Origin of the sequence: uncultured Phycicoccus sp., from assembly GCF_947495705.1 — a bacterium.
Lineage (GTDB): Bacteria > Actinomycetota > Actinomycetes > Actinomycetales > Dermatophilaceae > Phycicoccus.
In genome coordinates this window covers 225,106-337,295 of record NZ_CANLZR010000001.1, presented here as the reverse complement: position 1 = coordinate 337,295, position 112,190 = coordinate 225,106, and the positions used below count along the sequence as shown (strand labels likewise).

Genomic DNA, 112,190 nt, shown 5'->3' with positions numbered 1-112,190 from the left:
CCGCGGCGTCGTTCAAGTTCGCGGTCGTCATCGCGGTCATCTCCCTGGCGGTCCTGGCGCTCTTCTCCGTGCTGGCGGTGACCTCGGGGAAGTTCTCGTTCGACAACCTCTTCGACGTCGGCGACGGCAGCTTCCTGCCGTTCGGCACCGGCGGCGTGCTCGCCGCCCTGCCCTTCGCCATCTGGTTCTTCCTCGGCATCGAGGAGCTCCCCCTGGCGGCCGAGGAGACGCACACGCCGCAGAAGGACATCCCGCGCGGCTCGCTCATGGGCATGTTCACCCTGCTCACGACGGCCTTCCTCGTCCTCGTCCTCAACCCCGGCGTCGTCGGCGCCGAGAAGATCTCGGGCAGCGGCGAGCCGATCCTGGACGGCTTCCGGGCCATCTTCCCCAACAGCAGCATCGCCTCGCTGCTCGCCCTGTTCGCGCTCGCCGGTCTCGTCGCGTCCTTCCAGGGGATCATGTTCGCGGCCGGGCGCAACCTGTACTCGCTGTCGCGGGCCGGCTACTACCCCAAGGCCCTGTCCCTCACCGGCAGCCGCAAGGTCCCCTACGTGGCGCTGCTCGCCGGGGCCACCATCGGCGTCTTCCTCGTCGTGCTCCTGACGCTGCTGCGCAACGAGCCGGGCGAGAGCGCCTACGACGCGACGGTCGTGGTGGCCGGGCAGCTGCTCAACATCGCGGTCTTCGGCGCGGTCATCTCCTACGTGCTGCAGATGGTCGCCTTCGTGCTGCTGCGCCGGAACTTCCCGACCGCCGAGCGGCCGTACCGCAGCCCGGTCGGGGTCGGCGGGGCCGTCGCCGCGGGGGTCATCTCGTTCGGGACGCTCATCATCCTGCCGTTCAACCCGGACTATCGCTCGGTCATCGTCGGCGTCGCGGTCTTCTTCGCGATCGGCCTCGCCTACTTCGCGATCCGCGGCCGGCACCACCTCGTGTTCTCCCCCGAGGAGGAGTACGCGCTGTCCCGCGGCATGCACGGCGCGCACCCCGAGACCGAGGGCTACGACGTCACCGACCGGGAGGCCGACGCCCGTCGCGAGGACGAGGTCGGCCGCCCGTAGGGGCGGCCCCGGGCACGGGCGCCCCGACCTGCCGGGACGGCGGTCGGGGCGCCCGTCTGTGTGCCGGCGCGGGTCAGGCCGTGGGGTCGCGGCGTGCGGCCGGGTCGGCCGCGTCGTGGTGTCCGTCGCGACGGTGGCCCTCGTCGTCGGTCGGGACGTCCGGGTCGTGCCGGTCGGCGAGCCGCAGCTGCTCCTCGCGCTCGTCGCGCACCTCACCGGCCGCCGCGGATCGGTCAGCCGCCTCACGCGCGAGCCGCTCGGCCTCGAGCTGCTGCTTCTCGGCCTCGGCGCGGGCGAGGTCCGACTTCGCCTGGGCCTCGGCCGCGGCTGCCTCCCGCTCGCGCAGCTCGCGGTCGTGCTCGGCGGCCTGCTCGCGCAGCTCCTCGGCCTTGGCGCGCTCGGCAGCCTCGTGGCGGGACCCACGGTTCATCGAGAAGTAGGCGAGGGCGCCGCCGAGAACGACGACCACGAGGACGACGAGGATGACTTGCGCGGTGGACATGGGTGCTCCTGACGGACGGGGACAGGTCTGTCCGCCGAAACTAGCGCGGCAAGGACCCGCGCGGAGCCGTGGTGACCTGCGAGAACGTCGCTGTCAGGCGAGCCGGGTGAGCCAGCCGCGGGTGTCCTCGGCGCGGCCGTACTGGATGTCGAGCAGCGCCCGGCGGATCGACCGGGTCACCTCGCCGCCCTCCTCACCGGCGGTCGACGGAGCGGCGCCGCCGTCCCAGCGCAGCTCGCCCACCGGGGTGACGACCGCGGCCGTGCCACAGGCGAAGATCTCGCGGATCGTGCCGTCGGCGACCCCCTGCTTCCACTCCTCGATCCGGATGCGACGCTCCTCGGGCTCCAGGCCGAGGTCCTTGGCGAGCTCGAGGATGGAGCTGCGGGTGACCCCCTCGAGGATGGTCCCGGTCAGCTCGGGGGTGACGAGCCGCCCGTCGTCGGTGACGAAGAACAGGTTCATCCCGCCGAGCTCCTCGATGGTGGTCTGCGTCGCCGAGTCGAGGAACACCGCCTGGTCGCAGCCGTGCTCGGTCCCCTCGAGCTGCCCGGCCAGCGACGAGGCGTAGTTGCCGCCGGTCTTGGCCGCGCCGGTGCCGCCGGCGCCGGCGCGGGCGTAGTGCTCGGAGATCCACAGCGTCACCGGCTTCAGCCCCCGCGGGAAGTACGCACCCGCCGGGGACGCGATGACCGAGTAGGTCACCTCGTTCGCCGGCCGGACCCCGAGGAAGGCCTCGGAGGCGTACATGAACGGCCGCAGGTACAGGCTCGTCTCGCCGGTGCCGGCTGCCGGGACCCACGCCCGGTCTGCGTCCACGAGCGCCCGGAGCGAGGCGAGGAAGTCCTCTGTCGGCAGCTCGGGCAGGGCGAGGCGCCGGGCGCTGCGCTGCATCCGCTCGGCGTTCGCCTCGGGGCGGAAGGACCAGATCGAGCCGTCCTCGTGGCGGTAGGCCTTCAGCCCCTCGAAGACCTCCTGCGCGTAGTGCAGGACGGCCGCGCTCGGCATGAGGGTGATCGGCCCGTACGGGTGCACGCGCGCGCTGTGCCAGTCACCGTCCTTGCTCCAGGTCGCCGACGCCATGTGGTCGGTGAAGTGGACCCCGAAGCCGGGGTTGGCGAGGATCTCGGCTCGTCGCTCGTCGCTCGCGGGGTCGGAGCGGCGGTGGAGGTCGAAGGTCAGGCTCATGGGGACGGGTCAGTCCTTTCCTCGGGGAGCGACGGTGCTTCTGCCGCAGAGGCTACCCGGCAGCTTTCCCGGGTGACCCGAGACATCGTCACCTCACCCGGGAACGCTTCCTGGGTGAGGTGCGGGTTTCTCGGGTGACCCGATACGTCCCCGGGGTCAGAGGCGGGCGGCGATGGCGTCGCCGACGGCGCTCGTGGGCCGCGGGGCGGTCCCGCGCTCGGCGAGGTCGGCCGCGACCGCCTGCTCCACGCGGCCGGCGGCGTCGCCGAGCCCGACGTGGGCGAGCAGCATCGCCACCGAGAGCACGGTGGCTGTCGGGTCGGCCACCCCCTGCCCGGCGATGTCGGGGGCGGACCCGTGGACCGGCTCGAACATGCTCGGGTAGCGGCGCTCGGGGTTGATGTTGCCGCTCGCAGCGAGCCCGATGCCACCGGCGATGGCGGCCGCGATGTCGGTGATGATGTCGCCGAACAGGTTGTCGGTGACGATGACGTCGAAGCGCCCCGGGTCGGTGGCGAGGAAGATCGTCGCCGCGTCCACGTGCTGGTAGGCGGTCTCGACGTCGGGGAACTCGGCCCCGACCTCCTCGACCGTGCGCCGCCACAGGTGGCCCGCGTGGGTGAGCACGTTGTGCTTGTGGACGAGGGTGAGGTGCCGGCGGGGGCGGGCTTGGGCCCGGGCGAACGCGTCGCGCACGACCCGTTCGACCCCGAAGCGCGTGTTGACGCTGACCTCCGTCGCGATCTCGTGCGGGGTCCCGGTGCGCAGCGCGCCGCCGTTGCCGACGTACGGGCCCTCGGTGCCCTCGCGGACGACGACGAAGTCGATGCCGTCGGGCGCGACGCGCTCCACCGCGAGGGGGCTCTGCACCCCCGGGTACAGCTTGGCCGGGCGGAGGTTGACGTAGTGCTCGAGCGCGAACCGCAGCGGCAGCAGCACGCCCCGTTCCAGCACGCCGCTGGGGACCGCCGGGTCGCCGATCGCCCCGAGGAGGATCGCGTCGTGCTCGGCGACCTCGGCGAGCACGGAGGCCGGCAGGGTCTCCCCCGTCGCGTGCCAGCGCCGGGCACCGAGGTCGTACTCCGTCGTCGTGACCTTGGGGCCCGCGGACCCGACGGCCGCCTCGAGCACCTTGAGGCCCTCGGCGACGACCTCGGGGCCGATCCCGTCCCCTGCGATGACCGCGAGGTCGAGGGTGGTCGGGGTGGGGGCGTCGGCGGTCTGCGCGGCGTCGGTCATGGTGTCACCGTAGGGGTTTCGTCCGGGATGCGGACGGCCGTCCCAACGCGTGGAAGCGTCGGGACGGCCGGCCGTGCGGGCTCAGTCGTCGGTGTGGCCCTGGTCGCGCAGGTCCATCGACTCCTGCAGCGCCTGGCGCGCCATCGTCGCCGCGTCCATGGTGGTGGTCTCGTTCATCGTGCTTCTCGCAATCCGCGGCCTGGCCGCACGTCATGGGGGTGGATCGGTGCTCGAACCGGTGGTGCGCCGGCGAGCGGTCAGCGGGCGTCGCGGGGTCTCCGCGGCGAGGGTGCTGACTACCGAGCCTCGCCGCGGCCGGGAATGAGGAGTACCACGAGCCGCGTCATGCCCTCGACGATAGAAGGACGTCCAACCATCCGGCACCCCACTTCCACGATGTGGACCCGCCGACGAGGCGATCCGAGTCACATCACCGGTCGAGCCACTGGATCCGCAGCGTGCAGGCGGGCTGTGAGCGCGGTTCCGTGGCGCGGACACGGCAGCGGCGGGCCACCCCGAGGGAGCGGCCCGCCGCGGCGCGAAACCAGGGTCGCTCAGCCGAGGTCGACGACCCGCACGCTGTCGGAGCCGATCTCGGAGCCGATCGCGGCGACGATGTCGTCGGGGATCGCGCTGTCGACGGTAAGGGCGACGAGCGCGGTCCCGGAGGCCTCGTCGGGCGAGACCTGCATGGCGGCGATGTTGATGTCGCCGTCGCCGAGCAGGCGGCCGATCGCGCCGATGACGCCGGGGCGGTCGACGTAGGAGAAGAACGCCATGTGCCGGCTGAACGGGACCTCGAGGTCGTAGCCGTTGACGCCGATGATCTTCTGGACGAGCTTCGGCCCGGTCAGCGTGCCCGCGACCGAGACGACGGTGCCGTCGGCCAGGGTGCCGTGCAGCGTCGTGACGTTGCGGTACTCCTCGCTGTTCGCGTCGGTGACGAGCCGCGACGCGCAGCCCCGCTCCTTGGCGATCAGCGGCGCGTTGACGTAGGTGACCGGGTCCTCGGTGACCCCGGTGAACACGCCCTTGAGGGCCGAGAGCTCCCAGATCGAGACGTCGTGCGCGGTGATCTCGCCGCACACCTCGACGTCGAGCTGGACGGGCACCGCGCCGGCGAGGGCGGTGAAGACCCGGCCGAGCCTCTCGACGAGGTCGATGCCGGGGCGCACCTCCTCGGCGACGGTGCCACCGGAGACGTTGACCGCGTCCGGGACGAGGTCGCCCCCGAGCGCCAGGCGCACCGACCTCGCGACGGCGACGCCGGCCTTCTCCTGCGCCTCGTCGGTGGAGGCACCGAGGTGCGGGGTGACGACGACGGACTCGAACGCGAACAGCGGGCTGTCGGTGCAGGGCTCCTTCGCGTACACGTCGAGCCCGGCGCCGGCCACACGGCCGTCGGCGATGGCCTCGGCGAGCGCCTCCTCGTCGAGGACCCCGCCGCGCGCGGCGTTGACGATCCGCACGGTGGGCTTGACCTTGGCGAGCGCCTCCTTGCCGATGAGGCCCAGCGTCTCGTGCGTCTTCGGCAGGTGGATCGTGATGAAGTCGGACTCGGCGAGGAGCTCGTCGAGGGTGACGAGGCGGGCCCCGAGCTGGCCGGCGCGCTGGACCGAGACGTACGGGTCGTACGCGAGGATCTCGACGCCGAAGCCCTTGAGCCGCTCGGCGACGAGCTGGCCGATGCGACCGAAGCCGACGATGCCGACCTTCTTCTCGAGCAGCTCGGCGCCGCCGTACCGGCTGCGGGCCCAGGTGCCGCCCTTGAGGGCCTCGTTGGCCGGGGCGATGTTGCGGGCGCACGCGAGCAGCAGGCCGATGGCCAGCTCGGCGGCGGAGGTGATGTTCGAGGTGGGCGCGTTGACGACCATGACGCCGGCCTTCGTGGCGGCGTCGACGTCGACGTTGTCGAGCCCGACCCCGGCGCGGGCGATGACCTTGAGGCTCTTCGCGGCCGCGATCGCCTCGGCGTCCATCTTCGTCGCCGAGCGGATGAGGACGGCGTCGACGCCTGCGAGTGCCGGGAGCAGCTGGGAGCGGTCGGCGCCATCGGTGGTGCGGACCTCGAAGTCGGGTCCGAGGGCGTCGATGGTCGCGGGCGAGAGCTCCTCGGCGATGAGCACGACGGGCTTGGTCACGAAAGGTCCTCTTTCGATGCGGGGCTGGGGGCCCACCGGGACGGTGGGTTCCGCCCGGCACGCCGCTGTGCCGGGGTTCCCATCGTAGATCCCGGTCACCATGTGGACGCCGATGCCCACGATGCGGTCAAGCGCGGGGCCCCGACGGCGGGGGCGGGCGGCTCTCGGACCGGGCGAGCGTCCTCGCCCCCGCCACGACCGCCACCAGGCCGACGAGCCCCACGACGACCCACCACCACGAGAGCCCGCCGAGCCAGGCGTCGACGACGGCGAGCCCCACCGTCGTGTAGAGCACCGCCCACGCCAGGGCGCCGAGGGTCACGGCGGGCAGGAAGAGGCGCAGCGGCATCCGGAGCATCCCGGAGGAGATGTTGATCGCGCTCTGCAGGCCGACGGTCAGGAAGCCGAGCGTGACGGCGGGCGGGCCGACCCGCCGCACCAGCCGCTCGGCCATGGCGACGGACGGGCGGTCGAGATGGTGCGCCCACCGGGACCGCGCTCCCCCGGCCCGCACCCCGCGGCCGACCCAGTAGGTGGCGGTCCCGCGGACGAACGCCCCCACCCAGAACGCGACGAGGACGACCCAGAACGGCCAGCCGGCGACGAGCTCCTGCACCCCGCCAGCCTAGAGCGGCGGAGCTCCCCCACCCCGGCCTCCCCACTCTTCATGCTGACGGCCGCGCGCCACGCCGTCTGGACGGCGTGGCGCGCGGACCGCAGCATGAGAAGTCGGGAAGTCAGCGGGCGGCGGAGCCCTCGACGTAGTCGGCGTCCCGGTCGGTGTCGACCCAGGCCATGAGCCCGCGCAGCTCGCGGCCGGTGGCCTCGATCGGGTGGGCCGCGCCCTTGGCGCGCAGCTCGGTGAACTCCGGCGCCCCGGCGTCCTGGTCGTCGATGAAGCGCTGCGCGAAGGCACCGCTCTTGATGTCCTCGAGGACGGCCTTCATGTTGTCCTTGACGTGCGGGTCGATGACCCGCGGCCCCGAGACGTAGTCGCCGTACTCGGCGGTGTCGGACACCGACCAGCGCTGCTTGGCGATCCCGCCCTCGATCATGAGGTCGACGATGAGCTTGAGCTCGTGGAGGCACTCGAAGTAGGCGACCTCGGGCTGGTAGCCGGCCTCGACGAGGGTCTCGAACCCGTACATGACGAGCTGCGAGGCGCCACCACACAGGACGGCCTGCTCGCCGAACAGGTCGGTCTCGGTCTCCTCGGTGAACGTCGTCCTGATGCCGCCGGCGCGCAGGCCGCCGATGGCCTTGCCGTAGGACTTCGCGAGGTCCCAGGCCGAGCCGGACGCGTCCTGCTCGACCGCGAGGAGCACCGGCACGCCCCGGCCGTCGACGAACTCGCGGCGCACGATGTGGCCGGGGCCCTTCGGGGCGACCATGAGCACGTCGGAGCCGGCCGGCGGCTTGATGTATCCGAAGCGGATGTTGAAGCCGTGCCCGAAGAGGAGCGCGGCGCCCTCGCGCAGGTTGGGCTCGATCTCGGCGGCGTAGAGGCCGCGCTGCACCTGATCGGGGGTGAGGATGACGACGAGGTCGGCCTCCCCCACGGCGTCCGCCACGGAGGTGACGGTGAGCCCCTCGGCCTCGGCCTTGGCCCGGCTCTTGCTGCCCTCGGCGAGGCCGACGCGCACGTCGACGCCGGAGTCGCGCAGGTTGAGGGCGTGGGCGTGGCCCTGGCTGCCGTAGCCGATGACCGCGACCTTGCGGCCCTGGATCACCGCCAGGTCGGCGTCGTCGTCGTAGAACATCTCGGCCATCGGAGCGGCCTCTCCTTCGATCTCGGGGGTGCTGCTGGGGTCTGGTTCAGGACTCTAGGCGCTGACGCCTCAGGCGCTGCGGAGTGCCCGGTCCGTGATCGAGCGCGGCCCGCGGCCGATGGCGACCATCCCGGACTGGACGAGCTCGCGGACGCCGAACGGCTCGAGCACCTCGAGCAGTGCGGCCAGCTTGTCGGTGGTCCCGGTGGCCTCGATGGTCAGGGAGTCCGTGGCGACGTCGACGATCTTGGCGCGGAACATCTGGACGAACTCGAGCACCTGGCTGCGGGTGGCGGCGTCGGCCCGCACCTTGATGAGCATCACCTGGCGCTGGACGGCCGAGGAGGCCTCGAGCTCGACGACCTTGAGCACCTCGACGAGCTTGTTGAGCTGCTTGGTGACCTGCTCGAGCGGCAGGTCCTCGACGTCGACGACGACGGTCATCCGGGACACCTCGGGGTGCTCGGTCTCACCGACGGCGAGGCTGTCGATGTTGAAGCCGCGCCGCGAGAACAGCGCCGCGATCCGGGCCAGGACGCCGGGCTTGTTCTCGACGAGGACGGACAGGGTGTGCTTCGACATGGCGGTCTCCTCAGCGTCCGTCGTGGTCGGCGTCGGTGGACTGTTCGATGGCCTCGGACTCTTCGCGGTCCCACTGGGGCGCGGTGTCCCGGGCCACCTGGATGGCGTCGTTACTGACCCCGGCGGGGACCATCGGCCACACCATGGCGTCGCGGTGCACGACGAAGTCGACGACGACCGGGCGGTCGGTGACGGCCATCGCCGCGCGGATCGTGTCGTCGAGGTCCTCGGGCCGCTCGCAGCGGAACCCGGCGCAGCCGTAGGCGTCGGCGAGCTTGACGAAGTCCGGCACCCGCGAGCCGACCGAGGTGTGCAGGTCGGTGTTGGAGTACCGCTCGTTGTAGAAGAGGGTCTGCCACTGGCGGACCATCCCGAGGCTGCTGTTGTTGATGATCGCGACCTTGATCGGGATGTTGTTGATGACGCAGGTCGCGAGCTCCTGGTTGGTCATCTGGAAGCAGCCGTCGCCGTCGATCGCCCACACCGTGCGGTCCGGCTCACCCACCTGCGCGCCCATCGCCGCGGGCACCGAGTACCCCATCGTGCCGAGGCCGCCGGAGTTGAGCCAGGAGTTGGGCCGCTCGTACTGGACGAACTGGGCCGCCCACATCTGGTGCTGGCCGACCCCTGCGGCGTACACGGCCTCGGGGCCGGCGATCGCGCCGAGCCGCTCGATGACGAGCTGGGGCGAGAGGGTGCCGTCCTCGGGTGCGGTGTACCCGAGCGGGAAGGTCCGCTTCCACCCCGCGGTCCGCTCGCGCCAGGCCGCGTAGTCACCGCCGGTGCCCGCCTCGAGGTCGGCGTCGACGGCCTCGGCGAGGTCGACGAGCACGGCCTTGCAGTCGCCGACGATCGGCACGTCGGCCTTGCGGTTCTTGCTGATCTCGGCCGGGTCGATGTCGGCGTGGATGATCCTGGCGTCCGGCGCGAACGTCGAGAGCTGGCCGGTGACCCGGTCGTCGAAGCGCGCCCCGAGGGCGATGATGAGGTCGGACTTCTGCAGGCCGGTCACAGCGGCCACCGACCCGTGCATGCCGGGCATCCCGAGGTGCAGCGGGTGGCTGTCGGGCAGGGCGCCGCGGGCCATCAGGGTCGTCACCACCGGGATCTGGGTCAGCTCGACGAAGCGGCGGAGCTCGGCGCTCGCGCGGGCCCGGATGACGCCTCCGCCGACGTAGAGGATCGGGCGCTCGGCCTCGGCGATGAGCCGGGAGGCCTCCCGGATCTGCTTGCCGTGCGGGCGGGTCACGGGGTGGTACCCGGGCAGGGCGATCTTCGGCGGCCACGAGAAGGTGGTGCGGGCCTGGAGGGCGTCCTTGGCGATGTCGACGAGCACGGGCCCCGGCCGTCCGGTGGCCGCGATGTGGAAGGCCTCGGCGATGACCCGCGGGATCTCGGCGGGGTCGGTGACGAGGTAGTTGTGCTTGGTCACGGGCATCGTGATGCCCCGGATGTCGGCCTCCTGGAAGGCGTCGGTGCCGATGGCGGCCGAGCTGACCTGCCCGGTGATCGCGACGATCGGGACCGAGTCCATGTAGGCGTCCGCGAGCGGGGTGACGAGGTTCGTGGCACCGGGGCCGGAGGTGGCCATGCACACCCCGACCCGGCCGGTGGCGGCCGCGTAGCCCTCGGCGGCGTGGCCGGCACCCTGCTCGTGCCGCACGAGGATGTGCCGCACCTTGACCGAGTCGAGCAGCGGGTCGTACGCCGGCAGGATCGCGCCGCCCGGGATGCCGAAGACGGTGTCGACCTCCATCGCCTCGAGCGAGAGGACGAGGCTCTGCGCCCCGGTCACCTCGACGGGGGTCTTGGCCCGTGCCTGCTGGGCCACCTGGGCCGGCGAGGGGGCCGGGGCCGGGTGGAGGGGTGCCGGGGTCGCCGGTCGGGTGTCGCTCACGAGGGGGTCACCGCTCTCTGGTCGCCGTGGGGGCTGGTCCGTGGTCCACGCACAAAAAAACCCTCCAGTCCCGGAGTGGGACGACGGAGGGAGCGCGCCTGGTGGTGCAGGTCAGGCGCGCCGGCGAAGTACGAGGACTCGGGCCATGCGCTCACTGTCCACCGCCGCCCGCGGCCGTGTCAACCGGCGAGACAGCCGGTCCCAGTATCCGGGACGGTGACGTCGGACACGTCCGCCGGCGCGGGTCAGCCGGTCGCGATGGGGGCGATCTCGCGTCGCCAGCCGTGCGGGTCCGGCGCGGACCCGGTCTGCACCGCGATGAGCCGCTCGCGCAGCGCCGTTGTGACCGGCCCGGTGCCGCCGTCGCCGATCGTCCACTCGGCGCCTCCGCGACGCACCCGCCCCACGGGGGTCAGCACCGCCGCCGTCCCGCAGGCGAAGACCTCGGTGATGGCCCCGGAGCGCGCGTCGGCCTCCCACTCCTCCATCGAGATCCGACGCTCCTCGACCTCCAGGCCCAGGTCGCGCGCGAGGGTGATGAGGGAGTCTCGGGTGATGCCGGGCAGCAGGGTGCCCGTGAGCTCGGGCGTGACGAGGGTGGGGTGCTCACCCCCGCGGACGAACACGAGGTTCATGCCGCCGAGCTCCTCGACCCACCGGCGTTCCACGGCGTCGAGGAAGACGACCTGGTCGCAGCCCTGCTCGGCTGCCGCAGCCTGGGCGGCGAGGCCGGCGGCGTAGTTGGCGGCGCACTTGGCCGCGCCGGTGCCGCCGGGAGCCGCCCGCACGAACTCGTCGGCCACCCAGACCGACACGGGGGTGAGCCCGCGGGGGAAGTAGTCGGCCGCCACGAAGGCGGTGAGCACGAACAGGCACTCCTCCGACGGCCGCACGACGAGCTCGGGCTCGCTGGCGAAGAGCAGCGGACGGATGTAGAGGGTGTGGCCCGGCGTCGTGGGGACCCACGCGTGGTCGTGCGCGACGAGCAGGTCGACCGCCTCCACGAACACCGCGACCGGCAGCTCCGGTAGGCACAGCCGTCGCGCGGACGCCCGGAAGCGCTCGGCGTTGGCTTCCGGACGGAACGCCGCGACCGAGCCGTCGGCGCCCCGGTAGACCTTGAACCCCTCGAAGACGGACTGCCCGTAGTGCAGGGCCACCGTCGCCGGGTCCAGGACGAGCGGGCCGTACGGGCCCAGCCGGGCGTCCTGCCACCCGTCGGCCCGGGTCCACCGGATGGTCACCATGTGCTCGGAGAACACCCGGCCGAACCCGGGCTCCCGCATCCGCCGGGCCCGCTCGGCATCGGCCAGTGGCGCCGTGGTGGGGACGACCTCGATGGGCAGGTCCCCGACCCGGGAACGGGCGTCCGCGGCCGGGACGGTCATGGCGCTTCCACCGGAAGGGCACCGGACTGCCGTGCGATGAGGGCGTCGACGCCCAGCACCTCGTCGACGCCCGCGCCGGTCCAGAAGCCGGCCCGCCACTCCTCCTCGCGGCGCGCGACCGCGCTGGTGCGCTCGAGCACCTCCTCCAGGGCACCCACCGGCACGACGACGACGCCGCTGCGGTCCGCGCGGACCACGTCGCCGGGGTGCACGACGACCCCGCCGCACTGGAGTCCGACGTTGAGCGCCCCGGGCCCCACGACCGATCCGGTGGCGGGATGGGCGCCCCGGGCGTGCACGGGCAGGCCGAGCGCCTCGATCCCGTCGACGTCGCGCACGGCCGCGTCGAGGACGACCCCAGCGCAGCCGCCGCGGTGGAGCAGCCCGCCGATGATGTCCCCGAAGATCGCGGCGTCGAGCCGGCCTCCGCCGTCGACCACGAGGACGTCCCCGGGCCGGACGAGGTCCGGCGACTTCAGGATGTAGAGGATGTCCCCGGGCGAGGTCCACAGGGTGACCGCGGGGCCGCACATCTCGGTCGCCGAGACCATCGGCACGATCCCCGGGCCGACCACCCCGATGGGCCCACCACCGTCGGCGATCTGGGTCGTCGGGAACCGGGCCAGCTCGGCCACGAGGGCCGGGTCGGGGCGCGGGACCTCCGTGACGATGCTCCAGGCCTGCGGGTGCCAGCGGCTCACGGGGTGCTCCTCGGGTGACGGTCGGGTCCGCCGCGTCGGCGTCGCGGGGCGACCTCCGACGAGGCACAGGTCGCCATCATCGGGGGCGGCCGCGCTCCGGGCAAGCAGTCCGCGCCGGGTGGTCGTGGACCGAGGCGCGGGCCGGCCGGCTCACATCTGGGCCTGGGCGAGCTGGCCGAGCATCTCGGGGGCCCGGCGGTCGAGCCGCCGCCCGCCGACGACGATGCCGGCCAGGAGCAGCGTGAGCCCGTAGCCGGTGCCGAGGGCGAGCACGACGAGCTGGCCGACCGGGCGGCCTGAGGTGACCGCGACGCCGACGACGACGGGCAGGACGAGCACGACGGGCCCGACGAACGAGACGAGCGCCGTGAGGCACCCCTGCGCCGCTCCCCCGCTCGTCGCCGCGAACGGGTTGCCCCCGGTGCGCGGGGCCGTGCCGGGCAGGTAGGCCCCGACGCCCACGGCCAGCCCGAGGCTCGCGAAGAAGGCGGCGAGGACCACGGCCAGCCACGGCACGGGCGCGGTGATGACCCCGAGCGCGACCGCGACGACGAACGTCAGCAGCACGACGGGGCCGAAGACGACGGTCGACGCCAGGGCCCGTCCGGCCCGGTCCTCCCAGCCCCGCAGCCCGGTGGCGACGTGCAGCCACCAGGCGGGGCCGTCGAACGCGAGGTCGTTCATCAGGGTGAGCCCCGCGAAGATCCCGAGCGTGACGACCCCGACGCCCGCGAGCTCGGAGGTGCCCGTGAACATCGCCTGCGCGACGAAGAACACCGGCAGCACGGCGGTGCGCAGGGCGATGGCGACGAGCCGGCTGTCGCGGTACCACGCCCGGATGCGGCGGGCCGCCACGCTCGCGACCGGCGAGTGGCCGAGGACCGCGGGCAGGAGGCGCCCGGCGCCGATGCGCTGCCCCCCGCCGCTGGTCATCGGCGAGGTGAGGACCTTCTCGAGCTGGGCGACCCACCCCCGCCACAGGACGGCGAGCAGGCCGACGGCGAGCAGCAGGTGGGCCACCGCAGCGCCCCAGTCGCCGGTCGCCACGTCGAACGGCAGCGCCCACGCCCACCCGACCGGGGTCCACGACGCGATCCGCGCGGAGCCGCGGGCGTCGAACGTGGCGGGGTCCAGTCCCACCGATCCGGTGGTGAGGACGAGGTTGAGCACGAGCGGCAGGAGCGTCGCGAGCGAGACGACCGCGGCGCCGACGACGCGGCCGCCCCGCGAGGTCATGACCCGGGCGAGGCCGCTCGTCACCGCACGCGACCCGAGCACCGCGGTCAGCGTTCCGAGGACGGCGGCCACCGCGGCGGCCGGGACGGCGACCGGGTGCCCTGCCCACGCGACGACCTGCGCGAGGGCGAGCAGCGCGAGCATGACGGCGGGGATGCCGGTGCACGCCGCCGCCAGGAGGCCACGGGCCAGCCGGGGGGCCGGCAGCGGCAGGACGGCGAACCGCGCGGGGTCGAGGACGTTGTCGACGCCGGCCGCGACGAGGCTCAGCACGACCCACATGAGGGTCGCGAACGCGAAGAGGGGGACGGTCAGCGAGGTGAGCTCGACCGGCCGGGCGGCGAGGAGCGCGATGCCCGGGCCGAGGATGAGCACGGTGCCGAGCGCACCGAGGGCGCCCAGGACGGACGACGCGAGGTGCAGCGAGCTGCGCGACATCGCCGTCCACCACATCCGGAACCGCAGGCGGACGACGAGCGCGGTCATTCAGGCCTCCGGGGAGGCGCCGAGCCAGTCGAGCCCGTCGCCCGCGACCTCGCGGGCGCCGACGAGGTCGAGGAACCGGTCGTGCAGGGTGCCGCCCATCGTGAGCGCGGGCACCGTGTCGGTGGCCAGGACCCGCCCCGCGGCGAACACCGCCACCCGGTCGCACAGCCCTTCGACGAGCTCCATGACGTGGCTCGACATCACGACGGTGCCGCCGGTAGCGACGTACCGCCGCAGGATGGTCCGGATGGCCTGCCCGGACACCGGGTCGACGGCTTCGAACGGCTCGTCGAGCACGAGGAGCCGGGGCGCGTGGATGAGGGCCGCGGCCAGCCCGATCTTCTTCGTCATGCCGGCGCTGTAGTCGGCGACGACCGTACTCGCGTCGGCGGCGAGGTCGAGGATGCCGAGCAGCTCGTCGGCCCGCTCGGCGATGACGTCGCGGGGCATCCGGCGCAGGGCGCCCACGTAGCGCAGCAGCTCGCGGCCGGAGAGCTGCTCGAACAGGCGCATGCCGTCGGGCGCGACCCCCATGACCGCCTTCGCGGCCGCCGGGTCCGCCCACACGTCGATGCCGAGGACCCGCGCGGTCCCGGAGGTGGGGCGCAGCAGCCCGGTCGCCATCGACAGGGTCGTTGTCTTGCCGGCGCCGTTGGGCCCGACGAGCCCGAACAGGGAGCCCCGGGGCACGGTGAGCGAGAGGTCGTGGACGACCCGGCGGCCACGGAACTCCTTGACGAGGCCGACGAGCTCGAGCGCCGGTCCCCCCTGGCCGGTCTCAGTCACACACGGCGCCCGTGCTCGCGCTGCCGACGAGCCGGCGGTACTTGGCGAGGACCCCGCGGGTGTACTTCGGCTCCGGGTGGGTGACGCCCTCGGCCCGGCGGCGGTCCATCTCGTCGGCGTCGACGAGCAGGTCGAGGGTGCCCTGGGCGACGTCGAGCCGGATCGGGTCGCCGTCGCGCACGAACGCGATGGGCCCCTCGTCGACGGCCTCGGGGGCGACGTGGCCGACGCACAGGCCGGTGGTGCCGCCGGAGAAGCGGCCGTCGGTGAGCAGCAGGACGTCCTTGCCGAGCCCGGCGCCCTTGATGGCGCCGGTGACGGCGAGCATCTCGCGCATCCCGGGCCCGCCCTTGGGCCCCTCGTAGCGGATGACGACGACGTCACCGGCCGCGAGCGACCCGTCCTCGACGGCGTCCATGGCGAGGCGCTCACCGTCGAAGACCCGCGCGGTGCCCTCGAACACGTCGGAGTCGAAGCCCGCCGACTTGACGACGGCGCCCTCGGGGGCCAGCGACCCCTTGAGGATGGTGATCCCGCCGGAGCGGTGGATCGGCTCGCTCATCGCGCGCACGACCTTGCCGTCGGCGTCGGGAGGAGCGATGTCGGCGAGGTTCTCGGCCATCGTGCGCCCGGTGACGGTGAGGCAGTCCCCGTGCAGGAGACCGGCGTCGAGCAGGGCGCGCATGACGACCGGCACGCCGCCGACCCGGTCGACGTCGGTCATGACGTACTGTCCGAACGGCTTGACGTCGGCGAGGTGCGGGACCTTCCTGCCGACCCGGACGAAGTCGTCGAGGGTGAGGTCGACGTCGGCCTCGTGGGCGATCGCGAGCAGGTGGAGCACGGCGTTCGTGGAGCCGCCGAACGCCATGACGACGGCGATGGCGTTCTCGAAGGCCTCCTTGGTCATGATGTCGCGCGCCGTGATGCCGCGGCGCAGCAGCTCGACGACTGCCTCACCGGACTTGCGGGCGAAGCCGTCGCGGCGCCGGTCGGTGGCGGGCGGCGCCGCCGACCCGGGCAGCGACATCCCGATCGCCTCGGCGACCGAGGCCATCGTGTTGGCGGTGTACATGCCCCCGCAGGCGCCCTCGCCGGGGCAGATGGCCCGCTCGATGGCGTCGACGTCGGCGCGGCTCATCAGACCGGCGGCACAGGCACCGACGGCCTCGAAGGCGTCGATGATCGTCACGGTCTTCTCGGTGCCGTCGGACAGCTTGGCGATGCCGGGCAGGATCGAGCCGGCATAGAGGAACACCGACGCCAGGTCGAGCCGGGCGGCGGCCATGAGCATGCCGGGCAGGGACTTGTCGCAGCCGGCGAGCAGGACCGAGCCGTCGAGGCGCTCGGCGTTCATGACCGTCTCGACGGAGTCGGCGATGATCTCGCGGCTCACGAGCGAGAAGTGCATGCCCTCGTGGCCCATCGAGATGCCGTCGCTGACCGAGATGGTCCCGAACTCCAGCGGGTAGCCGCCCCCCGCGTGGACCCCGTCCTTGACGGCCTTGGCGAGCCGGTCGAGCGAGAGGTTGCACGGGGTGATCTCGTTCCACGAGCTGGCCACCCCGATCTGCGGCTTGGCGAAGTCGTCGTCCCCCATGCCGACGGCACGCAGCATCCCCCGGGCGGCGGTCTTCTCGAGGCCGTCGGTGACGTCGCGGCTGCGGGGCTTGATGTCGGGAGACGTGCTCATGCGCGCCATCCTAGGTTCGCCGGGTCGCTCCCGCCGGAGCATCCCGCGAGGCGACCGGTCCGGCGTCCCGCGTCCGGGCGGGCCCGTCCGTACCCTGGCCCGGTGAGGCCCTCCCGATGACCGCCACGACGGCGGAGCGCACGCCGCGGCAGGGCACCCGGGGCGCGCGGTGGCGCCGGGACGTCGAGGGTCTGCGGGCCCTGGCCGTCGGCCTCGTGCTCGCCTACCACGCGGGTCTCGGCCCGCCCGGGGGCTTCGTCGGGGTCGACGTCTTCTTCGTCGTCTCCGGCTTCGTCATCACCACCCAGATCGTCCGGGAGGTGGAACAGACCGGCCGCCTGCGCATCGCGGCCTTCTACGCACGGCGGGCCCGCCGGCTCCTGCCCGCGGCAGGCCTCGTGCTGGCGGCGACCGCAGGGGCCACCTGGTGGCTCGCCCCGCTCACCCAGCGTGGCGTCTTCGGCAGCGACATCGCCGCCGCCGCCGGCTACGTCGTCAACTGGCTCTTCGCGAAGCGGTCGGTCGACTACCTCGCGGAGGACCTCGAGCCGTCGCCGGTGCTGCACTTCTGGTCCCTGTCGGTCGAGGAGCAGTTCTACCTCGTCTGGCCGACCGCCGTCGTCGTCCTCATCTGGCTGCTGACGCGCAGCCGCCGCCCGGTGTCGCGCCGGGCCCTCGGCGTCGGCCTCACGGCGGGCATCATCGTGCCGTCGCTGGCGTTCTCGATCCTCTACACCGCCGTCGAGCCGGGGCGCGCCTTCTTCGTGACCCCCACCCGCCTGTGGGAGATGGGCATCGGCGCGCTCGTCGCGCTCGGGGCCCGCCGCTGGGCCCGGCTGGCCCCGAGCGCGGCGGTCGCCCTCGGCTGGCTCGGCCTGCTCGCCCTCGCCGCCTCGGCGCTCCTCGTCGACGCCTCGACCCCCTGGCCGGGGTCGGCCGCGCTGGCCCCGACGCTCGCGACAGCGGCGGTGATCGTCGCGGGTTTCGCCGCCGGCCGCCACGGGCCCGAGCGCCTCCTCGGCCGCCCCACCATGGTCTGGGTCGGCGGGCTGTCGTACTCGTTGTACCTCTGGCACTGGCCCGTCCTGCGCGTGGCCGACTGGTCGGGCGTGGAGACCGACATCGGCGGCGGCAGCCTCGTCGCCGGGAGCGCGGCCATCGGGGTCTCCGTCGTCCTCGCGTGGCTGTCCTACCGGTTCGTCGAGCACCCGATCCGCACGAGCGAGGCGCTGCGTTCGCGGGTCCGTGGCTCGCTCGTCATGGGCGCGGTCATCTCGGTCCTCGCCGCCTCGATCGGCGTGCTCATGTACGTGGCGTCCGAGGCCGACGCGGCCCGCCGCGGCCACCGCACGGTGGCCGCGCTGCCCGGGCAGACGCTCGAGGTGCCCGCGGCCCTGACCGCGGCGCACCCCCCGGTGCTCTACGACCGGCTGACCCCCACCCCGCTCGGGGCCACCCGCGACCTCGACCCGGTCTACGCCCGGGGGTGCCAGACCGAGACGACGTCGGACGAGGTGGTCGAGTGCGTCGTCGGCGACCCCGGCGGGATGCTCGAGGTGGCGGTCGTCGGCGACTCGAAGATGGGCCAGTGGGCGTCCATCGTCGGACGGATCGGCGAACGACGGGGGTGGCGGGTCGCGGTGTACACCAAGAGCGGCTGCCCCGCCGTCGAGGCGACGGTGCCGATCGACGGTGAGCCGTACCGGACGTGTCAGGTCTGGGGCGAGCGCGTGCTCGACCGCCTCACCGGAGCGACGGCCCCCGACGTCGTCGTGACGACCTCCGCGCAGAGCACGGCCTTCGCGCCGGACGGGAGGACCTCCCGGGCGGAGTACACCGCGGCGCTGACCCGGACGTGGGAGCGCGTCGTCGCCGCCGGCGCGGTCGTCGTCGCGGTGTCCGACACCCCCTCGCCCGACCGCGACGTCCTGCCGGTGTACGAGTGCGTCGCGCAGCACGAGGCGGACCCCGACGCGTGCACGTGGCCGGCCCGGACGAGCCCGGGCTCGCGCGTTCTCCGCGCCGCCACGGAGGCCACCGCCGGCGCGACGTACGCCGACCTCGACCCGTGGGTCTGCCCGGGCGGGCTGTGCCGCGGCCAGTACCGCAACGTCCTCACGTACCGGCAGGGCTCGCACATCACGGCGACGTTCGCCGCGACGCTGGAGGCGCCCCTCGAGGCGGCTCTGGACGCGGCCGTCGACGGGGCGAGGCGCGAGCGGTAGGGCCGTCGGCGCCCCTCCGGGCGCCTCGTGTAGAAACTTTGTCGAATCTGGTGCATCCGCTGGGCCCACGGCGGCGGAATCAAGGGTGTCAGTACCTCCCCCGAGCAAAAGGACACGTCATGCGACGCACCCTCGCTGTCACCGCCGCCCTCACCCTGGCCCTCACCGTTGCGGCCTGTGGCACGGACGACCCCGAACCCGCCACGACGACGTCTGCGGCCGCCGCGACGACCGAGGCGCCCACCCCCACCGAGACCGCAGCCGCCGCCGACATCGTCGACACCGCGGTCGCGGCCGGCAGCTTCACCACGCTCGCGACGGCGCTCGAGGCCGCAGGCCTCGTCGACACCCTCAAGGGCGACGGGCCGTTCACGGTCTTCGCGCCGACCGACGACGCCTTCGCGGCCCTGCCCGAGGGCGCGGTCGACGACCTCCTCGCCGACCCCGACGGCGCTCTCACCGACGTCCTGACCTACCACGTCGTCCCCGGCAAGGTCCTCGCCGCCGACGTCGTGGGCCTGGACGGACAGGCCGTCAAGACCGTCCAGGGCGGCGAGCTCACGGTCGGCGTCGAGGGCGACACCGTCACCCTCACCGACGCCGCGGGTGGCACCGTCACGGTCACCCAGACCGACATCGAGGCGAGCAACGGCGTCATCCACGTCATCGACGGTGTGCTCATGCCCACCGGCTGACCGACCACGCACCGGAGCCCCCGACCATGCGGTCGGGGGCTCCTGCGTCTGCCCTCCCACCCTGGGTCCGCTTTCTCGGGTGACCCGAGAAGGCCACGGTTCACCCGGGAAGCGTTCCCCTGCTCAGCGGGTGGTTCCGGGGGGAAGCGGCCGTGTCATGCGGCCGCCGCGGAGCGCTCAGAGCGCCAGGGTCCCGCGGACCACGCTGTCGCCGGAGTGCTCCGGCTTGTCGTCGAACCCCTCACGGGAGATGTCGACGATGACGTAGCCCTCCTCGATGAGGGACTCGTCGACGGCGAACCGCTGGGTGCCCTCGCCCGGGCGGAGCACGCCGATCGACACCATGCGGGTGAGGTCGCGGTTGATGAGCCAGACCTCCAGGTAGCCGTCCCCGGGGTCGAGGCCGGCGGTCCGGACGTCGAGGTCGAGCTCGGGGCCGATGCGGACGGCCTCGGCGGAGCCGAGCCGGGCCCCGGTGTCGAGGGTGTCGAGGGAGGCGCTGGCGAGGACGGTCGTCGGGGTGGGAGCCGGGTCCTGGTCGAGGACACGGGTGCCGACGGCACCGAACACGAGGCCGGCAGCAGCCGCGCCGGCGATCCAGCCGAGCGGCAGCCGCCGCTCGCGGCGGGCCCGACGGTGGGCGAGCTCGTCGCCGACCGCGGCGCCGGCGGCAGGGCCGGCCTCGGGCACCCCGTCCGCCGGGCCGTTCCCGCTCTCGTCGTCGAGCGCCGCGAGGACCGCGGCATGGACCGACGGCGGGGGCGCGATCAGCTCCGGTGCCCCGCTGCGGGCGAGCTGCAGCGTCGAGCGCAGTGCCTCGACCTCGGCCGAGCACACGGGGCAGGCGGCGACGTGGGTCGCGGTGCGGCCGTCGGCCGTCTCACCGAGCGCGAGGGCGGCCAGGGTGTCGTCATCGGGATGGTTCACGGTGCACGTCCTCCATTCGGTGTCGTAGGTGGATGAGTCCTCGGCGGACGTGGCTCTTGACGGTGCCGAGCGGCAGCTCGAGGCGGCGCGAGATCTCCTCGTGGGTGAGGTCCTCGATGAAGGCCAGCCGCACGACGGTCCGCCGGGGCTCCCCGAGCTGGTCGAGCGCGTCGGCCACGAGGAGCCGCGCCGCCAGCTGTTCGTCCGGGGGTGGGGCCTGCTGGTCGGGCAGCGCGCGGGTCGCCGCAGCGCCGAGATCGCGCACCTGACGGGCCCGGGCGGCGTGCAGGTCGGCGATCTTGTGCCGCGTGATGCCGACGAGCCAGCCGGGGACGGTGCCCCGGTCGGGGCGCAGCGTGTGGCGCCCGCGCCATGCGGCGACGAACACCTGCTGCGTCACGTCCTCGGCGTCGTGGTGGTTGCCGAGCGACCGCACCGCCAGGGTGTGCACGAGTGAGGACCACCGGGCGTAGGCCTCTTCCAGGGCCTCCCGGGAGCCGTCGCGCAGCCGCTCCGCGAGGTCGGCCATCGCGGCCGCCTCGGTCTCCTGCTCTGCGTGCACGTGTCTCACGATAGGGCCGAGCCGCAGGGACATGCGGTAGGCCCCCGGCGCCGGGGCGGGAGGGCGCAGCAGCGTGACGGCTGTGGCGTGGTGCACGGTGGCCCCTCCTGTCGATGTCCGGGCTTCGGTCGGATGTTCTCCATCTGGGGTTCGGTGCGGACCCCGCTGCTGGATGCAGCCGGCCCGGATCCTGTCGAAGGCTCGGCTGCCGGGCTCCCCGACCCGGCGGGTGGGGAGCCCGGCAGCAGCGGCGGGCTCAGCGGTCGGACGCGCTCAGGGGAGGTTGAACGGGCGCAGGACGAAGACGATGCCGTGCGCGATCTGCTTGTTCCCCGCGTTGATGTCCAGGGCCCGCGGGTTGAGGAAGGGGTTGACGTCGTCGGTGTCCTTGTCGCGGAGCACGACGATCGGGACGGACCGGTCGTAGACCTTCACCGTGATGGTGCCGCCCTGGGCGGTCGGCAGCACCGCACCGTTGGCGGCCACGGCGTCCTTCTTCGTGAGCGTGGCGCCCGGGACCACGTGGTAGAGCAGCACCTGCTCGACACCGTCGACCCCGACGGCGTCGACGAGGGCACTGAAGACCCGCGACTCCGAGGTGTACCAGCGCTTCGTGAGGTCACGCACGAGCACCTGGAACGCGCGGTCGTTCGGGATGAAGGCGGTCAGGGGCACGCTGCCGTCCGTCAGCACGCCGACCGCGCTGTCCGGGTTCTCCTCGAGGACGGCGAGCACGGCCTCGGTGACGAGGTCGTAGTCGTACCAGTTGCGGTCGAAGGTGTTGCCGTCGGAGGTGAGCACGGCGGCCAGGCTGCGCTCCCCCGGCGTCGTGCCGGCCATCGCGGACGGGGCGATGAGGGCGGTGGCGAGCCCGAGGGCGGCCGTGGCGAGACCGAAGCGACGAAGCGACATCAGAGGGTCCTCTCTCACAGGTGGGGGTCGCGGCGCTGCGACCTACCCCTGCTTCCGCCCGGCGGCTCCGGGCGGATGCACTCGCGACGCCCCGGTTCGCCGCGCCGTGCACCGCCGTCCCCGTCGCCGGACCGCGTGGGTAGGTTCGTCGTGACCAGGCCACCGAGAGCGTCAGTGAGTGAACACGATGAGAGACCGTTCGGCACCGCCTTCGCGCTCCGTGGCCCTCGGCCTCGCCCGCGCCGTCGACACCCTCCTGGACCGCACCGTCGCCCCCGGATTCACCCATCTCGGCCTCGCGGTCCGACGACGGCTGCCCGGGTGGCCCGCGGACCCCGCGCCGGGTGGCCTGACCGGTCACGACGTCGCGGTCACCGGGGCCTCCTCGGGCCTCGGCCGGCGGACCGCGCTCGACCTCGCGGCGCTCGGCGCCACCGTGCACCTCGTGGTCCGGGACACCGGCAAGGGCGAGCGGGTGGCCGACGAGGTACGCGCCGCCACCGGGAGCCCGGCCTCGGCGCGGGTGTGGCGGTGCGATGTCGCCGACCTCGACTCCGTCGACGCCTTCGTCGACGCCTTCGTCGAGGCCTTCCTCGCCGACGGACGCCCGCTGCGCGGCCTCGTCCACAACGCCGGCGCCCTGCCGCCGAGCCGCACCGAGTCGCCGCAGGGTCACGAGCTGACCCAGGCCCTCCACGTGCTCGGCCCGGTCCGGATGACCGAACGGCTCCTCCCGGCCCTCGAGGCCGACGAGGGTCGGGTCGTCCTCGTGACCTCGGGAGGGATGTACACCCAGCGGCTGCCGGTGGACGACCCCGAGTACACCCAGGGGTCCTACAGCGGATCCGTGGCCTACGCCCGGAGCAAGCGCGGTCAGGTCGAGCTCCTGCCGGTGCTCGCCTCCCGCTGGGCCGACCGGGGGGTGTCCGTCCATGCGACGCACCCGGGCTGGGCCGGCACGCCCGGGCTCGACGCCTCGTTGCCGGCGTTCTCCCGGGCGCTCCGGCCGGTGCTGCGCTCGGACGCGGGGGGCGCCGACACGACGACCTGGGTCCTCGCCACCGAATCCGCTCCGCCCTCCGGGCGCCTCTGGCACGACCGTCGCCCCCGGCCCACGGCCGTGCTCCCCGGCACGCGACCCACCCACACCGACCGGGCGCGCTACTGGCGCTGGGTGGCTGACGCCACCGACCTCACGCCCTGACCGGCGCTCCACCACAGGCGCCCCGACAGGGGTTCGACGGCGAGCACGGCTCCGAGCGCGAGCAGGCACCCCACCGTGACGCCACCGTCGTCGCCGCGGACCGCGCCGGCGACGACTCCGGCCGTTGCCACGAGGGGCCGCACCAGGGTGAACGGCCCGAGGATGACAGCGGAGGCGAGGTACCCCCACCGCCAGCCGAGGGCCAGGTACCCGAGCAGGGCGAGCAGCGTCACCACCGCATACGGGAGGTACACGGCGAGCATGGCCGTGCCCGCGCGCACGTACGCCTCGGCCGGCCACGGACCCGGAGCGAGCGCGTGCAGACCGGTGGCGACTGCGACGGGGAGCAGCAGGCCGCCCATGAGGAGCAGCCCGCGGCGGGCCGCCACCCGGTCGCGGACCCGGTGCTCGACCGCGCCCCGGCGCCCCAGGGACGAGCGGAACCCGGCGAGCGCGCCGTCGAGCAGGCCGAGCACGGCAAGGGCCGAGGCGACCGCGACGACCCTCATCGGCGGATGCCCACCAGGGGGCGCACCACGTCGATGGCTGCCGGATGCCAGCGCGGCCCCTCGTGGACGGCATGGTCGTACTCGGGTGCCCCGGAGCGCGCCGTCGCCAGGAGCACCTCGGCGGGGTGCGCCCGGCGGGCGGACAGCACGCCGTCGTGGCGCGACACCGGCTCGCGCATCCGGGCCTGGTGGAAGATCCACGCGCCGAGGGTCGACCACCCGCACGGCGCGATGTCCCAGTGGGCCCAGGCCGCCAGGCCCAACGCCGCCTCCGCCCTGGCGAGCGCGGTCAGCGACTCCGGACTCAGATGGTGGAGCACGCCGCTCGAGATGACGACCGTGCGGGCGGGGTCGTCCACGGCGACGCCCGGCCGCAACGCGTCCCCGTGCACGAAACGGCAGTCGAGCTCCTCCGCGCGGGCGAGCCGGTCGGCCTCCGCGACGAGGACGGGGTTGAGGTCGACGCCGACGAGCTCGACGCCCGGGCCGAGCAGCCCCCGGTGGGCGAGGGACCGCACGACGTAGCCGAGGCCGCAGCCGAGGTCGACGACCCGGACCGGGCCGCCGCCGCCCGCCCTGAGGTCGTCGAGAAGAGGGGCCAGCAGCGCTGCGACCCGACGGGGGAACTGCAGCTCCTCGACGAGCCGCTGCAGCTCGCAGTGCACACGGATCCCGAGCGCGTCGACCCACTCGTCGTCGAGCACGTCATCGCGGGCGGGCATCCGCGCGACGGTCCGGGCGGCCTTCCGCTGGCCGCTCGCGAGCAGTCGCTCGACCACCTCGGACCGGCGCACCGGGAGCCTGCGCCCGGCCTCGTCGATGCGCCACAGGAGGTCGGTGATCTCCACCGCGTCGCGGCGCAGGGCAGGGTCGGGCTCCCGATGCCCGTGCAGACGTGGCGCCGGGGCCTCGCTCACCCAGTCAGTCCTCGGACCGGGCGACGTGGAAGCGCTCGAGCCGGGCATCGCCGAACGCGAGGTCGGCCCACCGCCCCGAGTAGTGCAGGACCGCGATCCCGCAGGTCGCGAAGCCCTCGGCCAGCGCCCGGTGCCCCTCGACGCTCCCCTCGCCGTCGGCGAGCAGCTCGGTGAGGGCGGGCAGGCCCGGGGCGTGGCCGACGACCATGAGGATGTCGGCGTCGTCGTCCGCGTCGTGGATCGCGTCGAGGATCGCCTCGGGGCTCGCGTTGTAGATGCGCCGGTCGTGCCGGACCTCGGCCTCGGGACAGCCCGACTCCCACACGGCCTCGCAGGTCTGCAGTGTCCGCTCCGAGCTGGAGCACAGGACCTCGTCGATGCCGATGCCGTGCTCGTGCAGCCAGCGGCCCGCCTCCGTGGCGTCGCGCCGGCCCCGCGCCGTCAGCTCACGCTCGTGGTCGCCGTCGGGGTTGTCCGCCTCGGCCTTCGCGTGGCGGAGCAGGATGAGGGTGCGGTCACGGGCGGCGACGGTCATACCCCGATCATGCACCCGATCGGCTCCCCCGCGGGGCGGGTCAGGACTGGCCGAGGCGCGCCAGGATCAGCTGCCGGGCGGCGGCGGCGTCGGCCTGGCCCTTCATCTCGCGCATCACCTGGCCGATGAGCGCGCCGACGGCCTGGACCTTGCCGTCGCGGATCTTGTCGGCGACGTCCGGGTTGCCCGCGATGACCGCGTCGACCGCCGCCTCGAGGGCGCCGGTGTCCTGGACGAGCTCGAGCCCGCGGGCGTCGGCGACCTCGGTGGGCGTGCCCTCGCCGTCGAGGACGCCCTCCCAGGCCTGGCGGGCCATCGAGTCGTTGAGCCGGCCGGCGGTGACGAGGCCCTCGAGCTCGACGACGTGTGCCGGGGTGACCCCGAGGCGGGACGCGTAGGTCGGGACGTCCACTCCCTCGCCGTTGGCGCGGCGGGCGATCTCACCCGACCACCACTTGCGCGCGGCGGTCGGCGACGCCCCGGCGGCGACGGTCGCGCCGATGAGGTCGACGAGGCCCGCGTTCATGACGTCGCGCATCTCGAGGTCGCCGTAGCCCCACTCCGCCTGGAGCCGCTTGCGCCGCTCGGCGGGCGGCTCGGGCAGCGTCGCCCGCAGGGCCTCGATGGCCTCCTCCGAGGGGGCGACCGGCACGAGGTCGGGCTCGGGGAAGTACCGGTAGTCCTCGGCGTCGGACTTGACCCGCCCGGACGTCGTGATGCCGGTGTCCTCGTGCCAGTGCCGGGTCTCCTGGGTGATCGACCCGCCCCCCGCGAGGATCGCCGCGTGTCGGCCGACCTCGTAGCGCACGGCCCGCTCGACCGAGCGCAGCGAGTTGACGTTCTTGGTCTCGGTGCGGGTCCCCAGCGTCCCGGCACCGGCGGGGCTCAGCGACAGGTTGACGTCGCAGCGCATCGAGCCCTGCTCCATCTTCACGTCCGAGACCTCGAGCGCCTTGAGCAGGTCGCGCAGCGTCGCGACGTAGGCCTTCGCGACCTCGGGCGCCCGCTCGCGGGTTCCGAGGATCGGCTTGGTGACGATCTCGATGAGCGGGATCCCGGCGCGGTTGTAGTCGACGAGGCTGTGGGTGGCGCCGTGGATGCGACCGGTGGAGCCGCCGACGTGGAGGGACTTGCCGGTGTCCTCCTCCATGTGGGCTCGCTCGATCTCGACCCGGTAGGTCGACCCGTCCTCGAGCTCGACGTCGAGGTACCCGTCGACGGCGATCGGCTCGTCGTACTGCGAGGTCTGGAAGTTCTTCGGCATGTCCGGGTAGAAGTAGTTCTTGCGGGCGAACCGGCACCACGGCGCGATGGAGCAGTTGAGCGCCAGGCCGATCCGGATCGCCGACTCGACCGCGACCTCGTTGACGACGGGCAGCGCGCCCGGCAGCCCGAGGCACACCGGGCACACCTGGGTGTTGGGCTCGGCCCCGAACTCCGTCGGGCAGCCGCAGAACATCTTGGTGTTCGTGCCGAGCTCGACGTGCACCTCGAGCCCCATCGCGGGGTCGTAGGCCGCGAGCGCGTCGTCGAAGGAGAGCGTCGGCTCTGCGGTCGTCGTGGTCATCGGGACACCTCCGTCAGCTCGGGCGCTCGGCCCAGGATGGGACCACCCCAGACGGCGGTCAGCCGGGCCTCGAGGGCCGCGCCGACCGAGTACAGCCGGTCGTCGGCCATCGCCGGGGCGAGGACCTGGAAACCGGCCGGGAGCCCGTCCTCGTCGGCGAGGCCGCTGGGCACCGACAGGCCGGGGATGCCGGCCAGGTTGGCCGGGATGGTCGCGATGTCGTTGAGGTACATCGCCATCGGGTCGTCCAGCTTGTCGCCGAGCCGGAACGCCGTGGTCGGCGCGGTCGGGCTGACGAGCACGTCGGCGGACTCGAAGGCCTTCGCGAAGTCGTCGGCGATGAGGCGCCGCACCTTCTGGGCCGAGCCGTAGTACGCGTCGTAGTACCCGGAGGACAGGGCGTAGGTCCCGAGGATGATGCGCCGCTTGACCTCGTCGCCGAAGCCGGCGTCGCGGGTGGCGGCCATGACCTGCTCGGCCGAGGGGGCGTCCACCCCGTCCGGGGCGACCCGCAGGCCGTAGCGCATCGCGTCGAACTTCGCGAGGTTGCTGCTCGCCTCGCTCGGGAGGATCAGGTAGTACGCGGCGAGGGCGTACGTGAAGCTCGGGCAGGAGACCTCGACGACCTCGGCGCCGGCGTCGACGAGATGCTGCACGGCCTCGTCGAAGCGGGCCTGCACCCCGGCCTGGAAGCCCTCGCCGGTCAGCTCCTTGACGATGCCGATGCGCATGCCCGCGACGTCCGCGCGGCGGGCGGCCTCGACGACCGGCGGGACCGGCGCGTCGATGGAGGTGGAGTCCATCGGGTCGTGCCCGCCGATGACCTCGTGGAGCAGGGCGGAGTCCAGGACGGTGCGGCTGCACGGCCCGGCCTGGTCGAGCGAGGACGCGAGGGCGACGAGCCCGTACCGGGACACCCCGCCGTACGTCGGCTTGCACCCCACGGTGCCGGTGACCGCGGCGGGCTGGCGGATGGAGCCACCGGTGTCGGTGCCGATGGCCAGCGGGGCCTGGAACGACGCGACGACCGAGGACGAGCCGCCGCCGGAGCCGCCGGGGATGCGCTCGAGGTCCCAGGGGTTGCGGCTCGGGCCGTACGCGCTGTGTTCGGTGGAGGAGCCCATCGCGAACTCGTCCATGTTCGTCTTGCCGAGGATCGGCAGGCCGGCGGCCCGCAGCCGCGTCACGAGGGTCGCGTCGTACGGCGGGACCCATCCCTCGAGGATGCGCGAGCCGCACGTGGTCGGCAGGCCCCGCGTCGTCAGAACGTCCTTGACGGCGATCGGGACCCCGGCGAGGGCGTGCAGCGACTCGCCCGCCGCCCGGCGGCGGTCGATGTCGTCGGCGGCGGCGAGCGCGCCGTCGGCGTCGACGTGGAGGTAGGAGTGGACGGCTCCGTCGACGGCTGCGGTGCGGTCCAGGAGCGCCTGGGTCACCTCGCGGGAGGAGGTGGCGCCGGCGCCGAGCAGGTCGGCGAGCTCGGCGGCGGTGGCGCGGGTCAGGTCGGTGGTCACGATGGGGTCCTCAGGAGGTACGGCGACGGGAGGCGGCGGGGGCGGCGGGGCGGCCGGTCACTCCTCGTCGAGGATGCGGGGGACGCTGAAGCGCTGCTGTTCGGCCTCGGGCGCCCCGGCGAGCGCCTCCTCGGGCGTCAGCGACGGCCGCACGACGTCGGGGCGGGTGACGTTGACGATGGGCATCGGGTGGCTCATCGGCTCGACGTCGGCGATGGGCGCCTGCTGCACGGTGGCGACGGCCTCGAGGATGACCCCCAGCTCGCCGACCATCCGGTCGAGCTCGGCGTCGGAGAGGTCGATCCGGGCGAGCCCGGCGAGGTGTGCGACGTCGTCGCGGGTGAGGTCGGCCATGGCGGCCAGTCTATGGGTGGCGCGGAGGGCCCACGCCCCGGCCCGCCCTCGTGAGGGCCGGGCCGGGGCGGGTCCCCTCACACGGTGATGCAGATGTTGCCCATGTCGAACTTCACCGAGTCGCTCTTGCCGGGGCGGTACACGGTCACGTCGGCGACCCCGTGGATGCAGGACGACACATCCGTGCTGGTGGGACCGCTGCTGAGCTTGTCCCACTCGGCTTTCACGCCGCTGTTGTACTGGGTGTAGCGCGACCCGTTGTCGCTGTACGTCGTGCTCCGCTTGGCGACCTTCTCCTCGCCACAGGTCGGCGTCACCGAGAGCCCGACGGACCACGGGTACCCCACGCTGATTCCCGGGTTCGAGCTGCACTTCCAGTAGTAGTAGCTCTGACGGAGTGTCGCCTTCGTGACGTTCTCGCGCGGCGAGCCGTCGAAGCAGGTGTCGGTCGTCGTCACCTGCATCGTCAGGTCCTCGAGCCTCGGGTCCTGCAGTGACTGGTAGTCGGCCGGCGTCGGGTACGTCTGGGTGCTCCGGACGTAGAAGGCCGACATCGTCCCCGTGATCTTGACCCGCACGCAACGTGACAGTGGCGCGGAGTAGAAGTTCTTCGTCTTCTCGAACGTGCGGGTCTTGGTGTAGCTCGTGACGTCGGCACTGGCCGATGGAGCGGCGAGCACCGCCATCCCGACCGCGGACAGCACGGACACAGCGACGGACATGGCTCTCTTCATGGTGTCCCCCCGGACATCTCGACGGCCTCTGTCCCCTCGACCGAGGTCCGTGGGCCCATCACATCACCGGACGGGTCGGACGGCAAGGGCGCAGGGCACGCCGCGGGCTGGGACAATCGCCCGGTGCTCACGGACACCGCCTCCATGCAGACCGTCCTCGACGTGTGCGGCGTCTTCGTCTTCGCCCTGTCGGGGGCGCTCGTCGCGGTGCGGCGGGGGCTCGACCTGTTCGGGGTCCTCGTGCTCGCCTGGGTCGCCGGGCTCGGCGGCGGCATCATCCGCGACGTGTTCCTCGGCATCACTCCCCCGGTGGCCGTCAGCGACTGGCGGCTCCTCGCGGCGGCCGCCCTCGCGGGCACCGCGGTCTTCCTCCTGCACGGCACGTGGGTCCAGCACAGCTCGCGGCGGCCGGGTGGCCGCCGCCGCCTCGTCAGCCGGGCGGTCCGCCTGCTCGACGCCGCCGGTCTGGCGCTCTTCGCGGTCAGCGGCGCGCTCGTCGCGCTGGGCCAGGACGCCGGTCCGCTCGCGGCCACGCTCATCGGCGGCATCACCGCCGTCGGTGGCGGGATGCTGCGCGACGTCCTCGCCCGCCAGGTGCCCGAGGTCCTCCAGCGTGAGCTCTACGCGCTGCCCGCGCTCGCGGGGGCCGCGCTCGTCGTGCTCCTGGACCACCTCGGCGCGCTGTCGCCTCTCACGGCCTGGGTGGCCGTCGCCCTCGTGTTCGGCATCCGCGTCGTCGCGGTCACCCTGGACCTCAACGCCCCTCGCCCGCTGCGCACCGGGGCCTGACCTTCCCGGACGCCCGGCTCACCCGTCGGAGGCCGCGGCGAACAGCGCGTCGGTCCGTTCGTCCCGCACCAGGTCGGGCCGCCGCCGGACCCACTCGGTCAGCATTGCGAGCACCGCCGGCCACCGGCTCTCACTGGGCCGGAAGGTCGCCACCACCTCCCCGTCCCGGCCCCGGAGGACCAGGGCCCCGGGGGCGTCCCCGGCGATGCTGCGCGGCCGGGACCCGAGCACCTCCACCCGGGCCACCTCCTCGACGGCGGTGCACCGGCCGAGCCAGAGGAGCCGCCACGACACCTGCCGCTCGTCGAGGGCGACCCGGTAGGACCACAGCACCCCCATCGCGATGACAGAGCCGGCGAGGACGACGAGCGAGACGACCCAGCCCGCGGCGACGGCGGCGCCCCACCCGGTGCGGCCCATCGGCGCCCCCGGGTCGCCCGCCGCGACCGCGGCGAGGAGCGCCAGCGCGATGCCGGCCGCGAGGGGCGCCAGCAGGAGCGTGCCGACGAGCCGCAGGCCCCGGCTGACCCCGAGCACGACGGGCTCCGGGTCCGGGAGCCCTCCGCCGGTCGTCCTGCTCGCTCGCATGGACCGACGATACGGCCGGGGCGCGGGGCCGCACCTGCGTCGGTACGCTCGCCCCCATGGCTGGATCGACCTACGACGGCTACGGGGACATCGACGCGGAGGTGCGCGCGGCCCGCGACCGCGCGGACCGGGCCGGCGCCTGGGCCGCCGAGGTGCAGCAGCTGCGCGCCCGCGGCACGGCCTTGCGCGGCGGAGTCACCGTCGAGGTCGACCAGTCGGGGGCGGTCACGTCCATCGGGGTCTCCGACGCCGCCGCCGGCCGTGGCGGTGACGCCGTCGCCCGTGCCGTCCTCACGGCAAACGAGCAGGCCCAGGCAGAGCTGCGCCGGCTCGTCGAGGAGTCGGCAGCCGCCATGTTCGGCCAGGGGTCGGCGACGACGACGGCGGTCGTCGACGAGGTCGAGCGGCACACGCCGGCGGCCGACGGCCCCGACGACGGCCCCGGCCCCGGGCGCGGGGGTGCCTGGTGAACTTCGACGACCACGGGCACGTGGACGGTCTGGCCCAGACCGAGCTCGACCGGTTGGCCGCCCGCGCGCGCACCGCCCTCGAGTGGCGCCGGCGCGTCGAGGCGATGGAGGGCACCGGTGAGGTCGACGGGGTGCGCGCCACCGTCAACGGCTCGGGCTCGCTCACCGACCTGCGGGTGGCGGCCTCCGCCGTGACCGACGGCGGGGACGCGGTCGCCGAGCGGATCAGCGCCGCAGTCGCCGCGGCACGTGCCGACGTCGCCCGGGTCGTGGCCCGCTCCGGGGCCGAGACCTTCGGCGAGGACTCCACCGAGGCCGCCACGATCCGCCGGACCTGGGAGGGCGCCGCGCAGGCCCGCGCCACCGTGGTGCGGCCCGCGGACACCCCCGCCCCGCCGGACCGGCCGCGGGACGGCACACCACCCCCCAGCCCACCCGCAGCCGGGACCTGGTGAGGCGGGTCGTCAGCCGAGCGCCTGCCACCCCACGGAGAGCAGCCGCGCGACGCGCACGACGACACCGACCGCCCCCACGACGAGCAGCACGCTCATCAGCGACCAGAACCCCCAGCGGGCGGCGAGCCCACCGGCGCTGCCCGGCTCTTCGGCACGCGCGAGTGCCCACCAGTGGTTGCGGACCAGTGGCCCCCACTCACCGCGGGCGTCCGGCAGGAAGGGGAGCCACCAGTCACCGGCGGCGTTGGCCCGGACGGCCTCGGTGACGACCGGTCGGACGACGACGAGCAGCACGAGGGCCAGCATCCCCAGCACCCCGAGCCCCACGACGACCAGCAGAAGTCGAAGCCCCCACTCCACCGCAGCACCTTCCGGTCGGCGTGACCCGTTCGGGCGCACGGGGACCGCTCCCCATCGTGCCGGGCCACTGATGTCCGTACTGTACGTCGCAGGCCAGCACGACCGACGGGGAGGAAGACGAGATGGTCCGGGACGGATTCGAGGTGAGCACCGGCGCGGTCCGGCAGCACGCCGTGAGCCTCGCGGGGATCCGCGGGGACGTCGCCGCCTGCGCGTCCGCGGCCGACACCACCGTCGACCCGATGGCGTTCGGGCTCGTCAACGCCCCGCTCGCGGCGCTGGCCGGCAGCCTGGCCGGAGCGGTCCGGACCGCGATCTCGGACACCGCCGAGGACCTCCAGGAGACCGTCGAGGTGCTGCGGGCCCAGGCCCGGCAGTACGACGCCGACGACGCGTCCGCCCGCTCGCGCGTGCGTGGAGCCGGCCGGTGACCGGGGGCCTCGTCGTCCAGCCGGGCGAGCGCGACGCGTTCTCCGGGACCGGGCTCCTGGAGTCGGGGACCTCGATGTGCCGGGCCATCTCCGACGGCGACTGGGTCGACATGGCGCTCTCCGGCGTCGCGATGGGCTTCGACGCCTACGCGACGGCGATGGACCCGCTCGGCAGCCTCTTCGCGGCCGGCATCGGCTGGATCATCGACCACCTCCAGCCGATCAAGGGTTGGTTCGACGACCTCACCGGCAACCCCGAGTCCGTCACCGCCCACGCCGCCACCTGGCTCAACGTCGCGAACTCGCTGTCGGCCTCCGGCACGGCGTTCTTCCAGGGCGCCCAGCAGAAGCTGGACGGGATGACCGGGCCGAACGCCGAGCGGTACCGGGTGCACGTCGACGAGATGGTCGACAGGCTCTCGTTCGTGTCCGGGGCGGCCCGGGCGATGTCGGTGGGCACCGAGACCGCGGCGATGATCGTCGGCTTCGTCCACGGCCTGCTCCGGGACGCGCTGGCTCAGATCGCCGGCGCGATCTGCAGCTACGTCGCCGAGCTCGTCTTCACCCTCGGGCTGGCGACCCCGCTGGTCATCTCGCAGGCGACCTCACGGGTCTCGGCCCTGGCCGCCGAGATCGGGCCCAAGCTCCAGGGGCTGAAGACGTCGGTCACCGACCTCGACAGCCTGATGAGCCGGCTGCGGGACATCCTCAACGACATTCCCCGCTTCCTCGGCGACCGCTACTCCACGCCGAACCTGCCCGGTGTGCAGTGGCGGAACGTCCTCGACGACCCGGTCGGCGGCCTCCACGCGTTCAGCGTGCGCCAGCGGCTCGCGCTGGTCGAGGCGAACCCGCGGTACGCGCACATCGTCGCGGGCGACCCGGCACTGTGGAGGAAGGTCGTCAACGATGCCTTCCAGGACGCGACGCCCAACACCGTCAACGACCTCATCAAGGCCCTCAACGACGCCCTCGAGCGGCAGGTCGAGGCCGCCGGCGGCTGACCTGCACCACGGGCCGCGACCGCCCGCAGCGGGTCAGTCGGGGCTGCCGGTCTCGAGCAGCCGCCGGAACTGGGCCTCGTCGAGGACGGTGAGGCCCAGCTCGCGGGCCTTGGTCTCCTTGGTGCCGGCGTTCGCGCCGACGACGACGTAGTCGGTCTTCTTCGACACCGACCCCGACGCCTTGCCGCCGCGCGCGAGGATGGCCTCCTTGGTCTCGTCGCGGGAGAACCCCTCGAGCGAGCCGGTGACGACGACGGTGAGCCCCTGCAGGGTCTGCTCGATGCTCTCGTCGCGCTCGTCCCGCATCCGGACCCCGTCGGCGGCCCACTGCTCGACGATCCGCACGTGCCAGTCCGAGCCCTCGCCGTCGAACCACTCCCGGACCGCCTCGGCGATGACCGGCCCGACCCCCTCGACCGCGGAGAGCTCGTCGACGGTGGCCGCGCGCACGGCGTCCATCGACCCGAAGTGCTGGGCCAGGGCGCGGGCGGCGGTGGGCCCGACGTGCCGGATCGACAGGGCGACGAGCACCCGCCACAGCGGCTGCTCCTTCGCGGCGCCGAGGTTGTCGACGAGCCGCTGCCCGTTGGCCGACAGCACCCGGCCGTCGACGACGGCGTCCTCGGGGTCGGTCTTCTTCGCCGCGCGGGTGTACAGCGGGACGGTGGCGACCTGGTCGGCGGTGAGCGAGAACAGCCGTGCCTCGCTGGGGCCGCCGAGCTCGGGGTCGTCGAGGACACCGGACTCCAGCAGCGCCGTGGAGCCCTCCCAGCCGAGGGCCTCGATGTCGAAGCCGCCGCGCCCGGCCAGGCTGAACAGCCGCTCGCGCAGCTGGCTCGGGCACGACTTGGCATTGGGGCAGCGGATGTCCTTGTCGCCCTCCTTCTCGTACGCGAGCTCGGTGCCGCAGCTGGGGCAGTGCGTGGGCATCTCGAAGGGGCGCTCGGTGCCGTCCCGCAGCGCGACGACGGGGCCGAGGATCTCGGGGATGACGTCGCCGGCCTTGCGCAGGACGACGGTGTCGCCGATGAGGACGCCCTTGCGGACCACCTCGTGGGCGTTGTGCAGGGTGGCCATCGAGACGGTGGAGCCGGCGACGGTGACGGGCTCCATGACCCCGAACGGTGTGACCCGGCCGGTGCGCCCGACGTTGACCTGGATGTCGAGGAGCCGGGTGTTGACCTCCTCCGGCGGGTACTTGAACGCCATCGCCCAGCGCGGGGCACGGCTCGTGGACCCCAGCTGGCGTTGCACCGCGATCTCGTCGACCTTGACGACGACCCCGTCGATCTCGTGCTCGACGCTGTGCCGCTGCTCGCCGTAGGTGTCGACGAAGCGCTGGACCTGCTCGATGGTGTCGAGCACCTGGTAGTGGCTGCTCGTGGGCAGGCCCCAGGCATGGAGCAGGTCGTAGGCCTGGGACTGCCGGGTGATGTCGAAGCCGCGGCGGGCGCCGATGCCGTGGACGAGCATCCGCAGCGGGCGGGTGGCCGTGACGCGGGGGTCCTTCTGCCGCAAAGAGCCCGCAGCGGCGTTGCGCGGGTTGGCGAACGGCGGCTTGCCGGCCTCCACGAGGCCGGCGTTGAGCTCGCCGAAGGCCTCGATGGGGAAGAAGACCTCACCGCGGATCTCGACGAGCTCGGGGACGTCGTCGCCGTGGAGCTCGGTGGGGACGCCGTCGACGGTGCGGACGTTGAGGGTCACGTCCTCGCCGGTGCGGCCGTCGCCGCGGGTCAGGGCCCGGGTCAGGCGGCCGTTCTCGTAGAGCAGGTTGACCGCGAGGCCGTCGATCTTCAGCTCGCACAGGTAGTGCAGCGCCGCTCCCCCGGCGTCGCGCTCGACGCGGGCCGCCCAGGCGGCGAGCTCCTCGGCGGAGAAGGCGTTGTCGAGGCTGAGCATGCGCTCGAGGTGGTCGACGGCCGTGAACTCGGTGGAGAAGACCGCACCGCCGACCTGCTGGGTGGGGCTGTCGGGGGTGCGCAGGCTCGGGTGGGCCTCCTCCAGCGCGTTGAGCCGGGCCACGAGGGCGTCGTACTCGCCGTCGCTGATCGTCGGCGCGTCCTTGACGTGGTAGGCGAACTGGTGGCCGCGGGCCTCCTCGGCGAGGCTCTGCCACTCGTGCCGCGCGTCGTCGGGGACGGCGTCGGCGGGCGTCTGCGCGGCCGGGTCGGTGGGGGTCTCGCTCACCCGGTCATCCTGCCGCAGACCACCGACGGAGGACGGCTCAGCCCCGGCGGGAGAGGAGCACGTCGCGGGTCACCTCGAGCTGGCCGAGGTGCTGGGCCAGCTCCTCGTAGACGTGCAGCAGCACCGCTCCCTGCGTGCCGACGTCCTCGCCGTCGGGCGGGTCGGCCGGCGGGTCGTGCGGCGAGGCGGCGTGCACGTCCTCGTGGAGCGCAGCCCGGCCCCGGGCGAGCAGGTCGAGCGCGTCGTCGAGGGTGCCGGTGGCGGTGAACTCGGCGTCGCGGTCGCGCGGCACGAGGATGCCGCGGTTGACCGTCCTCCCCCAGCGCGCCATGACGCCGACGACGTGGGCGACGAGGGCGAAGGCGCTGTTGGACCCCGCCACGTCGTCGAGCCGGGCGTTGACCAGGTCGTCGCCGAGCTCGCGGCAGACGGCGGCGTACTGGTCGAGTGCGGCGTCGCAGTAGCGCAGGTACTCCTCGGTGCTGATCACCACGGGAGGCTACTGCCGGACTCCGGCGGGCGGCAGTCCCGTGGCGGTCCGGAGCCGTCGACGCACGAGCGGCCTACCCTGGAGGCCGGAGGACCGGACCGAGGACCGGACCGAGGACCTGGGAGGCCGCCCGTGACCGGACACCGCATCTTCACGACGAGCTTCGCGAGCATCTACCCGCACTACGTCGCCAAGGCCGAGCGCAAGGGCCACGACAGGGCCGAGGTCGACGAGGTCATCCGCTGGCTCACCGGCTACGACGAGGCCGGGCTCGCGGAGGTCCTCGCGGACGGTTGGGACATGGAGACGTTCTTCGCGCGGGCGCCGCGCTTCAACCCGAACGCCGCGCTCATCACCGGGGTCATCTGCGGGCACCGGGTCGAGGAGATCGAGGACCCGCTCATGCAGCGGATCAGGTACCTCGACAAGCTCGTCGACGAGGTCGCCCGGGGCAAGAAGATGAGCAGCATCCTGCGCGGCAGCAGTCCGGCGCCCCGGCGGTAGCCCCGTCTGGCTGTCTGCCCTACCGGCGCGGAGCGTCCGTGGCGATGGCTCGGCGCAGCCGCCGGACCGCCCACACCCCGAGGACGGGCCCGGCCAGCAGGACCAGGACGGTGACGACGCCGACCACCGCGTTCTCCCGGAACACCTCGGCGATGCTCGCCTCGTAACCGCGGTCGATGCCGGAGAAGATCACGACGTTGACCGCGACGATGCCGCCGAGGACCGCCCCGGGGATCCCGCCGAGAAGGACGTCGACGACCCATCCCCGGGTCCGGCTCCTCGTCGTGGAGGTCATGCCTCCATTGTCCGCCGCCTCGACCTTGGCACCGCCCCGCTGTGCTCGTCGTCACCACCGCGGCGAGGTCGCCCGGTGCGCCTCCGGCCCCAGGGACTCAGGGTGCTCCCAGGGTGTTGCCAGGGTGGTGCCCGATGTCGGCGGCGCACCGTGGCGAGGACCATCGGGGAGGAGTCTCACCCCACCCGGACAACGGAGCCCAGAATGAGTACACGTCAGCCCGCCATCGCCCTGCACGACCAGCCGATCTCCGTGCGAGCCAAGCTCGCCGCAGCGTGGACGGGCGTCATGTTCCTGTACGTCTACGTCGACATCATCGCCTTCTACAAGCCCGGCGTCGTCGACGGCATCCTCGTCGGCAAGGTCTGGGACTTCAGCGTCAGCCAGCCGCTGTTGACGACCTTCCTCGCGCTCATGGCGATCCCGACCTTCATGATCGTGCTGTCGATGACGCTGGCCGCCCGGGCGAACCGCATCACGAACCTCGTCGTGGCGTCGGTCCAGGTCCCCTACGCGGCCTTCAACCTGATGGGCGAGTCCTGGACGTACTTCTACGGTCTGGGCATCGTTCTCGAGGTGGCCCTGCTCGCCCTCATCCTGCGGTCCGCCTGGACCTGGCCCCGCACCGCACCGTCGGCGACCACGGCAGCCGGCCCGGGCATGGCGCCGCTGCGCACGCAGCAGCACGCCTGACACGACGGCTGCTGCGACGCCGGTCGAGGCTCAGTCCTTTGAGGCCGGGCCCCGGCTGTCCATGCGCAGCAGTCTCGAGTCGCCCGTGATCCCCGGAGGCGTCTTGGTGTCGGTGGGCAGCAGGGACCAGACGTCGTCCTTGCTGACCAGCCGGGGGGCCTCCAGCTCGACCTCGTGCCCGTCGACGGACAGGCGTGCCTCCCTCGCGGCCAGCACGTTCTTGACCCAGTCGGTGCGCGGGCCGTACATGGGGATGAACAGGTAGCCGTCGGGCAGCCGGTGGGCGTCCAGTGGTGTGCGGTAGGCCTTGCCGGAGCGTCGTCCGGTGTGCATCAGCACCGGCCGGGCGCCTCGGCGCTCCTCCATCGGGTTGAACACCCGCTTGTTGACGTGGGCCAGCCAGCGCGGAAGTGGCATCGCGGTTCCTCACTCTCGAGCGATGTGGTGGTCATCGTGGCCTCACCTCGAGTGTCCCGCTGGGCACCGCCCTCGGATGCCGACTGACTGCGACGTCACATCGGACGGGGCGGACGTGCGGGTGCGGAACGTGGGTGAGAACCGGCGGCCGGGCGACGGTCTTCACCCACGAATGCCGGTGGGCCTCGCGTCAGGCGGCGGGGAGGGTCCAGTCGTTGTCGGTGAGCTCGGCCCACCAGAGCTCGAGGTCGTCGTCGTGGTCGGGGGCGCCGATGTGGGCGTGGAGGAGCCGGCTCGGTGGTCGGGGTGGCGGGTCGCCGGGGGCCCGTTTCCGCTGGTGGGCGAGGTGGCGGTCGTAGGAGCCGTCGGTGAGGTCCCAGTGGACGTGGCGGCCGTGGGGGTCGGGGGTGGGGGTGGTGTGGGCGGTGAGGCGTCGTCGGTGGACGGTGGTGTGGTGGTGTTGGCAGAGCAGGGCGGCGTTGGTGATGTCGGTTGGTCCGCCGTCGGCCCAGTGGGTGAGGTGGTGGGCGCGGGTCCAGGCGGCGGGGGCGGTGCAGCCGGGGTAGGTGCAGCCGCGGTCGCGCAGCCAGAGGCGGCGGCGTTGGGCTCGGGTGAAGAGGCGGGCGACGCGGCCTTGGTCGAGGTGCTCGCCGTGGGTGCCCAGGACGTGCGGGACGAGCGCGGCGTCGCAGGCGATGCGGCGCAGGGCTTCGGGGGGCAGGAGGGTGGCGGTGGCGGCGGAGCCGAGGACCTCGGAGGCGCCGGTGCGGTGCTCGAGGTCGGTGAGGTCGATGGTGACGTGGACGGCGGCCGGTGACCCGGCCGCCCCGTCGGCCCCGGCCTGGTCGGCGTCCAGGGTGCTGGAGCGGCGGCAGACCTCGGTGAGGGCTTCGACGCGGCGCTGCCCGGTGGGGCGCAGGTCCCGTTCCCCGGTGCGGTCGTTGGGGGTGGGCGCGGACAGCGGCCCGATGGCGGCTTCGAGGGCGGTGGCCTGCTCGGGGGTCATCCACAGCTGGTACTCGGTGAGGTCGGCGGACTCCACGTGCGGCATCGAGAGCCGGGCGGCTCCCTCGAGGCGGTGGTGCAGGTCGTCGAGGACGCCGGGCCGGCCGTGGTCGGCCAGTAGCCGGGGCCGGAGCCGCCGCATCACGGTCGGGCCCCACTCGGTGGCGAGGTCGACCAGGGCGGTGGTGACGGTGGGCACGGCCTCGGGGCGCAGCAGCGGCGCCAGCCGGTCGACCTCGCGCAGCACCGCCGTCGCCGTGCCCGCCGTCAACGTGCCGGTGGTGACCGCGGCCCACACCAGGCCGACCGGCGAGTCGGGGTCGGGCTCGACCCGGGCCAGGGCGGTGTCGGCGGCGGTGACCTCGCGGGCCAGGGCCGCGACGGGCCCGGCCCCGCCCTGCCGCAGCGACGGCGCGTGCTCGCGGACCCACCCGTGGACCCCGGCCCCGGTGCACTCACCCCGCCGGGCGGCCTCCACCGTGACGGTCACCCGGGCGGCGCAGGCCTGCGCGGCGACGTCGTCGACGACCCCCATCAGCTCACCCAGCTCGGCCCCCGACGCCTGCCCCAGCACCTCACCCAGACCCGCCAGCGCCTCCCGCGCAGCCTCGACCCTGGAGCGTCGCTCCACGATCGTGAGGGTCCCCCGGGCCATGCCCCATCGTATCGAACACGCGTACGAGTAGCAAGCATCCGTCCACAGGCTGTTCGGACCAGTTCACCGTCAGCAGAACGGAACCGAGCCCCAGTCCCGGGGGAGCCGGTCAGTAGGTAGACGGCACGTCGACCGTCATCTTGACCGCCCGGTGGCCACTGGAGGCCAGCCCCGCGTCCGTCACTCCCCAGGGCATGCTGAGCGCCTTGGGCTTGTAGAAGCCGTCGATCCCGTCGCCGAGCCCACGGGGCACGAGGCGGCCGTCGGTCTTGGCCTTGAGCCCGTTGGGGTTGCTGTTGACCGGCTTGTTCCAGTCGCCGCCCACGATGAGCCGGGACGGGTGGTTGGCGGACATCGCCGCGATGGAGTCGATCATCTCGTCGTAGTCGCTCCCGGGGCCGGTCTGGCACCGCGGCGGGGGCAGGTGCGCCGAGGCCGGGCGGATGACGCCGCCGTTCTTGAGGGTGATGCGCACGTGGGCGATGTACCGCGGCAGCGTGTCGCACTCGTCGGAGTCCGTGCCTAGCCGCAGGTCGAGCGCCTCGACGTCGGAGGCCTTCTCGACGATGGACCGACGAATGACGATGGCCGAGCCCTGCTTGGCGTCGGAGCCGAGGTCCTGGCGCACGATCCACTCGTCGTCGTTGCGGAGCCGCCAGTGCAGGTCGATCCACTTCGCCTCCTGGAGAAGCACGATGTCCGCGTTCTCGCTGTAGACCCGGAAGCGGTCCATGACCACGTCCTTGTCGGCGTTGAAGTCGACGTTGGCCGTCACGATCCGCACCCGCTGCGGGTCTGCGGCCGACGCCGCCGGCGCCGTCGCCGCCAGCGCTCCTCCGGCCAGGGCTGTCGCGGTCAGGATTCCGAGGATGCTTCTGCGCGTGCGTCTCATGGCGGTCGTTTCCGTTCGCTCGAGTGTCGTCACCCACGAGGGGCTCGACGCCGACCCTGCCCGGCGGCGCTGTGCGCACGGTGCGCTGCCGCTGCGACCCCGGTCCGGCATGCGCCGCGCAGGAGGTGCTGGCGCCCGGGAGGTCCGGCGGGTGAGGATGGGACCCCGCCACCGACGTCGGTCAGGAGCCCCGATGACGAACCTCGCGACGAACCTCACGACGACCGCCGCCGCGCAGCCGGACAAGGACGCCCTGCGGGTCAACGGCCAGGGCGTCACCTACGCCCAGCTGCACGGGATGGCCGCGAAGGTCGCTGGAGCGCTGCGCGAGAACGGCATCCAGCCGGGCGACCGGGTGGCCGTCATCCTGCCCAACGTCCCGAGCTTTCCCGTCGTGTACTGGGGGATCCTCCTCGCAGGCGGCATCGTCGTCCCGATGAACCCGCTCCTGAAGTCCGGCGAGATCGAGTACTTCTTCACGGACTCCGGCGCGAAGATCGCGTTCGTGTGGCCGGACTTCGTCGGCGAGGCCACCAAGGGCGCCTCGACGAGCGGCACCCGCATCGTCCAGACCGGCCCGATGGGGCCGGACGACTTCGAGGGTGGCGACCCCATCGCCGAGGCGACCCCCCGCGAGGACGACGACACGGCGATCATCCTCTACACGTCGGGGACCACCGGCCGACCCAAGGGAGCCGAGCTCACCCACCGCAACATCCACCTCAACGCGACCCGCTCGGCCGAGGTCATCCAGACGATGACCTCCGACGACGTCGTCATGGGCTGCCTGCCGCTGTTCCACGTCTTCGGTCTCGTCGTCGGGCTCAACGCGGCGACCATCGCCGGGGCCTCGCTCGCGCTCATCCCCCGCTTCGACCCGCAGGCGGCGATCGAGGTCATCGAGAAGGAGCGGGTGACGATCATGCAGGGCGTCCCCACGATGTACGCGGCGATCCTCAACCACCCCGCGTCCGACGGCATGGACGCCTCGTCGCTGCGCACCTGCGCCTCCGGCGGGTCCGCGATGCCGCTGGAGGTCATGCGCTCGTTCGAGCAGAAGTTCGGGTGCGTCATCCTCGAGGGCTACGGCCTGTCCGAGACCTCACCCGTCGCGAGCTTCAACATGCCCGACCGGGAGCGCAAGCCCGGCACCATCGGCGTCGCGATCCCCGGCTGCGAGATGAGGTGCGTCGACCTCGACGGCAACGAGGTGGCGGTCGGCGAGGTCGGCGAGATCGCGATCCGCGGCGACAACGTCATGAAGGGCTACTGGAACAAGCCGGAGGCCACCGCCGAGGCGATCCCGGACGGCTGGTTCCGCACCGGCGACCTCGCGACGATGGACGACGAGGGCTACTTCACGATCGTCGACCGCAAGAAGGACATGATCCTGCGTGGCGGGATGAACGTGTACCCGCGCGAGGTCGAGGAGCTCCTCTACACCCACCCGGACGTCCTCGAGGCCGCGGTCGTCGGGATGCCCGACGAGCTGCTCGGTGAGCAGGTCGGCGCGGCGGTCGCGCTGCGTGAGGGCTCCACGACCACCCCCGAGGACATCATCGCGTTCGCCAAGGAGCGGATCGCGGCCTACAAGTACCCCCGGCGGGTGTGGCTCGTCGAGTCGCTGCCCAAGGGGCCCACGGGCAAGATCCTGCGGCGCGAGGTCCACGCGCCGGCTGAGTGATGAGCGAGCCCACGGCTCGCCGGCGCCGCGCCGACGACCAGGACCGCGCGGCCCGCGAGCACGCGACCCGGGTCCGGGTGGCCGAGCTGTGGCGCGCCGCCGGCCTCGGGTTCGCCCTCGTGTGGACCGTCGTCCTCGTCCTCGTCGTCGCGTTCTGGGTGCGGGTCACCTTCTACCCGCGGCCCGGTGACGAGCTGCCCGGCTCGCTGCAGATCCTGCTCGCCCCCGTCGCCCTCGCCGCGGCCGGGCTCGGCATCTGGACCGTCGCGTCCGCGTGGCGGCTCGTCCTGCGCCGGGCCAGCGGGTGGGACCCCATCGTCGTGCTCGGCGCCTTCGCGATCGCCGTCTCGGTCCTGGTCTGGGCCCCGTCACGCGTCTTCGACGCGCTCTCCCCCGCTCCACGCCCCGCGGTCCTCGCGCTGGCGGCGCTCGGCGTGGCCTCGGTCGTCACCGGGCTCATCGCGCAACGCGCGTTCCGGCGCGCGGCCGTCGCCTTCGAGCCCCTGGACGACGACGACGCCCTGTTCGCGGGAGCGGACGACGACGGCTTCGGGTGAGCGGGGCGTGCGGTTGACGACCCAGGCGGCGGCGAGGACGACGGCGAACCCGACCACCTGCCACAGGCCGAGCCGCTCGCGCAGCACGAGGACGCCGAGCAGTACCGACACGACCGGGATGAGGTAGGTGATCGTCGACCCCACGAGCGGGCCGGCTCCCCGCACGACGTCGAACTGGAGGACGTAGGCGAAGCCGGTGCCGACCACCCCGAGGACGAGGACGCACGCCAGCGGCAGCCACCCCGGCACGTCGGTGGCGGGGACGGTCCGCGTGAGCGCGCCGAGGCCGCCGCCCGAGGTCGCGGCCCAGGTGAGCGACACCGGCACCATGAGCGCGAGCCCGGTGAGCAGCGTCGCGGCGGGCATCGCGAGCCCCCCGAGGTCGGCGCCGGCGAGGAAGCGCCGGTTGTACGTCCAGCCCACCCCGTAGCTCGCCCCACCGCCGAGGGCCATGGCGAACCCCAGCAGGTCGGGCCCGGAGGCCGACGTCCACGGCTCCATGATCGTCACGACGCCGGCGAACCCGACGACGACGGCGACGACCCGGCGCCCGGTGAGCCCGGCGCCGGGCAGGAGGGCCAGCGTCGCGAGCACGGTCGCGATCGGCGTCGCCGCGTTCCCGATCCCCGCGAGCGCCGACGAGATCCGGGTCTCCGAGAGCGCGAACAGCGTGAACGGCAGCGCGGCGAGGAAGAACCCGCACACGACGAGATGCCCCCAGACCCGCGCCCCGGACGGCAGCCGGCCCCCGCCGAGGACGAGCAGGGAGGTGACGACGACGGCACCCGTCGCGGTCCGCAGGGCGGAGATCTGGACCGGCCCGAGCGACTCCAGCCCCACCTTCATGAGCAGGAAGCTCGACCCCCAGATGAGCACGAGCGCGACGAACTTGGCCTGCCACGGCACCCGCGGTTGCACCATCAGGGCTCCAGCTCCTCGAGGAGTCGGCGCGCGGTGTCGAGCGCCGCCCGTTGAACGCTCCGGGCCCCCTGCGGCGTGAGCCCGGCGAGCCCGCAGGCCGGGGACACGACCAGCCCCCGCGCCGCGTCGAGGGAGATGCCGGCCCGGTCCAGCCCGTCGACGAGACGCCGATGGGCGTCGGTGTCGGACGTCGAGCCGTCGGTCGCGAGGACCCCGGCGACGACGCCGGTCCCGGCCTCGAGGGTCGCCGCCACCGACTCCCAGCGGACGGGCGAGGCCTCGACGAGGTCGACGGCCACCGCGCCGGCTCCGACCGACCGCAGCAGCGGCAGTGGTGTGCGCGGGTGGCACGAGTGCAGCACCGTCGGCCCGTCGTGCAGCGCGAGCAGGTCGCGCAGGCCGCCGGCCACCACCTGGGCGTCGACGGCCCGCACCCGCCCGTAGCCGGACGCCGTCGGCAGCGACCCCTCGAGCACCGCGGGCAGGGCCGGCTCGTCGACCTGCAGGACCACCTCGGCCGCCGGCACGAGCCGCCGCACGGCGGCGACGTGGGCCGCGGCGCCTTCCGCGAGCGAGGCGAGCAGGTCCGCGACGGCGCCGGGGTCGGAGACGACCCGCTCCCCCCGGGTCAGCTCCAGGGTGGCCGCGAGCGTCCACGGCCCGCAGACCTGGACCTTGAGGGGCCCGGTGTACCCGTCGTAGGCCTCGGCGAGCTCGTCGAGGTCCTCCCGCAGCAGGGCGGCGGTCCGTCCGGCGTCGTGGCCCGGCCGGTCGACGAGACGCCATCCGCTCGGCTGGAGGTCGACGTGCAGGTCGACGAGGAGCCCGGCCGCGCGGCCGATCATGTCGGCACCCGGCCCGCGGCCCGGGGTCTCGGGCAGGTACGGCAGGCCGAGACCGTCACCGTCGACAAGGAGGTCGCGCACGGTGCGCACGGCCTCACGGGTCGAGCGCCCGGGCCACGACCCGATCCCGGTGGCCCGCGCGCCGGGCATCCCCGCGCTCACCGGGCCCACCGGTCGGCGAGCGCCCGGACCGACGCGGGGACGGGGATGTCCGCCGCGACGGTGCGCGCGGCGGGCTCGATGTCGCCCGCGACGACCCGGAACGGCACGACCCCGGTCCAGGCGTCCGTGGGCTCGTCGGGCTCGCTCGGGCCGCCACGGCGCACCTTGAGGAGCCAGCGTCCGTCGGTGATCGGCAGGGCCATCGCCAGGGTGGCCGACTGCTCCCGGCGGGTCATCGCGCGGACCTCGGCGGTCCGCCCCGGGATGAGCCGCTCCGAGAGCACCTCCAGGGCCCGGGTGCGGTCGTCACCGGTGAGGGTCTCGAGGTCGCCGTGCAGGACGGCGGACCGGTAGTTCGCGGACGACTCGAACGTCGTGTGGGCGACGACGAGGCCGTCGACGGCGACGACCGTGAGAGCGGCGGGCGCGCCCGCGGCCACCTGGCGCAGAGCGCCGGCACCGGTGGAGCCGTGCAGGAGGACGCGGTCGCCGTCCCGTGCGAACAGCATCGGGACGACCCAGGGGCGTCCGTCGACGACGGTCGACAGCGTGCCGGCGAGCACCTCGTCGAGCAGGGCGTCGAGCTCGGCCCGGTCCGCCGAGGCCCGCTCCGGGTGCCGCTGCAGGCGGGCGGCGGGCGCCGTCCCGCCGCCGTAGCCCCGCCCCGGGCACGGCGTGCCACGGTGGACGCGCTCGGTGGACGCGGGATGCTGCCCGAGCGCGGCGCCGACCCGCGTCGGGCGCGGCATGAGCGCCCCCCCGCACGACGGGCAGGCGCGGTCGAGGTGCTCGGCGCACCCGGCGCAGAAGGTGCACTCGAGGGAGCACACGACGGCGCCGACGGCGTCGGCCGGCAGGTCGGTGTCGCAGCATTCGCAGTTGGGTCGCATCGCCAGGCTCACCGGCACATCATCCCCTGCCGAGGGGCCGGCTCCGCGCGCCCCCGCGGCGGGCCGAGGCGTCGGTCGCAGCCGACCCGAAGCGCCGTCGCAGCGGCGTCGCAGGACCGCCCGCCAGGGTCGAGGACACGGCCGGAGACGCCGGTCGACCACGAGGGGGACCACCATGACCGACCACACCACCCCGAGCCGCCGGCTCCTGCTCGGCGGAGCGCTCGCGACGACCGCCCTCGGCGGACTCGGCCTGGCGACCGCCGGCGGTGCCGCCGCCCACGGCACGCTCCAGACCTACAGCGGCATCAACGGCGCCAGGACCCACTACGAGGGGACCGGCTCCGCGGCGAGCTGGGCGTACCGGCCCTCGTTCCACGACCGGCTGAACTCCTGGCTCCAGTTCTGGAACGACAACACGCCCTCGGGCTGGGCGGATGCCAGCGAGGTGTGGGGCTACGGGGCCCACACCGACCACCGGACCTCGGAGGCGCACAACAACGGCCGGGGCTTCGACCTGTCGCGGATCTACACCGGCAGCGGTCCGACCCGGCGCTTCTACGCCCGCTACGACATCTGGAAGGACTGGGCCGAGGACGACTCGAAGCGGACGACCCGCCGGCGCTACTGGGCGACGTCGGCGGCGTGCCACCACCACTTCCGCAACGTGCTGACCTACCTGTACAACTCCGCCCACTGGAACCACATCCACATCGACAACCTCGTCTCCGGCTCCGGCAACTCGACCTTCTCGACGAGCTCGGAGGCCCAGGTCATGCACGTCCAGGCGTCCTGCAAGTTCGTGTGGGGCCTGGGAACGACGATCGACGGCGTGTGGGGCAGCCAGACCGCGAGCCACTCCACCCGGGCGCTGCGCGCGGCGGGGGTGAGCTCGGGCTCGATCACGACGTCCCAGGCGAAGTGGCTCGCGTTCAACCGGCACACGATGCGCAACGGCTACGACACCCAGAACTACCCCGCGGCCTGAGCCGCGCCCGCACGACCGACGCCCCCGGTGGACCGGCTCCCGGGGGCGTCGGTGGTGGCGGTCCCCGTCAGAGGACGTCGTGGCCGGGGTGCGGCCGGCTCGGGATCGTGCCCAGCCGGCCCGCCTGGAAGTCCTCGAAGGCCTGGACGAGCTCGGCGCGGGTGTTCATGACGAACGGGCCGTACGCCGCGACCGGCTCGCGGATGGGGCGCCCGCCGATGATGTACAGGTCCAGGCTGGGGCTGCGACTCTCCTGGGTCTCGTCGGCACCGACCTCGACGACGTCGCCACCGCCGAGCACCGCGAGCTGGCCCATCCGCAAGGGGCGCCGGTCGGGGCCGACCGAGCCGTTGCCGTTCAGGGTGTACACCAGCGCGTTGTAGGCCGGGTTCCACGGCAGCCGGACCCGGGCCCCGGGCGCCACCGTGGCGTGCAGGACCGTGATGGGGGTGTGCGTGATGCCGGGGCCCTGATGCCCGTCGAGCTCGCCGGCGATGACCCGGACCAGGGCGCCACCGTCGGGGCTCGAGAGCAGCGCCACCTCGCCGCCGCGGATGTCCTGGTAGCGCGGAGGCGACATCTTCTGCGAGCTCGGCAGGTTGACCCACAGCTGGAGGCCGTGGAAGAGCCCGCCGGACTGCACGAGCGACTCCGGTGGCACCTCGATGTGGAGCAGGCCGGAGCCGGCCGTCATCCACTGGGTGTCGCCGTCGGTGATGACGCCACCGCCGCCGGTGCTGTCCTGGTGCACGAAGGTGCCGTCGATGATGTAGGTGACGGTCTCGAAGCCGCGGTGCGGGTGCCACGGGGTGCCCTTGGGTTCGCCCGGGGCGTACTCGACCTCACCCATCTGGTCCATGTGGATGAACGGGTCGAGCGCGGCGAGGTCGACGCCGGCGAAGGCACGGCGCACCGGGAAGCCCTCCCCCTCGAAGCCCTGCGGCGCGGTCGTGACCGACCGCACGGGGCGCGAGACGGCCTCGACGGCCGGCTCGGTGACCCGAGGCAGGGTCAGGATGTTCTCGACGGTCACGGCTGGCATCTGGCTCGTCCTCCTCGCTGCTCGTCCTCCGGTCTGGAGGGTCGCCGTGTCCAACAGTAGTTGATGATTCAACATTCCGGAAGCGTGCGCTCCGGTTGCCGACACCCCGGTCGTCCCTGAGGGTGGAGGGCGGCCGGCGCACCCCGCCGGTCGAGCCCTTCGACCTGGAGATCCCATGACCCGAGCACCCCGCACCCGACTCCTCGGGGCGACCGCTGCCGCCGCGCTCGCCGCGGCGACCGTCGCCGCCGCGACGACCCCCGCCACGGCCACGCCCACGAGCGCCGCAAGGGCCGACGCGAGCTACCTCGTCCTCGCCCCCCAGGGCAAGGGCACGGCCAAGGCCGCCCAGCGCGTCGCTGCCGCCGGCGGCACCGTCGTCGCCACCTACGACGCGATCGGCGTCCTCGTCGCCCGCTCCGGCAACCCGTCCTTCACCGACGCCGTCCGGGGGGCGGGCGTGGAGTCGGCCGCCTCGACCGCCGGCCTCGGCACGCTCCTCGACGAGGGCGAGACGACCGCCGCCGACGCCACCGCGGCCGCGGCGGCCACGGGCGACCCGACGGGTGAGCCCATGTACGGCCTGCAGTGGGACATGGACCAGATCGACCTGCCCCAGGCCCACGCCGTGACCACCGGCGACGCCTCGGTCACCGTCGGCGTGCTCGACAGCGGCATCTCCAGCACCCACCCCGACCTCGCGACCCAGATCGCCAAGGACCAGAGCGTCTCGTGCATCGGCGGGGTCCAGGACACGGCGGAGTCGGCGTGGAACCCCACGACCTCCGACCACGGCACCCACGTCGCCGGCACCATCGCCGCCGCCCTCAACGGGGTGGGCGTCGCGGGGGTGGCCCCCGGTGTCAAGGTCGCCGCCGTCAAGGTCGTCAACGACGCGGGCTACATCTACCCGGAGGCCGCTGTCTGCGGCTTCATGTGGGCCGCTGAGCACGGCATGGAGGTGACGAACAACAGCTACTACATCGACCCGTGGGAGTTCAACTGCCGCAACGACGAGCGCCAGCGCCCGGTGTGGCAGGCCGTGCAGCGGGCGATCCGCTACTCCCACGGCGAGGGCGTCCTCAACATCGCGTCGGCGGGGAACTCCAACGTCGACCTCCAGCACAAGTTCGTCGACGACTCCAGCCCGAACGACGGCAGCCACCCCGTCGAGGACCGGACGGTCACCGGCGCCTGCGTCGACCTCCCGGCCGAGGCTCCGGGCGTCGTGACCGTCTCCGCCACCGGCCCCACGAGCGAGAAGTCGTACTACTCCTCGTACGGCCAGGGTGTCGTGGACGTCGCCGCCCCCGGCGGTGACGCCCGGTTCCGCTCCGGCGGCAGCTCCTCCCGGGCCGCCGACGCGATCCTGTCGACGACCTTCAACACGACGACGCGCACGAACGGCTACGGGTACAAGCAGGGCACGTCGATGGCGGGGCCGCACGCGGCCGGTGTCGCGGCGCTGGCCGTCTCGGCCAACCCCGGGCTGAAGCCCGGCGCGCTCGCCTCGCTGCTCGAGCGCACCGCCACCGCTCTCCCCTGCCCGGACGGGGTCTACAACCCCACCCCGGCGTTCGGTGACCGGTACGAGGCGACGTGCACCGGCGGCAACCGCAACGGCTTCTACGGCGCGGGCGAGGTGAACGCCTTCCAGGCCGTCCGCTGACGACCTGGACGGCCATCGACGAGGCCGGTCGGCACCCGCAGGTGCCGGCCGGCCTCGTCCGTGCCGCTGGCTAGGCTCGGTCCATGAGCCGCACCGTCGCCGTCGTTCTCGGCATCGTCCTGGCCCTCGCCGGGGTCCTGTGGACGCTGCAGGGCCTCGGCTACGTCGGCGGCAGCCCGATGACCGGAGTCACGCTGTGGGCCGTCGTCGGGCCCCTCGTGGCCTTCGGCGGCCTCGCGCTCGCCGCGCTCGGCGGCCGCCGACAGGGCGGCGACGGCCCCTGACCGGTCAGGTGGCGTGGGTGACGCAGGTCCGGGCCGCGGGTCGCACCAACAGCCGCTCCACCGGGATCGGCTCACCGCACACCTCGCAGTCGCCGTAGGTGCCCTCGGCCAGCCGGTCGGCCGCACCGTCCAGCTCCGCCAGGTGCGAGCTCACCGCCTCCGTCAGCGCCGCCAGCTGGGACCGCTCGTAGGCGATCGTCTGGCCCTCCGGGTCGTGCTCGTCGTCGGCGTTGGAGTTCTGCGACGCCTCGACGAGGCGCGTCCGGTCCTCGGCCATCTCGGCGAGCCGTTCGGTGAGCGCCGCCCGCTCCTGGGCCACTCCCGCTCCGGCGTCGCGCAGCAGGGCCTCCCGGCGGCGCGCCTCGGCCGGGTTCATCCGGCACGCCCGGTGCCGGTGATCGTCGCCGAGCCGACGACCCGGGTGCCGTCGTAGAGCACGACCGACTGCCCCGGCGCGACGCCGCGGACCCGCTCGGCGAGCCGCACCTGCACGGCGTCACCGTCGACCCGCGCCGTCGCCGGCACCTCCGCACCGTGCGCGCGCACCTGGGCGCCGACCGCCACCTCACCCGTCGGTGCAGGCCCGCACCAGCGCAGATGGGCCCCCTCGACGAGGTCGACGCCGAGCAGGTCCGCCGTGCCGATGACGACACGGTTGCGGGGCGCGTCGACCTCCACGACGTAGCGCGGCTCCCCGTCGAGCCGCGAGCGGTCGACCCCCAGCCCGCGTCGCTGGCCCACGGTGAACCCGTGCGTGCCGGCGTGCGCGCCGACGACCTCGCCGCTCACGGCGTCGACGAGGTCGCCCGGCCGCTCCCCCAGGCGCCGCGCGAGGAAGCCGCGAGTGTCGCCGTCGGGGATGAAGCAGATGTCGTGGCTGTCCGGCTTCTTCGCCACCGCGAAGCCGCGGGCGGCGGCCTCCTCCCGGACCTGGGACTTCAGCGAGTCACCGAGGGGGAAGAAGGACCGGGCCAGCTGGTCGGCGTCGAGCACCCCCAGCACGTACGACTGGTCCTTGGCCGGGTCGACGGCCCGGTGCAGCTCGCGGCCGGCCGGCCCCTCGACGACCTGGGCGTAGTGGCCGGTGGCGACGGCGTCGAAGCCGAGCGCGAGCGCCTTGTCGAGGAGCCCGGCGAACTTGATCTTCTCGTTGCACCGCAGGCACGGGTTGGGCGTGCGCCCGGCGGCGTACTCGGCGACGAAGTCGTCGACGACGTCCCGCTCGAACCGCGCGGCGAGGTCCCACACGTAGAACGGGATCCCGAGCCGGTCGGCGACGCGCCGGGCGTCGCCGGCGTCCTCGAGGGTGCAGCAGCCCCGGGCCGACTCGCGCAGCGTGGCTGCAGACCGCGACAGCGCGAGGTGGACCCCGACCACCTCGTGCCCGGCGTCGAGCATCCGCGACGCCGCGACCGCGGAGTCGACCCCCCCGGACATCGCCGCGACGACGCGCATCAGCCGAACCCCCCGGCCCGGCGCGCGCGCTCGACGACGCCCGGCAGGGCGGCGAGGGCGGCGTCGACATCGGCATCGGTCGAGGTGTGCCCCAGCGTGAGCCGCAGAGCACCGCGGGCCTCGGTCTCGGAGTAGCCCATCGCGAGGAGCACGTGGCTGGGCTGCGGCACCCCGGCCTGGCAGGCCGACCCGGTGCTGCACTCGACCCCGGCCGCGTCGAGCAGGTAGAGCAGCGAGTCACCCTCGCAGCCCGGCACGAGGAGATGGGCGTTGCCGGGCAGGCGCTCCGCGCCGTCACCGGCCGTCCAGCAGCCGCTGACGGTGATGCCGAGGTCGAGCCCGAGGGCCCCCTCGACGAGCCGGTCCCGCAGGTCGAGCACCCGCTTGGCCTCGACGTCACGCACCGCGACGGTCTCGTCGAGGGCGACGGCGAACGCGTGGATGCCGGCGACGTCCAGGGTCCCGCTGCGGACCTGGCGCTCCTGGCCACCGCCGTGCAGCTGGGGCACGAGGGCGGCGTCACGGCGCGCGACGAGCGCACCGACCCCCACCGGGCCGCCGACCTTGTGGGCCGTCACGGCCATGAGGTCTGCCCCGGACGCGTCGAAGCGCACCGGCAGGTGCGGGACGGCCTGGATGGCGTCGGTGTGGAACGGCACCCCGTACTCGTGGGCGACGGCGGCGAGCTCGGCGACCGGCTGCACCGTGCCGACCTCGTTGTTGGCCCACATGACGCTGACCACGGCGGCCTCGTCGGCGTGCGCGTCGAGGACGGCCCGCAGGTCGTCGACGCCGATGTGGCCGCAGCGGTCCGGCTCGAGCCAGGACACGGCGGCGCCCCGCCGCTCGACGAGGAACTCGACGGGGTCGAGCACGGCGTGGTGCTCGATGCCACCGGCGACGATGCGGGTGCGGCCCGGGTCCGCGTCGCGCCGGGCACCCCAGGTGCCCTTGACGGCGAGGTTGTCGGCCTCGGTCCCGCCGGAGGTGAACACGACCTCGGACGGGCGGCAGCCGAGCGCCGCGGCGATCCGCTCGCGCGACTCCTCGACGGTCTTGCGGGCCGCGCGGCCCGCCGTGTGGAGCGAGGACGCGTTCCCGACCCGGCCCGAGGACTCGACGAACGCCTCGACCGCGGCAGGCAGCATCGGCGTGGTCGCCGCGTGGTCGAGGTAGTGGGTCACCGTCCGAGTCTACGTTTCGGCCGGGCCGGGCTCCGCGGGGCGATCAGCCGGGGAACAGGCAGAACGGGTGCCCGGCGGGGTCCGCGAGGACGTACAGCGGCTCCTCGGGGTCGTCCGTGCGGTCGAGCAGCAGCCGCGCCCCGAGCGCCTCGGCGCGCTGCCGCTGGCGCTCGAGGTCGGCGCGGTCCTCGACGGTGAGGTCGAGGTGCAGCTGCATCGGGACGTCGTGCGCGGGCCAGGTCGTGGGGGTCAGCTCCGGGACCTCCTGGAACGCCAGGCACCGGGTCCCGTCGGCCTCGGTGAGTACGAGCCAGTCCGCGTCGTCCGGCTCGCCGGCCGCCGGCGGTTCGTCGCCGGGGCGGTACGTGAGCCCGAGCAGCTGCCGGTAGAACTCGGCGAGCCCGCGGACGTCGGTCGTGTCGAGCACCGTGTGCAGCAGTCGTGGCGTGCCGCCCATCGCCGGCCCCCTCTCAGTCACTCCTGGGACCGTACCGCCCCTCGCTCACCCCGCAACGTGTGTGAACACGCCGGGGATCCCCGGCGTGTTCACACAGGTTCGTGTGGGCGGCGGTCAGCCCTTGCGCTTCTTGACCTCGCCGGAGGCCTGCGGGAGGACCTGGAAGAGGTCACCGACGACACCGAAGTCGACGAGCTCGAAGATCGGCGCCTCCTCGTCCTTGTTGACGGCGACGATCGTCTTGCTCGTCTGCATCCCCGCGCGGTGCTGGATGGCGCCCGAGATGCCGGCAGCGACGTACAGCTGCGGCGAGACCTGCTTCCCGGTCTGCCCCACCTGGTTGCTGTGCGGGTACCAGCCGGCGTCGACGGCGGCGCGGCTGGCACCCACCGCGGCGCCGAGCGCGTCGGCGAACTCCTCGACGGGCCCGAAGTCGCCGGCGGTGCCGCGGCCCCCGGAGACGACGATGGCCGCCTCGGTGAGCTCGGGGCGCCCGGTGGCCTTCTTGGGCTGGGAGTCGGTGACCCGCGCGGCCTTCGCGGCGTCGCTGACGGTCACGTCCACGGTCTCGATGGTGCCGGCCTCGGGCGCGGCCTCGATGGGCGCCGAGTTCGGCTTGACGCAGATGATCGGGGTGCCCTTCGTGACCGTCGCGGTCACCGTGTAGGACCCGGCGAACACCGACTGCGTCGTCTCGATGCCGCCGTCACCGGCGCGCACGTCGACGGCGTCGGTGATCATGCCGGACCCGGTCTTGATGGCCAGGCGGGCGGCGATCTCCTTGCCGGCGGCGTTGCTCGGGACGAGCACGGCGGCCGGCGAGACCTTCTCGACGAGGGCCGCGAGGATCTCGGCCTGCGGCGCCACGAGGTAGCTGGGCACGTCCGCGTCGTCGGCGACGTAGACGGTGTGCGCCCCGTACTTGGCGAGGGTCTTCTGCGCGGCCTCGGCGTTGGGGCCGATGTGGACCGCCGACGGCTCGCCGAGACGGCGGGCGAGGGTCAGCAGCTCGGCGGTCGCCTTGCGCAGGCGGCCGTCGGCGTGGTCGGTGAGGACGAGTACTTCAGCCATGGTGGGTGCTCCTGGTCTGGGCGCGGAGGAGTCGACGGGTCAGAGGAACTTCTGGGCCGAGAGGAACTCGGCGAGCTTGGTGCCGCCGTCCCCCTCGTCGGTGACGATCTGCCCCTGCTCGCGCGGCGGGCGCTTCGCGAAGGAGACGACCTTCGTCCAGGCGGCGTCGAGCCCGACGGCCCCGGCGTCGACGCCGAGGTCGGCGAGCGACCACGTCTCGACCGGCTTCTTCTTCGCGGCCATGATCCCCTTGAACGAGGGGTAGCGCGGCTCGTTGATCTGGTCGGTGACCGACACGAGCGCCGGCAGCGCCGCCTCGATGGTCTCGGAGGCGGTGTCGCCGTCCCGGCGGATCGTCACCGTGCCGTCGCCGACGGTGAGCTCGGAGGCGTAGGTGACCTGGGGCAGGCCCAGCCGCTCGGCCATCATCGCCGGGACGACGCCCATGACGCCGTCGGTCGAGGACATGCCGGTGAGCACCAGCTCGGGGGCACCGTCGGTCGCCTTCTTCACGGCCTCGGCGAGGACGAGGGAGGTCGCGACCGCGTCGGAGCCGTGGATCTGGTCGTCGAGGACGTGGACGCCCTTGTCGGCACCCATCTGCAGCGACTTCTTGATGGCGTCGGCCGCGGCGGCGGGGCCCACGGTCACGACGGTGACCTCGCCCTCCCCCGCGCTCTCGACGATCTTGAGCGCCTCCTCGACGGCGTACTCGTCGAGCTCGGACAGCAGCCCGTCGACAGCCTCGCGGTCGACGGTGTTGTCGGACTCCTGGAACGTCCGCTCGGACTGCGCGTCCGGGACGTACTTGACGCAGACGACGATGTTCATGCGTGCCTCGTCCTCTTCCTTCGGTCGGTGGTGGTGGCACCGGGGTTCCCGGCGCACATCGGCGTCCATCCTCTCAGCCGGTGAGCGCTTGTTCACCACTGACGGGGCGTGATCGTCGCCACCCACCGCCCGGGAACAGGGCGCGCGACCCCCGGTCAGAACGTCGTGTCGTAGTACCCGACCCGCACGGTGACGACCACCGCCAGCTCGACGCCGGACCCGGTCACCGCCGCGGCCTGGTCGTCGTCGTACCAGGACCCGGCGAAGGTCTGGTCAAGCCGGAAGTGGCCGAAGGCGCCGGCCGCGTCACCCGGCGCTCGTGTCGACGTCGGCTGAACCTCGACGACGACGCTGCCGGGCTCGAGCTCGGGGTCGGGGGCGCACTCGTACCTCGCCCCCGGCAGGCCCGCAGCGCCGAACCGTTGGACGTTGGCGTGGTCCGGGCGCCAGTACTCCGCGCGCACCTCGTCGAGGTCCCTGCCGTACGACGGGGCACACCCCTGAGCCCGCACCAGCGCGTCGGTGGCGGTCAGGCCCTCGCCGACGGCGTCGGACCCCCCGCTCGCCACGACGACCATCGTCCGGCTCACGACGACGAAGCACTCGTGCGAGTAGGTGTCCTTGCGCTTCCACCCGTGCTGGCCCGCGTCGCAGCCGTCGACGGTCGCCGAGGCGAGGACCTCGCGGCCCGCGGTCACGGCGTCGGCGGCCCGCAGCGCGACCTCGGCGGCCCGGGCCCGGCCCTTCGTGGCCTCGTCCCCCGTCGGCTCGAAGCGCTCGCTGAAGACCGTGCAACCGAAGACCGAGCAGAAGGCCAGCGTCCCGACGGCTCCGAGGCCCAGGACGACCGCTGCCGCCACGACGAGGACGACGTGCAGGGGCCGGTGGGTCGGTCTGGTCATGTGCCCGATCCTGCCCGCGGGGGCGCCGCTGCGCCTGAGCACGCCTACTCGGCTCGGCGCCGCGGTCTGACAGGATCGGGGTCGTGAGCAGCCAGGACCCGGTCGGGCCGGGGTCGGTACGACGCACCATCGGGCCGCTGGGTGACCCCGAGACGGTCGGCTGGTGGGAGTCGCTGTGGCGGCCCTTCTGGGTGCTGCCGGCCGTCATCCTCGGCGTCGCGGCCGTCGCCGGGGCGACGATCCCGCGGATCGACGAGCACCTGCTCGGGGACGTCGTCTACCTCTTCGGCGGCAACGCCGACTCCGCCCGCAGCCTGCTGAGCACGATCGCCAGCGCGATGATCTCGGTGACCGGTCTCGTCTTCTCGATCACGATGGTCGTCATGCAGCTGGCGAGCAGCCAGTTCACCCCGCGGCTGCTCGGCAGCTTCCTCGGCAGCCGCGTCGTCCAGGTGACCCTCGGGGTGTTCACCGCGTCCTTCGTCTTCGCGCTCATGGTGCTGCGCGACGTCCGCGCCGGCGACAGCCCGTTCGTGCCCCAGCTGTCGGTGACCCTGGCCTTCGGCCTGGTCCTGGCGAGCGTGGGGCTGTTCCTCGCCTTCATCCACCACATCACCGACTCGATCCAGGTCAGCGAGGTCGTCGACCGCATCGCCGTCAGCACCGTCCGCACCCTCGAGGAGGGCTCGGACGCCGAGTGGGACGACTCCTCGGCCGTGCCGCCGTCCTGGTCCCAGCAGCCCGGGCCGATGGTGACCGTGACCAGCGGCGAGGGCCACGGCGTCGTCCAGCGGATCCACTACACCCGGCTGGCCGAGTGCGCCGAGCGGGCGGGAGTGGTCGTCGAGCTGCTCACCCGGGCCGGTGAGGTGCGCCATCGCGGCCAGGAGCTGGCCGTGGTCCACGGCGCGCACGCCGACGACGAGGTCGTCGACGCGGTCCGGGAGGCGTTCGGCCTCGGGAGCGAGCGGACGCTGCCCCAGGACCCGGAGTTCGGCCTGCGCCAGCTCGTCGACATCGCCGAGCGCGCCCTCTCCCCCGGCATCAACGACCCGACGACGGCCGTGCAGGTGCTCGACGAGCTGCACCGGGTGCTGCGGGTCGCGGCCATCCGGCCCGACCGCTCCGCCTACATCGTCGACGGGTCCGGCACCGTCCGCGTGCTCGACCGGCCGCCGACCTTCGCGGGGATGCTCGACCTGGCCCTCGACGAGATCGCGCACTACGGCGCGGAGACCCTGCAGGTGCCGCGGCGCATCGACGCGCTCCTGGCGGACCTCGAGTCCATGGCCCGGCCCGAGCACGCCGCCACCGTCGTCGCCAAGCGTGCCGACCTGGGGTTCGCCCGCACCTGAGGCCTCCCCGCCACCTCCGCGACTGCGGGTTTCTCGGGTGACCCGAGAAACCCGCACCTCCCCCGGGAACGGAACTCGGGCGAAGTGCGGGTTTGTCGGGGGCAGTCGGGGCTCAGGCGCCCTCGAAGGTCGCCTTGCCCGGGCCCTTCTCGACGAAGCTGCGCATCCCGATGGCGCGGTCCTTGGTGGCGAACAGGCCCGCGAACAGCTGCCGCTCGATCTCGAGCCCGGTCTCGAGGTCGACCTCGAGACCACGGTCGATGGCCTCCTTGGCGGCCCGCAGCGCGTACGCCGGGCCCCCGACGTACCGGGCGACCAGGTCACGCGCCGCGGAGTACACCTCGGCGGCCGGGACGACCCGGTCGACGAGGCCGATCTCGAGGGCCTCCTGGGCCGCGACGAAGCGCCCCGAGAACACGAGGTCCTTGGCCTTGGCCGGGCCGACGAGACGCGCCAGACGCTGGGTGCCGCCCGCCCCGGGGATGATGCCGAGCAGGATCTCGGGCTGGCCGAGCTTGGCGTCGTCGGCGGCGACCCGCCAGTCGCAGGCGAGGGCCACCTCGCAGCCACCGCCGAGGGCGTAGCCCGTGACCGCGGCGACGGTGGGCTTGGGCAGGCGCGCCAGCGCCCGGGTGAAGTCCTGGAGCAGCGCGGAATGGTCGACCATGTCGGTGTACGACATCGTCTCCATCTCCTTGATGTCGGCGCCCGCGGCGAAGACCTTCTCGCCGCCGTACACGATGACGGCCGCCACGTCCGAGCGCTCCGCGGCCTCGCGGCACGCGGCGATGAGCCCGTGCTGGATCTCGGCGTTCAGCGCGTTCATCGGCGGCCGGTCGAGCCGGACCGTGCCGATGCCGTCCTCGACCTCGAGGCGGACGAGGTCGCTCACTGCCCGTTCACCGGGGGCTCGCCGGTCTCGGGGTCGATGCCGAGGATGCGCTGGTGCCACAGGTGCACCGCGGACAGCACGACCTGGATCGACACCTGGACGAGCACGTTGAGCTCGGCCCCCGGGGTGACGACGTGCTCACCGGTGACGACGAGCGTCGAGCCGGCGATGCCAGTCTTCACGTGGTTCATGTGCAGGTTGATCTCGTTGCACGTCTCGTGCAGCTTGAGCCGGTCGGTGGTGAGCTCGTCCTGGATCTGCCACTGGCCGAAGAGGCGCATGATCTCGACGTCGCCCTCGGTGCAGCGGACGAACAGCTGCTGCTCGTTGACGGTGAAGGACACGTCACCGTCGCCGTCGATGTTCGGCGAGAGGCCGAGGTCGACGAGCACGTCGAGGATCCGCCCGCGCAGCGGGTGCTCGTCCGAGGGCGGCGGGAAGTTGGGCAGCGAGGTGGGATCCGTCATGGCTCCACCGTAACGACTGGCTACGCTTCCGGACCATGCCGCCCTGGTCCCGTCCCCTCACACCGCCGCCGGGGCCGCCGCCGCGCGATCTCCCTCCCCCGCCGGGCGTCACTCTCGTCCCCGGCGGCGCCGAGGTCGCCGTGTACGCCGGCCACGCCGATGCGGTGGAGCTCTGCCTGTTCGAGCCCGGCGACCGGCTCGGGGAGTCCGAGCGCCGGGTCCCCCTGGCCGACCGGGCGCACGGCTGGTGGTTCGGGTTCGTGCCCGGGATGGGCCCGGGCCAGCGGTACGCGGTGCGGGCCGACGGCCCCTGGGACCCCGAGCGCGGGCACCTGCACAACGCGGCGAAGCTCCTGCTCGACCCCTACGCGGGCGCTCTCGAGGGCGAGGTGGCCTGGGGCCCGGAGGTGTACGGCCACGTCGTCGACGAGTCGTGGGCCGGCGACCTGGAGGTGCCGTCGGCGCTCGACAGCCGCGGCCACCTGCCCCGCGGCGTCGTCGTCGACCACGCCTTCGACTGGGGCGAGGACACCCGCCCCCGGCGGTCGCGCAGCGAGACGGTGGTCTACGAGGCGCACGTGCGCAACCAGACGATGCTCCACCCCGGGGTCCCCGAGGAGCTGCGCGGCACGTACGCCGGGCTGGCGCACCCCGCGTCGATCGAGCACCTCGTCGACCTCGGCGTCACGACCGTCGAGCTGCTGCCGATCCACGCGTTCACCCACGAGCCGCACCTCGTCCGGCGCGGCATGACGAACCACTGGGGCTACAACACCCTCGGCTTCTTCGCGCCGCACGCCCCCTACGCCGCCGCCACCGACCCGCAGGGCGTCGTCGACGAGGTCAAGGGCATGGTCAGGCTGCTGCACGAGGCCGGGCTCGAGGTGGTCCTCGACGTCGTCTACAACCACACCGCCGAGCAGGGCCGCACCGGGGCGACCCTGTCGTGGCGCGGCCTGGACCAGCGCGCCTACTACCGGCTCGACGAGCGCGGACGCGACATCGACGTCACCGGCTGCGGCAACACGATGGACCTGCGGCACCCGGTGGTGTGCCGGATGGTGCTGGACTCGCTGCGCCACTGGGTGCAGGAGTACCACGTCGACGGCTTCCGCTTCGACCTCGCGGTGGCCCTCGGCCGCGGCCGCGGCGACGACTTCGACCCCGACCACCCGTTCCTCGTGGCGCTGCGGACCGACCCGGTGCTCTCGCGGGTCACGCTCATCGCCGAGCCCTGGGACCTCGGCCTGCACGGCTGGCGCACCGGCCAGTTCCCGCCCCCGTTCCTGGAGTGGAACGACCGCTACCGCGACGCCGTCCGCCGGTTCTGGGTCGGGGACGTCCGGGCCCAGTCCGACGGCCATGTCGTCCACGACGCGCGCGAGCTCGCCACCCGGCTCACCGGGTCGCGGGACCTGTTCGGCGTCCGGGACCGCGGGCCGACCGCGTCGGTCAACTTCATCGCCGCGCACGACGGCTTCACCCTCGCCGACCTCGTCTCGTACGACCACAAGCACAACGAGGCCAACGGCGAGGGCAACGCCGACGGGTCCGACGGCAACGCCTCGTGGAACCACGGCGTCGAGGGCGACACCGACGACGAGGCCGTGCTCGCGGCCCGGTCCCGGGCGCTGCGCAACCTGCTCGGGACGCTGCTCCTGTCGTCCGGGGTGCCGATGCTCACCGCCGGCGACGAGCTGGGCCGCACCCAGGGCGGCAACAACAACCCGTACTGCCAGGACAACGCCACCTCGTGGATGTCCTGGGACCTCGCGCCCTGGCAGCAGGACCTCCTCGCCACCAGCCGGCACCTGACCGCCCTGCGGCGCGACCTCCCCGCCCTGCGGCAGGGGCGCTGGCTCCTCGGCCGTGAGGTCGACGAGGCCGGCACCCGGGACGTCGAGTGGTTCGGCGCCGACGGCGCACCGATGGCGGACCGCTGGCACGACCCCGGCTCGCGGACCCTCCAGATGCGCGTCGCGCCCGTGCCGGCCGAGGGCGACGGCGCGCTCGTCGTCGTCAACGGCGGCCCCGACGACGTCGAGGTCACCCTGGCCCCCACCCTGCCCGGGCGTGAGTACCTGCTCGTCTGGGACAGCGCCGCGGCCCGGCCGGGCGAGCCGGCCGCCGCGGGACCGGCCGCCACCGTGCCGGCCACGACGATGCGGCTCTACGTCGCGACGTAGCGCCCCCTCCTGACGTTCCCGTGTCTCGCTCGCCCACCGGCGGGCGAGCGGACCTGGGAGCGGCCTCCGAGATGTGCGTACGCTGGCTCGCGCACCACCGTCGTTGCGCCCGCCCCGCATGTCCGCGCCCGAAGGACCACGATCCGATGACCTCTCCTGTGCCCACGACCCCCGCCGTCTACGACGAGTCGCCGACCACGGACGCCCGCCGGATCGGCCCCGAGTTCCGGACGAGCAACCCGCTCGCCTCCGGCCCCGTCGTCCAGCCGCCGGCGACCGTCGACGGGTTCGTCGCGGAGTTCCTCGCCGAGCTCAACTACGGGCAGGGCGTCCTGCTCTCCCGGTCCTCGGTCAACGACCAGTACCTCGCCCTGGCCCGCACGGTGCGCCGGTACCTCATGGCGGACTGGCTCGAGACCGGGGCCCGGCGCCGGCAGGCGCAGCAGAAGACGATCGGCTACCTGTCGGCGGAGTACCTCCTCGGCCGCCAGCTCGGCAACAACCTCCTCGCGACGAACCTCCAGGACATCGCCGAGGTCGCGATGACCCAGTGCGGCATCGACATCGCGACCCTGCGCGCCCAGGAGGTCGAGCCGGGCCTCGGCAACGGCGGCCTCGGCCGGCTCGCGGCCTGCTTCGTCGACTCGCTCGCGACGATGGACGTCCGCTGCATCGGCTACGGCATCCGCTACGAGTACGGCATCTTCCGCCAGAGCTTCGAGGACGACCGCCAGGTCGAGCAGCCCGACTCCTGGCTCTCGCTCGGCAGCCCGTGGGAGTTCCCGCACCCCGAGCGGCAGGTCGTCGTGCGGTTCGGCGGGCGCACCGAGATCTCGGTGGACGACGCGGGCGTGGAGCGGAGCACCTGGATCCCCGACTGGGAGGTCCTCGGCATCCCCCACCACTACATGGTCCCGGGCTTCCGCAACGGCGTCGTCAACACCCTGCGACTGTGGAGCGCCAAGGCCACCCAGGCGTTCGACCTGCAGATCTTCAACGCCGGCGACTACGCCGAGGCCGTGCGGGCCCAGACCTTCGCCGAGAACATCACCAAGGTGCTCTACCCCGAGGACTCCACCCCGCAGGGCAAGGAGCTGCGCCTGCAGCAGCAGTACTTCTTCGTCGCCTGCTCGCTGCACGACTTCATCGACAACACCCTGCCCGCGGACTTCGACCTGCGCCGGCTGCCCGAGCGGATCATCTTCCAGCTCAACGACACCCATCCCGTCATCGCCATCCCCGAGCTGATGCGGATCCTCGTCGACGTCAAGGGCCTCGCCTGGGACGAGGCCTGGGAGATCACGAAGCAGTGCTTCGCCTACACGTGCCACACCCTGCTGCCGGAGGCCCTGGAGGTGTGGCCCGTCGAGCTCCTCGGCCGTCTCCTGCCCCGGCACCTGGAGATCATCTACCGGATCAACGACGCCTTCCTCGCCGAGGTGCACGAGACCTACCCCGGCGACGAGATGCTGGCCCGCCGGATGTCGATCATCGCCGAGCACCCGGTGCGCTCGGTCCGGATGGCGTACCTCGCGACCGTCGCCGGCTCCAAGGTCAACGGCGTGGCCGAGCTGCACAGCCAGCTGCTGCGCGACAAGGTGCTGCCGGACTTCTCGCGGATGTGGCCCGAGAAGTTCACCAACGTCACCAACGGCATCACCCCGCGCCGGTTCGTCCGGCTCGCGAACCGGCGCCTGTCCGAGCTCGTGACCGACACCATAGGCGACGGGTGGGTCACCGACCTCGACCGGCTGCGCGAGCTCGAGCCGTACGCCGACGACGCGGGGTTCCGCGAGCAGTTCCGTGCCGTGAAGCAGGCGAACAAGGAGCGGCTCTACACCCTCCTGCGCGCCCGGGACGGCCTCGACCTGCCCCGCGACGCGATGCTCGACGTCATGGTCAAGCGCCTGCACGAGTACAAGCGCCAGACCCTCAAGCTGCTGCACATCGTGTCGATGTACGAGGGCATCGTCTCGGGCCGGATGCCCGCCGACGAGGTGACCCCACGGACGTTCGTCTTCGGTGCGAAGGCCGCCCCCGGCTACCACATGGCGAAGGAGACGATCTTCCTCGTCAACGCGGTCGCCGGCGTCGTCAACACCGACCCGCGGGTGGCCGGCCGACTGTCGGTCGCGTTCCCCGCCAACTACAACGTCACCCTCGCCGAGAAGCTCATCCCGGCGGCGGACCTGTCCGAGCAGATCTCGCTCGCCGGCAAGGAGGCCTCCGGCACGGGCAACATGAAGTTCGCTCTCAACGGCGCGCTGACGATCGGCACCGACGACGGGGCGAACGTCGAGATCCGCCGGCTCGTCGGCGACGACCACTTCTTCCTCTTCGGGATGGCCGAGCCCGAGGTCGAGCAGCTGCGCGCGCGCGGCTACAACCCCGGCGAGTACTACGAGTCGAATCCGATCCTGCGGAGCACCATCGACCTCCTCGCGAGCGGCCACTTCACCGACGGGGACCGCCAGTCCGTGGCCCCGGTCGTCGACAACCTCCTCGCCCAGGACACCTTCATGGTCCTGGCCGATTTCCAGTCCTACCTCGACGCCCAGGCCCGGGTGGACGCCGCCTACGCCGACCAGGACGGCTGGGCGCGCTCGGCGATCCTCAACGTCGCCCGGTCGGGCTACTTCTCCTCGGACCGCTCCATGCGCGACTACCTCGAGCGGATCTGGCACGCCTGAGATCCGGTGACCAGCACGTGACGCGTCTGCGTCGCCGGTGCCGGTCCGTGTAGGTTCGGTGAGGTGAGTGACGCCCTCCGCACCGCCCCTCCGCAGACGCCGATCGGCCGGATCCCCGTCCAGGACGTCAGACCCGTCGTCGACCACGGGGCCCGCCCCGCCAAGGCCGTGGCCGGTGAGGAGTTCGAGGTCTCGGCCACCGTCTTCCGCGAGGGCCACGACGCCGTCAACGCGACGCTCGTGCTCACCGACCCCGAGGGCGGCGAGCACCACCTGCCGATGACGTGCACCAACCCGGGCCTCGACCACTGGGTCACCCGGGTGACCGCCGACCGCACGGGCTGGTGGTCCTACCGGGTCGAGGGCTGGTCCGACCCGTACGGCACGTGGGAGCACGACGCGACGATCAAGGTGCACGCCGACGTCGACACCGAGCTGATGCTCGAGGAGGGCGCGCGGGTCCTGGAGCGCGCCCTGGACGAGGTCGACCGCACGGCCGACGAGGAGCAGGTCCTCGTCGACGCCATCCGGGTGCTGCGCGACCCTTCGCGCCCGCCGGTGGTCCGCCTCAAGGCCGGCACCGACGCCGCCGTCGAGGACGAGCTGGGTGCGCGCCCGCTGCGCGACATGGTGTCGCCCTCCCCCGAGTACCACCTGCTCGTCGAGCGGGAGCGGGCCCTGTACGGCGCCTGGTACGAGATCTTCCCGCGCAGCGAGGGGGCGCACTACGACGAGGACGAGCACCGCTGGCAGACCGGCACCCTGCGCACCGCCGCGCAGCGGCTGCCGGCCATCGCCGACATGGGCTTCGACGTCGTGTACCTCACCCCGATCCACCCGATCGGCCAGGCCGCGAAGAAGGGGCCCAACAACACCCTCGACGCGCGCCCCGAGGACCCGGGCAGCCCGTACGCCATCGGCTCGCCCGACGGCGGCCACGACGCGATCCACCCCGACCTCGGGGACTTCGACGACTTCGACGCGTTCGTCGCCGAGGCCGAGCGGCTCGGGATGGAGGTCGCGATGGACCTCGCGCTCCAGTGCTCCCCCGACCACCCGTGGGTCGCCGCGCACCCGGAATGGTTCACGACCCGGGCCGACGGCACCATCGCCTACGCCGAGAACCCGCCGAAGAAGTACCAGGACATCTACCCGGTCAACTTCGACAACGACCCCGCCGGCATCTACGCCGAGGTGCGCCGGGTCGTGCAGGTGTGGATCGACCACGGGGTCAAGATCTTCCGCGTCGACAACCCGCACACCAAGCCGGTCGAGTTCTGGCAGTGGCTGATCGACGACGTCGCGAAGGACCACCCGGACGTCATCTGGCTCGCCGAGGCGTTCACGAAGCCGGCGATGATGCACACCCTCGGCAAGGTCGGCTTCCAGCAGAGCTACACGTACTACGCGTGGCGCAACACCGCCGAGGAGATCGAGGAGTACCTCACCGAGCTCTCCGGTGAGGCCGCCGCGTACATGCGCCCCTCGTTCTGGCCGACGACCCACGACATCCTCACGCCGTACATGCAGTTCGGCGGGCCGGGCGCCTGGAAGCTGCGGGCCGTGCTCGCGGCGACCCTGGTGCCCACCTACGGCATCTACGCCGGCTACGAGCTGATGGAGCACGTCGCCCGGCCCGGCGCCGAGGAGCAGATCGACAACGAGAAGTACGAGTTCAAGGACCGGCGCTGGGCCGACTACGAGCCCGGCGGCCCCAAGGAGGGCCGCTCGCTCGCCGGCTGGCTCACCCGGCTCAACACGATCCGCCGCGAGCACCCGGCCCTGCACCGGCTGCGCAACATCCGCTTCCACGTCGTCGACGACGAGAACTTCATCGCGTACTCCAAGCGGCGGGTGCTGCCCGACGGCAGCAGCGACGTCGTCCTCGTCGTCGCCAACCTCGACCCCCACTCGACCCGCGCCACGACGATGCGGCTCGACCTCGTCGCCCTCGGCTTCGAGCCGGGCGACTCGATCGAGGCGCACGACCTGGTCACCGACCAGCGCTGGGTCTGGCAGCGCGACGTCTACGTCCGCCTCGGGCCCGAGACCGAGCCGTGCCACATCGTCTCCCTGAGGAGGCCGTGGTGAGCGCGATCCCCGGTATGGGGCACAGCACCCCCGGGCTGGGGATGAACCAGCCCGGGCTGCGCCACGACCCCGAGTGGTTCCGCACCGCGGTGTTCTACGAGGTCCTCGTGCGGGCCTTCGGTGACTCCACGGGCTCCGGCGAGGGCGACTTCGCGGGCATCATCAACCGGCTCGACTACCTCCAGTGGCTCGGGGTCGACTGCCTGTGGCTGCCGCCCTTCTACGCGAGCCCGCTGCGCGACGGCGGCTACGACATCTCGGACTACACCCAGGTGCTGGCCGAGTTCGGCACGCTGCCGGAGTTCCGCGAGCTCATCACCCAGGCGCACGCGCGCGGCATCCGGATCGTCACCGACCTCGTCATGAACCACACGAGCGACCTGCACCCGTGGTTCCAGGCCTCGCGCAGCGACCCGGACGGGCCGTACGGCGACTTCTACGTGTGGTCCGACACCGACGACAAGTACACCGACGCCCGGATCATCTTCATCGACACCGAGACCTCGAACTGGACGTTCGACCCGATCCGCCGGCAGTTCTTCTGGCACCGGTTCTTCAGCCACCAGCCCGACCTCAACTTCGAGAACGAGGCCGTCCACGAGGCGATCTTCGACGTCGTCCGGTTCTGGATGGACATGGGCATCGACGGCTTCCGGCTCGACGCCGTCCCCTACCTCTACGAGGAGGAGGGCCACAACGGCGAGAACCACCCCAAGACCCACGCCTTCCTCGCGAAGCTGCGGGCGATGGTCGACGCCGAGTACCCGGGCCGCATCCTCATCGCCGAGGCGAACCAGCCGCCCGGGGACGTCGTCGACTACTACGGCACCGAGGAGTCCCCCGAGTGCCAGATGTGCTTCCACTTCCCGGTCATGCCGATGCTGTACTACTCGCTGCGCGAGGAGAAGGCGGCGCCGATCATCGACGTCCTCGCCGACACCCCGGCCATCCCGCCGGGGACGCAGTGGGGCACGTTCCTGCGCAACCACGACGAGCTGACCCTCGAGATGGTGACGCCCGAGCAGCGGGCCGCGATGTACGGCTGGTACGCCCCCGACCCCCGGATGCGCGCCAACGTCGGCATCCGCCGGCGGCTCGCGCCGCTGCTCGACAACTCCCGGCCCGAGTACGAGCTGATCCACGCGCTCCTGCTGTCGCTGCCCGGCTCGCCCTGCCTGTACTACGGCGACGAGATCGGGATGGGCGACAACATCTGGCTCGACGACCGGGACGCCGTCCGCACGCCGATGCAGTGGACGCCCGACCGCAACGCGGGCTTCTCCACCGCCGACCCCGGCAAGCTGTACCTGCCGGTCATCCAGTCGCTCGTCTACCACCACAACCACGTCAACGTCGAGGCCCAGATGGCGTCGGGCTCCTCCCGGCTGCACTGGGTCCGGGGCATGCTCGCCGTGCGGCGGGAGCACCCGGTGTTCGGGCTCGGCGACTTCGAGGTCTGCGCGTCCACCCACGAGCGGGTGCTCGCCTACGTGCGGGTCGACCGCCGGGACCGCGACGTCGAGGACCGCTCCGCTCGCGCCGTCCTCTGCGTCAACAACCTGGCCTCGCGTCCCGCGGCGAGCACCGTGACCCTCCCCGGCGACTTCGCGGGCTGGCAGACCCGCGACCTCTTCGGTGGCACCGGCTTCCCCGATGTCGGCCCCGGCGGGGAGCTCACCGTCACCCTCGGGTCACGCGACTTCTTCTGGCTCTCGCTCGAGCCCCCGGTCGGGGGTGAGCATGGCTGAGCTCCACCACGATGCGACGATCACGCCGAGCAAGCTCGAGCTGCTCGAGGAGTGGATGGGCGCCCAGCGCTGGTACGCCGCCAAGGGCAGCCGCCCCCGGCTCCGGCTGCTCGCCCGGTGGCGGCTCGACGACCCGGCCGGCGAGGTCGGGATCGAGACCCTCGTCGTCGCCGACGAGTCCGGTGACGAGCCGGTCGTCTACCAGGTGCCGTTCACCTACCGGGGGGAGCCGCTGGCCTCGGCCGACCACGCTCTCGTCGGCACGATGGAGCACTCCGTCCTCGGCCGGCGCTGGGTGTACGACGCCCCGCACGACCCCGTGTACGCCACCCAGCTGCTCGAGCTCGTCCAGGGCCGGGTCCGGGCGGCGTCGTCGTTGGAGTCCGACGCCGTCGAGGAGTCCGTCCGCGGCGTGGGGCAGCCCAGCTGGACACGAGCGGTCCGGGTCACCGCCGCCCAGGTGCTCACGGGCGAGCAGTCCAACACCTCGGTCATCCTCGACACCGAGACCGACGACGGCGCGCACGTCCCGCTCATCGTCAAGGTCTTCCGGATGCTCTCCCCCGGCGAGAACCCAGACGTCGTCCTCCAGGGCGCCCTCGTCGACGCCGGCTCCCGGCGGGTCCCCGGCGTCGTCGGGTCCGTCGTCGGCGGGTGGCCGCATCCGACGCCCGAGGGCGACCGCCCCGCCACCGGGCACCTCGCCTTCGTGCAGGAGTTCCTCCCGGGCGTCGAGGACGCCTGGCGGGTGGCGCTGCGTGCGGCCGAGGAGGGCACCGACCTGCGCGGGCCCGCGCACGAGCTCGGGGTCGCGACGGCGCAGGTGCACCTCGCCCTGGCGACCGCGCTCGGCACGAGCCCCACGACGCCGGAGCAGGTCCAGGCCATCCTCGCGGGGATGCGCCTCCGCTTCGACGACGCCGTCGCCGAGGTCCCCGACCTCGAGAGCGTCCGGCCCGCCGTCGAGTCCGTCCTCGCCGCGGCCGCCACCGGCCCGTGGCCCGACCTCCAGCGCATCCACGGCGACTACCACCTCGGGCAGGTCCTGTACTCCCCGGACCGCGGCTGGGTCCTGCTCGACTTCGAGGGCGAGCCGCTGCGCTCCCTCGCCGAGCGGTCGCTGCCCGACCAGTGGATCCGCGACATCGCCGGGATGCTCCGCAGCGTCGACTACGTCGGGGGGACGCGCGAGCAGGCCACCGGGCGCTCGGCCCGTGAGTGGGTCACCGTCGCCCAGCAGGCGTTCCTCGACGGGTACGCCGCCGAGGCCGGAGCGGACCCCCGTCGGCTGGGGGCGCTCCTGGCGGCGTTCGAGCTCGACAAGGCGATGTACGAGGTCGTCTACGAGGCGCGCAACCGCCCCGCCTGGCTGGGGATCCCCCTCGGCGCCATCCAGCGACTCACCGACCACCCTGCTCCCCCCACCTCCCAAGGAGGTTCTTCGTGACTCCCACCCCCAGCCCCGAGGTCGGCGGTGCCATCACCGCGCTCGTCCAGGGCCGCCACCAGCAGCCACACGACCTGCTCGGCCAGCACATGGAGCACGGCGGGCTGCGCCTGCGCGTCCTCAAGCCCCTCGCCGAGTCGGTCCGGATCCGGTTCGAGGACGGCGAGGAGCTGACCCTCGAGCACGAGGCGGAAGGGGTCTGGACCGCGGTCCGTACCGACGCGACCCGGACGATGGACTACCGGCTGCTCGTCGCGTGGGGCGACGGGGTCGAGCACGAGCAGGACGACCCGTACCGGTTCGCGCCCACCCTCGGTGACATGGACCTGCACCTCGTCGGCGAGGGACGCCACGAGCAGCTGTGGACGGTGCTCGGGGCACGGGTCCGTGAGTACACCGGCCCGCTCGGGTCGGTCTCCGGGACCTCGTTCGCCGTGTGGGCGCCGCGCGCCAAGGCGGTCCGGGTCGTCGGCGACTTCAACGCCTGGGACGGGCGCGCCAACCCGATGCGGCTCATCGGCGGCAGCGGGGTCTGGGAGCTCTTCGTGCCCGGCGTCGGCCCGGGTGACGTCTACAAGTACGAGATCCGCGGCGCCGACGACGTCGTCCGCACCAAGGCCGACCCGATGGCCCGACGCACCGAGTGCCCGCCGCGTACCGGCTCCGTCGTCGACGACTCCACGCACGCCTGGACCGACGACGCGTGGATGGAGCAGCGGGCCGCGTCCGACGCGCACACGGGCCCGATGAGCGTCTACGAGGTCCACCTCGGCTCCTGGCGTCAGGGGCTCACCTACACCGAGCTCGCCGAGCACCTCGTCAACTACGTCTCCGACCTCGGCTTCACCCACGTCGAGCTGCTGCCCGTCATGGAGCACCCGTACGGGCCGTCCTGGGGCTACCAGGTGACCGGGTACTACGCCCCGACGGCACGGTTCGGCACCCCGGACGAGTTCAAGTACCTCGTCGACGCCCTGCACCGCGCCGGCATCGGCGTCATCCTCGACTGGGTCCCGGGGCACTTCCCGCGCGACGAGTTCGCCCTCGCGCGCTTCGACGGCCTCCCGCTCTACGAGCACCCGGACCCCCGCCGTGGGGACCAGCCCGACTGGGGCACCCACGTCTTCGACTTCGGCCGGCTCGAGGTGCGCAACTTCCTCGTCGCCAACGCCGTGTACTGGCTCGACGAGTTCCACATCGACGGCCTCCGGGTCGATGCCGTCGCCTCGATGCTGTACCTCGACTACTCCCGGCGCGACGGGGAGTGGATCCCCAACGTGCACGGCGGGCGGGAGCACCTCGAGGCCATCGGGCTGCTCCAGGAGGCGAACGCCACGGCGTACAAGCGGGTGCCCGGGGTCGTGACGATCGCCGAGGAGTCGACATCGTGGCCGGGGGTCACGAAGCCGACGAACACCGGCGGCCTGGGCTTCGGCCTGAAGTGGAACATGGGCTGGATGAACGACACGCTGCGCTACGTCGAGGAGGAGCCGGTCCACCGCCAGTACCACCACAACCTGCTGACCTTCTCGCTCATGTACGCGTTCAGCGAGAACTTCGTCCTGCCGATCAGCCACGACGAGGTCGTCCACGGCAAGGGGTCGCTGCTCACCAAGATGCCGGGCGATCGCGCCGACCAGCTCGCGACCGTGCGTGCCTTCCTCGCCTACATGTGGAGCCACCCCGGCAAGCAGCTGCTGTTCATGGGCTGCGAGTTCGCCCAGCCGCAGGAGTGGGCCGACGGCCGTTCGCTGGAGTGGTGGCTGCTCGACCACGCCGCGCACTACCGGGTCCACAACCTCGTCAAGCAGCTGAACACGCTGTACCGCGAGCACCCGGCGATGTGGGCGCTGGACTCCCAGCCGGCGGGCTTCCGCTGGCTCGACGCCGACGACAACACCGGCAACCTGCTGTCCTACCTGCGCTTCGAGCGGGCCGACGGGTCCGGGGACGTCGTCGCCTCCGTCGTCAACTACAGCGGCGAGGACAAGGAGTGGGTGCGCGTCGGCGTGCCCCGGGCGGGGTCCTGGGAGGTGGTCCTCGACACGAGCGGCTACGACGAGGCGAGCTCGCCGAGCCAGGCCGGCGCCGTCCTCGAGGCCGAGGCGACGCCGTGGAACGACCAGCCCTGGTCGGTCACCGTGCGGGTCGCGCGGCTGGCGACGCTCTACCTCGTCCCGGTGACCGACTGACCGCCCGAACCCTCAGATGAAGAGCAGCTGGGCGCCCTCGGTGAGCTCGATGAAGTCGCTCGCCGAGATGATCGCCTCGACGTCGTCGTAGAGGTCGTCCTCGCTCAGGTGGTTCATGTCGGCCGACATCCGGCAGGCCCACAGGTGGACCCCGGCGCCGCTCAGCATCTCGAGGAACTCGGGGACGTCGGGAACCTCGAGGTCGGCCAGCTGCTTCTTCATCATCTTCGTGGCCGCGTTCGTCGCGCCGGGGAGCGCGCCGAGCATGTGGTGCACGCCCATCCCGGAGTGGCCCGGCGGGTGCATCGCGGTGTTGCCGACGAAGCTGAACTTCAGGTCGCCCATCGTGGCCTTGTTGATGATGTCGAAGCCCCAGAACGTGAAGAACATGTGCGTCTCCACGCCCTCGCCGACGGCGGCGTTGGCGAGGATCAGGCCCGGGTAGGCCATGTCGAGGTTGCCCTTGGAGCAGATGATGGCGAGCTTGCGGCCCGCGCCCTCCGGCTCGTCGAACGAGGGGACGACGGCCGGGGCGGCGTCGGTGGTGGCGGTCATGGGGTTCTCCTGGTGCTCGTCGGGGTGGGTGGTGGGGGTCAGACGCAGCCCTTGGGCTTGGGCAGCCCGGAGACGTACGCCATCTTCTTGGCCGGCTTGCCGGGGAAGAGCGCGAACAGCGACTTGATCGGGGTGTCCGTGCGGGTCGAGACCCGGCGCAGCGTCGCCGTCTCACCCTCGGTGGCGTAGTCCTGGCGGAGGAAGCGGATCAGCGTCCAGTGCGCGTCGGTGAGCTCGAGGCCGATGAGCCGGGCGAGCTCGGGTGCGAGGTCCTCGGTCCACTGCTCGGGGTGGGTGAGGAAGCCCTCCTCGTTGACCTCGAGCTCGTGGCCGGCGATCGTCGTCGTCGTCATGGTGGGTGTCCTTTCAGGGGGGTGCTCAGGCGGGGTTCTTGCCGGACATCGACATCTCGGCGGGGAGGCCGAGCGGGCGTCCGGGGAGGAGCGCGTTCCAGTAGATGTGGCGGAACGCGAGCTTGCCGAGGTGGTTGGCGCGGGACTCCCCCAGCAGGGTCATCGGGCCGACCTTGGGGATGGGGAAGGAGCCGGTCAGCGGCTCGGTGTCGTAGTTGAAGTCCAGGAGCAGCGCCTTGCCGTGGCCCGACTCGACGAAGCAGTTGGCGTGCCCGTCGAAGCTGTGCGGCATCGGGCGGCCGGCGATGTGCTCGAGGAAGTTGTCGACGAAGACCTCGACCGAGAAGTGCGCGACCGAACCGGCCTTGCTCGTCGGGATGTTGTTGGCGTCCCCGAGCGCGAACACGTTGTCGTGCCCGGTGGCGAGGAAGGTGTGCTTGTCGACGGGGACGTAGTTGAGCTCGTCCCCCAGCCCGGAGGCGGCGACGAAGTCCGCGCCCATGTTGAGCGGTACCGTCACGAGCTGGTCGTAGGCGACCTCGCGCTCGTCGTAGGAGACGAGCACCTGGCGCTCCTGGTCGATCCGCTCGACCATGAAGTCGGGCTCGACGATGATGCCCTTCTCCGCCAGGAGACCGCCGAGGGTGCGGCTGGCCACGGGCTTGGTGAACGCGCCGTCCAGCGGCGTGACGAAGACGAGCTCGGTCTTCTCGCGCAGCCCGCGCCGGCGCAGCCAGTCGTCGGCGAGGAAGGCGAACTCCAGGGGCGCGACGGGGCACTTGATGGGCAGCTCGGTGATGTGGACGACGAGCCGCCCGCCCTCGAAGGTGTCGAGCCGGTCGCGCAGGGCCACCGCACCCTCGTAGGTGTAGAACTCGCCGACCTCCCGGTGCCACTGGATGCCGAGGGTCCCCTCGGTCTGGTCGGGGCGCGGGGTGGTGCCCGTGGCGATGACGAGCTGGTCGTAGGGCAGCACCCGACCGTCGGTGAGGCGCACCTCGTTCGCGGCGGTGTCGACGCGCTCGACGTCGCCGATGAGCAGCTCGATGCCGTCGTGGATGAAGGGCCGGGTCTGCTTGCGGACCTGCTCGGGGGTGTTGAGCCCGAACGGGATGAAGAGGTAGCCGGGCTGGTAGTCGTGGACCTCGTCCTTGTTGACGACGGTGATCGTCCACTGATCCGCCGGCAGACGGCGACGCAGCTTGTTGACGACCATCGTCCCGGCCGTTCCGGCCCCGAGGACGACGAGATGCTTCGTGGTGTTCATACCCCCATTGGTATCCCGGGGCCGGAACCCCTCGGAAGTGCCGAAAGTCCCGACCGGGAGTGATCCGGCCGACATCGGGGTCTTCACCGGCCCCCCGGGACTCTGCGAGGATCGAGGCCATGAGCTCCTCACGCGCCGGACAGCCTGCACAGCCCGCCGACCTCGTCGACGTCGCCTCGCTCGTCACGGCGTACTACACCCGGGAGCCCGACCCCGAGGACGTCGACCAGCAGGTGGCGTTCGGCACCTCCGGGCACCGCGGGTCGAGCCTGAAGACCTCGTTCAACGAGGCGCACATCCTCGCCACCACGCAGGCCATCTGCGACTACCGCCGCGAGCAGGGCTACGACGGCCCGCTGTTCATCGGGCGCGACACCCACGGCCTGTCCGAGCCGGCCTGGGCCACCGCGCTCGAGGTGCTCGTGGCCAACGACGTCGCCGTGCTCGTCGACGCCGACGACCGGTACACCCCCACCCCGGCCGTCTCGCACGCCATCCTCGTGGCGAACCGGGGCAAGGTCTCGGGCGTCTCCGACATGCCGGCCGGGCGCGGGCTCGCCGACGGCATCGTCGTCACCCCGTCGCACAACCCGCCCACCGACGGCGGCTTCAAGTACAACCCGCCCCACGGCGGGCCGGCCGACTCGGACGCCACGAAGGTCATCGCGGCGGCCGCCAACGCCTACATCCGGGCGGGGCTCGACGGGGTCCGGCGGGTCCCGTTCGCCCGCGCCCGGGCGACGGTCGGCACCTACGACTTCCTCGGCACCTACGTCGAGGACCTTCCGAGCGTGCTCGACATCGACGCCATCCGCTCGGCCGGGGTGCGGATCGGCGCGGACCCGCTCGGCGGCGCGGCCGTCGACTACTGGGGGGCCATCGCCGAGCGGCTCCGGCTCGACCTCACCGTCGTCAACCCGCTCGTCGACGCGACGTGGCGCTTCATGACGTTGGACTGGGACGGCAAGATCCGGATGGACTGCTCGTCACCGTCGGCCATGGCCTCGCTCATCGAGCGTCGCGACGAGTACGACGTCGCGACGGGCAACGACGCCGACAGCGACCGGCACGGCATCGTCACCCCCGACGCCGGGCTCATGAACCCCAACCACTACCTCTCGGTCGCCATCCAGTACCTCTACGGCGGCGCCCGCCCGCAGTGGCGCGACGACGGGTTCATCGGCAAGACCCTCGTGTCGAGCTCGATGATCGACCGGGTCGCCGAGGACCTGGGCCGCACGCTCGTCGAGGTGCCGGTCGGCTTCAAGTGGTTCGTGCCCGGGCTGCTCGACGGCTCCGGCCCGTTCGGCGGCGAGGAGTCGGCCGGCGCCTCGTTCCTGCGCCGGGACGGGTCGGTGTGGACCACCGACAAGGACGGGATCCTCCTGGCCCTGCTCGCCTCCGAGATCATCGCGACCACCGGGAAGACGCCGTCCCAGCTGTACGCCGAGCTCACCGCCCGGCACGGTGAGCCGGCCTACGCGCGCATCGACGCACCCGCCGACCGGGCCCAGAAGGCGAAGCTGGGCGCCCTCTCCCCCGACGACGTCTCCGCCGAGTCCCTGGCGGGCGAGCCGATCACGGCCAAGCTCACCGAGGCCCCGGGCAACGGCGCCGCGATCGGCGGGCTGAAGGTCGTCACGGAGTCGGCGTGGTTCGCGGCCCGGCCGTCGGGCACCGAGGACGTCTACAAGATCTACGCCGAGTCCTTCCGCGGCCCCGACCACCTCGCCCAGGTCCAGGCCGAGGCCCGCGACGTGGTGAGCGCCGCCCTCGGCGACTGACCGCTGGGCCGTCGGGCGCCCCCACGGCATCCGGTGCCGTCCCGGACGAGAGACGAGGACATGCCGTACGGGGTGCCGGCCTCACGGCATGTCCTCGTCGTTCAACGCCGCGGCGGCCTCGTCGAGGACTCGTCGCCGTGCGCTCTCGTCCACCCGGTCCGAGGCATGCAAGAGGATCTGGTTCACCACCTCGGACTTCGCCTGTGCGTAGTGCTGGACGTGGCGCCAGCGCCGCCCCGCCAGCATTCGCTTGGTCCGCGCGTACAGCTCACGATCTCGCTCATCGGCTCGCAGCCGGTCACGGAAGCGGAGCATCCGGTCGATCTCGGCGGCGCCTTCGGTGAACACGTGCATGGTGATGTCGGTGTCGGGACCCTTGAACACGCGGTGCTCGAACCAGCCGGGCTCCCGGATCACCAACCTGTAGCCGGCCGCTGTCAGGACCGGGACATAGCTGGGCTCATCGGAGGAGTCGGGCACCACCAAGACGATGTCGATGATCGGCTTGGCCACCAGTCCGGGCACCGAGGTGGATCCTGCGTGCTCGAGGCGGATCACTGCAGGCCCCAGCACCTCGCGGATCCGGGCAGCCTCCCTGGCGAACAGAGTCGGCCACTCCGGGTCGGAGTCCACCAACAGGATCGTGCCGTCGTGAGGCGTCACCGGCTCCAGCCGGACCCTCTGGAGATCCTCGTCGCTGAGCGGGTCGATCTCGCCCATCACCCCTCCCATCGGTGCCACCTCACCTGTCGTGCCGCTCCGGACGGTGCGACGACCGAACGACAGGACGCAACAGCCCGGCCGGGATCGAGCCGCGGCCACCTGCGGGTGGGCTGCACGGTTTCTCATCCGAGGGGCGCATAGCCCCTCGCGGTGAGAAGTCGAGCGATCTCGTCGTTCCCGAGCTGGGAGGGGTGGGTGTAGTCGTCGGCCAGTAGGTCGGCCGATGGTTCGGACCCGTCGTCGCCGTTGAAGGCGTGGTAGACGTCCACACAGTCGAACCCGTTGGACTCGGCCGAGTCGCACAACATCGTGTTCCACGCGTCATGAAGGAGCACCGTCCTCGCCGCCTGCGCGGGGGTCAGCTGCGCCCCATCGAAGCCGATCCAGTCGTTGTACCGGTTGACCGTGAGCAGGATGGTGGGCGTGCCGGCTCGCCACCTGGCGACCGTCGAGTACAGCTCGTCAAAGACAGGACGTGACGTGGTTGTCGCCTGGGCAGCGCACGTCTCGTCGACCCGGGACCAGTCCTCGATCGAGCCCGTCGCAGGGTCGACCGGCGACCCGCACGGCGCCTCGTCGTTGAGCGGAAAGCTGTTGTGGGCGATGCCGATGATGATGACGTCTGCGCCGCTGAGCTCGTCCCGCAGGTCCGGCAGCTCCCTCATCAGGCCAGGCAAGGTGAGGCCCGTGTGCTGTGAACGGTTCGTGGTCACCACCTCGCGGCCGGTGCCCTCGGCGAGGGCCTCGGCGTACCTGGTGACGAAGCCCCTGCAGTTCGGGCAGTCACTCTGAGCGTTGTACGGGATGGAATCGCCGATGACCACCAGCGACAACGGGACCCCAGCTGTGGCCGATGACGCCGATGACGGGCTGGCGGACGTGTCTCCGGAGGTGGAGCAGCCCGCAAGGACCAACGACGCCGCCGCGAGCGCCGGGACCAGTCCACTGCGCTTCATCGCTGCCCCCCGATCGATGGTCACTGTCTACTCCTTCGGACGTGACACTGTCGATCGCATTACGCGGTTGTGCCCCCTCGGCATCAGCTGCGTGCCCGGACGAACGACGAGAACATGCCGTCCGGGGTGCTGCTCTCGCGGCATGTTCTCGTCGTTCGACCGCGGCAGCACGGGGCTGGAGCGAGGCCGAAGGCGGGGCGTCAGGACGGGGCGTAGAGGACCTGGAAGCGCTCGAGGACGACGAGCATGTCCGGCCGGAAGCCACCGGCGGCGTGCTCGGTGAAGAAGCGCTCGTGGACCGCCCGCCAGTGCTCCAAGCTGCCGTCGCCCTCCCCCTCGTCCCGGGCGTGCTCGGCGTCCACCTCGTCGAAGGGGACGACCCGCGTCTCGGTCGTCGCGACGAGGGCCCGCGGGTGGCCGGCCCCGTCGAGGACGATGCCGAGCATCCCCGGCACGGGCAGCTCCTCCCCCTCCGTGGCGTAGTCGGCATGGGAGCTCGCGGTCGCCGTCTTGGTTCCGTCGAGGACGAGGCCGAGCAGCTCGTCGGCCTGTTCCGGGGTCGCGCCGAACGCCCACGCGGGGGGCCGGAGCCTGCGTACCGGGTTCTCGCCGGTGTAGACGGGCACCCCCGACAGACCGGCGTGCTCCCGGGCGATGTCCCAGAAGGCGTCGAGCTCGTTGTCGTCAGCGGTGGCCATGCCTCACCCTCCCACGCCATGGACCTGCGAGTGGGGCTGCCCACAGGTGCTGTGCGGCCGGGGTGCGGGTGGTCGGCGGAGACGTCGGTCAGGACCGGGCACCGCGCGCCCGACGGCGCTCACCAGCGACCGCGATGTCTACCCGGGAAGCCCGCACTCCGCAGGGGAACCCTCCCCGGGTGGAGCGCGGGTTTCTCGGGTGACCCGGGAAAGCGGGCAGCCTCCGACGCGGCGCCGCGCACCGGGACCCGGCTACTCGGGCGGCGGGCTCCCGTGCCGGTGCACCACTGTCCATTCGCCGGCCTCACGCCGGTAGATCTGGGTCACGCGCAGCGTGTACGCCCGCGGAACACCGCCGACGGACACGGAGGTGTGCTCCAGGCCCACCGTGTAGGCGGTGTCGCCGCGCACCTCGGCGTCCAGCAGCTCGAAACGGAAGGACGTGCAGTCCGTGAGGCTGTCCGCGAGGTGGGTGAAGAGCTCGTCGACCTCCTGCTGCCCGCGGGCGTCCCTCCAGGCGCCGAACACGGACACCGGGTCGTGATGTGACCAGATGGCGCGGCGCGGTCCGGCGTCCCCGTTGTGGAGGGCGACCTCCGCCTCCGTGAGCACCGAGTGCACCCACGTGCGGAACTCCTCGCGGTCGGTCATCTCCCGATGGTGGCACCGGCCCTGGCCGTCCGCTACTGAGCGCGTCGTCGCCGGTCGAGCCGATCGGCGGCCGCGCAGGGTCCGGCGGGTCAGTCGGCGGGAGCCTGAGCCAGGCGGGCCTGCTCGTCGGAGAGCCACATCCCGAGCAGCCCCCCGAAGTGCGCCTCGAACCGGTCCCACTCCTGCGGCGGGTAGGTCTGGTGGATCGTCGAGGTGAGCAGGGACCGGAACTCGTCGCCGGCGATCCACTCCAGGACCATCTCGTCGAGGTGCGGCAGGGTGCTCTCGCAGAACGCCCGGTAGCGCTCGGTCTCGAAGTACTCGTCGGCAAGGGACTGGTAGGCCCCCAGCCGGCCCTGGTGGTCGAGCACCTCGTCGTCGGCGACGGCGAACCAGGGCCCGGTGTCGACCTGGGTGCGCGGCTTGCGCCCGGTGACGACGCAGAAGGCGGTCCACCGCAGCAGCGCCGACATCGCCCACGGGAAGTAGTAGTGCAGCGAGGTGACGGCGACGTCCGGGCAGGCGTTGGCGTAGTCGATCGGGTAGACGACCCCGTCCTTGACGAGCATCTCGCAGGAGTTGAACTCCCACCGGAAGAAGGCGTTGACGGTCTGGCTCGTCGTGACGACCTCCCGGCCCACCTCGTCGGAGAGGAAGCCGTGCGCCACGGTGTACCGGTCGTGCATCGGCTGGTCGGGCTGGAACTTCATGACCATCGTCTCGGGCCCGATGGTCAGCGACCGGGCGAAGTGCTCGAAGTCCGGCACCGACGCCTGGAGGTGCATGAGCATCTCGCCGGAGTCGTCGTAGGACCGGTGCAGGTCCTCCCGGCTGCTGACCTGCGACACCCCGCGCCAGCCACCCCCGTCGAACGGCTTCATGTACAACGGGTAGCCCAGGCTGTCGGCGATCTCATCCAGGTCGAAGCCGCGGTTGTACCTCGCCGAGGTGTAGGCCCACCGCGCGTTGTCGACGGGGTTCTTGTACGGGACCAGCACGGTCTCGGGCACGTGGAAGCCGAGGCGCATGAGGGCGCAGTACGCGGAGTGCTTCTCCATCGACTGGAACGTGAAGGGGCTGTTGAGGAGGTACACGTCGTCCATGAGCGCGACCTTCTTCAGCCACTCGCGGGGGTGGTAGTACCAGTGCGCGAGCCGGTCGATGACGAGCTCGTGGCGCGGCGTGTCGCGCAGGTTGAACGGCTCGATCGTCATCCGCTCCGTCGTCACCGTGTGCTGCGAGCCGTCCGGGGCGGTGAGCACCCCGAGCCGCCGGGCGAGGGACTCGAACGCCGTCGGCCAGTCCTCCTCGGCGCCGAGGAGCAGGCCGACGAGGTGATCGGTGGTGGAAGCCACGGTGATGTCCTTTCCGTTCAGACGAAGCGGGGCAGATGGTGGGCGAGCTGGCGCTGCCACCAGGGCCAGTCGTGGGCGCTGTCGTGGCCCCAGACGTCGAGCTCGTGACGGATGCCCCGGGCGGCGAGCACCTCGGCGAAGGCGCGGGTCGCGGGCAGCGACCGGGTAGGCGAGACCTCGAACGGCCCTTCCCCCACGACGAGCAGCACCGACACCCGGGAGCGCAGCCAGTCGAGGTGGTCACCGGTCGCGTTCGCGAGGTAGGCGGTGGGGTTGGCGAAGTACGTGGCGTTGCCCAGGTCGCCCCAGCCGTTCCACGTGCTCGGGTCGTAGTTGCCGGAGAGCCCGATCGCCATCGGGACCACGTCGGCACGGGTGAGGGCGAGATGGACGGCGTGGTAGGCCCCCAGCGACGGACCGACGGCGATGATCTCGCTCGAGCCGCCGGACTCCCCCTGGACCCACGGCAGGACGGCCTCGGACAGCCACGCGGTGTACGTCCCGGCCCGGCGGGCGCGCTCCTCGGTGGGCAGCGAGGTGTCGGCCCAGGACCAGCCGTCGAGGGAGTCGACGCAGAACAGGCTCATCCGGCCGGCGTCGACCAGCGGTCGCACGGCGTCGAGCATCCCGTTGCCCTCGGCGTCGACCGCCGCCCCGGCCTCGGACGGGAAGAGCAGCACCGGCCGCCCCCAGTGCCCGTGCCGGACGACCTCGAGGTCCCCGTCGTGCCCCGGGACTGCGAGTCGGACGCTGCGCCGCTCCATACGTCCCGACCCTAGCGGGGCCTCAGTCCCGGCCGCGGTGCCCGGACCACACCGCCTGGAGCACCTCGGTGAGCGCCGGGTCCAGCGCGTCGCGCCAGGCCGTGTAGTTGTGCAGGTCCGGGACCTCCCGGTGCCGCACGTCGTGGCCGGCACGCCGCAGCGCCGCCGCCATGTCCCGGTTGTTCGCCGCGTTCTCCTCCTGCGCCCCGCACGTGAGCCCCACGACGAGCGGGTGCTCGGCCTCGCGCATGTCCAGGACGGCCTGGACGGCCCGCGAGATCCGGTCGAAGTACCGGTAGCCGCTCTCGGAGTGGTCGTGACGGAGCTGGAAGAAGGACCCCGACTGCGAGAACACCGCCCCCACCCGGGGCGCGCCGGTGAGCCCGACGAGCAGCGCCGTCAGCCCGCCCAGGCTCGCCCCCATGACCGCGACCGGCCCGGTCAGGGCGTACCGGGCGGCGAGCCGGTCGATCCCCGCGGCCGAGATCGTCCGCAGGTAGCGCGGCGAGCCGGAGTACCACGCGTCGCGCGCCACGGGGTGCGCCAGGGCCACCCGGTGCGGCGGCAGGGTGCCGGCCGCGACGAGGGCGGCGCTGTACCGGGTCACGTCGGCGAGGTCGTCGTACTCGGGCCCGTCGTGGACGACGAGCATCGGGGCCGGGTCCTCGTCGGCCAGCCCCTCGGGCGACCACACGGTGACGGGGACGTCGTGGGTGGTCTCGCCCGCGACGGCCTGCGCCTCGAACCGCCCGTCCGGGGCGTCGGCGTCGAGCCACCACGGCCGCAGGTACCCGGGCAGCTCCACGACGGACCGCTCGCCGAAGGCGGTGCGGACCGTCAGCGGGTTCGCCGGGTCGAGCACCTCCTCGGTCTCGCTGCCCCGGTGGACCCGGAACCGGTACTCGATCCGGGCGAGGTCGGGGCGGGGCAGGTCGAGCACCCAGCCGTCGTCGGTGCGCTCGAGGTCGCGACCCCCGGCCAGCACGGAGTCGCACTCCAGGGTCACGCCGGTGACGGTGGGGTCGTCCAGGACGAGCCCGAACCGGACGTGGTCGACGAGGGTGGTGACGGTCACGGTCAGAACAATGCACTCATCAGGGCGGTGCGGCCCTTGCGGACACGCTCGTCGTCGTTGCCGACGACCGAGAAGAGCTCGATGAGGTGGGTGCGCACGCGGTCCCGGTCCTCACCCTCGGTGCTGCGGACGAGGTCGACGAGGCGGGTGAAGGCGTCCTCGACGTGGCCACCGAGGACGTCGAGGTCGGCGACGACGAGGGCGGCGTCGACGTCGTCCGGGTCGGCGGCGGCGGCCCCGCGTGCGGCGGTGATGTCGACGTCGGCCGTGCGCTCCATGAGCCGGACCTGCGCGAGCCCGAGGCGGGCGTCCTCGTCCTGGGGGTTCTCGGCCAGCGCCTGCTCGTAGGCGGCCGCCGCGGCGGTGAGGTCACCCCGCTCGATGGCGTCGTAGGCGGCCTGGTGCAGCGGCGGGACCTCCTCCTCGGCGCCCTCCTCCTGGCCCGGCACCGGGCCGAGGTCGACCCGGCCCGTGATCCCGTTCTGGACGGCGGCCTGGAGCAGCTGGTCGATGGCCTGCCCGACCTGCTCGGCGTCGGCGATCCCGGGGAAGAGCGGCACCGGCTGGCCCTGGATGAGCCCGAAGGTGGCCGGGACCGTCGGCTGGCCGAAGGCCTGCACGAGCAGCGGCTGGAAGGCCTGGACCAGCTCGGGGGACGTCGAGAGGTCCGCCGCGAGGACGATGACCTTGCCGTTCTGGCGGGCCGCCACCGCGGCAACGGTGTCGACGAGCTGGCGGGTCTGCGGGTGCTCCGAGGCCCACAGGACGAGGACGCCCGCGACCTTGACGGTGCGGGTCAGCGCCTGCTGCAGGGTGGCCGCGGTGACCTCGACGAGGAGCCCGTCGGGGATGCCGCCGGCCGCCGGGCCCCCGGGGGCCTGGGCCTGCGCGGCGGCGGCTGCGGGGGCACCGATCGCGGACAGGTCGATGGCGCCACGGGCGCCGGAGGGCTCGGGTGTCTGCGTCATGGTCGGATTCTCCCCCAGGTGTGGGTCGGCGGGTGCGCGCGGGTCAGGATCCCTTGCCGCGGTACAGCAGGTCGCTCGCCCCGATCACGGTGACGTCGCCCTCGGTGGGCACGACGAGGACGACCGGCTCCAGGCTGGTCAGGGCCACCGACTTCTGCACCCGCTTCTTCCCGACGAGCTTCGCGAGCTCCGAGGGCAGGACGAGCTCCTTGGCGCCCTCGCGGACCGCGATGGTGTCGGTGCGGCGCAGCAGGCCGAACGCGACGACCCCGCCGTCGGCGAGGCGGAACGCCACCGCGTCGTCCAGGTAGGGCTTGTGCTCCTGCTTGAGGGTGCCGAGCTTGCCGAGGGCCTTGGCCTGCCGGCTCGCGGAGTCGCGCAGGGCCGCGGCGAACGCGTCGTCCGCGGCGACCGAGGCCGGGGCCTTCTTCGGCGCCGGCCGCGCGAGGGCGGCGGCGTACTGGCCGAACGCCTTGGCGGGTGACATGACGAGCCCGTCGCCCACCTCCGGGTCGACGAAGGGGGCGCCGGCGTTCGCCGAGCCCAGGGCCGGCAGCTCGGCGCCGCCGAGCATCGCGACCGTCGAGGTGATCTTGAACGGGTCCTCCGGGGACTCCGACACCATGACGTGGAGGAACTGGGTGTTCGTGGTCGAGTCGAGGGTCGTCGCGAGGATGGCGCGCGGCCAGTCCCGGCCGCGCGACTGGGCGAGCACGGTGGGCTCGGCCTCCTTCGTCAGCTGCTCGGCACGCGGGTCCGCGACACCCATGGCGGCGGCCCGGTCGGCGACGGTCAGGGCATCGCCGGTGAGCACCTCGGCGCGGGCCTTGTCGCCCTCCTCGCCCTTGGTCGCGGAGGCGGCGAGGCGCGCGTCGAGGAGCCGCGCCGCGATGGCCGCGGCCCCGTCGGTGTCCAGCGGCGCGGCCGCCGCGGACTCGGACGGCGCGGGCTCGAGGCCGACGAGGGCGTCGGTGGCGGTGCCGCAGGCCGCGGTGCCGAACGCGAGCCCGGCGGCGACGATCAGAGTCGTGGTGCGGCGCAGGCTGCGGCGGGCGGGTCGGCGGGTCATGGGGCCACCTCCTGGTGGTCGGCGGTCGGGGCGTCGTCGTGCGCGGGGTGCTCCTCGGTGTGGCGGCGTGGCCAGAGCGCGATGACCCCCGCGACGACGAGGAAGAGGCCGACGAGGGCGGCGACGACGGCCTCGACGAACCAGCGCTTGTCGGCGACGCGCATCGTGAGGCTCTCGATCGACCCCTCGTCGACGGCGACGACGACGGACTCCGGTGCCTGGTCCTGGGTCACCGTCAGCGACACCGGTCCCTGCGCGTCGTCCTGCGCGCGCCACAGGTCGGCAGCCCCGAGGCCGGGGGGCTCGGCGGACCCCCGCTCGGCGCTGAGCAGCGCCCAGTCCCGCACCTCGACACCGGTGATCTCGACGTGCCGGGCGTCCCCGAGGACCGCCGTGGCGTCCGAGGGGTTGGCCTTGGCCATCCAGACCCGCCCGCCCTCGGTGGGGGTGGCGGTGACCACGATGTCGGCGTCGACCCGGTTGAGGACGTCGGGGGTGAACAGCACCGGCTGGCCGGCGGCGGGGCGAGTCGTGAACTCGGCGGTCCCCGAGGCGCCCAGCTGCGTCGCGAACCACGCCCCGACGACGGTGAGCGCGAGCCCGAGCAGGGCGAGCAGCGCACCGACGGCACGTACGGCGATCCTGACCATCACAATGTGTTCCTTCGCGTTCCGGGGGGCCCGGAGCGGTGGCTCCGGGACGCGAGATGACCCTCCACGATGACAAACGCCCCGGCCGCAGGACAAATCCCCGCTCTCAGGTCGTGAAGTCGCCGGACCCCACCCGCACCTCCCGTAACAGGGAGAACAGCTCGTCGTGTCCTTGCGGCCCCACCATCGCGAGCCCGAAGTCCGCGGCGACGAGGTCGGCCGTCACGGCCTCCATCGCGGTGAGCCCGGCCGCGGTGAGGACGGCGAACGCTCCGCGCCGGTCGGCCGGGTTGGGGACCCGCTCGACGAAGCCCTGCGCCACGAGCCGTTGGACGATGTTCGTGGCGCTCGTCGGATGGACCATGAGCCGTTCACCGATCCGCGACATCGACAGCCGTCCGGAACGGCTGAACGCGAGGAGCACGAGCGCCTCGTACCGGGCGAAGGTGAGGCCGTGGCGCCCGGCGATGGCGTCGAAGCGCGCGAGGAGCAGCTGCTGGACGCGCATGACGGACGTGGCGGTCGCCATCGCGTCCGCGGCCGCGCCCTCGCCCCAGCGCTCGACCCACAGCTCGCGGGCCCGCGCGATCGGGTCGAACGGCAGGCGGACCGGCTCACTCACAGCGGTCACGCTAGCGGGTGGCCCGGTGTGGCGATTGTGCGTTCCAGCACCGGGTCCCTAGCGTGGAGCCCGTGAACGGCTCGAGTCCGCTGGCCTGGCGCTCCTACGGTGCTGCCCTCTTCGACCTCGACGGCGTCCTCACGCCCACGGCGCAGGTCCACATGGCGGCCTGGTCCGAGATGTTCTCGGGCTACCTCGCGGGAGTGGACAGGTCCCGCCCGGGCTTCGAGGACGCCGACACCTCGCCGTACACCGACGAGGACTACTACGCGCACGTCGACGGCAAGCCCCGCTACGAGGGCGTCGCCGACCTCCTCGCCTCCCGCCACATCGCCCTCCCCTACGGCTCCCCCACCGACCCGCCGGACGCCGAGACGGTCTGCGGGCTCGGCAACCGCAAGAACGCGGCATTCACCACCGTCCTCGAGCGCGACGGGGTCCGGCCCTACCCGGGGTCGCTCGAGCTCCTCGACCACCTGCGCGAGCTCGGGATGCCCCTGGCCGTCGTGTCGTCGTCGGCCAACGCCCGGGCCGTCCTCGCGGCCGCGGGGCTCACCGGCCGCTTCGTCACCGTCGTCGACGGCGCGGTCGCCGCGGCCCTCGAGCTCCCGGGGAAGCCCGAACCCGACACCTTCCAGCACGCCGCGCGTGAGTGCGGCGCCGCCCCGTCGGCGGCCGTCGTCATCGAGGACGCCGTCTCCGGGGTCCGGGCCGGGGCCGCCGGTGACTTCGGCCTCGTCGTCGGAGTCGACCGGGGCGCCGGTGCCGACGCGCTGCGCGAGGCCGGGGCCCACATCGTCGTGACCGACCTCGCGGAGCTGTGGTGAGGACCGGCCGGATCGGGACCGACCCGATCGACCGCACCCGCTTCCCCACGGACCCGTGGCGCCTCGTCGAGTACTACCCGGACGAGGCGGACCTGGGGGTGACCGAGACGCTCTTCGCGGTCGCCAACGGCTACCTCGGGCTGCGCGGCAACCCGGAGGAGGGCCGCGAGGCGTACGAGCACGGGACCTTCGTCAACGGCTTCCACGAGACCTGGCCCATCCGGCACGCCGAGGCCGCCTACGGCTTCGCCCGGACGGGCCAGACCATCGTCAACGTCCCGGACGCCAAGCTCATGAAGCTCTACGTCGACGACGAGCCGCTCGTCATCGGGATCGCCGAGCTCGAACACTACGAGCGCAGCCTCGACTTCCGGGACGGCATCCTGCGCCGCGCGCTCGTGTGGCGGACCCCGTCCGGCAAGCGCGTCCGGGTCGACTCCACCCGGATGGTCTCGATGACCGAGCGGCACCTGTGCCTCATGACCCTCGAGGTGACGATGCTCACCGGCAACGCCCCCGTCGTCGTGTCGTCCCAGCTGCTGAACCGGCAGGACGGCGCCGACGAGTACCACGACCGGGCCCGGTCGAAGGTCGCGCTGGCGGACCCGCGCAAGGCGAGCGCGTTCGAGGGCCGGGTCCTCATGCCGCGGCTCCGCAGCGCCACCGAGCACCGGATGATGCTCGGCTACCGCTGCGCGAACTCGGAGATGACCGTGGCGGTCATGGCCGACCACACGATGTCGACGCCGGACCCCTACGAGATCATCACCGGCGCCGAGGACGACCTGGCCAAGACCGTGTACCGCGTCGAGGCCCGCGAGGGCCACCGGCTGCGCATCGAGAAGCTCGTCTCGTACCACACCTCCCGCAGCCTGCCCGTCCGCGAGCTGGCCGACCGGTGCGAGCAGACCCTGGACCGCAGCGGCGCCCACGCGGTCGAGGACCACCACGCCCAGCAGCGCGAGTGGTTCGACCGCTTCTGGGCCGCGAGCGACGTCGAGATCGGAGCCGACGCCCAGGACGCACCAGCGCTCCAGCAGGCGGTGCGGTACAACCTGCTCACCCTCGCCCAGGCCTCCGGTCGTGCCGACGGCCAGGGCATCCCGGCCAAGGGCGTCAGCGGCTCCGGCTACGAGGGCCACTACTTCTGGGACAGCGAGGTCTACGTCGCGCCGTTCCTCACCTACACCCAGCCGTCCCTGGCCCGGAACCTGCTGCACTTCCGCAGCCGGATGCTGCCGGCGGCCCGTGAACGGGCACGCGAGATGTCCTACCGCGGGGCGCTGTTCCCCTGGCGGACGATCAACGGCGAGGAGGCCTCCGCCTACTACGCGGCCGGCACCGCGCAGGTCCACATCGACGCCGACGTCGCCCACGCGCTCGCCCAGTACCTCGCGGCGACCGACGACATCGGCTTCCTCGTCCGGGACGGCCTCGCGATCCTCGTCGAGACCGCCCGCCTGTACGCCGACCTCGGCTTCTGGCGGAGCAACGGGACCCCGAGCTTCCACATCCACGGCGTCACCGGGCCCGACGAGTACACGACGGTCGTCAACAACAACCTCTTCACCAACGTCATGGCCCGCTACAACCTCGAGCAGGCCGCCGCGGCGGTCGAGCGGGTGCGGGTCGAGCGCCCGCAGGAGTGGGACCGGGTCGCCGCCCGGCTCGGCATCACCGACGACGAGGTGACCGAGTGGCGGTCCTGCGCGGCCGGGATGCACATCCCGTTCGACGAGGGCCTCGGCATCCACCCCCAGGACGACCTGTTCCTCGACCGGGAGGTCTGGGACCTCAGCCGCACCCCGGCGTCGGCGCGGCCGCTGCTCATGCACTACCACCCACTCGTCATCTACCGGTTCCAGGTCCTCAAGCAGGCCGACGTCGTGCTCGCCCTCCACCTCCAGGGCGACCGCTTCTCGCTCGAGGAGAAGCGGGCCGACTTCGAGTACTACGACCCCATCACCACCGGCGACTCGACGCTGTCGGCCGTCGTGCAGTCCGTCATCGCCGCCGAGGTCGGCTACCACGAGGCCGCGATGGAGTACTTCTGCGCCTCCCTCTACGTCGACCTCGCGAACCTGCACGACAACACCGTCGACGGTCTCCACGTCGCCTCCGCCGGCGGGGTGTGGTCCGCGCTCGTGGCCGGGTTCGGGGGGATGCGCGACCACGGCGGCCTGCTGAGGTTCGACCCGCGGCTCCCCGAGGGCTGGGGCTCCCTCGTGTACCGCCTCACCTGGAGCGGCACGCGGATCCGGGTGCACCTCACCGAGACCCAGATCGAGATCACCGTCGAGGACGGCACCGACACGGTCCCCGTCGAGATCCGCGGGACGCGGCACGGCGTGAGCCCCGACTCCCCCGTCGTCGTCCCGCTCGACGGTCACGGCCTGCGGATCGCCGGCCTGCTGGGGACCACCCCGAAGACCGGGGGCACCCGCGCCGACGGCAGCCGGATCACCGCCGGCGTGCCCCACCCCATGCCCGCCGACGGGCTCGTGCCCCCCGGCCTGCTCAGCGACCCGACGGACTGATCCCGTCGGCGACGATGGCGTCCGCCGCCCGGTAGGGGTCGCTCCGGCCGTCGACGACGTCGGCGGCCAGCGCCGCGAGACGGTCGTCCCCGGCGACCCGGCCCACCCGGGCGCGGAGCATCTCGACGGCCAGCGCCTCCACCTCGCGGGCGGCCCGGCGGGTGCGGCGGTCGCGGAGGCCCGCCACACCGAGGTGCGTGCGGTGCCCGTCGACGGCCTCGACGAGGTCGGCGATGCCGGTGGCCGACGTGGCGACGGTGCGCAGCACCGGGGGGCGCCACGCGGTGCGGTCGCGCTCCCCCATGGCGACGGCGCTGCGCAGGTCCCGGACCGTGCGGTCGGCGCCGTCCCGGTCGGCCTTGTTGACGACGAGGATGTCGGCGACCTCGAGGATGCCGGCCTTCGCCGCCTGGATCCCGTCCCCCATCCCGGGCGCGACGAGCACGACGGTCGTGTCGGCCGTCGCGGCCACCTCGACCTCGCTCTGCCCGACCCCCACCGTCTCGAGCAGGACGACGTCGCACCCCGCCGCGTCGAGCACCCGGACGGCGGCCGGGGCCGCCCACGACAGCCCGCCGAGGTGCCCCCGGGAGGCCATCGAGCGGATGAACACCTCGGGGTCGGCGGCGTGCTCGCTCATCCGGACCCGGTCCCCGAGCAGGGCGCCGCCGGAGAACGGTGACGTGGGGTCGACGGCCAGCACGCCGACCCGGAGCCCACGAGCCCGGTAGGCGCCGACGAGCGCGCTGGTCGTCGTCGACTTGCCCACCCCCGGCGGGCCGGTGAGCCCGACGACGTGCGCCCGCCCGGCGTGGGGCACCAGGGCTGCCGTCAGCTCGCGCAGGGCCGGGTGGGCGTCCTCGACGAGGGAGATGAGCCGGGCGACGGCACGCGCGTTCCCCTCCCGCGCCGCCGAGACGAGGGAGGGGAGGTCGACGTCGCGTGCCGCGGCCAGCGGGTCAGCCCTGGGCCGGGACCTTGAGGACGAGCGCGTCGCCCTGGCCGCCGCCGCCGCACAGCGCGGCCGCGCCGACGCCGCCGCCGCGCCGCTTCAGCTCGAGCGCGAGGTGCAGGGCGATCCGGGCCCCGGACATGCCGATGGGGTGGCCGAGCGCGATGGCGCCGCCGTTGACGTTGACGATCTCGGGGTCGAGCCCGAGCTCCTGGGTCGAGGCGAGCCCGACGGCCGCGAAGGCCTCGTTGATCTCGACGAGGTCGAGGTCGGCCGGGTCGATGCCCTCGCGCTCGCACGCCTTGGCGATGGCCCGCGCGGGCTGGCTCTGCAGCGTGGAGTCCGGGCCGGCGACGACGCCGTGCGCGCCGATCTCGGCGAGCCACTCGAGGCCGAGCTCCTCGGCCTTGGACTTGCGCATGACGACGACCGCGCACGCCCCGTCGCTGATCTGCGACGCGGACCCGGCCGTGATGGTGCCGTCCTTGCTGAAGGCGGGGCGCAGGCCGGCGAGCGACTGGGCGGTCGTGTCGGCGCGGATGCCCTCGTCGGTCTTGAAGTCGACCGGCTCACCCTTGCGCTGCGGGATGGAGACGGAGACGACCTCGTCGTCGAAGAGCCCGTCCTTCCAGGCGCGAGCCGCCAGCTGGTGGCTGCGGGCCGAGAACTCGTCCTGCTCCTCGCGGGTGAAGGTCGAGTCGCCGCAGTTGGCGGTCTCGGTGAGCAGGCCCATGGCCTGGTCGGTGAAGGCGTCCCACAGGCCGTCCGCGGCCATGTGGTCGTGCATCGTCACGTCGCCGTACTTGAAGCCGTCGCGGCTCTTCTCCAGCAGGTGCGGGGCGTTGGTCATCGACTCCTGGCCGCCGGCGACGACGACCTCGAACTCGCCGGCCCGGATGAGCTGGTCGGCGAGCGCGATCGCGTCGATCCCGGACAGGCACACCTTGTTGACGGTGAGGGCGGGGACGTTCATCGGGATGCCGGCCTTGGCGGCGGCCTGGCGGGCCGGGATCTGCCCCTCGCCGGCCGTGAGGACCTGGCCCATGATGACGTAGTCGACGCTCGCGGGGTCGACGCCGGACTTCTCGAGCGCCCCCTTGATGGCGAAGCCGCCGAGGTCGGAGCCGCTGAAGCCCTTGAGCGAGCCGCTCATCCGCCCCATCGGGGTGCGGGCGCCGGCGACGATGACGGTGGGGTCGGTGGACATGCGGAGGCCTCCGTACGGGGTCGGGACGGGTCTGGCTCGACTGTAGCGACGCCACCGCCACACGCCAGCCCCGAGGGCGGTGACTCTCGCCACCCGCGACGGCCCCGAGGCGCCGGCCGGGGCCATGCTGGCCTCATGGGCCGCGCCGAGCTCCTCCGCCGCTGGGTCCTCGCGAACACCGTCGGCGAGACCCTGGGGCTGGGCGCCACCGGGCTGCTGGCCTGGCTCGTCGTCGGGCGTTCCGCTGAGCCGTCGGCCGTCGGGGCCGTGCTCGCCGGCTTCGCCATCGTCGTCCTCAGCGGGGCGGTCGAGGCCACCGTGGTCGGGCTGCTGCAGCACCGGGCGGTGCACCCCTGGCTGCCCGGGCTCACCCGGCGGGCCTGGTGGTGGGCGACGCTCTGGGGGGCGCTCACGGCCTACGTCCTGGGCTACCTGCCCTCGACCGTCGTCAGCCTGCTGAGCGTCGACGGTGACGCGGCGCCGGTGCCGGAGCCGCCGCAGGGCGTCGTCGTCCTCGCGGCCGCCGGGCTCGGCCTCGTCGCGGGGGCGGTGCTGGCCTGGGCGCAGACGCTCGTGCTGCGCCACCACGTGGCCCGGGCATGGCGCTGGGTGCCGGCCAACATGCTGGCGTGGGCCGTGGGGATGCCGATGATCTTCGTCGGCATGGACCTCGCGTTCCGCGACGGCGGGGTCGTCCGTACCGCGGCGGTCGTCGTCGCGACGCTGGCGTCGGCCGGGGCGGTCGTCGGTGTGATCAACGGCTCGTTCCTGACCCGGATGGTCCTCCCTACCCTGGAGGCATGAGCTCTGTGCCCTCCTCGGACCTGTTCAACGCCATCGACCACGTGGGCGTGGCCGTCCCGGACCTCGACGAGGCGATCACCTTCTACGAGTCGGCCTACGGCATGCGGATGCTCCACCGGGAGACCAACGAGGAGCAGGGCGTGCAGGAGGCGATGATGGGCGTCGGCGACTCGGGCTCGTGCATCCAGCTGCTCGCGCCCCTGACGCCGGAGTCGACGATCGCGAAGTTCCTCGACCGCAGCGGGCCGGGCATCCAGCAGCTGGCCTACCGCGTCGAGGACCTCGACGCCGTGTGCACGACGCTGCGCGAGCGCGGCCTGCGGCTGCTGTACGACGCCCCCAGGCGCGGGACCAGCGGGTCACGCGTCAACTTCGTCCACCCCAAGGACGCCGGGGGGATCCTCGTCGAGCTCGTCGAACCCGCCGCCGGCCACTGACACCGGCCCGGCGGCGGCCAGCAGGGGCAGCAGGGCGAGCGCGGCGAAGGCCGGCACGACGAGCCCGGAGTCGTTGACGGCGAAGCCGACGAGCGCGAGGACGGCCGACCCGCGCAGCACGAGCCGCCCCGCCGCGCCCGGCCGCCAGCCGGCGCGCCAGGCAAGGAGCCCGAGCACGACCGCGGCGACGCCGATCGTCAGCAGCGGCGGCGACGAGAGGTTGGTGAGGTTCTGCGCGAGCTTGCGGCCGATCACGTCGCCGACCCCGCCGTCCAGCACCGTCTGCACGAACTCGCCGAGGTGGGTGCGCGCCGCCGGGGGGCGCAGCCAGTCGAGCACGGCGACGCCGGCGGTGAGGACGACGACCCCGGCGACGGCCAGCAGCGCCCGCGCGGCACCGATCCGGACCCGGGAGGCCCCCGCGAGGACCACGAGCCCGCCGAGCACCAGCCCGGGCGGGCCGCCGAAGTCGGCACCCAGCGACGGGTACCCCTCGACCGCGGTCAGCGCGAGCAGGGCCAGGGCCCCCAGCGCCAGGGCGTGCCGCCTGCTCACCCGCCGGGACGTGGCGAGGAGCGCGACGACGGCCATCGTCGCGACGCCGTACAGCGCGTACGAGGTGTTGCCGACGCCGTAGAACCGGCCGCCGACGGTGGGGTTCTGCCCGAACACCGAGGCGAGCTGGAGCCCGGACCCCGTGGCGACGTCGCCGACGAGCAGCGCGAGGGTGACGGCCGCGACGACGCGCAGCGCCCCGAGCCGCCGCCTGCGTTCCACGACGACGGCGACGGCCGTGACCGCGGCGACGACGAGCGTGAGCACGGCGGTGAAGGCCAGGCCCGGGGCGCCGGCACGCCACCACGGCACGAGGTTGGCGGCGAACGTCGCGGCAGGGACGGCGGCGATCGCGACCCCCGCGATGCGGACGGCGGCCGGCAGCGGGACCGTGGCCCCGCGGCGCCAGAGGAGCAGCGCGGCGACGGCGCACCAGCCCGCGAAGGCGGCGGCGAGCCACCCGGTGACCTGGGGGCTCACCGACCGCAGCGTGCCCGCCCTCACCTCGAACCCGACCCGGTCCGCGACCCGGTCGGCGACGTCGGCGTCCGACGGGTCGACGGTCATCGCTCGGCCGGTGACGTCGGCGACGGGGGCGCCGGCGCGTTCGAGCAGGGTCGCCGTGACGTCCTGCAGCTGGACCAGGCCGGGCTGGCGGGTCGACGGGGAGGTGAGCAGCCCGGGGGCGATGTCCGGGCCGGCGGCGACCAGCGCGCGTAGGCCGATCCGGGAGTCGCCGTCCCCGAGGCCGGCGACGAGCACGGTCGCCTCCGGGTCCAGGCGCAGCACGGCACCGACGACCCCGTCGAGCTGCCGGGCCGCGGCGAGCCGGCCCGGCTCGTCGGGGGGGAGCGTCCCGCCGTCGACGAGGACCACCGGGCAGCCGAACGCGTCCGGCAGCGACCCGGCGGCCCGGGAGACCGTGCCGTCCGGGGCGGCGGCCCCGATCGCCGCGGCCGGGCCCACGGCCTCGACGCACGAGCCCGCGGTGGCGAGCCGGGCGGCCAGGGTGCCCGGCACGGCGCCGAAGCCGTCCGCGCGGGCGGCCTGGAGGTAGGTGTCCCAGCGCGGCACCGCGCGGTCCTCGGCGAGGCCCCCGGGCGCGATGCACGGGCCGGCCAGATCGGCCGCCCGGCGCCCCGCCGACAGCGTGAGCCACCCGTCGACGGCACACGACCGGGACCGCACGGCTCGGACCGTGAGGGAGGCCACGGCGCCGTCCTCGGCGAGCCGCCAGAGGGTCGGGGTGGCGTCGGCGTCGATGTCGGACCACGACAGCCCCGGCGCTCCCACGAGGACGGTGCGGGACGGCCCGTCGGCGGCCGCGGGCGGCCCGGCGGCCAGGAGCGCGAGCAGCCCGGCCGTCACCGTGAGGAGGAGGCGGACCGGGCTCATCGCCGGGCCAGCTCGTGGGTGGCGATGATGACGGTCGCGGCCGTCCAGGCGAGCGGGGCGACCGCGGCGGGCCGGCCGTCGTGGAGCACCTTCTCGGGGAAGGACCCGGCGGCGGTGCGGTGCCGGCCGAGCCACTCGAGCAGGTGCCGGGCCTTGCCGGGGTACCCGGTGGCCGCCCAGGCCGCGGCGAAGAGGGCCGTCTCGGGAGTCCAGCTGATGCCGTCGTTCTTCCAGGAAGCGCCCGGGGCGAGCCCTCCCGCCGGGCGCGCCATCGCCGTCTGGGCGCGGTCCACGGCCGTGAGCACCTCGAGGTCGGGCTCCGGCTCCCCGATCGGGGAGACGAGGAAGGTGACGGCGGCGTCGGGCGCATCGCCCCCGAGGAGCCGCGGGTAGCCCCGGGGTGCGAACAGGTGGCGGAGCCGGTCCCCGAGCAGGTCGGCGGCGCGTGCGGTGCGGTCGGCCAGGGCCATCTCCCCGACGAGGGGCAGGGCGCGGGTGGCGCTGCGCAGACCCGCGAGGACCGCGGCCGCGGTGCCGAGGGTCAGCGTCTCCTCGACGAGCTCCCAGTAGTCGGAGGACGGTGGCGGCAGGCCGGTGGCGGGGTCCCGCGAGGCGAGCAGCCGGCGCGACGCGAGCACGAGCAGCGAGCGCACCGGGGCGAGCAGCGCCGGCGCCTCGTCAGGGGCCCACCGGCCGAGCTCGGCTGCCGCCCACAGGGCCCAGCCCGCTCCGTCGAGCTGAGCCACCCGGTCGTCCGGGGCCCGGCCCGTCTCGAGGTCGTAGCGCGCCTCGAACCAGCCGTCCGGGCGCTGGACCTTCTGGAGGAACACCAGCTGGGCGGCGGCCTCGTGGGGTCGGCCGAGCCGCGCCAAGGCGCTCGCCACGAAGGCGACGTCACGGGGCCAGGCGTACCGCCACCGCGGCGACCAGCCGGCGACGGCCACGGGCAGCCCGGCGGTGAGGGCCCGCAGGTCGAGCAGGGCCGAGTGCAGCAGCCCGGCCTCGTCGTCCCCGTGGCGCGTCCACGCCGCACACCCGGCGACCCACCCCTCCTCGTCCTCGACGAGCCGCGAGCGCCAGGGACCGGCCTCGATGACCCGGGTGCGCGGGACGACGGTGTCGGGCCGGCCGACGGGCACGAGGTGGCGGACGTCCGGTGCCGAGAAGGCGACGGTCTCGCTGTAGAGGGGGATCTCGGCCCGGCGGGCACGGTCGAGGAGGACCGCGCCGGTCGCACCACCACCGAGGGCGAGCCCGCTCCCGCCGAGGAGCAGGCCGCGTCGGCTGACCGGGGCTGGACTCACGGGATGACCGTATCCCGGACGGGCCCTGCCCCGAACGGGGTCCGGGCCGGCCCCGTGAGGGGGATCACGACGTGACCGCCGTCTCAGCCGGTACCGGCGGGTAGCCGCCGCCAGTAGGTTCACCGCCAGGTGTCCCCGTCCGCCGAAGGAGCACGACCTGATGGACCAGATCCGCGAGGCCATCCTCTCCGGAGACCGCAGTGCCGAGACGTACGCCGGGCTGGCCGTGCCCGCGTCCTACCGCGGCGCCACCGTCCACAAGGACGAGGTCGGCATGTTCGAGGGGGTGCCGACGAAGGAGAAGGACCCGCGGCGCTCGCTGCACGTCGACGAGGTGCCGGTCCCCGACCTCGCTCCCGGCGAGGCACTGGTCGCCGTCATGGCGAGCGCCATCAACTACAACACGGTATGGACCTCGATCTTCGAGCCGGTCTCGACCTTCGGCTTCCTCGAGCGCTACGGCCGCACCTCGGAGTTCGCCAGGCGCCACGACCTGCCGTACCACGTCGTCGGGTCCGACCTGGCGGGCGTCGTCCTGCGGGTGGGTCCCGGCGTCACGAAGTGGACGCCCGGCACCGAGGTCGTGGCCCACTGCCTGTCCGTCGAGCTCGAGGACGCCGAGGGCCACGACGACACGATGATGGACCCGCAGCAGCGGATCTGGGGGTTCGAGACGAACTTCGGCGGCCTCGCCGAGCTCGCGATCGTCAAGGCGAACCAGCTGATGCCCAAGCCGGCGCACCTGTCCTGGGAGGAGGCCGCCTCCCCCGGTCTCGTCAACTCCACCGCGTACCGGCAGCTCATCAGCAAGAACGGCGCCCACATGAAGCTCGGCGACCGGGTGCTCATCTGGGGCGCCTCGGGCGGGCTGGGGTCCTACGCCACCCAGATGGCGCTCGCCGGCGGCGCCACCCCGATCTGCGTCGTCTCCTCCCCCGAGAAGGCCGCGATCTGCCGGGCGATGGGGGCCGAGCTCATCATCGACCGGTCGGCCGAGGGGTACCGGTTCTGGAACGAGGAGAACACCGCCCAGAACCCCAAGGAGTGGCAGCGCCTCGGCCGCCGGATCCGCGAGCTCACCGGCGGCCACGACGTCGACATCGTCTTCGAGCACCCGGGCCGCGAGACGTTCGGGGCCAGCGTCTACGTCGCGCGCAAGGGCGGCACCATCATCACGTGCGCGTCGACGTCCGGCTTCCTGCACGAGTACGACAACCGCTACCTCTGGATGAACCTCAAGCGGATCCTCTCGAGCCACTTCGCGAACTACCGCGAGGCGTGGGAGGCCAACAGCCTCGTCGACCGGGGCATCGTCCACCCGACCCTGTCGAAGACCTACGCGCTCGAGGACGTCGGGCAGGCGGCGCTGGACGTGCACCGCAACGCCCACCAGGGCAAGGTCGGCGTGCTCACCCTGGCCCCCGAGGCCGGCCTGGGCGTCACCGACCCCGAGAAGCGCGCCCGCTTCGAGTCCGCGATCACCCGCTTCCAGGACGCCTGACGGGCCGCGCCGTCCTCGCCTCCGGGGGCACCCCGCGCGGTTAGGGTGTGCCCCGGAGGTGGACCGGTGCGAATGACGACGGTGTGGGGCACGGCGGCCCGGTGGGGCGACTACCGCCGCCGGCAGCTCGCCGCGCTCGAGGAGAGCAACCGCATCGACCGCAGCGAGCTGGATGACGCCGCCGGCGAGCCGTCGGCCGCCGGCCCCGACGGTGCCGGCACCCCCACGCCGGAGCCGGGGCCGGACGCCCCGTCGCCGGGCACCGGCGAGGACCCGCTCTCGCGGTACGGCACCGTCGGCCGGCCGCTCAACCGCCATTCGCCGTTCTACATCGGTTTCTTCGGGGCCACCGGGGCCCTGCTCGCCGTGGGCCTGTGGTCGATGATGGGCCGGCTCGCGGCGACGATCAGCATCCTGCTCGTCGCGTTCTTCCTCGCCCTGGCCCTCGACCCCATCGTCGAGCGTCTCGTCGCGCGCGGGATGCCCCGGCCGGTGTCGGTGGCGGCCGTGTTCGGCGGCCTGCTCGTCGTCCTGGGCGCCATCGGCTCGCTCGTGCTCCCGACGGTCATCTCCCAGGGCTCCGCGCTGGCCCAGGCCGGCCCGCAGTACCTCGTGGACCTCCTCGACACCCGGTGGGTCCGCGAGCTCGACCGGAACTACGACATGCTCGACCGGATGCAGGCCGAGCTCACCCAGAAGCTCACCGACCAGCAGTTCATCGAGGGGGTGCTCGGCGGGCTCCTCGGGGCCGGGCGGGCGGTCCTCACCGGGTCCTTCCAGGTCCTCACCGTCCTCGTCCTCGCGCTGTACCTCCTCGTCTCGCTGCCGCGGGTCAAGCAGGCCACCTACGCCCTGGTCCCCGCCAGCCGCCGGTCGCGGGTCGCCTCGCTGTCGGAGGAGATCATGCGGCGGGTCGGCTCCTACGCCGGCGGCCAGGTCGCCATCGCGACGCTCAACGCGCTGCTCTCGTGGGTGATGATGCACATCGTCGGGGTGCAGTACGCCGCCGCGCTCGCGGTCCTCGTCGGGCTGCTCGGCCTCATCCCGATGATCGGCGCCACCCTCGGAGCCGCGCTCGTGACGGTGGTGGCGTTCTTCGACGAGCCCCGCAAGGCGCTCATCGTCGTCATCTACTACGTCATCTACCAGCAGGTCGAGAACTACGTCATCGCCCCGCGGGTCATGCAGCGCACCGTCTCGGTGCCCGGCGTCGTCACCGTCGTCGCGGCCCTCGCCGGAGGTGCCCTGCTCGGGGTGCTCGGGGCGCTGCTCGCCATCCCGGTCGCCGCCGGGCTCCTGCTCATCTACGAAGAGGTCCTCGTCCCGCGGCAGCGTTCCGCGTAGGCCGCCGCTTCCCCGGACGGCCGGGGTCAGGGGCGGGCGGCGTTGCGGCCGGCCCAGCAGCGGGTGTGCCAGTGCCGGCGCTCCTGGACCCCGCCGACGCCCTCGGCCGGCCACGCGACGACGTGCGCCGTGCCGACGGCGATGCCCTGGTGGCAGCCGGGACACACGTACTCCCGGCTCGAGGTGGCACCGGTCAGCCGCCGGACGTACCAGGGCCGGCCCCGCCAGGACTCGGTCGCCACCTCGGTGGACCCGCCGAGCGGACGGCTGTCGAGGTCGCGACGGCGTCGGTTCGAGCGGGGCACGCTCCCAGTCTCCCCGATCAGCCGCGGACCCGGGCCGACGTGGGATCGTACGGCGGCCGCAGCGAGACCCGGCACGGGTGGCGCGTCCCGGCGACGTCGACCTCCCAGCGCCCCTCGCGCAGCCAGTCCGCGGTCACCGGCCCGTCGGCGCCGACCGACCCCAGGCCGACCGACCCGCCCACGGTCCAGCCGTAGGACCCCGCTCGCACGTCGCCCACCGCGTGGCCGTCACGCAGGAGCACCTCGCCGTGCACCAGCAGCGGCTCGGGGTCCTCGACGACGACCGACACGATCCGGTGGGTGGGAGTCCCCCGCTCCTTGGCGGCCATGGTGGCGTCCCGGCCGACGAAGCCGCCCGGCTTGTCCAGCGCCACCGCGAAGCCGAGCCCCGCCGACCACACGTCGTCGGTGTTGTCGAGGTCGTGGCCGTGGTCCCGGTACCCCTTCTCCAGGCGCAGGCTCGACAGCGCGGCGAGCCCCGCCGGACGCACCCCGTGCGGGTCCCCGGCGGCCAGAGCGGCGTCCCAGACCGCCGCAGCCCGCGCGGCCGGGACGTAGAGCTCCCAGCCGAGCTCCCCGACGTAGGTGACGCGGACGGCGAGCACCTCGGCGCCGGCGAGGGTGACCCGGCGGGCGTCGCGGAAGGCGAACGCCTCCGCGCTCCAGTCCTGCTCGGGGGCGACCGCCTCGAGGACGGCGCGCGAGGCGGGGCCCTGGAGGCTCAGCAGGGCGAGGTCCTCGGTGAGGTCGGACACCGCGACGTCGGCGTCCCCCAGCCCTCGGGCCAGCAGTCCCCGCACCGTCCCGTACGCGGTGTCGGAGGCCACGACGAGGAGGTCGTCGGCTGCCAGCCGGGTCACGGTGACGTCGGCGTCGACCCCACCGTCCACCCCGAGCCACTGGGTGTACGTGATCCGTCCGTCGGTGCCGAGGTCCCCGGCGGACAGCGCGTCCAGGACGGCGAGGGCGTCCGGCCCGCGCACCGCGAGCTTGGTCATGAACGACATGTCGAACAGCCCGGCGGCCTCGCGGACGGCGCGGTGCTCGGCCTCCCACCGGTCGAACCACGGGTGCCGGCCCCACCCGGGCCGGGCGGTGGGCCGCTCCCCCGGGCCGGCGTACCAGGCGGCGGACTCCCAGCCGGACACGTCGCGCAGGAAGGCGCCCGCCTCGATCATCCGGTCGTGCAGCGGGGAGCGGTGGACCCCGCGGGAGGACGTCAGCTGCGTGCCGGGCGGGTGGGCGGTGTACACCGTGCCGAGCACCTCGGCGGTCCGGGCCGCGCGGTGCCGGGGGTCCAGCTGCCAGTCCCGGAACCGCGCGACGTCGATGCCGGTGACGTCGACGTCGGGGCGCCCGGTGAGCACCCAGTGCGCGACGATCCGGCCGAGCCCGCCCGCCGAGAGGATGCCGACCGAGTTGAGCCCGGCGCAGACGAAGTAGCCGCGCACGCCGGGCGCCTCCCCGACGGCCGGGGACAGGTCGGGGGTGAAGGACTCCGGCCCGCAGAAGAAGGTCCGGATGCCGGCGGTCTCGACGACCGGCACGCGAGCCATGGCCCGCTCGAGGAACGGGGCGACCCGGTCGGTGTCCGGGGGGATCGTCCCGAACGAGAAGTCCTTCGGGATGCCGTCGACCTTCCACGGCGCGGCCTCGGGCTCGAAGAGCCCGACCATCATGCCGCCGCCCTCCTCGCGGTAGTAGCCGTACGAGGCCGGGTCCTCGAAGACCGGGGCGTCCGGGCTCATCCCGTCGATCGGCTCCGTGACGAGGTAGTAGTGCTCGGCCGCCTGGTTGGGGACGACGACGCCGTTGGCCTGCGCGAGCTCGCGCGCCCACATCCCGGCGGCGTTGACGACGACGTCGCACTCGATGCGCCCCCGGTCGGTGACCACGGCGGTCACCTCCTCGACGGCACCCCGCGGCCGGGTCTCGACCGCCGTGACCGAGACCCCCTCGACGACCCGGGCCCCTTGGCGGCGGGCCCCCTTCGCGAGCGCCATCGTCACGTCGACGGGGTTGACCCGGCCGTCGCCGGGCACGTAGAAGCCGCCGGCGAGGTCGTCGGTGCGGGCCAGCGGGAAGAGGTCGGCCATCTCCGCCGGCGAGACCTCCTCGACGTCGAGCCCGTGCCGCCGCTGGAAGACCGCGACCCGGCGGTACTCCTCGAGCCGGTCCTGGTCGGCGGCCTCGACGAGCCCGACCGGCTTGAACCCGGTCGACTGGCCGGTCTCGGCCTCCAGCCGCCCGTAGAGGTCGCGGGAGTACAGGCGCAGGCGGGTGCTCGTCTCGCTGAGGGAGCCGAAGCACGTCATGAGGCCCGCGGCGTGCCAGGTCGTCCCGGACGTCAGCCGGTCGCGCTCGAGGAGGACGACGTCGCGCTCCCCGGCGTGCGCGAGGTGGTAGGCGATCGAGGTGCCGATGACCCCACCGCCGACGACGACGACGCGGGCACGGCTGGGCAGGGGTGCGGTGGTGCTCATCCCGCTGACCCTACTGACCGGGGCCGCGCTGCCCTCGCCCAGTCGACAGGAGGCGACACGCAGGCCTGACGCCCTGCCGCTGCGCGTGTCACCTCCCCTCGACGGAGCCTGTGGACAACCGCCGACGACACCGCCGCGGACCGAGCACGATCGGGCGATGCCGCCGCACCTGCCACCCCTGCCGCCGGGACCCCTGTCCCTGGCGCAGGCGCGCCGGCTGGGGCTCGCGGACCACCAGTGGCGGCTGCCCGAGCTGCGACGCACGACCCGCTCGGTGCGCAGCCTCGCCGACCCCACCACCTCCCGGCAGCGCGCGGCGGCGTTCGCGCTGGCGCTGCCGGCCGATGCCGTCTTCTCGCACATCACCGCCGCCCAGCTGTGGGGCCTGCCGCTCCCCCGGCATCTCGAGGCCCAGGTCGCCCTCGACGTGCTGCGCCCGTCCGGCCGGGGCCGCATCGAGCGCCGGGGCTGCATCAGCCACCGCGGGGCGGAGCGACGTGGGACGACGCTCCTGCACGGGGTGCGGGTCACCTCGCTCGCCGACACCCGGGTGGACCTCGGCGAGGTCGTGGGCCGTGGGCTCGGACGGGACGACCTCGTGGCCGCCGGTGACGTCGTCGCGGGTCGCTGCGTAGGCGCGCCGTCGGCGGCCGTCGGCGGCCGTCGTCGCGGCACAGCCGCTGGCCGCTGCCCTCGCGGCACGGGTCCGGCCCCGCCACAAACGCCTGCTCAGCGATGCGCTCGCCCTGGTGCGCCCCGGCGTGCGGTCGCCGATGGAGACCCGGGCTCGGCTCGTCCTCCACGATGCCGGGTTCCCCGAGCCCGAGGTGGGCGGCGCCGTGTACGCCGCCGGCGGCGGGTGGCTGGCCGAGGGCGACCTCGTGTGGCGGGCGCCCCGGGTCATCGGCGAGTACCAGGGTGAGGTGCACGGCAGCCGCGCGGCCCGCAGCGCCGACGCCTACCGCCAGGGATGCTCGGCGACGAGGGGTGGACCGTTCTGGAGCTGTTCAGCGAGGACCTGTCCCGACGTCACCGACGGGTCGCGATGCTCCGCCGCTTCGCCCGCGCCCTGGGCCTGGACCCCCGAACCCTCCGCATCTCGTGAGGCTGCCGTCCAGATGAGGTGACACGCAGGCTGCGCGGGCTCCCGGTCCGCGTGTCACCTCACCTCGACAGGATGGAGGAGGGACGAGGCGGGGGGAGGCACGGGGCCGAGGGAGGGCCGGGGCGGCGGCTCAGGCGTAGGTGCGGAAGCCGCGGCCGCTCTTGCGCCCGAGGTAGCCGGCCGTCACGAGGTGCTCGAGCAGCGGGGCCGGGGCGAAGCCGCGCTCCCGGAACTCGATGTACAGCTCGCGCTCGATGGCCAGGGACACGTCGAGGCCGACGACGTCGAGCAGCTCGAACGGGCCCATCGGCAGGCCGCAGCCGGTCTTCATCGCGGTGTCGATGTCGTCGGCGCTCGCGTAGTTCGCCTCGAGCATCTTCACGGCGTCGTTGAGGTAGGGGAAGAGCAGCGCGTTGACGATGAAGCCGCTGCGGTCCCCGCAGGTGACGGCGACCTTGCCGACCGACGCGCACAGCGCCTGCACCGTGGCGACGACGTCGGGCGCGGTCGTCACGGTGTGCACGACCTCGACGAGCTTCATGACCGCGGCGGGGTTGAAGAAGTGCATCCCGATGACGTCCTGCGGCCGCGACGTGACCTTGGCGCAGTCGATGATCGGCAGCGAGGAGGTCGTCGTCGCGAGGATCGCCCCCGGCTTGCAGATGCCGTCGAGGTCGCGGAAGAGGTCCTGCTTGACGGCGAGGTCCTCGGCGATGGCCTCGACGACGAGGTCGACGTCGGCGAGCGCCTCCCGCCCGGTGGCGCCGGCCACCCGCCCGAGCAGGGCGTCGGCGGCGGCCTGGTCCATCCGGCCCTTCTCGACCGCCCGGGCGCAGCTGCGGCCGAGGGCAGTGACGACGGCGGCGACCTTCTCGTCGGACCGCGCGACGAACGTCACCGGGTAGCCGGCCTTCGCGAAGACCTCGATGATGCCGGTGGCCATCGTCCCGCTGCCGACGACGCCCACGGTGGCGACGTCGCGCAGCGCGACCCCCGCCGGCACCCCGGGCTCGGGCGTCCGGGCGTCGGCCACGACCTCGGGGGACCCCGGCTCGGCGTACGTGTAGAAGCCGCGGCCGGACTTGCGGCCGAGCAGCCCGGCGCTGACCATCTGCTTGATGATCGGGCTCGGCGCGTGGAGGCGGTCCCGGCCCTGCTTGTACATCGTGTCGAGGATCTCGTAGGCGGTGTCGAGGCCGATGAGGTCGAGCAGCTGGAGCGGCCCCATCGGGTACCCGCAGCCGAACCGCATCGCGGCGTCGAGGTCCTCGCGGGTGGCGTACCGGCTCTCGAACATCGACACGGCGTGGTTGAGGTAACCGAACAGCAGGCGGTTGGCGATGAACCCCGCCTTGTCGCCGACGACGACCGGCTTCTTGCCGAGCCGCTCGGCGAGCGCCTTGACGTCCTCGAAGACGTCGTCGGCGGTGATGACCGTGCGGATCACCTCGACGAACTGCAGCACCGGCGCCGGGTTGAAGAAGTGCATCCCGACGACCCGCTTGGGGTTGCTCGTCGCGACGGCGATCTCGGTGACCGGGAGGGAGGAGGTGTTCGTGGCGAGGATCGCGTCACCCGAGACGATCTGGTCGAGCCGCGCGAAGATCTCCTTCTTGAGGTCGAGGTGCTCCGGGACCGCCTCGACGACGAGCTGGCAGCCGGCGAGGTCCTCGAACGCGCTGGTGTAGGTGACCCGGGCGTGCAGGGCGTCGTGCTCGTCCTGGGTGATCTTCTCGCGCTTGAGCGCGCGGGCCGTGCTGCCGGTGAGGATCTCGCGTCCGTGCGCCAGGCCGGCCTCGTCGACGTCCACGGCGAGGACGTCGAGCCCGTTCCGGGCGAACACCTCGACGATCCCCGCCCCCATCGTCCCGAGTCCGATCACACCCACTGTGGTGAAGTCACGCGCCATGCCCGGAATCCTCGCAGAGCACCCGGCGCCGAACGACACGCGGCGGGCGTGACGCTCCTTACCCCCGGGGCCGGACGCCCGGCCTCACCAGTCGATCCCGGTGGCGACGAGGTCGGCCTCGAGCGCGAGCCGGTGCCGCGGGTCCAGGGGCAGCAGGCCCACCGGGGTGGGCACGTCGGCCGCGGTGCACAGCTGGACGAGCACGTGGTCGTACGCGGCGTACGCCGCCGCCAGCCGGGCGGCGGGGTTGGGCTGGCTACCGGCCTCGATGCGGCGGATCTCGGCGGCGAGGCGGCGCAGCTCGAGGGCCAGGAGGACGGGTGGGACGGGCTCGGGCCGGCGCCGCTGGAGCAGCCCGAGGTGCTCCAGCCCATCCACGACCCGGCCTGTCGGACCGTCCAGCCGGCGCGCGACGTGGCGCGCCTTGCCCCCGATCCACCGGGTGGACACGGTGGCGAGCGCGCAGGCGCCGACGACGACCCCGAGGAAGACGGCGGGCAGCAGGGCAGTCGGCAGCGCCGACACGGCGACCTCCATCGGCCTCACCTCTGGCTCCAGTGTGCGCTGCGATTTCCGCAGCGGCAACCGGTTCGGACCCGGGGCTACGGGTCGGTAAGGTGCCCGTCGTGCGGATGGTGATCGCGACATGCTCTGTCGACTACGAGGGACGCCTGACGGCGCACCTCCCGCTCGCCAAGCGACTCCTCCTCGTCAAGGCCGACGGGTCCGTCCTCGTCCACTCCGACGGCGGCTCGTACAAGCCGCTGAACTGGATGTCGCCTCCGTGCGCCATGGCCGAGATCGCGCCCGACGAGGCCGAGGCGGCCGACGGCGTCGGCACCGTCTGGGTGGTCCAGCACGCGAAGTCCGAGGACCGCATCCGGGTCCGCCTGCACGAGGTGCACCACGACACGTCGCACGACCTCGGCGTCGACCCGGGGCTGGTCAAGGACGGCGTGGAGGCACACCTGCAGCGGCTCCTCGCCGAGCACATCACGACCCTCGGGGAGGGCTGGAGCCTCTCCCGCCGCGAGTACATGACCGCGATCGGCCCCGTCGACATCCTGTGCCGGGACGCCGACGGCCGGCACGTGGCGGTCGAGATCAAGCGCCGGGGCGAGATCGACGGGGTCGAGCAGCTGACCCGCTACCTCGAGCTGATGAACCGGGACCCGCACCTCGCCCCGGTCACCGGCGTCTTCGCCGCCCAGGTCATCAAGCCGCAGGCCCGCACACTGGCCGAGGACCGGGGCATCCGCTGCGTCGTCCTCGACTACGACGCCCTGCGCGGCATCGACGACACCGGGCACCGGCTCTTCTGACCCGCGGGCGGCGGTCCGGGGCCTGCTGGTGCAGGTCCCCCGTTCGGCCAGGAAACGCTCGTCCATTCGCCCTGTGGTGATAGCGAACGGGGCCGTCGGTACCTACAGTGGGGTCGACACGCGAGGCCGAGTCGACGAGGACCGACAGATGACGCGCAACACGGCTTGGGGAGGGACCGCTGCGGCGGACGTCCCGCCAGCACGCGGCGCCCTCTGCGCGGAGTCGGGGGCGACCCGATGACCACCCTGCAGCTCGTCCTGTCCTACGTCACCATCGGCCTCGGCGTCGGGGCGCTCGGCGTCGCCGTCGCGTGCGACAAGGACCGGGGCATGCAGGTGCGCACCTGCGCCACCTGGGTGGCCCTCACCTGCCTCGTCTGGCCGCTCACCGCGCTCGCCCTCATCGGCATCGCCGTCACCGAGCACCGTCGGCGCGAGCGGTACGACGCCGAGCCGGTGCGTGGCGTCATGCACTCGGCCTCCAGCTACCACCCGTACTGAGCGGCCGCACCGGCATCGTCCGGGCGGTCAGCCGCTGACCGGAGCGCTCGCCGGGGCGAGCCCGCGCGAGGCCCGGATGACCTCGACGAACCGCTCCATGATCTCGGTGAGCCCGAAGTCCTTGGGCGTGAACACCTCGGCGACGCCCAGCTCCTTGAGCCGTGCCGCGTCCGCCGACGGGATGATGCCGCCGACGATGACCGGGACGTCCCCCGCGCCGGCGGCCCGGAGCCGGGCGAGGACGTCGGGGACGAGCTCCATGTGCGACCCCGAGAGGATGGAGAGCCCGACGAGGTGCACGTCCTCGGCGACCGCCGCTCCCACGATCTGCTCGGGTGTGAGCCGGATGCCCTGGTAGACGACCTCGAAGCCGGCGTCCCGCGCCCGGACGGCGACCTGCTCGGCGCCGTTGGAGTGCCCGTCGAGGCCGGGCTTGCCCACGAGGACCCGCAGCGTCTCGCCCAGCTCGTCCCCCGTCGACCGCACGAGGTCACGCACCCGGGACAGGGCCGCGGTCCCGGAGCCCGTGGCGGCGGCGGCTCCGACCCCGGTGGGCGCCCGGAACTCGCCGAACACCTCGCGCAGGGCGCCCGCCCACTCCCCCGTCGTCACTCCGGCGCGGGCGCACTCGAGCGTGGCGTCGACGAGGTTGGCGTCGGTGCCGGCGTCGGCGCGCAGCCGGTCGAGCGCGGCGACGGCGCGCGCGCCCCGGTCCGGATCGGCGTCGCGCTCGGCGCGCCACCGCTGCACGGCCTCGACGGCCGCCCGCTCGACATCGGGGTCGACGGTCTGCACCGCGGTGCCGAGGTCGGCGGTCAGCGGGTTCGGCTCGCTCGTGGCGAACCGGTTGACCCCGACGACCACCTCGTCACCGGCCTCGATGCGCGCCCGCCGTCGGGCCAGCGAGGCGACGAGCTCGGACTTCATGTACCCGCCCTCGACGGCGGCCACGGCCCCCCCGAGGTCGGCGACACGCGCCATCTCCTCGCGCGCTCCGGCGACGAGCTCCTCGACCTTCGCCTCGACGACGACCGAGCCCTCGAAGAGGTCGTCGTACTCGAGCAGGTCGGACTCGTAGGCGAGGACCTGCTGGATCCGCAGGGACCACTGCTGGTCCCAGGGCCGGGGCAGCCCGAGCGCCTCGTTCCACGCGGGCAGCTGGACGGCCCGGGCCCGGGCGTCCTTGCTCAGCGTGACGGCGAGCATCTCGAGGACGATGCGCTGGACGTTGTTCTCGGGCTGGGCCTCGGTGAGCCCCAGCGAGTTCACCTGCACGCCGTACCGGAACCGCCGGTGCGCGGGGTCCTGCACGCCGTAGCGCTCGAGGGTGATCTCGTCCCACAGCCGGACGAACGCGCGCATCTTGCACATCTCCTCGACGAAGCGCACCCCGGCGTTGACGAAGAACGAGATCCGGGCCACGACCTCGCCGAACCGCTCCGGGGGCACCTGCCCGGAGTCGCGCACCGCGTCGAGCACGGCGATGGCCGTCGACAGCGCGTAGGCGACCTCCTGCACGGGCGTGGCGCCCGCCTCCTGGAGGTGGTAGCTGCAGATGTTGATCGGGTTCCACCGCGGGATCCGGGCCACCGTGTAGGCGATGAGGTCCGTGATGAGCCGCATCGACGGCCCGGGCGGGAAGGCGTACGTCCCCCGGGACAGGTACTCCTTGATGATGTCGTTCTGGGTCGTGCCGGCGAGAGCGCGAACCCACTCGGCCGGGTCCTCCCCCGCCGCCTCGGCCTGCTCCTCGGCGACGACCTCGTAGAGCGCGAGCAGCCACATCGCCGTCGCGTTGATCGTCATCGAGGTGTTCATCGACGACAGCGGGATCTCGTCGAAGAGGGCGCGCATGTCGCCGAGGTGGCTGACCGGGACCCCCACCTTGCCGACCTCGCCGCGGGCGAGCGCGTGGTCGGGGTCGTAGCCGGTCTGGGTCGGCAGGTCGAAGGCGACCGAGAGGCCGGTCTGGCCCTTGTCGAGGTTGCGGCGGTACAGCGCGTTGCTCGCGGCGGCGCTGGAGTGCCCCGCGTAGGTGCGCATGACCCAGGGGCGGTCGCGCTCGGGGCGCGCGGCGTCGGTGCCTTCGGACATGGCTGGAACGCTAACCGCGCGCCGGCGGGCCGGGTAGGCGCTGCGGCGGTGAGAGTGCCCACACCGGGCCGGATCGGCGGTGACGCTGCTCACGCCGCGGGTCAGACGACCTGCGCCAGGGTGGGGCCGACGACGGCCGTGGTCCGCAGCGGCGGGGTGAGGAGCGCGTGCAGCCGGACCCGGCACAGCAGCCGAGCCGTCCGGTCGTCGGCGGCGACGACGCGCAGCTCGACGCCGGAGCGCTGGGCCAGGCGACGCAGCTCGACGAGGAGCCCGAGGGCCGTCGCGTCGCCGATCACCGCCTCGTCGAGGTCCAGGAGGACGGCCGGCCCCGGCCCGGAGAGCAGGCGGTGCATCGCCGTGCGCACGTCGGCGGCCGTCCGACGGTCGAGCCGCCCGCCCACCCGCACGAGGACCCCGTCGTCCCGGATGTGCTCGGACATCGAGACCAGCGGTGCATGGTGCTGAGCCATCCGGCCCCCTCTCGTCGGTTCCAGGGTGAGGACGCGCGAGCGGCCGCCCGCGATACACCGCCCACCGTAGAGGTCTGGCAACCAGTTGCCAACGGCATTTTGGTGCCACGTCAGGGTCGGTTCCGGCATCTGTCACGCTGGGCGCATGGTCAACCTCACCCGCATCTACACGCGCACCGGCGACGACGGCACGACCGCGCTCGGGGACATGAGCCGCACCCGCAAGACCGACGCCCGGCTCGCCGCGTACGCCGACGTCAACGAGGCCAACGCGGCCGTCGGGGTGGCCGTCGCGTGCGGTGACCTGCCCGACGAGGTCCGCGCCGTCCTCGTGCGGGTCCAGAACGACCTCTTCGACGTGGGCGCCGACCTGTCGACCCCGCTGCAGGAGAGCTACGAGTACCCGCCGCTGCGGGTCAAGGACGAGTGGGTCGCCGAGCTCGAGGCCGACTGCGACCGCTACCTCGAGTCCCTCGAGAAGCTCCGTTCGTTCATCCTCCCCGGCGGGACCCCGGGGTCCGCCTACCTCCACCTCGCCCTGACCGTGGTCCGGCGGGCCGAGCGCTCGACGTGGGCCGCGATCGAGACCTACGGCACCGAGCCCGGCACCGCCCGGGGCGAGGGCGGGGTCAACCCGACGACGGCGACGTACCTCAACCGCCTCAGCGACCTGCTGTTCGTCCTGGCCCGCACCGCCAACGTGGGCGCCGGCGGCGACGTCCTGTGGGCCCCCGGCGGCGGCCGCGAGCAGGCGCCGCAGCGCTAGGCGACGTTGACGTTGTAGCCGGGCGGGCTGGACTCCAGCCACGCGCGCACCGCGGTGTACGCCGCCGGCACGAAGGCGAACTCGCAGGTCCGCCCCGCCGCGCGGCCGGTCACCGCGACCGGCTCCGCGAGCCCCGGGATGACGTCGGAGGTCGGCTGGGGTGCGCCGAAGCGCAGCTCCCCGCGCAGCCAGGACACCTCGGGCCGCACCGACGGCCCGAGCATGCTGAACCACTCGAAACGCTCGGACCCGAGCCGGGCCAGCCCCAGCTGCCAGCGCGCGGTGGCGTCGTCACGCCGCGCGCACAGCATGACGGGCCGGCCGTCACCGGAGATGAAACGACGGCGCGCCCACACGAAGGTGAGCGCGCCGACGACGAGCAGGACGACGAGGGCGAGGACGAGCTCGGTGACCAGCAGTGGATCCATCGGTGAGCCCGTCCCCGTCCTCGCGTCGTCAGGAACCCATGCCCGAGGCGTCCACCGACTCGGCGACGATCGTCACCCGGTCGTGGTCGACCGACATGAAGCCACCGTCGACCGTGGCGCTCTTCCAGCCGCCCGCGTTGATCCGGACCTCGCCCTCGGTGAGGACCACGAGGGTGGGCTGGTGCCCGGGGAGCACCCCGAGGTCGCCCTCGATCGACCGCGCGCTGACCTGGCTGGCCTCGCCCTCCCAGACCTTGCGGTCCGCGGCGACGAGCTCGACCTGAAGAGCCATCAGAGGTTCTTCTCGATCTCGGCCGCCTGGCGCTCGACGTCGTCGAGCCCGCCACACATGAAGAACGCCTGCTCGGGCACGTGGTCGTACTCGCCGTCGCAGATCTTCGTGAAGGCCTCGATGGTGTCGGACAGCGGGACCGTCGACCCCTCGATGCCGGTGAACTGCTTGGCGACGTAGGTGTTCTGCGACAGGAAGCGCTGGATGCGGCGCGCCCGGTTGACGAGGATCTTGTCCTCCTCGGACAGCTCGTCGATGCCGAGGATCGCGATGATGTCCTGCAGCTCCTTGTTGCGCTGGAGGATCTGCTTGACCCGCACGGCCGTGTCGTAGTGCTCGGTGGAGATGTAACGGCGGTCGAGGATCCGGCTCGTCGAGGTGAGCGGGTCCACGGCCGGGTAGATGCCGAGCGAGGCGATCTCACGGGACAGCTCGGTCGTCGCGTCGAGGTGCGCGAACGTCGTCGCCGGGGCCGGGTCGGTGTAGTCGTCGGCCGGCACGTAGATCGCCTGCATCGAGGTGATCGAGTGACCACGCGTCGAGGTGATCCGCTCCTGGAGCGTGCCCATCTCGTCGGCGAGCGTCGGCTGGTAGCCGACCGCCGACGGCATGCGGCCGAGGAGGGTCGAGACCTCCTGGCCGGCCTGGGTGAACCGGAAGATGTTGTCGATGAAGAGGAGCACGTCCTGGCTCTGCACGTCGCGGAAGTACTCCGCCATCGTCAGCGCGGACAGGGCGACCCGCAGGCGGGTGCCCGGCGGCTCGTCCATCTGGCCGAAGACCAGGGCGGTCTGGCCGAGGACCCCGGCCTCCTCCATCTCGACCATGAGGTCGTTGCCCTCACGCGTGCGCTCGCCGACGCCGGCGAACACCGAGACACCGCCGTGGTCGCGCGCGACACGGGCGATCATCTCCTGGATGAGGACGGTCTTGCCGACGCCCGCACCGCCGAAGAGGCCGATCTTGCCGCCGAGCACGTAGGGCGTCAGGAGGTCGATGACCTTGATGCCGGTCTCGAACATCTGGGTCTTGGACTCGAGCTGGTCGAAGGCGGGCGCCTGGCGGTGGATGCCCCAGCGCTCCTTGACGTCGAGGGTCTCGCCCGGCTCGAGGTTGAGGCACACCCCGGTGGTGTTGAAGACCCGGCCGAGGGTGACGTCGCCGACGGGCACGGTGATCGGGCCGCCGGTGTCCTGCACGGCGGTGCCGCGCACGAGGCCGTCGGTGGGCTGCAGCGAGATCGCACGGACCATGTTGTCGCCGATGTGCTGGGCGACCTCGAGGTTCAGCGTGTGCGTCTCGCCGCCGAGCTCGACCTCGGTGGTGAGCAGGTTGTACTGCTCGGGCATCCCGTCGACGGGGAACTCGACGTCGACGACCGGGCCGGTGATCCGGGAGATCCGCCCGACGCCGCCGGGGGCGGGGGGCTGGTACGTCTCGGTGACAGTGGCAGTCATGGTCTCTCTCTCACTCACTTGCTCTCGGCCAGCGCAGTGGCGCCACCGACGATTTCGCTGATCTCTTGGGTGATCTCCGCCTGCCGCGCCTGGTTGTGCAGGCGCGTGTACTTCTTGATGAGCTCCTCGGCGTTGTCCGTCGCCGACTTCATCGCGCGCTGGCGGGCGGCGAGCTCGGAGGCGGCGGCCTGGAGCATGCAGTTGAACAGCCGGGCGTTGACGTACTTCGGCAGGAGCGCGTCGAGCACCTGCCCGGCGCCGGGCTCGAAGTCGTACAGCGGCAGGAGGTCGGCCTCGTCCGGGGCCTCCTCGCCCTCGACGACCTCCAGCGGCAGCAGCCGGATGACCTCGGGCTCCTGGGTGACCATCGAGACGAACCGCGTGAAGACGACGTGGACCTCGTCGATGCCGCCGTTGTCGGTGGCCGTCGTGAAGTCGGCGACGAGCCGCTCGCCGACCTCGCGGGCGACGTCGAAGGTGGGCTTCTCGGAGAACCCGCTCCACTCCGCGGCGAAGTCGCGCCGGCGGAACCTGTAGAACCCGATCACCTTGCGGCCGAGGAGGTAGGGCACGACCTCCTTGCCCTCGTCCCGGAGCCGGGCGATGAGACGCTCGCTCTCCTTGATGACGGCAGAGCTGTAGGCCCCGGCGAGGCCACGGTCGGAGGTCAGAATGACGACCGCCGCGCGGCGCACGTCCTCCTTCTCGGAGGTGAGCGGGTGGTCCTCGTTCGAGAAGGTCGCGACCGCCGAGACCGCACGGGTCAGGGCGCGGGCGTACGGGGTGGACTCCCGCACCGCCTGCTGCGCCTTGACGACCCGCGAGGCCGCCATCAGCTCCATGGCCCGGGTGATCTTCTTCGTCGCACTGACGGACCGGATGCGCTGCCGGTACTCCCGGATCTGCGCTCCCATGTCTTTCCGCCTTTCGTGGTGTCTGTCGGTGGACGCGCGTCAGCGCTTCTGCTTGACGATCTGCTCCTGGTCGGAGTCCATCGCGTCGGCGCCGTCCTCGGCCTCGTCACCGACCGGGACCGCCTCGACGCCGGAGCCGTCGAACAGCTTGTCCTTGAAGGTCTGGACCTCGGCCTCGAGCGCCTGCTCGGTGCCCTCGTCGAACTTGCCCGTCTCGCGGATGGCCGCGAGGAGGTCGGACTTGGTGCGGCGGAGGTGGTCGAGGAACTCACGCTCGAACTTGCGGATGTCCTCGACGGCGACGCTGTCGAGCTTGCCGGTGGTGCCCATCCAGATCGAGACGACCTGCTCCTCGACCGGGAAGGGCGAGGCCTGCGGCTGCTTGAGCAGCTCGACGAGGCGGGCGCCCTTGGCGAGCTGGGCCCGCGAGGCAGGGTCGAGGTCGGAAGCGAACATCGCGAACGCCTCGAGGGCACGGAACTGGGCGAGGTCGAGCTTGAGACGGCCAGCGACGGACTTCATCGCCTTGATCTGGGCCGCACCGCCGACTCGGGACACCGAGACACCCACGTCGATCGCCGGGCGGACGTTGGCGTTGAACAGGTCGGCCTGGAGGTAGATCTGGCCGTCGGTGATGGAGATGACGTTGGTCGGGATGTACGCCGAGACGTCGCCCGCCTTGGTCTCGATGATCGGCAGGCCGGTCATCGACCCGGCGCCGAGGTCGTCGGAGAGCTTCGCGCAGCGCTCGAGCAGCCGGCTGTGCAGGTAGAACACGTCACCGGGGTAGGCCTCGCGGCCCGGCGGGCGGCGGAGCAGCAGCGAGACGGCGCGGTAGGCCTCGGCCTGCTTGGACAGGTCGTCGAAGACGATGAGGACGTGCTTGCCCTGGTACATCCAGTGCTGGCCGATGGCCGAGCCGGTGTAGGGGGCCAGGTACTTGAAGCCGGCCGAGTCGGACGCGGGCGCCGCGACGATGGTCGTGTACTCCATCGCGCCGGCCTCTTCGAGCGTGCCCTTGACGGCGGCGATCGTCGAGCCCTTCTGGCCGATGGCGACGTAGATGCAGCGCACCTGCTTCTCGGGGTCGCCGGTCTCCCAGAACTCCTTCTGGTTGATGATCGTGTCGACCGCGACGGTGGTCTTGCCGGTCTGGCGGTCACCGATGATGAGCTGGCGCTGGCCGCGACCGATCGGGGTCATCGCGTCGACGGAC

107 protein-coding genes (2 of these 107 only partly in view) are annotated in these 112,190 nt (G+C 73.1%); 33 read left to right on the top strand and 74 right to left on the bottom strand.

Going from position 1 to position 112,190, the window contains the following annotated elements:
- Window positions 1-1,064, top strand: partial view of an amino acid permease gene (locus Q0963_RS01655; protein ID WP_299441522.1) — the 3' portion only. The gene continues 514 nt to the left of window position 1, outside the view; the window shows 1,064 of its 1,578 coding nt (coding positions 515-1,578); its start codon lies beyond the left edge, outside the window; the stop codon is at window positions 1,062-1,064.
- A 73-nt stretch (window positions 1,065-1,137) separates the two neighbouring features.
- On the opposite strand, the gene Q0963_RS01650 is transcribed toward Q0963_RS01655, so the two are convergent.
- The 14 genes from Q0963_RS01650 to ilvD form a co-directional block, all read right to left on the bottom strand.
- Window positions 1,138-1,566 (bottom strand): hypothetical protein, encoded by a 429-nt coding sequence (locus Q0963_RS01650; protein WP_299441519.1) that lies wholly within the window; start codon window positions 1,564-1,566, stop codon window positions 1,138-1,140.
- A 93-nt stretch (window positions 1,567-1,659) separates the two neighbouring features.
- Complete coding sequence (locus Q0963_RS01645; protein ID WP_299441516.1) at window positions 1,660-2,754, bottom strand: branched-chain amino acid aminotransferase; 1,095 nt, start codon at window positions 2,752-2,754, stop codon at window positions 1,660-1,662.
- A gap of 156 nt (window positions 2,755-2,910) precedes the next feature.
- Window positions 2,911-3,993: a 3-isopropylmalate dehydrogenase gene (locus Q0963_RS01640; protein ID WP_299441513.1), complete on the bottom strand. Its 1,083-nt coding sequence runs from the start codon at window positions 3,991-3,993 to the stop codon at window positions 2,911-2,913.
- A gap of 81 nt (window positions 3,994-4,074) precedes the next feature.
- Complete coding sequence (locus Q0963_RS01635; protein ID WP_299441510.1) at window positions 4,075-4,170, bottom strand: 3-isopropylmalate dehydrogenase; 96 nt, start codon at window positions 4,168-4,170, stop codon at window positions 4,075-4,077.
- A gap of 377 nt (window positions 4,171-4,547) precedes the next feature.
- Window positions 4,548-6,134: a phosphoglycerate dehydrogenase gene (serA, locus tag Q0963_RS01630; RefSeq protein ID WP_299441507.1), complete on the bottom strand. Its 1,587-nt coding sequence runs from the start codon at window positions 6,132-6,134 to the stop codon at window positions 4,548-4,550.
- 127 nt (window positions 6,135-6,261) lie between these two features.
- Window positions 6,262-6,750: a DedA family protein gene (locus Q0963_RS01625; RefSeq protein WP_299441504.1), complete on the bottom strand. Its 489-nt coding sequence runs from the start codon at window positions 6,748-6,750 to the stop codon at window positions 6,262-6,264.
- Window positions 6,751-6,871: 121 nt separating this feature from the next.
- Window positions 6,872-7,903 carry a ketol-acid reductoisomerase gene (ilvC, locus tag Q0963_RS01620; RefSeq protein WP_299441501.1) on the bottom strand — a complete coding sequence of 344 codons (1,032 nt, stop codon included), beginning with the start codon at window positions 7,901-7,903 and terminating at the stop codon, window positions 6,872-6,874.
- Between the two features lie 69 nt (window positions 7,904-7,972).
- Complete coding sequence (gene ilvN, locus Q0963_RS01615; RefSeq protein ID WP_299441498.1) at window positions 7,973-8,485, bottom strand: acetolactate synthase small subunit; 513 nt, start codon at window positions 8,483-8,485, stop codon at window positions 7,973-7,975.
- 10 nt (window positions 8,486-8,495) lie between these two features.
- Complete coding sequence (locus tag Q0963_RS01610; protein ID WP_299441495.1) at window positions 8,496-10,382, bottom strand: acetolactate synthase large subunit; 1,887 nt, start codon at window positions 10,380-10,382, stop codon at window positions 8,496-8,498.
- 245 nt (window positions 10,383-10,627) lie between these two features.
- Window positions 10,628-11,770, bottom strand: a complete 1,143-nt coding sequence (locus tag Q0963_RS01605) for a branched-chain amino acid aminotransferase (RefSeq protein ID WP_299441492.1) — start codon at window positions 11,768-11,770, stop codon at window positions 10,628-10,630.
- Window positions 11,767-12,471 (bottom strand): RraA family protein, encoded by a 705-nt coding sequence (locus Q0963_RS01600; protein WP_299441489.1) that lies wholly within the window; start codon window positions 12,469-12,471, stop codon window positions 11,767-11,769. The genes Q0963_RS01605 and Q0963_RS01600 overlap by 4 nt, the downstream gene beginning before the upstream one ends.
- Window positions 12,472-12,621: 150 nt before the next feature.
- Entirely contained in the window at window positions 12,622-14,193 is a 1,572-nt protein-coding gene (locus Q0963_RS01595) for a hypothetical protein (protein ID WP_299441486.1), read from the bottom strand.
- Window positions 14,194-14,979 (bottom strand): ABC transporter ATP-binding protein, encoded by a 786-nt coding sequence (locus Q0963_RS01590; RefSeq protein WP_299441483.1) that lies wholly within the window; start codon window positions 14,977-14,979, stop codon window positions 14,194-14,196.
- Entirely contained in the window at window positions 14,972-16,672 is a 1,701-nt protein-coding gene (gene ilvD / locus Q0963_RS01585; RefSeq protein ID WP_299441480.1) for a dihydroxy-acid dehydratase, read from the bottom strand. Before ilvD ends, Q0963_RS01590 begins: the two co-directional genes overlap by 8 nt.
- A gap of 116 nt (window positions 16,673-16,788) precedes the next feature.
- Here ilvD and Q0963_RS01580 point away from each other — a divergent pair, with 116 nt between their 5' ends.
- Together Q0963_RS01580 and Q0963_RS01575 are read left to right on the top strand one after the other, a co-directional pair.
- On the top strand, window positions 16,789-18,897 hold the full coding sequence (locus tag Q0963_RS01580) for an acyltransferase family protein (RefSeq protein ID WP_299441477.1): 2,109 nt from the start codon (window positions 16,789-16,791) through the stop codon (window positions 18,895-18,897).
- Between the two features lie 119 nt (window positions 18,898-19,016).
- Window positions 19,017-19,592 (top strand): fasciclin domain-containing protein, encoded by a 576-nt coding sequence (locus tag Q0963_RS01575; RefSeq protein WP_299441474.1) that lies wholly within the window; start codon window positions 19,017-19,019, stop codon window positions 19,590-19,592.
- 177 nt (window positions 19,593-19,769) lie between these two features.
- Here the strand turns inward: Q0963_RS01575 and Q0963_RS01570 are convergent, their stop codons facing one another.
- The 3 genes from Q0963_RS01570 to Q0963_RS01560 form a co-directional block, all read right to left on the bottom strand.
- Entirely contained in the window at window positions 19,770-20,519 is a 750-nt protein-coding gene (locus Q0963_RS01570) for an anti-sigma factor domain-containing protein (protein ID WP_299441471.1), read from the bottom strand.
- Window positions 20,503-21,081, bottom strand: coding sequence for an RNA polymerase sigma factor (locus tag Q0963_RS01565; RefSeq protein ID WP_299441468.1), 579 nt, complete (start codon window positions 21,079-21,081; stop codon window positions 20,503-20,505). Before Q0963_RS01565 ends, Q0963_RS01570 begins: the two co-directional genes overlap by 17 nt.
- A gap of 273 nt (window positions 21,082-21,354) precedes the next feature.
- Entirely contained in the window at window positions 21,355-21,993 is a 639-nt protein-coding gene (locus Q0963_RS01560; RefSeq protein ID WP_299441465.1) for a fasciclin domain-containing protein, read from the bottom strand.
- A gap of 187 nt (window positions 21,994-22,180) precedes the next feature.
- Here Q0963_RS01560 and Q0963_RS01555 point away from each other — a divergent pair, with 187 nt between their 5' ends.
- On the top strand, window positions 22,181-23,197 hold the full coding sequence (locus Q0963_RS01555) for an SDR family NAD(P)-dependent oxidoreductase (protein WP_299442439.1): 1,017 nt from the start codon (window positions 22,181-22,183) through the stop codon (window positions 23,195-23,197).
- Here the strand turns inward: Q0963_RS01555 and Q0963_RS01550 are convergent.
- The 7 genes from Q0963_RS01550 to Q0963_RS01520 form a co-directional block, all read right to left on the bottom strand.
- Window positions 23,155-23,706, bottom strand: a complete 552-nt coding sequence (locus Q0963_RS01550; protein ID WP_299441462.1) for a hypothetical protein — start codon at window positions 23,704-23,706, stop codon at window positions 23,155-23,157. The genes Q0963_RS01555 and Q0963_RS01550 overlap by 43 nt on opposite strands.
- Window positions 23,703-24,623, bottom strand: a complete 921-nt coding sequence (locus tag Q0963_RS01545; RefSeq protein ID WP_299441459.1) for a class I SAM-dependent methyltransferase — start codon at window positions 24,621-24,623, stop codon at window positions 23,703-23,705. Before Q0963_RS01545 ends, Q0963_RS01550 begins: the two co-directional genes overlap by 4 nt.
- Window positions 24,624-24,627: 4 nt before the next feature.
- Window positions 24,628-25,158, bottom strand: coding sequence for a histidine phosphatase family protein (locus Q0963_RS01540; protein ID WP_299441456.1), 531 nt, complete (start codon window positions 25,156-25,158; stop codon window positions 24,628-24,630).
- Between the two features lie 40 nt (window positions 25,159-25,198).
- Window positions 25,199-26,725 carry an Asp-tRNA(Asn)/Glu-tRNA(Gln) amidotransferase subunit GatB gene (gatB, locus tag Q0963_RS01535; RefSeq protein ID WP_299441453.1) on the bottom strand — a complete coding sequence of 509 codons (1,527 nt, stop codon included), beginning with the start codon at window positions 26,723-26,725 and terminating at the stop codon, window positions 25,199-25,201.
- Window positions 26,722-28,239: an Asp-tRNA(Asn)/Glu-tRNA(Gln) amidotransferase subunit GatA gene (gene gatA / locus Q0963_RS01530; RefSeq protein ID WP_299441450.1), complete on the bottom strand. Its 1,518-nt coding sequence runs from the start codon at window positions 28,237-28,239 to the stop codon at window positions 26,722-26,724. Before gatA ends, gatB begins: the two co-directional genes overlap by 4 nt.
- 57 nt (window positions 28,240-28,296) lie before the next feature.
- On the bottom strand, window positions 28,297-28,593 hold the full coding sequence (gene gatC / locus Q0963_RS01525; RefSeq protein ID WP_299441447.1) for an Asp-tRNA(Asn)/Glu-tRNA(Gln) amidotransferase subunit GatC: 297 nt from the start codon (window positions 28,591-28,593) through the stop codon (window positions 28,297-28,299).
- 77 nt (window positions 28,594-28,670) lie between these two features.
- A complete protein-coding gene (locus Q0963_RS01520; protein ID WP_299441444.1) occupies window positions 28,671-29,315 on the bottom strand; it encodes a hypothetical protein in 645 nt (214 codons plus the stop codon).
- A 135-nt stretch (window positions 29,316-29,450) separates the two neighbouring features.
- Here Q0963_RS01520 and Q0963_RS01515 point away from each other — a divergent pair, with 135 nt between their 5' ends.
- A complete protein-coding gene (locus tag Q0963_RS01515) occupies window positions 29,451-30,116 on the top strand; it encodes a trimeric intracellular cation channel family protein (RefSeq protein ID WP_299441441.1) in 666 nt (221 codons plus the stop codon).
- 18 nt (window positions 30,117-30,134) lie between these two features.
- Here the strand turns inward: Q0963_RS01515 and Q0963_RS01510 are convergent, their stop codons facing one another.
- A complete protein-coding gene (locus tag Q0963_RS01510; protein ID WP_299441437.1) occupies window positions 30,135-30,704 on the bottom strand; it encodes a hypothetical protein in 570 nt (189 codons plus the stop codon).
- Window positions 30,705-30,760: 56 nt separating this feature from the next.
- Between Q0963_RS01510 and Q0963_RS01505 the strand changes: the two genes are divergently transcribed.
- Window positions 30,761-31,174: a YbaB/EbfC family nucleoid-associated protein gene (locus tag Q0963_RS01505; protein ID WP_299441434.1), complete on the top strand. Its 414-nt coding sequence runs from the start codon at window positions 30,761-30,763 to the stop codon at window positions 31,172-31,174.
- Window positions 31,171-31,629: a YbaB/EbfC family nucleoid-associated protein gene (locus Q0963_RS01500; protein WP_299441431.1), complete on the top strand. Its 459-nt coding sequence runs from the start codon at window positions 31,171-31,173 to the stop codon at window positions 31,627-31,629. Before Q0963_RS01505 ends, Q0963_RS01500 begins: the two co-directional genes overlap by 4 nt.
- Window positions 31,630-31,638: 9 nt before the next feature.
- Here the strand turns inward: Q0963_RS01500 and Q0963_RS01495 are convergent, their stop codons facing one another.
- Complete coding sequence (locus Q0963_RS01495; protein WP_299441428.1) at window positions 31,639-31,989, bottom strand: hypothetical protein; 351 nt, start codon at window positions 31,987-31,989, stop codon at window positions 31,639-31,641.
- Window positions 31,990-32,111: 122 nt separating this feature from the next.
- Between Q0963_RS01495 and Q0963_RS01490 the strand changes: the two genes are divergently transcribed.
- Together Q0963_RS01490 and Q0963_RS01485 are read left to right on the top strand one after the other, a co-directional pair.
- On the top strand, window positions 32,112-32,420 hold the full coding sequence (locus tag Q0963_RS01490; protein ID WP_299441425.1) for a hypothetical protein: 309 nt from the start codon (window positions 32,112-32,114) through the stop codon (window positions 32,418-32,420).
- A complete protein-coding gene (locus Q0963_RS01485; RefSeq protein WP_299441422.1) occupies window positions 32,417-33,424 on the top strand; it encodes a hypothetical protein in 1,008 nt (335 codons plus the stop codon). The genes Q0963_RS01490 and Q0963_RS01485 overlap by 4 nt, the downstream gene beginning before the upstream one ends.
- Window positions 33,425-33,457: 33 nt before the next feature.
- Here Q0963_RS01485 and ligA read toward each other — a convergent pair whose 3' ends face one another.
- Both ligA and Q0963_RS01475 read right to left on the bottom strand, forming a co-directional pair.
- Window positions 33,458-35,611, bottom strand: a complete 2,154-nt coding sequence (ligA, locus tag Q0963_RS01480) for an NAD-dependent DNA ligase LigA (protein WP_299441419.1) — start codon at window positions 35,609-35,611, stop codon at window positions 33,458-33,460.
- A gap of 37 nt (window positions 35,612-35,648) precedes the next feature.
- Complete coding sequence (locus tag Q0963_RS01475) at window positions 35,649-36,101, bottom strand: DUF664 domain-containing protein (RefSeq protein ID WP_299441416.1); 453 nt, start codon at window positions 36,099-36,101, stop codon at window positions 35,649-35,651.
- A gap of 132 nt (window positions 36,102-36,233) precedes the next feature.
- Between Q0963_RS01475 and Q0963_RS01470 the strand changes: the two genes are divergently transcribed.
- A complete protein-coding gene (locus Q0963_RS01470) occupies window positions 36,234-36,605 on the top strand; it encodes a DUF2200 domain-containing protein (RefSeq protein WP_299441413.1) in 372 nt (123 codons plus the stop codon).
- A 19-nt stretch (window positions 36,606-36,624) separates the two neighbouring features.
- On the opposite strand, the gene Q0963_RS01465 is transcribed toward Q0963_RS01470, so the two are convergent.
- On the bottom strand, window positions 36,625-36,900 hold the full coding sequence (locus Q0963_RS01465) for a hypothetical protein (protein ID WP_299441410.1): 276 nt from the start codon (window positions 36,898-36,900) through the stop codon (window positions 36,625-36,627).
- 204 nt (window positions 36,901-37,104) lie between these two features.
- Between Q0963_RS01465 and Q0963_RS01460 the strand changes: the two genes are divergently transcribed.
- Window positions 37,105-37,593, top strand: a complete 489-nt coding sequence (locus tag Q0963_RS01460; RefSeq protein WP_299441407.1) for a DUF6326 family protein — start codon at window positions 37,105-37,107, stop codon at window positions 37,591-37,593.
- Between the two features lie 30 nt (window positions 37,594-37,623).
- On the opposite strand, the gene Q0963_RS01455 is transcribed toward Q0963_RS01460, so the two are convergent.
- From Q0963_RS01455 to Q0963_RS01445, 3 genes are all read right to left on the bottom strand, one after another.
- Window positions 37,624-38,010: a nitroreductase family deazaflavin-dependent oxidoreductase gene (locus Q0963_RS01455; RefSeq protein WP_299441404.1), complete on the bottom strand. Its 387-nt coding sequence runs from the start codon at window positions 38,008-38,010 to the stop codon at window positions 37,624-37,626.
- Window positions 38,011-38,200: 190 nt separating this feature from the next.
- A complete protein-coding gene (locus tag Q0963_RS01450) occupies window positions 38,201-39,670 on the bottom strand; it encodes an HNH endonuclease signature motif containing protein (RefSeq protein WP_299441401.1) in 1,470 nt (489 codons plus the stop codon).
- 109 nt (window positions 39,671-39,779) lie between these two features.
- A complete protein-coding gene (locus Q0963_RS01445; protein ID WP_299441398.1) occupies window positions 39,780-40,562 on the bottom strand; it encodes an endonuclease/exonuclease/phosphatase family protein in 783 nt (260 codons plus the stop codon).
- A 193-nt stretch (window positions 40,563-40,755) separates the two neighbouring features.
- Between Q0963_RS01445 and Q0963_RS01440 the strand changes: the two genes are divergently transcribed.
- Complete coding sequence (locus Q0963_RS01440; protein ID WP_299441395.1) at window positions 40,756-42,246, top strand: long-chain fatty acid--CoA ligase; 1,491 nt, start codon at window positions 40,756-40,758, stop codon at window positions 42,244-42,246.
- A gap of 368 nt (window positions 42,247-42,614) precedes the next feature.
- Here the strand turns inward: Q0963_RS01440 and Q0963_RS01435 are convergent, their stop codons facing one another.
- The 3 genes from Q0963_RS01435 to Q0963_RS01425 are packed head-to-tail and all read right to left on the bottom strand — an operon-like array spanning window position 42,615 to window position 45,633.
- Window positions 42,615-43,724 carry a DMT family transporter gene (locus tag Q0963_RS01435; protein WP_299441392.1) on the bottom strand — a complete coding sequence of 370 codons (1,110 nt, stop codon included), beginning with the start codon at window positions 43,722-43,724 and terminating at the stop codon, window positions 42,615-42,617.
- Window positions 43,724-44,731: a methionine synthase gene (locus Q0963_RS01430; protein ID WP_367180017.1), complete on the bottom strand. Its 1,008-nt coding sequence runs from the start codon at window positions 44,729-44,731 to the stop codon at window positions 43,724-43,726. The genes Q0963_RS01435 and Q0963_RS01430 overlap by 1 nt, the downstream gene beginning before the upstream one ends.
- A complete protein-coding gene (locus tag Q0963_RS01425; protein ID WP_299441389.1) occupies window positions 44,728-45,633 on the bottom strand; it encodes a DUF1272 domain-containing protein in 906 nt (301 codons plus the stop codon). The genes Q0963_RS01430 and Q0963_RS01425 overlap by 4 nt, the downstream gene beginning before the upstream one ends.
- A gap of 163 nt (window positions 45,634-45,796) precedes the next feature.
- On the opposite strand from Q0963_RS01425, the gene Q0963_RS01420 reads away from it, so the two are divergent.
- Window positions 45,797-46,609 carry an extensin family protein gene (locus Q0963_RS01420; protein WP_299441386.1) on the top strand — a complete coding sequence of 271 codons (813 nt, stop codon included), beginning with the start codon at window positions 45,797-45,799 and terminating at the stop codon, window positions 46,607-46,609.
- 67 nt (window positions 46,610-46,676) lie between these two features.
- Here the strand turns inward: Q0963_RS01420 and Q0963_RS01415 are convergent, their stop codons facing one another.
- Complete coding sequence (locus Q0963_RS01415; protein WP_299441383.1) at window positions 46,677-47,651, bottom strand: pirin family protein; 975 nt, start codon at window positions 47,649-47,651, stop codon at window positions 46,677-46,679.
- 175 nt (window positions 47,652-47,826) lie between these two features.
- Between Q0963_RS01415 and Q0963_RS01410 the strand changes: the two genes are divergently transcribed.
- Both Q0963_RS01410 and Q0963_RS01405 read left to right on the top strand, forming a co-directional pair.
- The gene (locus Q0963_RS01410; protein WP_299441380.1) at window positions 47,827-49,320 is read left to right on the top strand and encodes a S8 family serine peptidase; all 1,494 of its coding nucleotides are present in this window, start codon (window positions 47,827-47,829) and stop codon (window positions 49,318-49,320) included.
- An 83-nt stretch (window positions 49,321-49,403) separates the two neighbouring features.
- The gene (locus Q0963_RS01405; RefSeq protein WP_299441377.1) at window positions 49,404-49,604 is read left to right on the top strand and encodes a hypothetical protein; all 201 of its coding nucleotides are present in this window, start codon (window positions 49,404-49,406) and stop codon (window positions 49,602-49,604) included.
- Window positions 49,605-49,608: 4 nt separating this feature from the next.
- Here Q0963_RS01405 and Q0963_RS01400 read toward each other — a convergent pair whose 3' ends face one another.
- The 7 genes from Q0963_RS01400 to Q0963_RS01370 form a co-directional block, all read right to left on the bottom strand.
- A complete protein-coding gene (locus Q0963_RS01400; RefSeq protein ID WP_299441374.1) occupies window positions 49,609-49,980 on the bottom strand; it encodes a TraR/DksA C4-type zinc finger protein in 372 nt (123 codons plus the stop codon).
- Window positions 49,977-51,059 carry a tRNA 2-thiouridine(34) synthase MnmA gene (mnmA, locus tag Q0963_RS01395; protein WP_299441371.1) on the bottom strand — a complete coding sequence of 361 codons (1,083 nt, stop codon included), beginning with the start codon at window positions 51,057-51,059 and terminating at the stop codon, window positions 49,977-49,979. Before mnmA ends, Q0963_RS01400 begins: the two co-directional genes overlap by 4 nt.
- Entirely contained in the window at window positions 51,059-52,243 is a 1,185-nt protein-coding gene (locus Q0963_RS01390; protein WP_299441369.1) for a cysteine desulfurase family protein, read from the bottom strand. The genes mnmA and Q0963_RS01390 overlap by 1 nt, the downstream gene beginning before the upstream one ends.
- Before the next feature lie 43 nt (window positions 52,244-52,286).
- The gene (locus Q0963_RS01385; protein WP_299442433.1) at window positions 52,287-52,700 is read right to left on the bottom strand and encodes a VOC family protein; all 414 of its coding nucleotides are present in this window, start codon (window positions 52,698-52,700) and stop codon (window positions 52,287-52,289) included.
- 114 nt (window positions 52,701-52,814) lie between these two features.
- Window positions 52,815-53,771 carry an electron transfer flavoprotein subunit alpha/FixB family protein gene (locus tag Q0963_RS01380; protein ID WP_299441366.1) on the bottom strand — a complete coding sequence of 319 codons (957 nt, stop codon included), beginning with the start codon at window positions 53,769-53,771 and terminating at the stop codon, window positions 52,815-52,817.
- A 39-nt stretch (window positions 53,772-53,810) separates the two neighbouring features.
- Complete coding sequence (locus tag Q0963_RS01375) at window positions 53,811-54,602, bottom strand: electron transfer flavoprotein subunit beta/FixA family protein (protein ID WP_299441363.1); 792 nt, start codon at window positions 54,600-54,602, stop codon at window positions 53,811-53,813.
- Between the two features lie 155 nt (window positions 54,603-54,757).
- Window positions 54,758-55,504, bottom strand: a complete 747-nt coding sequence (locus Q0963_RS01370) for a hypothetical protein (RefSeq protein WP_299441360.1) — start codon at window positions 55,502-55,504, stop codon at window positions 54,758-54,760.
- An 83-nt stretch (window positions 55,505-55,587) separates the two neighbouring features.
- On the opposite strand from Q0963_RS01370, the gene Q0963_RS01365 reads away from it, so the two are divergent.
- Entirely contained in the window at window positions 55,588-56,859 is a 1,272-nt protein-coding gene (locus tag Q0963_RS01365; protein ID WP_299441357.1) for a DUF2254 domain-containing protein, read from the top strand.
- 112 nt (window positions 56,860-56,971) lie between these two features.
- Here the strand turns inward: Q0963_RS01365 and Q0963_RS01360 are convergent, their stop codons facing one another.
- On the bottom strand, window positions 56,972-57,751 hold the full coding sequence (locus Q0963_RS01360) for an enoyl-CoA hydratase/isomerase family protein (protein WP_299441354.1): 780 nt from the start codon (window positions 57,749-57,751) through the stop codon (window positions 56,972-56,974).
- Window positions 57,748-58,218 (bottom strand): YbjN domain-containing protein, encoded by a 471-nt coding sequence (locus Q0963_RS01355; RefSeq protein ID WP_299441351.1) that lies wholly within the window; start codon window positions 58,216-58,218, stop codon window positions 57,748-57,750. Before Q0963_RS01355 ends, Q0963_RS01360 begins: the two co-directional genes overlap by 4 nt.
- A gap of 35 nt (window positions 58,219-58,253) precedes the next feature.
- On the opposite strand from Q0963_RS01355, the gene glgX reads away from it, so the two are divergent.
- From glgX to glgB, 6 genes are all read left to right on the top strand, one after another.
- Window positions 58,254-60,404: a glycogen debranching protein GlgX gene (gene glgX, locus Q0963_RS01350; protein ID WP_299441348.1), complete on the top strand. Its 2,151-nt coding sequence runs from the start codon at window positions 58,254-58,256 to the stop codon at window positions 60,402-60,404.
- A 212-nt stretch (window positions 60,405-60,616) separates the two neighbouring features.
- A complete protein-coding gene (locus Q0963_RS01345; protein WP_299442430.1) occupies window positions 60,617-63,094 on the top strand; it encodes a glycogen/starch/alpha-glucan phosphorylase in 2,478 nt (825 codons plus the stop codon).
- A gap of 63 nt (window positions 63,095-63,157) precedes the next feature.
- Complete coding sequence (locus tag Q0963_RS01340) at window positions 63,158-65,185, top strand: alpha-1,4-glucan--maltose-1-phosphate maltosyltransferase (protein WP_299441345.1); 2,028 nt, start codon at window positions 63,158-63,160, stop codon at window positions 65,183-65,185.
- A 14-nt stretch (window positions 65,186-65,199) separates the two neighbouring features.
- Window positions 65,200-66,933, top strand: coding sequence for a maltose alpha-D-glucosyltransferase (treS, locus tag Q0963_RS01335; RefSeq protein ID WP_299442427.1), 1,734 nt, complete (start codon window positions 65,200-65,202; stop codon window positions 66,931-66,933).
- Complete coding sequence (locus Q0963_RS01330) at window positions 66,926-68,380, top strand: maltokinase N-terminal cap-like domain-containing protein (protein ID WP_299441342.1); 1,455 nt, start codon at window positions 66,926-66,928, stop codon at window positions 68,378-68,380. The genes treS and Q0963_RS01330 overlap by 8 nt, the downstream gene beginning before the upstream one ends.
- On the top strand, window positions 68,377-70,572 hold the full coding sequence (glgB, locus tag Q0963_RS01325; protein ID WP_299441339.1) for a 1,4-alpha-glucan branching protein GlgB: 2,196 nt from the start codon (window positions 68,377-68,379) through the stop codon (window positions 70,570-70,572). The genes Q0963_RS01330 and glgB overlap by 4 nt, the downstream gene beginning before the upstream one ends.
- A 12-nt stretch (window positions 70,573-70,584) precedes the next feature.
- Here the strand turns inward: glgB and Q0963_RS01320 are convergent, their stop codons facing one another.
- From Q0963_RS01320 to Q0963_RS01310, 3 genes are read right to left on the bottom strand one after another with little or no spacing between them, the layout of a single operon-like run.
- The gene (locus tag Q0963_RS01320) at window positions 70,585-71,127 is read right to left on the bottom strand and encodes a DsrE/DsrF/DrsH-like family protein (protein ID WP_299441336.1); all 543 of its coding nucleotides are present in this window, start codon (window positions 71,125-71,127) and stop codon (window positions 70,585-70,587) included.
- Window positions 71,128-71,165: 38 nt separating this feature from the next.
- Window positions 71,166-71,480, bottom strand: a complete 315-nt coding sequence (locus tag Q0963_RS01315) for a TusE/DsrC/DsvC family sulfur relay protein (protein ID WP_299441333.1) — start codon at window positions 71,478-71,480, stop codon at window positions 71,166-71,168.
- 25 nt (window positions 71,481-71,505) lie between these two features.
- Window positions 71,506-72,747, bottom strand: a complete 1,242-nt coding sequence (locus Q0963_RS01310) for an NAD(P)/FAD-dependent oxidoreductase (protein ID WP_299441330.1) — start codon at window positions 72,745-72,747, stop codon at window positions 71,506-71,508.
- 119 nt (window positions 72,748-72,866) lie between these two features.
- On the opposite strand from Q0963_RS01310, the gene pgm reads away from it, so the two are divergent.
- Window positions 72,867-74,531 (top strand): phosphoglucomutase (alpha-D-glucose-1,6-bisphosphate-dependent), encoded by a 1,665-nt coding sequence (pgm, locus tag Q0963_RS01305; RefSeq protein ID WP_299441327.1) that lies wholly within the window; start codon window positions 72,867-72,869, stop codon window positions 74,529-74,531.
- Between the two features lie 81 nt (window positions 74,532-74,612).
- Here pgm and Q0963_RS01300 read toward each other — a convergent pair whose 3' ends face one another.
- The 11 genes from Q0963_RS01300 to Q0963_RS01250 form a co-directional block, all read right to left on the bottom strand.
- Window positions 74,613-75,251, bottom strand: coding sequence for a GrpB family protein (locus tag Q0963_RS01300; protein ID WP_299441324.1), 639 nt, complete (start codon window positions 75,249-75,251; stop codon window positions 74,613-74,615).
- 125 nt (window positions 75,252-75,376) lie between these two features.
- Window positions 75,377-76,234 carry an SGNH/GDSL hydrolase family protein gene (locus Q0963_RS01295; protein ID WP_299441322.1) on the bottom strand — a complete coding sequence of 286 codons (858 nt, stop codon included), beginning with the start codon at window positions 76,232-76,234 and terminating at the stop codon, window positions 75,377-75,379.
- Window positions 76,235-76,410: 176 nt separating this feature from the next.
- Window positions 76,411-76,908, bottom strand: coding sequence for an ASCH domain-containing protein (locus Q0963_RS01290; RefSeq protein ID WP_299441319.1), 498 nt, complete (start codon window positions 76,906-76,908; stop codon window positions 76,411-76,413).
- Window positions 76,909-77,160: 252 nt separating this feature from the next.
- Complete coding sequence (locus tag Q0963_RS01285; RefSeq protein ID WP_299441317.1) at window positions 77,161-77,559, bottom strand: nuclear transport factor 2 family protein; 399 nt, start codon at window positions 77,557-77,559, stop codon at window positions 77,161-77,163.
- 89 nt (window positions 77,560-77,648) lie between these two features.
- Complete coding sequence (locus tag Q0963_RS01280) at window positions 77,649-78,914, bottom strand: RimK family alpha-L-glutamate ligase (protein WP_299441315.1); 1,266 nt, start codon at window positions 78,912-78,914, stop codon at window positions 77,649-77,651.
- Window positions 78,915-78,931: 17 nt separating this feature from the next.
- Complete coding sequence (locus Q0963_RS01275) at window positions 78,932-79,678, bottom strand: esterase family protein (RefSeq protein WP_299441313.1); 747 nt, start codon at window positions 79,676-79,678, stop codon at window positions 78,932-78,934.
- A 22-nt stretch (window positions 79,679-79,700) separates the two neighbouring features.
- Window positions 79,701-80,753 carry an alpha/beta hydrolase-fold protein gene (locus tag Q0963_RS01270; protein WP_299441310.1) on the bottom strand — a complete coding sequence of 351 codons (1,053 nt, stop codon included), beginning with the start codon at window positions 80,751-80,753 and terminating at the stop codon, window positions 79,701-79,703.
- Between the two features lie 2 nt (window positions 80,754-80,755).
- Window positions 80,756-81,721 carry a co-chaperone YbbN gene (locus Q0963_RS01265; protein WP_299441307.1) on the bottom strand — a complete coding sequence of 322 codons (966 nt, stop codon included), beginning with the start codon at window positions 81,719-81,721 and terminating at the stop codon, window positions 80,756-80,758.
- A 43-nt stretch (window positions 81,722-81,764) separates the two neighbouring features.
- Window positions 81,765-82,790 (bottom strand): hypothetical protein, encoded by a 1,026-nt coding sequence (locus Q0963_RS01260; protein WP_299441304.1) that lies wholly within the window; start codon window positions 82,788-82,790, stop codon window positions 81,765-81,767.
- A complete protein-coding gene (locus Q0963_RS01255; protein ID WP_299441301.1) occupies window positions 82,787-83,440 on the bottom strand; it encodes a hypothetical protein in 654 nt (217 codons plus the stop codon). Before Q0963_RS01255 ends, Q0963_RS01260 begins: the two co-directional genes overlap by 4 nt.
- 106 nt (window positions 83,441-83,546) lie before the next feature.
- Window positions 83,547-84,062, bottom strand: a complete 516-nt coding sequence (locus Q0963_RS01250) for a MarR family winged helix-turn-helix transcriptional regulator (RefSeq protein WP_299441299.1) — start codon at window positions 84,060-84,062, stop codon at window positions 83,547-83,549.
- Between the two features lie 71 nt (window positions 84,063-84,133).
- On the opposite strand from Q0963_RS01250, the gene Q0963_RS01245 reads away from it, so the two are divergent.
- Complete coding sequence (locus Q0963_RS01245) at window positions 84,134-84,889, top strand: HAD family phosphatase (protein ID WP_299441296.1); 756 nt, start codon at window positions 84,134-84,136, stop codon at window positions 84,887-84,889.
- Window positions 84,886-87,426 (top strand): glycoside hydrolase family 65 protein, encoded by a 2,541-nt coding sequence (locus tag Q0963_RS01240; RefSeq protein ID WP_299441293.1) that lies wholly within the window; start codon window positions 84,886-84,888, stop codon window positions 87,424-87,426. Before Q0963_RS01245 ends, Q0963_RS01240 begins: the two co-directional genes overlap by 4 nt.
- Here Q0963_RS01240 and meaB read toward each other — a convergent pair.
- On the bottom strand, window positions 87,407-88,381 hold the full coding sequence (gene meaB, locus Q0963_RS01235) for a methylmalonyl Co-A mutase-associated GTPase MeaB (RefSeq protein ID WP_299442424.1): 975 nt from the start codon (window positions 88,379-88,381) through the stop codon (window positions 87,407-87,409). The genes Q0963_RS01240 and meaB overlap by 20 nt on opposite strands.
- Before the next feature lie 4 nt (window positions 88,382-88,385).
- The gene (locus Q0963_RS01230) at window positions 88,386-89,585 is read right to left on the bottom strand and encodes an acetyl-CoA C-acetyltransferase (RefSeq protein WP_299441290.1); all 1,200 of its coding nucleotides are present in this window, start codon (window positions 89,583-89,585) and stop codon (window positions 88,386-88,388) included.
- Window positions 89,586-89,720: 135 nt separating this feature from the next.
- Here Q0963_RS01230 and Q0963_RS01225 point away from each other — a divergent pair, with 135 nt between their 5' ends.
- On the top strand, window positions 89,721-90,389 hold the full coding sequence (locus Q0963_RS01225) for a hypothetical protein (RefSeq protein WP_299441287.1): 669 nt from the start codon (window positions 89,721-89,723) through the stop codon (window positions 90,387-90,389).
- Window positions 90,386-90,826 (top strand): methylmalonyl-CoA epimerase, encoded by a 441-nt coding sequence (gene mce / locus Q0963_RS01220; RefSeq protein WP_299441284.1) that lies wholly within the window; start codon window positions 90,386-90,388, stop codon window positions 90,824-90,826. Before Q0963_RS01225 ends, mce begins: the two co-directional genes overlap by 4 nt.
- Here mce and Q0963_RS01215 read toward each other — a convergent pair.
- Together Q0963_RS01215 and Q0963_RS01210 are read right to left on the bottom strand one after the other, a co-directional pair.
- A complete protein-coding gene (locus tag Q0963_RS01215) occupies window positions 90,749-92,776 on the bottom strand; it encodes a hypothetical protein (RefSeq protein ID WP_299441279.1) in 2,028 nt (675 codons plus the stop codon). The genes mce and Q0963_RS01215 overlap by 78 nt on opposite strands.
- The gene (locus Q0963_RS01210) at window positions 92,773-94,080 is read right to left on the bottom strand and encodes a hypothetical protein (protein WP_299441277.1); all 1,308 of its coding nucleotides are present in this window, start codon (window positions 94,078-94,080) and stop codon (window positions 92,773-92,775) included. The genes Q0963_RS01215 and Q0963_RS01210 overlap by 4 nt, the downstream gene beginning before the upstream one ends.
- 160 nt (window positions 94,081-94,240) lie before the next feature.
- Between Q0963_RS01210 and ccrA the strand changes: the two genes are divergently transcribed.
- Window positions 94,241-95,581: a crotonyl-CoA carboxylase/reductase gene (ccrA, locus tag Q0963_RS01205; RefSeq protein WP_299441274.1), complete on the top strand. Its 1,341-nt coding sequence runs from the start codon at window positions 94,241-94,243 to the stop codon at window positions 95,579-95,581.
- 72 nt (window positions 95,582-95,653) lie between these two features.
- The gene (locus Q0963_RS01200) at window positions 95,654-96,925 is read left to right on the top strand and encodes an AI-2E family transporter (protein WP_299442422.1); all 1,272 of its coding nucleotides are present in this window, start codon (window positions 95,654-95,656) and stop codon (window positions 96,923-96,925) included.
- 26 nt (window positions 96,926-96,951) lie between these two features.
- Here Q0963_RS01200 and Q0963_RS01195 read toward each other — a convergent pair whose 3' ends face one another.
- Together Q0963_RS01195 and Q0963_RS01190 are read right to left on the bottom strand one after the other, a co-directional pair.
- Window positions 96,952-97,230, bottom strand: coding sequence for a hypothetical protein (locus Q0963_RS01195; protein WP_299441271.1), 279 nt, complete (start codon window positions 97,228-97,230; stop codon window positions 96,952-96,954).
- Between the two features lie 17 nt (window positions 97,231-97,247).
- Window positions 97,248-99,713, bottom strand: a complete 2,466-nt coding sequence (locus Q0963_RS01190; protein WP_299441268.1) for an FAD-dependent oxidoreductase — start codon at window positions 99,711-99,713, stop codon at window positions 97,248-97,250.
- Window positions 99,714-100,486: 773 nt separating this feature from the next.
- Between Q0963_RS01190 and Q0963_RS01185 the strand changes: the two genes are divergently transcribed.
- On the top strand, window positions 100,487-100,840 hold the full coding sequence (locus tag Q0963_RS01185) for a hypothetical protein (RefSeq protein ID WP_299441265.1): 354 nt from the start codon (window positions 100,487-100,489) through the stop codon (window positions 100,838-100,840).
- Window positions 100,841-100,948: 108 nt separating this feature from the next.
- Here Q0963_RS01185 and Q0963_RS01180 read toward each other — a convergent pair whose 3' ends face one another.
- Together Q0963_RS01180 and Q0963_RS01175 are read right to left on the bottom strand one after the other, a co-directional pair.
- On the bottom strand, window positions 100,949-102,727 hold the full coding sequence (locus Q0963_RS01180) for a 3-hydroxyacyl-CoA dehydrogenase family protein (RefSeq protein WP_299441262.1): 1,779 nt from the start codon (window positions 102,725-102,727) through the stop codon (window positions 100,949-100,951).
- Window positions 102,728-102,811: 84 nt separating this feature from the next.
- Window positions 102,812-103,264 (bottom strand): hypothetical protein, encoded by a 453-nt coding sequence (locus Q0963_RS01175; RefSeq protein WP_299441259.1) that lies wholly within the window; start codon window positions 103,262-103,264, stop codon window positions 102,812-102,814.
- A gap of 89 nt (window positions 103,265-103,353) precedes the next feature.
- Here Q0963_RS01175 and nucS point away from each other — a divergent pair, with 89 nt between their 5' ends.
- Both nucS and Q0963_RS01165 read left to right on the top strand, forming a co-directional pair.
- A complete protein-coding gene (gene nucS, locus Q0963_RS01170) occupies window positions 103,354-104,049 on the top strand; it encodes an endonuclease NucS (RefSeq protein ID WP_299441255.1) in 696 nt (231 codons plus the stop codon).
- A 237-nt stretch (window positions 104,050-104,286) separates the two neighbouring features.
- Window positions 104,287-104,550 carry a hypothetical protein gene (locus tag Q0963_RS01165; RefSeq protein WP_299441252.1) on the top strand — a complete coding sequence of 88 codons (264 nt, stop codon included), beginning with the start codon at window positions 104,287-104,289 and terminating at the stop codon, window positions 104,548-104,550.
- A 27-nt stretch (window positions 104,551-104,577) separates the two neighbouring features.
- On the opposite strand, the gene Q0963_RS01160 is transcribed toward Q0963_RS01165, so the two are convergent.
- Window positions 104,578-106,644, bottom strand: coding sequence for a protein meaA (locus Q0963_RS01160; RefSeq protein ID WP_299441249.1), 2,067 nt, complete (start codon window positions 106,642-106,644; stop codon window positions 104,578-104,580).
- Window positions 106,645-106,745: 101 nt separating this feature from the next.
- Complete coding sequence (locus tag Q0963_RS01155; RefSeq protein ID WP_299441246.1) at window positions 106,746-107,117, bottom strand: STAS domain-containing protein; 372 nt, start codon at window positions 107,115-107,117, stop codon at window positions 106,746-106,748.
- 145 nt (window positions 107,118-107,262) lie between these two features.
- On the opposite strand from Q0963_RS01155, the gene Q0963_RS01150 reads away from it, so the two are divergent.
- Complete coding sequence (locus Q0963_RS01150) at window positions 107,263-107,883, top strand: cob(I)yrinic acid a,c-diamide adenosyltransferase (RefSeq protein ID WP_299441243.1); 621 nt, start codon at window positions 107,263-107,265, stop codon at window positions 107,881-107,883.
- On the opposite strand, the gene Q0963_RS01145 is transcribed toward Q0963_RS01150, so the two are convergent.
- The 5 genes in view from Q0963_RS01145 to atpA are tightly spaced (at most 39 nt apart) and all read right to left on the bottom strand, a layout consistent with a single transcriptional unit that may run on beyond the window.
- Entirely contained in the window at window positions 107,880-108,311 is a 432-nt protein-coding gene (locus Q0963_RS01145) for a DUF2550 family protein (RefSeq protein WP_299441240.1), read from the bottom strand. The two genes, Q0963_RS01150 and Q0963_RS01145, sit on opposite strands and share 4 nt — an antisense overlap.
- A gap of 28 nt (window positions 108,312-108,339) precedes the next feature.
- Window positions 108,340-108,606, bottom strand: coding sequence for a F0F1 ATP synthase subunit epsilon (locus Q0963_RS01140; protein WP_299442419.1), 267 nt, complete (start codon window positions 108,604-108,606; stop codon window positions 108,340-108,342).
- Window positions 108,603-110,060 (bottom strand): F0F1 ATP synthase subunit beta, encoded by a 1,458-nt coding sequence (gene atpD / locus Q0963_RS01135; protein ID WP_299441237.1) that lies wholly within the window; start codon window positions 110,058-110,060, stop codon window positions 108,603-108,605. The genes Q0963_RS01140 and atpD overlap by 4 nt, the downstream gene beginning before the upstream one ends.
- 14 nt (window positions 110,061-110,074) lie before the next feature.
- Complete coding sequence (locus Q0963_RS01130) at window positions 110,075-110,974, bottom strand: F0F1 ATP synthase subunit gamma (protein WP_299441234.1); 900 nt, start codon at window positions 110,972-110,974, stop codon at window positions 110,075-110,077.
- Between the two features lie 39 nt (window positions 110,975-111,013).
- Window positions 111,014-112,190, bottom strand: partial view of a F0F1 ATP synthase subunit alpha gene (gene atpA, locus Q0963_RS01125; RefSeq protein WP_299441231.1) — the 3' portion only. 464 nt of this gene lie beyond the right edge of the window; only the last 1,177 of its 1,641 coding nucleotides appear in the window; its start codon lies off the right edge, out of view — the gene reads right to left on this strand; it ends in the stop codon at window positions 111,014-111,016.

Excerpts from the sequence above, each read along its gene's own strand:
- Q0963_RS01650 (WP_299441519.1), bottom strand. The coding sequence starts at position 1,566 with ATGTCCACCGCGCAAGTCATCCTCGTCGTCCTCGTGGTCGTCGTTCTC.
- Q0963_RS01645 (WP_299441516.1), bottom strand. The coding sequence starts at position 2,754 with ATGAGCCTGACCTTCGACCTCCACCGCCGCTCCGACCCCGCGAGCGAC.
- Q0963_RS01640 (WP_299441513.1), bottom strand. The coding sequence starts at position 3,993 with ATGACCGACGCCGCGCAGACCGCCGACGCCCCCACCCCGACCACCCTC.
- Q0963_RS01635 (WP_299441510.1), bottom strand. The coding sequence starts at position 4,170 with ATGAACGAGACCACCACCATGGACGCGGCGACGATGGCGCGCCAGGCG.
- ilvC (WP_299441501.1), bottom strand. The coding sequence starts at position 7,903 with ATGGCCGAGATGTTCTACGACGACGACGCCGACCTGGCGGTGATCCAG.
- ilvN (WP_299441498.1), bottom strand. The coding sequence starts at position 8,485 with ATGTCGAAGCACACCCTGTCCGTCCTCGTCGAGAACAAGCCCGGCGTC.
- Q0963_RS01605 (WP_299441492.1), bottom strand. The coding sequence starts at position 11,770 with ATGACCGTCCCGGCCGCGGACGCCCGTTCCCGGGTCGGGGACCTGCCC.
- Q0963_RS01595 (WP_299441486.1), bottom strand. The coding sequence starts at position 14,193 with ATGACCGCGCTCGTCGTCCGCCTGCGGTTCCGGATGTGGTGGACGGCG.
- ilvD (WP_299441480.1), bottom strand. The coding sequence starts at position 16,672 with ATGAGCACGTCTCCCGACATCAAGCCCCGCAGCCGCGACGTCACCGAC.
- Q0963_RS01580 (WP_299441477.1), top strand. The coding sequence starts at position 16,789 with ATGACCGCCACGACGGCGGAGCGCACGCCGCGGCAGGGCACCCGGGGC.
- Q0963_RS01575 (WP_299441474.1), top strand. The coding sequence starts at position 19,017 with ATGCGACGCACCCTCGCTGTCACCGCCGCCCTCACCCTGGCCCTCACC.
- Q0963_RS01560 (WP_299441465.1), bottom strand. The coding sequence starts at position 21,993 with ATGTCGCTTCGTCGCTTCGGTCTCGCCACGGCCGCCCTCGGGCTCGCC.
- Q0963_RS01555 (WP_299442439.1), top strand. The coding sequence starts at position 22,181 with ATGAGAGACCGTTCGGCACCGCCTTCGCGCTCCGTGGCCCTCGGCCTC.
- Q0963_RS01550 (WP_299441462.1), bottom strand. The coding sequence starts at position 23,706 with ATGAGGGTCGTCGCGGTCGCCTCGGCCCTTGCCGTGCTCGGCCTGCTC.
- Q0963_RS01540 (WP_299441456.1), bottom strand. The coding sequence starts at position 25,158 with ATGACCGTCGCCGCCCGTGACCGCACCCTCATCCTGCTCCGCCACGCG.
- gatB (WP_299441453.1), bottom strand. The coding sequence starts at position 26,725 with ATGACCACGACGACCGCAGAGCCGACGCTCTCCTTCGACGACGCGCTC.
- gatC (WP_299441447.1), bottom strand. The coding sequence starts at position 28,593 with ATGGCCGACCTCACCCGCGACGACGTCGCACACCTCGCCGGGCTCGCC.
- Q0963_RS01520 (WP_299441444.1), bottom strand. The coding sequence starts at position 29,315 with ATGTCCGTCGCTGTGTCCGTGCTGTCCGCGGTCGGGATGGCGGTGCTC.
- Q0963_RS01510 (WP_299441437.1), bottom strand. The coding sequence starts at position 30,704 with ATGCGAGCGAGCAGGACGACCGGCGGAGGGCTCCCGGACCCGGAGCCC.
- Q0963_RS01505 (WP_299441434.1), top strand. The coding sequence starts at position 30,761 with ATGGCTGGATCGACCTACGACGGCTACGGGGACATCGACGCGGAGGTG.
- Q0963_RS01490 (WP_299441425.1), top strand. The coding sequence starts at position 32,112 with ATGGTCCGGGACGGATTCGAGGTGAGCACCGGCGCGGTCCGGCAGCAC.
- Q0963_RS01465 (WP_299441410.1), bottom strand. The coding sequence starts at position 36,900 with ATGACCTCCACGACGAGGAGCCGGACCCGGGGATGGGTCGTCGACGTC.
- Q0963_RS01460 (WP_299441407.1), top strand. The coding sequence starts at position 37,105 with ATGAGTACACGTCAGCCCGCCATCGCCCTGCACGACCAGCCGATCTCC.
- Q0963_RS01455 (WP_299441404.1), bottom strand. The coding sequence starts at position 38,010 with ATGCCACTTCCGCGCTGGCTGGCCCACGTCAACAAGCGGGTGTTCAAC.
- Q0963_RS01450 (WP_299441401.1), bottom strand. The coding sequence starts at position 39,670 with ATGGCCCGGGGGACCCTCACGATCGTGGAGCGACGCTCCAGGGTCGAG.
- Q0963_RS01445 (WP_299441398.1), bottom strand. The coding sequence starts at position 40,562 with ATGAGACGCACGCGCAGAAGCATCCTCGGAATCCTGACCGCGACAGCC.
- Q0963_RS01440 (WP_299441395.1), top strand. The coding sequence starts at position 40,756 with ATGACGAACCTCGCGACGAACCTCACGACGACCGCCGCCGCGCAGCCG.
- Q0963_RS01435 (WP_299441392.1), bottom strand. The coding sequence starts at position 43,724 with ATGGTGCAACCGCGGGTGCCGTGGCAGGCCAAGTTCGTCGCGCTCGTG.
- Q0963_RS01420 (WP_299441386.1), top strand. The coding sequence starts at position 45,797 with ATGACCGACCACACCACCCCGAGCCGCCGGCTCCTGCTCGGCGGAGCG.
- Q0963_RS01415 (WP_299441383.1), bottom strand. The coding sequence starts at position 47,651 with ATGCCAGCCGTGACCGTCGAGAACATCCTGACCCTGCCTCGGGTCACC.
- Q0963_RS01410 (WP_299441380.1), top strand. The coding sequence starts at position 47,827 with ATGACCCGAGCACCCCGCACCCGACTCCTCGGGGCGACCGCTGCCGCC.
- Q0963_RS01405 (WP_299441377.1), top strand. The coding sequence starts at position 49,404 with ATGAGCCGCACCGTCGCCGTCGTTCTCGGCATCGTCCTGGCCCTCGCC.
- Q0963_RS01400 (WP_299441374.1), bottom strand. The coding sequence starts at position 49,980 with ATGAACCCGGCCGAGGCGCGCCGCCGGGAGGCCCTGCTGCGCGACGCC.
- mnmA (WP_299441371.1), bottom strand. The coding sequence starts at position 51,059 with ATGCGCGTCGTCGCGGCGATGTCCGGGGGGGTCGACTCCGCGGTCGCG.
- Q0963_RS01385 (WP_299442433.1), bottom strand. The coding sequence starts at position 52,700 with ATGGGCGGCACGCCACGACTGCTGCACACGGTGCTCGACACGACCGAC.
- Q0963_RS01380 (WP_299441366.1), bottom strand. The coding sequence starts at position 53,771 with ATGGCTGAAGTACTCGTCCTCACCGACCACGCCGACGGCCGCCTGCGC.
- Q0963_RS01375 (WP_299441363.1), bottom strand. The coding sequence starts at position 54,602 with ATGAACATCGTCGTCTGCGTCAAGTACGTCCCGGACGCGCAGTCCGAG.
- Q0963_RS01370 (WP_299441360.1), bottom strand. The coding sequence starts at position 55,504 with ATGACCAGACCGACCCACCGGCCCCTGCACGTCGTCCTCGTCGTGGCG.
- Q0963_RS01355 (WP_299441351.1), bottom strand. The coding sequence starts at position 58,218 with ATGACGGATCCCACCTCGCTGCCCAACTTCCCGCCGCCCTCGGACGAG.
- glgX (WP_299441348.1), top strand. The coding sequence starts at position 58,254 with ATGCCGCCCTGGTCCCGTCCCCTCACACCGCCGCCGGGGCCGCCGCCG.
- treS (WP_299442427.1), top strand. The coding sequence starts at position 65,200 with ATGGGGCACAGCACCCCCGGGCTGGGGATGAACCAGCCCGGGCTGCGC.
- Q0963_RS01330 (WP_299441342.1), top strand. The coding sequence starts at position 66,926 with ATGGCTGAGCTCCACCACGATGCGACGATCACGCCGAGCAAGCTCGAG.
- Q0963_RS01320 (WP_299441336.1), bottom strand. The coding sequence starts at position 71,127 with ATGACCGCCACCACCGACGCCGCCCCGGCCGTCGTCCCCTCGTTCGAC.
- Q0963_RS01315 (WP_299441333.1), bottom strand. The coding sequence starts at position 71,480 with ATGACGACGACGACGATCGCCGGCCACGAGCTCGAGGTCAACGAGGAG.
- Q0963_RS01310 (WP_299441330.1), bottom strand. The coding sequence starts at position 72,747 with ATGAACACCACGAAGCATCTCGTCGTCCTCGGGGCCGGAACGGCCGGG.
- pgm (WP_299441327.1), top strand. The coding sequence starts at position 72,867 with ATGAGCTCCTCACGCGCCGGACAGCCTGCACAGCCCGCCGACCTCGTC.
- Q0963_RS01300 (WP_299441324.1), bottom strand. The coding sequence starts at position 75,251 with ATGGGCGAGATCGACCCGCTCAGCGACGAGGATCTCCAGAGGGTCCGG.
- Q0963_RS01290 (WP_299441319.1), bottom strand. The coding sequence starts at position 76,908 with ATGGCCACCGCTGACGACAACGAGCTCGACGCCTTCTGGGACATCGCC.
- Q0963_RS01285 (WP_299441317.1), bottom strand. The coding sequence starts at position 77,559 with ATGACCGACCGCGAGGAGTTCCGCACGTGGGTGCACTCGGTGCTCACG.
- Q0963_RS01275 (WP_299441313.1), bottom strand. The coding sequence starts at position 79,678 with ATGGAGCGGCGCAGCGTCCGACTCGCAGTCCCGGGGCACGACGGGGAC.
- Q0963_RS01265 (WP_299441307.1), bottom strand. The coding sequence starts at position 81,721 with ATGACGCAGACACCCGAGCCCTCCGGCGCCCGTGGCGCCATCGACCTG.
- Q0963_RS01260 (WP_299441304.1), bottom strand. The coding sequence starts at position 82,790 with ATGACCCGCCGACCCGCCCGCCGCAGCCTGCGCCGCACCACGACTCTG.
- Q0963_RS01255 (WP_299441301.1), bottom strand. The coding sequence starts at position 83,440 with ATGGTCAGGATCGCCGTACGTGCCGTCGGTGCGCTGCTCGCCCTGCTC.
- Q0963_RS01230 (WP_299441290.1), bottom strand. The coding sequence starts at position 89,585 with ATGTCCACCGACCCCACCGTCATCGTCGCCGGCGCCCGCACCCCGATG.
- Q0963_RS01225 (WP_299441287.1), top strand. The coding sequence starts at position 89,721 with ATGGGCCGCGCCGAGCTCCTCCGCCGCTGGGTCCTCGCGAACACCGTC.
- mce (WP_299441284.1), top strand. The coding sequence starts at position 90,386 with ATGAGCTCTGTGCCCTCCTCGGACCTGTTCAACGCCATCGACCACGTG.
- Q0963_RS01215 (WP_299441279.1), bottom strand. The coding sequence starts at position 92,776 with ATGAGCCCGGTCCGCCTCCTCCTCACGGTGACGGCCGGGCTGCTCGCG.
- ccrA (WP_299441274.1), top strand. The coding sequence starts at position 94,241 with ATGGACCAGATCCGCGAGGCCATCCTCTCCGGAGACCGCAGTGCCGAG.
- Q0963_RS01200 (WP_299442422.1), top strand. The coding sequence starts at position 95,654 with ATGACGACGGTGTGGGGCACGGCGGCCCGGTGGGGCGACTACCGCCGC.
- Q0963_RS01190 (WP_299441268.1), bottom strand. The coding sequence starts at position 99,713 with ATGAGCACCACCGCACCCCTGCCCAGCCGTGCCCGCGTCGTCGTCGTC.
- Q0963_RS01185 (WP_299441265.1), top strand. The coding sequence starts at position 100,487 with ATGGAGACCCGGGCTCGGCTCGTCCTCCACGATGCCGGGTTCCCCGAG.
- Q0963_RS01180 (WP_299441262.1), bottom strand. The coding sequence starts at position 102,727 with ATGGCGCGTGACTTCACCACAGTGGGTGTGATCGGACTCGGGACGATG.
- Q0963_RS01175 (WP_299441259.1), bottom strand. The coding sequence starts at position 103,264 with ATGGAGGTCGCCGTGTCGGCGCTGCCGACTGCCCTGCTGCCCGCCGTC.
- Q0963_RS01165 (WP_299441252.1), top strand. The coding sequence starts at position 104,287 with ATGACCACCCTGCAGCTCGTCCTGTCCTACGTCACCATCGGCCTCGGC.
- Q0963_RS01160 (WP_299441249.1), bottom strand. The coding sequence starts at position 106,644 with ATGTCCGAAGGCACCGACGCCGCGCGCCCCGAGCGCGACCGCCCCTGG.
- Q0963_RS01155 (WP_299441246.1), bottom strand. The coding sequence starts at position 107,117 with ATGGCTCAGCACCATGCACCGCTGGTCTCGATGTCCGAGCACATCCGG.
- Q0963_RS01150 (WP_299441243.1), top strand. The coding sequence starts at position 107,263 with ATGGTCAACCTCACCCGCATCTACACGCGCACCGGCGACGACGGCACG.
- Q0963_RS01145 (WP_299441240.1), bottom strand. The coding sequence starts at position 108,311 with ATGGATCCACTGCTGGTCACCGAGCTCGTCCTCGCCCTCGTCGTCCTG.
- atpD (WP_299441237.1), bottom strand. The coding sequence starts at position 110,060 with ATGACTGCCACTGTCACCGAGACGTACCAGCCCCCCGCCCCCGGCGGC.
- Q0963_RS01130 (WP_299441234.1), bottom strand. The coding sequence starts at position 110,974 with ATGGGAGCGCAGATCCGGGAGTACCGGCAGCGCATCCGGTCCGTCAGT.